Origin of the sequence: Rossellomorea orangium, assembly GCF_019334305.1 — a bacterium.
Taxonomy (GTDB): domain Bacteria; phylum Bacillota; class Bacilli; order Bacillales; family Bacillaceae_B; genus Rossellomorea.
Window position 1 is genome coordinate 453,167 of the sequence record NZ_JAHWGH010000014.1, and the last position, 111,193, is coordinate 564,359.

The 111,193-nt window shown below is 46.0% G+C and carries 132 protein-coding genes and 2 pseudogenes (2 of these 134 cut by a window edge); 43 read left to right on the top strand and 91 right to left on the bottom strand.

The window, feature by feature from the left end:
* On the bottom strand, positions 1–341 hold the 5' portion of the coding sequence (locus KYJ26_RS11940; RefSeq protein ID WP_219167492.1) for an RNA polymerase sigma factor. 145 nt of this gene lie to the left of the window's left edge; only the first 341 of its 486 coding nucleotides appear in the window; its start codon is at positions 339–341; the stop codon falls past the left edge of the window.
* A 170-nt stretch (positions 342–511) separates the two neighbouring features.
* Between KYJ26_RS11940 and KYJ26_RS11945 the strand changes: the two genes are divergently transcribed.
* Positions 512–1,345, top strand: coding sequence for a YitT family protein (locus tag KYJ26_RS11945; protein ID WP_219167493.1), 834 nt, complete (start codon positions 512–514; stop codon positions 1,343–1,345).
* Between the two features lie 456 nt (positions 1,346–1,801).
* Here the strand turns inward: KYJ26_RS11945 and KYJ26_RS11950 are convergent, their stop codons facing one another.
* Positions 1,802–2,248, bottom strand: a complete 447-nt coding sequence (locus KYJ26_RS11950) for a Gmad2 immunoglobulin-like domain-containing protein (protein WP_219167494.1) — start codon at positions 2,246–2,248, stop codon at positions 1,802–1,804.
* Positions 2,249–2,591: 343 nt separating this feature from the next.
* On the opposite strand from KYJ26_RS11950, the gene KYJ26_RS11955 reads away from it, so the two are divergent.
* The 4 genes from KYJ26_RS11955 (at position 2,592) to KYJ26_RS11970 (ending at position 7,278) form a co-directional block, all read left to right on the top strand.
* Positions 2,592–3,464 (top strand): zinc-dependent metalloprotease, encoded by an 873-nt coding sequence (locus tag KYJ26_RS11955; protein ID WP_219167495.1) that lies wholly within the window; start codon positions 2,592–2,594, stop codon positions 3,462–3,464.
* 170 nt (positions 3,465–3,634) lie between these two features.
* Positions 3,635–5,098 carry a spore germination protein gene (locus tag KYJ26_RS11960; RefSeq protein WP_257474981.1) on the top strand — a complete coding sequence of 488 codons (1,464 nt, stop codon included), beginning with the start codon at positions 3,635–3,637 and terminating at the stop codon, positions 5,096–5,098.
* 19 nt (positions 5,099–5,117) lie between these two features.
* Positions 5,118–6,203: a GerAB/ArcD/ProY family transporter gene (locus KYJ26_RS11965; RefSeq protein WP_219167497.1), complete on the top strand. Its 1,086-nt coding sequence runs from the start codon at positions 5,118–5,120 to the stop codon at positions 6,201–6,203.
* Entirely contained in the window at positions 6,196–7,278 is a 1,083-nt protein-coding gene (locus KYJ26_RS11970; RefSeq protein WP_219167498.1) for a Ger(x)C family spore germination protein, read from the top strand. Before KYJ26_RS11965 ends, KYJ26_RS11970 begins: the two co-directional genes overlap by 8 nt.
* Positions 7,279–7,383: 105 nt before the next feature.
* Here KYJ26_RS11970 and KYJ26_RS24225 read toward each other — a convergent pair whose 3' ends face one another.
* The 4 genes from KYJ26_RS24225 to KYJ26_RS11990 form a co-directional block, all read right to left on the bottom strand.
* Positions 7,384–8,472, bottom strand: coding sequence for a hypothetical protein (locus KYJ26_RS24225; RefSeq protein ID WP_307513857.1), 1,089 nt, complete (start codon positions 8,470–8,472; stop codon positions 7,384–7,386).
* Between the two features lie 140 nt (positions 8,473–8,612).
* Positions 8,613–9,899, bottom strand: coding sequence for an FtsW/RodA/SpoVE family cell cycle protein (locus tag KYJ26_RS11980; protein ID WP_219167499.1), 1,287 nt, complete (start codon positions 9,897–9,899; stop codon positions 8,613–8,615).
* A 3-nt stretch (positions 9,900–9,902) separates the two neighbouring features.
* Positions 9,903–10,310: a PadR family transcriptional regulator gene (locus tag KYJ26_RS11985; protein WP_219167500.1), complete on the bottom strand. Its 408-nt coding sequence runs from the start codon at positions 10,308–10,310 to the stop codon at positions 9,903–9,905.
* A complete protein-coding gene (locus tag KYJ26_RS11990; protein WP_219167854.1) occupies positions 10,310–10,825 on the bottom strand; it encodes a sigma-70 family RNA polymerase sigma factor in 516 nt (171 codons plus the stop codon). The genes KYJ26_RS11985 and KYJ26_RS11990 overlap by 1 nt, the downstream gene beginning before the upstream one ends.
* 303 nt (positions 10,826–11,128) lie before the next feature.
* Between KYJ26_RS11990 and KYJ26_RS11995 the strand changes: the two genes are divergently transcribed.
* Positions 11,129–11,326: a hypothetical protein gene (locus KYJ26_RS11995; protein ID WP_219167501.1), complete on the top strand. Its 198-nt coding sequence runs from the start codon at positions 11,129–11,131 to the stop codon at positions 11,324–11,326.
* 21 nt (positions 11,327–11,347) lie between these two features.
* Here KYJ26_RS11995 and KYJ26_RS12000 read toward each other — a convergent pair whose 3' ends face one another.
* From KYJ26_RS12000 to KYJ26_RS12030, 7 genes are all read right to left on the bottom strand, one after another.
* Positions 11,348–12,373: a phosphotransferase gene (locus KYJ26_RS12000; RefSeq protein WP_219167502.1), complete on the bottom strand. Its 1,026-nt coding sequence runs from the start codon at positions 12,371–12,373 to the stop codon at positions 11,348–11,350.
* Positions 12,367–12,741 (bottom strand): YciI family protein, encoded by a 375-nt coding sequence (locus KYJ26_RS12005; protein ID WP_219167503.1) that lies wholly within the window; start codon positions 12,739–12,741, stop codon positions 12,367–12,369. Before KYJ26_RS12005 ends, KYJ26_RS12000 begins: the two co-directional genes overlap by 7 nt.
* Positions 12,742–12,846: 105 nt before the next feature.
* Positions 12,847–13,554, bottom strand: coding sequence for a DNA alkylation repair protein (locus KYJ26_RS12010; protein WP_219167504.1), 708 nt, complete (start codon positions 13,552–13,554; stop codon positions 12,847–12,849).
* A 232-nt stretch (positions 13,555–13,786) separates the two neighbouring features.
* Positions 13,787–14,677, bottom strand: coding sequence for an EamA family transporter (locus tag KYJ26_RS12015; RefSeq protein WP_219167505.1), 891 nt, complete (start codon positions 14,675–14,677; stop codon positions 13,787–13,789).
* Between the two features lie 179 nt (positions 14,678–14,856).
* The gene (locus KYJ26_RS12020) at positions 14,857–15,960 is read right to left on the bottom strand and encodes a GerAB/ArcD/ProY family transporter (protein ID WP_219167506.1); all 1,104 of its coding nucleotides are present in this window, start codon (positions 15,958–15,960) and stop codon (positions 14,857–14,859) included.
* Positions 15,961–15,981: 21 nt separating this feature from the next.
* Positions 15,982–17,205, bottom strand: a complete 1,224-nt coding sequence (locus KYJ26_RS12025) for a Ger(x)C family spore germination protein (RefSeq protein ID WP_219167507.1) — start codon at positions 17,203–17,205, stop codon at positions 15,982–15,984.
* Positions 17,195–18,817 carry a spore germination protein gene (locus KYJ26_RS12030; RefSeq protein ID WP_219167508.1) on the bottom strand — a complete coding sequence of 541 codons (1,623 nt, stop codon included), beginning with the start codon at positions 18,815–18,817 and terminating at the stop codon, positions 17,195–17,197. Before KYJ26_RS12030 ends, KYJ26_RS12025 begins: the two co-directional genes overlap by 11 nt.
* Before the next feature lie 140 nt (positions 18,818–18,957).
* On the opposite strand from KYJ26_RS12030, the gene KYJ26_RS12035 reads away from it, so the two are divergent.
* The 3 genes from KYJ26_RS12035 (at position 18,958) to KYJ26_RS12045 (ending at position 22,637) form a co-directional block, all read left to right on the top strand.
* Positions 18,958–19,173: a YczF family membrane protein gene (locus KYJ26_RS12035; protein WP_257475021.1), complete on the top strand. Its 216-nt coding sequence runs from the start codon at positions 18,958–18,960 to the stop codon at positions 19,171–19,173.
* 150 nt (positions 19,174–19,323) lie between these two features.
* Positions 19,324–21,540 carry a catalase/peroxidase HPI gene (gene katG / locus KYJ26_RS12040; protein ID WP_219167510.1) on the top strand — a complete coding sequence of 739 codons (2,217 nt, stop codon included), beginning with the start codon at positions 19,324–19,326 and terminating at the stop codon, positions 21,538–21,540.
* 320 nt (positions 21,541–21,860) lie between these two features.
* Positions 21,861–22,637 carry a phosphatidylserine decarboxylase gene (locus KYJ26_RS12045; protein ID WP_219167511.1) on the top strand — a complete coding sequence of 259 codons (777 nt, stop codon included), beginning with the start codon at positions 21,861–21,863 and terminating at the stop codon, positions 22,635–22,637.
* A gap of 334 nt (positions 22,638–22,971) precedes the next feature.
* Here KYJ26_RS12045 and KYJ26_RS12050 read toward each other — a convergent pair whose 3' ends face one another.
* The 3 genes from KYJ26_RS12050 to KYJ26_RS12060 are packed head-to-tail and all read right to left on the bottom strand — an operon-like array spanning position 22,972 to position 24,597.
* A complete protein-coding gene (locus KYJ26_RS12050; protein ID WP_219167512.1) occupies positions 22,972–23,448 on the bottom strand; it encodes a DMT family transporter in 477 nt (158 codons plus the stop codon).
* A 12-nt stretch (positions 23,449–23,460) separates the two neighbouring features.
* Positions 23,461–24,156, bottom strand: a complete 696-nt coding sequence (locus KYJ26_RS12055) for a Crp/Fnr family transcriptional regulator (RefSeq protein ID WP_219167513.1) — start codon at positions 24,154–24,156, stop codon at positions 23,461–23,463.
* Between the two features lie 15 nt (positions 24,157–24,171).
* On the bottom strand, positions 24,172–24,597 hold the full coding sequence (locus KYJ26_RS12060) for a DMT family transporter (RefSeq protein WP_219167514.1): 426 nt from the start codon (positions 24,595–24,597) through the stop codon (positions 24,172–24,174).
* A gap of 252 nt (positions 24,598–24,849) precedes the next feature.
* Between KYJ26_RS12060 and KYJ26_RS12065 the strand changes: the two genes are divergently transcribed.
* The gene (locus KYJ26_RS12065) at positions 24,850–25,425 is read left to right on the top strand and encodes a type 1 glutamine amidotransferase family protein (RefSeq protein ID WP_219167515.1); all 576 of its coding nucleotides are present in this window, start codon (positions 24,850–24,852) and stop codon (positions 25,423–25,425) included.
* A gap of 89 nt (positions 25,426–25,514) precedes the next feature.
* Here KYJ26_RS12065 and KYJ26_RS12070 read toward each other — a convergent pair whose 3' ends face one another.
* The gene (locus tag KYJ26_RS12070; protein WP_219167516.1) at positions 25,515–26,534 is read right to left on the bottom strand and encodes a cyanophycinase; all 1,020 of its coding nucleotides are present in this window, start codon (positions 26,532–26,534) and stop codon (positions 25,515–25,517) included.
* Between the two features lie 263 nt (positions 26,535–26,797).
* Between KYJ26_RS12070 and KYJ26_RS12075 the strand changes: the two genes are divergently transcribed.
* The 3 genes from KYJ26_RS12075 to KYJ26_RS12085 are packed head-to-tail and all read left to right on the top strand — an operon-like array spanning position 26,798 to position 30,571.
* A complete protein-coding gene (locus KYJ26_RS12075) occupies positions 26,798–28,285 on the top strand; it encodes a spore germination protein (protein ID WP_219167517.1) in 1,488 nt (495 codons plus the stop codon).
* Positions 28,282–29,451, top strand: a complete 1,170-nt coding sequence (locus tag KYJ26_RS12080) for a Ger(x)C family spore germination protein (protein WP_219167518.1) — start codon at positions 28,282–28,284, stop codon at positions 29,449–29,451. Before KYJ26_RS12075 ends, KYJ26_RS12080 begins: the two co-directional genes overlap by 4 nt.
* 22 nt (positions 29,452–29,473) lie before the next feature.
* Positions 29,474–30,571, top strand: a complete 1,098-nt coding sequence (locus KYJ26_RS12085; RefSeq protein ID WP_219167519.1) for a GerAB/ArcD/ProY family transporter — start codon at positions 29,474–29,476, stop codon at positions 30,569–30,571.
* A 40-nt stretch (positions 30,572–30,611) separates the two neighbouring features.
* Here KYJ26_RS12085 and KYJ26_RS12090 read toward each other — a convergent pair.
* From KYJ26_RS12090 to KYJ26_RS12105, 4 genes and pseudogenes are all read right to left on the bottom strand, one after another.
* Positions 30,612–31,031: pseudogene (locus KYJ26_RS12090) on the bottom strand (MDR/zinc-dependent alcohol dehydrogenase-like family protein); the annotation flags it as partial.
* A 65-nt stretch (positions 31,032–31,096) separates the two neighbouring features.
* A complete protein-coding gene (locus tag KYJ26_RS12095) occupies positions 31,097–31,648 on the bottom strand; it encodes a DUF3231 family protein (RefSeq protein ID WP_219167520.1) in 552 nt (183 codons plus the stop codon).
* 144 nt (positions 31,649–31,792) lie between these two features.
* Positions 31,793–32,413 carry a TetR/AcrR family transcriptional regulator gene (locus tag KYJ26_RS12100; RefSeq protein WP_219167521.1) on the bottom strand — a complete coding sequence of 207 codons (621 nt, stop codon included), beginning with the start codon at positions 32,411–32,413 and terminating at the stop codon, positions 31,793–31,795.
* The gene (locus tag KYJ26_RS12105) at positions 32,367–33,632 is read right to left on the bottom strand and encodes an MFS transporter (RefSeq protein ID WP_219167522.1); all 1,266 of its coding nucleotides are present in this window, start codon (positions 33,630–33,632) and stop codon (positions 32,367–32,369) included. Before KYJ26_RS12105 ends, KYJ26_RS12100 begins: the two co-directional genes overlap by 47 nt.
* Positions 33,633–33,791: 159 nt before the next feature.
* Between KYJ26_RS12105 and KYJ26_RS12110 the strand changes: the two genes are divergently transcribed.
* Positions 33,792–34,256 (top strand): UPF0158 family protein, encoded by a 465-nt coding sequence (locus tag KYJ26_RS12110; RefSeq protein WP_219167523.1) that lies wholly within the window; start codon positions 33,792–33,794, stop codon positions 34,254–34,256.
* A 45-nt stretch (positions 34,257–34,301) separates the two neighbouring features.
* Here the strand turns inward: KYJ26_RS12110 and KYJ26_RS12115 are convergent, their stop codons facing one another.
* Both KYJ26_RS12115 and KYJ26_RS12120 read right to left on the bottom strand, forming a co-directional pair.
* On the bottom strand, positions 34,302–34,721 hold the full coding sequence (locus KYJ26_RS12115; RefSeq protein WP_219167524.1) for a DUF3139 domain-containing protein: 420 nt from the start codon (positions 34,719–34,721) through the stop codon (positions 34,302–34,304).
* A gap of 29 nt (positions 34,722–34,750) precedes the next feature.
* Entirely contained in the window at positions 34,751–35,209 is a 459-nt protein-coding gene (locus KYJ26_RS12120; protein WP_219167525.1) for a geobacillin-26 family protein, read from the bottom strand.
* Between the two features lie 139 nt (positions 35,210–35,348).
* On the opposite strand from KYJ26_RS12120, the gene ahpC reads away from it, so the two are divergent.
* Together ahpC and ahpF are read left to right on the top strand one after the other, a co-directional pair.
* A complete protein-coding gene (gene ahpC / locus KYJ26_RS12125) occupies positions 35,349–35,912 on the top strand; it encodes an alkyl hydroperoxide reductase subunit C (protein WP_206855898.1) in 564 nt (187 codons plus the stop codon).
* A 12-nt stretch (positions 35,913–35,924) separates the two neighbouring features.
* On the top strand, positions 35,925–37,451 hold the full coding sequence (ahpF, locus tag KYJ26_RS12130) for an alkyl hydroperoxide reductase subunit F (RefSeq protein ID WP_219167526.1): 1,527 nt from the start codon (positions 35,925–35,927) through the stop codon (positions 37,449–37,451).
* 183 nt (positions 37,452–37,634) lie between these two features.
* Here the strand turns inward: ahpF and KYJ26_RS12135 are convergent, their stop codons facing one another.
* From KYJ26_RS12135 to KYJ26_RS12165, 7 genes are all read right to left on the bottom strand, one after another.
* Positions 37,635–39,278 (bottom strand): CoA-disulfide reductase, encoded by a 1,644-nt coding sequence (locus KYJ26_RS12135; RefSeq protein WP_219167527.1) that lies wholly within the window; start codon positions 39,276–39,278, stop codon positions 37,635–37,637.
* Positions 39,279–39,496: 218 nt separating this feature from the next.
* Positions 39,497–40,345 (bottom strand): protein phosphatase 2C domain-containing protein, encoded by an 849-nt coding sequence (locus tag KYJ26_RS12140; RefSeq protein WP_219167528.1) that lies wholly within the window; start codon positions 40,343–40,345, stop codon positions 39,497–39,499.
* 64 nt (positions 40,346–40,409) lie between these two features.
* Positions 40,410–41,090, bottom strand: a complete 681-nt coding sequence (locus tag KYJ26_RS12145) for a Dph6-related ATP pyrophosphatase (protein WP_219167529.1) — start codon at positions 41,088–41,090, stop codon at positions 40,410–40,412.
* Between the two features lie 182 nt (positions 41,091–41,272).
* Complete coding sequence (locus KYJ26_RS12150; RefSeq protein WP_219167530.1) at positions 41,273–41,665, bottom strand: DUF5412 domain-containing protein; 393 nt, start codon at positions 41,663–41,665, stop codon at positions 41,273–41,275.
* A gap of 44 nt (positions 41,666–41,709) precedes the next feature.
* A complete protein-coding gene (locus KYJ26_RS12155) occupies positions 41,710–42,162 on the bottom strand; it encodes a nuclear transport factor 2 family protein (RefSeq protein WP_219167531.1) in 453 nt (150 codons plus the stop codon).
* 86 nt (positions 42,163–42,248) lie between these two features.
* Positions 42,249–43,133, bottom strand: coding sequence for a DUF6843 domain-containing protein (locus tag KYJ26_RS12160; protein WP_219167532.1), 885 nt, complete (start codon positions 43,131–43,133; stop codon positions 42,249–42,251).
* Between the two features lie 69 nt (positions 43,134–43,202).
* Positions 43,203–43,580, bottom strand: a complete 378-nt coding sequence (locus tag KYJ26_RS12165) for a hypothetical protein (RefSeq protein WP_219167533.1) — start codon at positions 43,578–43,580, stop codon at positions 43,203–43,205.
* Between the two features lie 66 nt (positions 43,581–43,646).
* Between KYJ26_RS12165 and KYJ26_RS12170 the strand changes: the two genes are divergently transcribed.
* Positions 43,647–44,042 carry a DUF3243 domain-containing protein gene (locus KYJ26_RS12170; RefSeq protein WP_374939762.1) on the top strand — a complete coding sequence of 132 codons (396 nt, stop codon included), beginning with the start codon at positions 43,647–43,649 and terminating at the stop codon, positions 44,040–44,042.
* Positions 44,043–44,094: 52 nt separating this feature from the next.
* Here KYJ26_RS12170 and KYJ26_RS12175 read toward each other — a convergent pair whose 3' ends face one another.
* Together KYJ26_RS12175 and KYJ26_RS12180 are read right to left on the bottom strand one after the other, a co-directional pair.
* The gene (locus tag KYJ26_RS12175; protein ID WP_219167534.1) at positions 44,095–44,856 is read right to left on the bottom strand and encodes a PAS domain S-box protein; all 762 of its coding nucleotides are present in this window, start codon (positions 44,854–44,856) and stop codon (positions 44,095–44,097) included.
* A 74-nt stretch (positions 44,857–44,930) separates the two neighbouring features.
* Positions 44,931–45,503, bottom strand: coding sequence for a CBO0543 family protein (locus KYJ26_RS12180; RefSeq protein WP_219167535.1), 573 nt, complete (start codon positions 45,501–45,503; stop codon positions 44,931–44,933).
* Between the two features lie 235 nt (positions 45,504–45,738).
* Here KYJ26_RS12180 and coxB point away from each other — a divergent pair, with 235 nt between their 5' ends.
* The 5 genes from coxB to KYJ26_RS12205 all read left to right on the top strand — a co-directional run bounded on the left by coxB (position 45,739) and on the right by KYJ26_RS12205 (position 49,954).
* On the top strand, positions 45,739–46,731 hold the full coding sequence (gene coxB / locus KYJ26_RS12185; RefSeq protein WP_219167536.1) for a cytochrome c oxidase subunit II: 993 nt from the start codon (positions 45,739–45,741) through the stop codon (positions 46,729–46,731).
* Between the two features lie 25 nt (positions 46,732–46,756).
* Positions 46,757–48,712 carry a cytochrome c oxidase subunit I gene (locus KYJ26_RS12190; RefSeq protein WP_472690718.1) on the top strand — a complete coding sequence of 652 codons (1,956 nt, stop codon included), beginning with the start codon at positions 46,757–46,759 and terminating at the stop codon, positions 48,710–48,712.
* A complete protein-coding gene (locus tag KYJ26_RS12195) occupies positions 48,709–49,293 on the top strand; it encodes a cytochrome c oxidase subunit 3 (protein ID WP_219167537.1) in 585 nt (194 codons plus the stop codon). Before KYJ26_RS12190 ends, KYJ26_RS12195 begins: the two co-directional genes overlap by 4 nt.
* Positions 49,294–49,295: 2 nt before the next feature.
* Positions 49,296–49,562 carry a hypothetical protein gene (locus tag KYJ26_RS12200; RefSeq protein WP_219167538.1) on the top strand — a complete coding sequence of 89 codons (267 nt, stop codon included), beginning with the start codon at positions 49,296–49,298 and terminating at the stop codon, positions 49,560–49,562.
* Between the two features lie 155 nt (positions 49,563–49,717).
* Positions 49,718–49,954, top strand: a complete 237-nt coding sequence (locus KYJ26_RS12205; RefSeq protein WP_219167539.1) for a hypothetical protein — start codon at positions 49,718–49,720, stop codon at positions 49,952–49,954.
* A gap of 106 nt (positions 49,955–50,060) precedes the next feature.
* Here the strand turns inward: KYJ26_RS12205 and KYJ26_RS12210 are convergent.
* Positions 50,061–50,297: pseudogene (locus tag KYJ26_RS12210) on the bottom strand (KGG domain-containing protein); the annotation flags it as partial.
* 211 nt (positions 50,298–50,508) lie between these two features.
* On the opposite strand from KYJ26_RS12210, the gene KYJ26_RS12215 reads away from it, so the two are divergent.
* Entirely contained in the window at positions 50,509–51,702 is a 1,194-nt protein-coding gene (locus tag KYJ26_RS12215) for an MFS transporter (RefSeq protein WP_219167541.1), read from the top strand.
* Between the two features lie 9 nt (positions 51,703–51,711).
* On the opposite strand, the gene KYJ26_RS12220 is transcribed toward KYJ26_RS12215, so the two are convergent.
* From KYJ26_RS12220 to blaOXA, 5 genes are read right to left on the bottom strand one after another with little or no spacing between them, the layout of a single operon-like run.
* Positions 51,712–52,017 carry a phosphatase gene (locus tag KYJ26_RS12220; RefSeq protein ID WP_219167542.1) on the bottom strand — a complete coding sequence of 102 codons (306 nt, stop codon included), beginning with the start codon at positions 52,015–52,017 and terminating at the stop codon, positions 51,712–51,714.
* 19 nt (positions 52,018–52,036) lie between these two features.
* A complete protein-coding gene (locus KYJ26_RS12225; RefSeq protein WP_219167543.1) occupies positions 52,037–52,225 on the bottom strand; it encodes a hypothetical protein in 189 nt (62 codons plus the stop codon).
* A gap of 34 nt (positions 52,226–52,259) precedes the next feature.
* The gene (locus tag KYJ26_RS12230) at positions 52,260–52,700 is read right to left on the bottom strand and encodes a GNAT family N-acetyltransferase (RefSeq protein ID WP_219167544.1); all 441 of its coding nucleotides are present in this window, start codon (positions 52,698–52,700) and stop codon (positions 52,260–52,262) included.
* Positions 52,697–52,954, bottom strand: a complete 258-nt coding sequence (locus tag KYJ26_RS12235; RefSeq protein WP_219167545.1) for a hypothetical protein — start codon at positions 52,952–52,954, stop codon at positions 52,697–52,699. Before KYJ26_RS12235 ends, KYJ26_RS12230 begins: the two co-directional genes overlap by 4 nt.
* Positions 52,954–53,736 (bottom strand): class D beta-lactamase, encoded by a 783-nt coding sequence (gene blaOXA, locus KYJ26_RS12240; RefSeq protein ID WP_219167546.1) that lies wholly within the window; start codon positions 53,734–53,736, stop codon positions 52,954–52,956. Before blaOXA ends, KYJ26_RS12235 begins: the two co-directional genes overlap by 1 nt.
* Before the next feature lie 143 nt (positions 53,737–53,879).
* On the opposite strand from blaOXA, the gene KYJ26_RS12245 reads away from it, so the two are divergent.
* Positions 53,880–55,250 carry an aminotransferase-like domain-containing protein gene (locus KYJ26_RS12245; protein ID WP_219167547.1) on the top strand — a complete coding sequence of 457 codons (1,371 nt, stop codon included), beginning with the start codon at positions 53,880–53,882 and terminating at the stop codon, positions 55,248–55,250.
* A 206-nt stretch (positions 55,251–55,456) separates the two neighbouring features.
* Here the strand turns inward: KYJ26_RS12245 and KYJ26_RS12250 are convergent, their stop codons facing one another.
* The 3 genes from KYJ26_RS12250 to cidR form a co-directional block, all read right to left on the bottom strand.
* Entirely contained in the window at positions 55,457–55,831 is a 375-nt protein-coding gene (locus KYJ26_RS12250; protein WP_219167548.1) for a hypothetical protein, read from the bottom strand.
* Complete coding sequence (locus KYJ26_RS12255) at positions 55,828–56,364, bottom strand: acyl-CoA thioesterase (protein WP_219167549.1); 537 nt, start codon at positions 56,362–56,364, stop codon at positions 55,828–55,830. Before KYJ26_RS12255 ends, KYJ26_RS12250 begins: the two co-directional genes overlap by 4 nt.
* 190 nt (positions 56,365–56,554) lie before the next feature.
* Positions 56,555–57,448 (bottom strand): cidABC operon transcriptional activator CidR, encoded by an 894-nt coding sequence (gene cidR, locus KYJ26_RS12260; RefSeq protein ID WP_219167859.1) that lies wholly within the window; start codon positions 57,446–57,448, stop codon positions 56,555–56,557.
* Between the two features lie 57 nt (positions 57,449–57,505).
* Between cidR and KYJ26_RS12265 the strand changes: the two genes are divergently transcribed.
* Positions 57,506–58,291, top strand: a complete 786-nt coding sequence (locus KYJ26_RS12265; protein ID WP_257474983.1) for a class I SAM-dependent methyltransferase — start codon at positions 57,506–57,508, stop codon at positions 58,289–58,291.
* Between the two features lie 64 nt (positions 58,292–58,355).
* Here KYJ26_RS12265 and KYJ26_RS12270 read toward each other — a convergent pair whose 3' ends face one another.
* The 5 genes from KYJ26_RS12270 to KYJ26_RS12290 form a co-directional block, all read right to left on the bottom strand.
* Positions 58,356–59,522, bottom strand: coding sequence for a hypothetical protein (locus tag KYJ26_RS12270; protein WP_219167550.1), 1,167 nt, complete (start codon positions 59,520–59,522; stop codon positions 58,356–58,358).
* A 40-nt stretch (positions 59,523–59,562) separates the two neighbouring features.
* Positions 59,563–60,396: a hypothetical protein gene (locus tag KYJ26_RS12275; protein ID WP_219167551.1), complete on the bottom strand. Its 834-nt coding sequence runs from the start codon at positions 60,394–60,396 to the stop codon at positions 59,563–59,565.
* 151 nt (positions 60,397–60,547) lie between these two features.
* On the bottom strand, positions 60,548–60,844 hold the full coding sequence (locus KYJ26_RS12280) for an RNA polymerase alpha subunit C-terminal domain-containing protein (RefSeq protein WP_219167552.1): 297 nt from the start codon (positions 60,842–60,844) through the stop codon (positions 60,548–60,550).
* Positions 60,841–61,143 (bottom strand): hypothetical protein, encoded by a 303-nt coding sequence (locus KYJ26_RS12285; protein ID WP_219167553.1) that lies wholly within the window; start codon positions 61,141–61,143, stop codon positions 60,841–60,843. Before KYJ26_RS12285 ends, KYJ26_RS12280 begins: the two co-directional genes overlap by 4 nt.
* Positions 61,140–61,337, bottom strand: a complete 198-nt coding sequence (locus KYJ26_RS12290; protein ID WP_219167554.1) for a hypothetical protein — start codon at positions 61,335–61,337, stop codon at positions 61,140–61,142. Before KYJ26_RS12290 ends, KYJ26_RS12285 begins: the two co-directional genes overlap by 4 nt.
* Positions 61,338–61,515: 178 nt before the next feature.
* Here KYJ26_RS12290 and KYJ26_RS12295 point away from each other — a divergent pair, with 178 nt between their 5' ends.
* Complete coding sequence (locus tag KYJ26_RS12295) at positions 61,516–62,217, top strand: DUF421 domain-containing protein (RefSeq protein ID WP_219167555.1); 702 nt, start codon at positions 61,516–61,518, stop codon at positions 62,215–62,217.
* A gap of 54 nt (positions 62,218–62,271) precedes the next feature.
* Here KYJ26_RS12295 and KYJ26_RS12300 read toward each other — a convergent pair whose 3' ends face one another.
* From KYJ26_RS12300 to KYJ26_RS12330, 7 genes are all read right to left on the bottom strand, one after another.
* Positions 62,272–62,544, bottom strand: a complete 273-nt coding sequence (locus tag KYJ26_RS12300; RefSeq protein WP_219167556.1) for a 5' nucleotidase, NT5C type — start codon at positions 62,542–62,544, stop codon at positions 62,272–62,274.
* Positions 62,541–63,119 (bottom strand): GNAT family N-acetyltransferase, encoded by a 579-nt coding sequence (locus tag KYJ26_RS12305; protein WP_219167557.1) that lies wholly within the window; start codon positions 63,117–63,119, stop codon positions 62,541–62,543. The genes KYJ26_RS12300 and KYJ26_RS12305 overlap by 4 nt, the downstream gene beginning before the upstream one ends.
* A gap of 30 nt (positions 63,120–63,149) precedes the next feature.
* Positions 63,150–63,464, bottom strand: coding sequence for a hypothetical protein (locus KYJ26_RS12310; protein ID WP_219167558.1), 315 nt, complete (start codon positions 63,462–63,464; stop codon positions 63,150–63,152).
* A gap of 155 nt (positions 63,465–63,619) precedes the next feature.
* Positions 63,620–64,042: an NUDIX hydrolase gene (locus tag KYJ26_RS12315; protein WP_219167559.1), complete on the bottom strand. Its 423-nt coding sequence runs from the start codon at positions 64,040–64,042 to the stop codon at positions 63,620–63,622.
* Between the two features lie 66 nt (positions 64,043–64,108).
* Positions 64,109–64,507, bottom strand: coding sequence for a hypothetical protein (locus KYJ26_RS12320; protein WP_219167560.1), 399 nt, complete (start codon positions 64,505–64,507; stop codon positions 64,109–64,111).
* A 69-nt stretch (positions 64,508–64,576) separates the two neighbouring features.
* Complete coding sequence (locus KYJ26_RS12325) at positions 64,577–65,236, bottom strand: uridine kinase family protein (RefSeq protein ID WP_219167561.1); 660 nt, start codon at positions 65,234–65,236, stop codon at positions 64,577–64,579.
* A gap of 228 nt (positions 65,237–65,464) precedes the next feature.
* Positions 65,465–67,225, bottom strand: coding sequence for a M3 family oligoendopeptidase (locus KYJ26_RS12330; RefSeq protein WP_219167562.1), 1,761 nt, complete (start codon positions 67,223–67,225; stop codon positions 65,465–65,467).
* Between the two features lie 133 nt (positions 67,226–67,358).
* Between KYJ26_RS12330 and KYJ26_RS12335 the strand changes: the two genes are divergently transcribed.
* The gene (locus tag KYJ26_RS12335) at positions 67,359–67,835 is read left to right on the top strand and encodes a GNAT family N-acetyltransferase (RefSeq protein ID WP_219167563.1); all 477 of its coding nucleotides are present in this window, start codon (positions 67,359–67,361) and stop codon (positions 67,833–67,835) included.
* 38 nt (positions 67,836–67,873) lie between these two features.
* Here the strand turns inward: KYJ26_RS12335 and KYJ26_RS12340 are convergent, their stop codons facing one another.
* From KYJ26_RS12340 to KYJ26_RS12350, 3 genes are read right to left on the bottom strand one after another with little or no spacing between them, the layout of a single operon-like run.
* Entirely contained in the window at positions 67,874–68,245 is a 372-nt protein-coding gene (locus KYJ26_RS12340; protein WP_219167564.1) for a VOC family protein, read from the bottom strand.
* 23 nt (positions 68,246–68,268) lie between these two features.
* Positions 68,269–69,189: an ABC transporter permease subunit gene (locus tag KYJ26_RS12345; protein WP_219167565.1), complete on the bottom strand. Its 921-nt coding sequence runs from the start codon at positions 69,187–69,189 to the stop codon at positions 68,269–68,271.
* A complete protein-coding gene (locus tag KYJ26_RS12350; protein ID WP_219167566.1) occupies positions 69,170–70,093 on the bottom strand; it encodes an ABC transporter permease subunit in 924 nt (307 codons plus the stop codon). The genes KYJ26_RS12345 and KYJ26_RS12350 overlap by 20 nt, the downstream gene beginning before the upstream one ends.
* Before the next feature lie 194 nt (positions 70,094–70,287).
* Between KYJ26_RS12350 and KYJ26_RS12355 the strand changes: the two genes are divergently transcribed.
* Both KYJ26_RS12355 and KYJ26_RS12360 read left to right on the top strand, forming a co-directional pair.
* On the top strand, positions 70,288–70,713 hold the full coding sequence (locus tag KYJ26_RS12355; RefSeq protein ID WP_219167567.1) for a YybH family protein: 426 nt from the start codon (positions 70,288–70,290) through the stop codon (positions 70,711–70,713).
* 34 nt (positions 70,714–70,747) lie between these two features.
* Positions 70,748–71,311 carry a GNAT family N-acetyltransferase gene (locus KYJ26_RS12360; protein ID WP_219167568.1) on the top strand — a complete coding sequence of 188 codons (564 nt, stop codon included), beginning with the start codon at positions 70,748–70,750 and terminating at the stop codon, positions 71,309–71,311.
* A gap of 275 nt (positions 71,312–71,586) precedes the next feature.
* On the opposite strand, the gene KYJ26_RS12365 is transcribed toward KYJ26_RS12360, so the two are convergent.
* From KYJ26_RS12365 to KYJ26_RS12460, 20 genes are all read right to left on the bottom strand, one after another.
* Positions 71,587–71,937 (bottom strand): hypothetical protein, encoded by a 351-nt coding sequence (locus KYJ26_RS12365; protein WP_219167569.1) that lies wholly within the window; start codon positions 71,935–71,937, stop codon positions 71,587–71,589.
* A 249-nt stretch (positions 71,938–72,186) separates the two neighbouring features.
* Positions 72,187–72,795 carry a hypothetical protein gene (locus tag KYJ26_RS12370; RefSeq protein WP_257475026.1) on the bottom strand — a complete coding sequence of 203 codons (609 nt, stop codon included), beginning with the start codon at positions 72,793–72,795 and terminating at the stop codon, positions 72,187–72,189.
* Positions 72,796–72,808: 13 nt separating this feature from the next.
* Positions 72,809–73,096, bottom strand: coding sequence for a TIGR04104 family putative zinc finger protein (locus KYJ26_RS12375; RefSeq protein WP_219167570.1), 288 nt, complete (start codon positions 73,094–73,096; stop codon positions 72,809–72,811).
* Positions 73,097–73,108: 12 nt separating this feature from the next.
* Positions 73,109–73,300 carry a DUF4083 domain-containing protein gene (locus KYJ26_RS12380; protein ID WP_219167571.1) on the bottom strand — a complete coding sequence of 64 codons (192 nt, stop codon included), beginning with the start codon at positions 73,298–73,300 and terminating at the stop codon, positions 73,109–73,111.
* A gap of 28 nt (positions 73,301–73,328) precedes the next feature.
* A complete protein-coding gene (locus tag KYJ26_RS12385) occupies positions 73,329–73,946 on the bottom strand; it encodes an NUDIX hydrolase (protein ID WP_219167572.1) in 618 nt (205 codons plus the stop codon).
* Positions 73,943–74,530: a GNAT family N-acetyltransferase gene (locus tag KYJ26_RS12390; RefSeq protein ID WP_219167573.1), complete on the bottom strand. Its 588-nt coding sequence runs from the start codon at positions 74,528–74,530 to the stop codon at positions 73,943–73,945. The genes KYJ26_RS12385 and KYJ26_RS12390 overlap by 4 nt, the downstream gene beginning before the upstream one ends.
* Before the next feature lie 2 nt (positions 74,531–74,532).
* Positions 74,533–75,243, bottom strand: coding sequence for an alpha/beta fold hydrolase (locus KYJ26_RS12395; RefSeq protein ID WP_219167574.1), 711 nt, complete (start codon positions 75,241–75,243; stop codon positions 74,533–74,535).
* The gene (locus KYJ26_RS12400) at positions 75,243–76,031 is read right to left on the bottom strand and encodes a class I SAM-dependent methyltransferase (protein ID WP_219167575.1); all 789 of its coding nucleotides are present in this window, start codon (positions 76,029–76,031) and stop codon (positions 75,243–75,245) included. The genes KYJ26_RS12395 and KYJ26_RS12400 overlap by 1 nt, the downstream gene beginning before the upstream one ends.
* Positions 76,032–76,232: 201 nt before the next feature.
* Positions 76,233–77,360 (bottom strand): serine hydrolase domain-containing protein, encoded by a 1,128-nt coding sequence (locus KYJ26_RS12405; protein ID WP_219167576.1) that lies wholly within the window; start codon positions 77,358–77,360, stop codon positions 76,233–76,235.
* 54 nt (positions 77,361–77,414) lie between these two features.
* Entirely contained in the window at positions 77,415–79,187 is a 1,773-nt protein-coding gene (locus tag KYJ26_RS12410) for a M3 family oligoendopeptidase (protein ID WP_219167577.1), read from the bottom strand.
* A gap of 86 nt (positions 79,188–79,273) precedes the next feature.
* Positions 79,274–80,254 (bottom strand): DUF2268 domain-containing putative Zn-dependent protease, encoded by a 981-nt coding sequence (locus KYJ26_RS12415; protein WP_219167578.1) that lies wholly within the window; start codon positions 80,252–80,254, stop codon positions 79,274–79,276.
* 122 nt (positions 80,255–80,376) lie between these two features.
* Complete coding sequence (locus tag KYJ26_RS12420) at positions 80,377–80,820, bottom strand: cell wall hydrolase (RefSeq protein ID WP_219167579.1); 444 nt, start codon at positions 80,818–80,820, stop codon at positions 80,377–80,379.
* Positions 80,821–80,908: 88 nt separating this feature from the next.
* Positions 80,909–81,289: a hypothetical protein gene (locus tag KYJ26_RS12425; RefSeq protein ID WP_219167580.1), complete on the bottom strand. Its 381-nt coding sequence runs from the start codon at positions 81,287–81,289 to the stop codon at positions 80,909–80,911.
* Positions 81,290–81,670 (bottom strand): hypothetical protein, encoded by a 381-nt coding sequence (locus tag KYJ26_RS12430; protein WP_219167581.1) that lies wholly within the window; start codon positions 81,668–81,670, stop codon positions 81,290–81,292.
* Between the two features lie 138 nt (positions 81,671–81,808).
* Positions 81,809–82,249, bottom strand: a complete 441-nt coding sequence (locus tag KYJ26_RS12435; RefSeq protein WP_219167582.1) for an NUDIX domain-containing protein — start codon at positions 82,247–82,249, stop codon at positions 81,809–81,811.
* Positions 82,246–82,656: a hypothetical protein gene (locus KYJ26_RS12440; protein WP_219167583.1), complete on the bottom strand. Its 411-nt coding sequence runs from the start codon at positions 82,654–82,656 to the stop codon at positions 82,246–82,248. Before KYJ26_RS12440 ends, KYJ26_RS12435 begins: the two co-directional genes overlap by 4 nt.
* Positions 82,649–83,080 carry a hypothetical protein gene (locus KYJ26_RS12445; protein ID WP_219167584.1) on the bottom strand — a complete coding sequence of 144 codons (432 nt, stop codon included), beginning with the start codon at positions 83,078–83,080 and terminating at the stop codon, positions 82,649–82,651. The genes KYJ26_RS12440 and KYJ26_RS12445 overlap by 8 nt, the downstream gene beginning before the upstream one ends.
* Positions 83,081–83,177: 97 nt before the next feature.
* Positions 83,178–83,921, bottom strand: coding sequence for a hypothetical protein (locus KYJ26_RS12450; protein WP_219167585.1), 744 nt, complete (start codon positions 83,919–83,921; stop codon positions 83,178–83,180).
* Positions 83,918–84,646 carry an exosortase/archaeosortase family protein gene (locus KYJ26_RS12455; RefSeq protein WP_219167586.1) on the bottom strand — a complete coding sequence of 243 codons (729 nt, stop codon included), beginning with the start codon at positions 84,644–84,646 and terminating at the stop codon, positions 83,918–83,920. Before KYJ26_RS12455 ends, KYJ26_RS12450 begins: the two co-directional genes overlap by 4 nt.
* A gap of 87 nt (positions 84,647–84,733) precedes the next feature.
* Positions 84,734–85,375 (bottom strand): SDR family oxidoreductase, encoded by a 642-nt coding sequence (locus KYJ26_RS12460; RefSeq protein WP_219167587.1) that lies wholly within the window; start codon positions 85,373–85,375, stop codon positions 84,734–84,736.
* Positions 85,376–85,680: 305 nt separating this feature from the next.
* Between KYJ26_RS12460 and KYJ26_RS12465 the strand changes: the two genes are divergently transcribed.
* Positions 85,681–85,848 (top strand): hypothetical protein, encoded by a 168-nt coding sequence (locus tag KYJ26_RS12465; RefSeq protein ID WP_219167588.1) that lies wholly within the window; start codon positions 85,681–85,683, stop codon positions 85,846–85,848.
* A 228-nt stretch (positions 85,849–86,076) separates the two neighbouring features.
* Here the strand turns inward: KYJ26_RS12465 and KYJ26_RS12470 are convergent, their stop codons facing one another.
* Entirely contained in the window at positions 86,077–86,691 is a 615-nt protein-coding gene (locus KYJ26_RS12470) for an HAD-IA family hydrolase (RefSeq protein WP_219167589.1), read from the bottom strand.
* Between the two features lie 136 nt (positions 86,692–86,827).
* Here KYJ26_RS12470 and KYJ26_RS12475 point away from each other — a divergent pair, with 136 nt between their 5' ends.
* The 3 genes from KYJ26_RS12475 to KYJ26_RS12485 are packed head-to-tail and all read left to right on the top strand — an operon-like array spanning position 86,828 to position 88,302.
* Positions 86,828–87,610, top strand: coding sequence for a CPBP family intramembrane glutamic endopeptidase (locus KYJ26_RS12475; protein ID WP_219167590.1), 783 nt, complete (start codon positions 86,828–86,830; stop codon positions 87,608–87,610).
* Positions 87,611–87,644: 34 nt separating this feature from the next.
* The gene (locus KYJ26_RS12480) at positions 87,645–88,100 is read left to right on the top strand and encodes a hypothetical protein (RefSeq protein ID WP_257474984.1); all 456 of its coding nucleotides are present in this window, start codon (positions 87,645–87,647) and stop codon (positions 88,098–88,100) included.
* Between the two features lie 16 nt (positions 88,101–88,116).
* Positions 88,117–88,302 carry a hypothetical protein gene (locus tag KYJ26_RS12485; protein ID WP_219167591.1) on the top strand — a complete coding sequence of 62 codons (186 nt, stop codon included), beginning with the start codon at positions 88,117–88,119 and terminating at the stop codon, positions 88,300–88,302.
* A 290-nt stretch (positions 88,303–88,592) separates the two neighbouring features.
* Here KYJ26_RS12485 and KYJ26_RS12490 read toward each other — a convergent pair whose 3' ends face one another.
* Positions 88,593–88,961: a YkvA family protein gene (locus KYJ26_RS12490; protein ID WP_219167592.1), complete on the bottom strand. Its 369-nt coding sequence runs from the start codon at positions 88,959–88,961 to the stop codon at positions 88,593–88,595.
* Positions 88,962–89,098: 137 nt separating this feature from the next.
* Between KYJ26_RS12490 and KYJ26_RS12495 the strand changes: the two genes are divergently transcribed.
* The 4 genes from KYJ26_RS12495 to KYJ26_RS12510 all read left to right on the top strand — a co-directional run bounded on the left by KYJ26_RS12495 (position 89,099) and on the right by KYJ26_RS12510 (position 91,572).
* A complete protein-coding gene (locus KYJ26_RS12495) occupies positions 89,099–89,425 on the top strand; it encodes a YnfA family protein (RefSeq protein WP_219167593.1) in 327 nt (108 codons plus the stop codon).
* Positions 89,426–89,483: 58 nt separating this feature from the next.
* Positions 89,484–90,056: a DUF6434 domain-containing protein gene (locus KYJ26_RS12500; RefSeq protein WP_219167594.1), complete on the top strand. Its 573-nt coding sequence runs from the start codon at positions 89,484–89,486 to the stop codon at positions 90,054–90,056.
* A gap of 55 nt (positions 90,057–90,111) precedes the next feature.
* Positions 90,112–90,705: a dienelactone hydrolase family protein gene (locus KYJ26_RS12505; RefSeq protein WP_219167595.1), complete on the top strand. Its 594-nt coding sequence runs from the start codon at positions 90,112–90,114 to the stop codon at positions 90,703–90,705.
* A gap of 405 nt (positions 90,706–91,110) precedes the next feature.
* Positions 91,111–91,572, top strand: coding sequence for a GNAT family N-acetyltransferase (locus tag KYJ26_RS12510; protein WP_219167596.1), 462 nt, complete (start codon positions 91,111–91,113; stop codon positions 91,570–91,572).
* 39 nt (positions 91,573–91,611) lie between these two features.
* Here KYJ26_RS12510 and KYJ26_RS12515 read toward each other — a convergent pair whose 3' ends face one another.
* The 3 genes from KYJ26_RS12515 to KYJ26_RS12525 form a co-directional block, all read right to left on the bottom strand.
* The gene (locus KYJ26_RS12515; protein WP_219167597.1) at positions 91,612–92,052 is read right to left on the bottom strand and encodes a hypothetical protein; all 441 of its coding nucleotides are present in this window, start codon (positions 92,050–92,052) and stop codon (positions 91,612–91,614) included.
* Between the two features lie 33 nt (positions 92,053–92,085).
* The gene (locus KYJ26_RS12520) at positions 92,086–92,796 is read right to left on the bottom strand and encodes a YwaF family protein (protein WP_257474986.1); all 711 of its coding nucleotides are present in this window, start codon (positions 92,794–92,796) and stop codon (positions 92,086–92,088) included.
* Between the two features lie 103 nt (positions 92,797–92,899).
* Positions 92,900–93,733: an SDR family NAD(P)-dependent oxidoreductase gene (locus KYJ26_RS12525; protein WP_219167869.1), complete on the bottom strand. Its 834-nt coding sequence runs from the start codon at positions 93,731–93,733 to the stop codon at positions 92,900–92,902.
* A 109-nt stretch (positions 93,734–93,842) separates the two neighbouring features.
* On the opposite strand from KYJ26_RS12525, the gene KYJ26_RS12530 reads away from it, so the two are divergent.
* Positions 93,843–94,811 carry a helix-turn-helix transcriptional regulator gene (locus tag KYJ26_RS12530; RefSeq protein WP_219167598.1) on the top strand — a complete coding sequence of 323 codons (969 nt, stop codon included), beginning with the start codon at positions 93,843–93,845 and terminating at the stop codon, positions 94,809–94,811.
* A gap of 52 nt (positions 94,812–94,863) precedes the next feature.
* Positions 94,864–95,799, top strand: coding sequence for a nucleoside hydrolase (locus tag KYJ26_RS12535; RefSeq protein WP_219167599.1), 936 nt, complete (start codon positions 94,864–94,866; stop codon positions 95,797–95,799).
* A 22-nt stretch (positions 95,800–95,821) separates the two neighbouring features.
* Here the strand turns inward: KYJ26_RS12535 and KYJ26_RS12540 are convergent, their stop codons facing one another.
* The 9 genes from KYJ26_RS12540 to KYJ26_RS12580 form a co-directional block, all read right to left on the bottom strand.
* Positions 95,822–96,067 carry a DUF3953 domain-containing protein gene (locus KYJ26_RS12540; protein ID WP_219167600.1) on the bottom strand — a complete coding sequence of 82 codons (246 nt, stop codon included), beginning with the start codon at positions 96,065–96,067 and terminating at the stop codon, positions 95,822–95,824.
* 108 nt (positions 96,068–96,175) lie between these two features.
* Entirely contained in the window at positions 96,176–96,571 is a 396-nt protein-coding gene (locus KYJ26_RS12545; protein ID WP_060673648.1) for a VOC family protein, read from the bottom strand.
* Between the two features lie 91 nt (positions 96,572–96,662).
* Complete coding sequence (locus KYJ26_RS12550) at positions 96,663–98,282, bottom strand: long-chain fatty acid--CoA ligase (protein ID WP_219167601.1); 1,620 nt, start codon at positions 98,280–98,282, stop codon at positions 96,663–96,665.
* Positions 98,283–98,315: 33 nt separating this feature from the next.
* Positions 98,316–99,392 (bottom strand): CaiB/BaiF CoA transferase family protein, encoded by a 1,077-nt coding sequence (locus tag KYJ26_RS12555; RefSeq protein WP_219167602.1) that lies wholly within the window; start codon positions 99,390–99,392, stop codon positions 98,316–98,318.
* 34 nt (positions 99,393–99,426) lie between these two features.
* Entirely contained in the window at positions 99,427–100,581 is a 1,155-nt protein-coding gene (locus KYJ26_RS12560) for a thiolase family protein (RefSeq protein WP_219167603.1), read from the bottom strand.
* 29 nt (positions 100,582–100,610) lie between these two features.
* Complete coding sequence (locus KYJ26_RS12565; RefSeq protein WP_219167604.1) at positions 100,611–101,756, bottom strand: acyl-CoA dehydrogenase family protein; 1,146 nt, start codon at positions 101,754–101,756, stop codon at positions 100,611–100,613.
* A gap of 26 nt (positions 101,757–101,782) precedes the next feature.
* Positions 101,783–103,306 carry a class I adenylate-forming enzyme family protein gene (locus tag KYJ26_RS12570; RefSeq protein ID WP_219167605.1) on the bottom strand — a complete coding sequence of 508 codons (1,524 nt, stop codon included), beginning with the start codon at positions 103,304–103,306 and terminating at the stop codon, positions 101,783–101,785.
* A 168-nt stretch (positions 103,307–103,474) separates the two neighbouring features.
* On the bottom strand, positions 103,475–105,517 hold the full coding sequence (locus tag KYJ26_RS12575) for a sigma 54-interacting transcriptional regulator (protein WP_219167606.1): 2,043 nt from the start codon (positions 105,515–105,517) through the stop codon (positions 103,475–103,477).
* A 169-nt stretch (positions 105,518–105,686) separates the two neighbouring features.
* Complete coding sequence (locus tag KYJ26_RS12580; RefSeq protein WP_219167607.1) at positions 105,687–106,454, bottom strand: 3-hydroxyacyl-CoA dehydrogenase; 768 nt, start codon at positions 106,452–106,454, stop codon at positions 105,687–105,689.
* 363 nt (positions 106,455–106,817) lie between these two features.
* On the opposite strand from KYJ26_RS12580, the gene KYJ26_RS12585 reads away from it, so the two are divergent.
* From KYJ26_RS12585 to KYJ26_RS12600, 4 genes are all read left to right on the top strand, one after another.
* Positions 106,818–107,387: a DeoR family transcriptional regulator gene (locus tag KYJ26_RS12585; protein WP_219167608.1), complete on the top strand. Its 570-nt coding sequence runs from the start codon at positions 106,818–106,820 to the stop codon at positions 107,385–107,387.
* 17 nt (positions 107,388–107,404) lie between these two features.
* Positions 107,405–108,736, top strand: a complete 1,332-nt coding sequence (locus KYJ26_RS12590; protein ID WP_219167609.1) for a PepSY-associated TM helix domain-containing protein — start codon at positions 107,405–107,407, stop codon at positions 108,734–108,736.
* A gap of 16 nt (positions 108,737–108,752) precedes the next feature.
* Positions 108,753–109,217: a FixH family protein gene (locus KYJ26_RS12595; protein WP_219167610.1), complete on the top strand. Its 465-nt coding sequence runs from the start codon at positions 108,753–108,755 to the stop codon at positions 109,215–109,217.
* A gap of 96 nt (positions 109,218–109,313) precedes the next feature.
* Positions 109,314–110,075: a DUF3891 family protein gene (locus tag KYJ26_RS12600; RefSeq protein ID WP_219167611.1), complete on the top strand. Its 762-nt coding sequence runs from the start codon at positions 109,314–109,316 to the stop codon at positions 110,073–110,075.
* Positions 110,076–110,108: 33 nt separating this feature from the next.
* On the opposite strand, the gene KYJ26_RS12605 is transcribed toward KYJ26_RS12600, so the two are convergent.
* Positions 110,109–111,193 carry the 3' portion of an MDR family MFS transporter gene (locus KYJ26_RS12605; RefSeq protein ID WP_219167612.1) on the bottom strand. 196 nt of this gene lie beyond the right edge of the window, so the window shows 1,085 of its 1,281 coding nt (coding positions 197–1,281); its start codon lies beyond the right edge, outside the window — the gene reads right to left on this strand; it ends in the stop codon at positions 110,109–110,111.

Genomic DNA, 111,193 nt, shown 5'->3' on the forward strand with positions numbered 1-111,193 from the left:
TTGTAAGGGTCGGCTAGCCTATGCAGGGCTTTGTGCACGCGGAAGGCTTCTTCTTTCTGTTCCATCAGCTTTTCGATGACGATGTCACCAGGGAGATCCTGCAACTCTTCCGTCGCATGTCTCTTCTCTCTGGAGTGATGGGTGAAGTAGGTATTCTTGGCGATTTGGCAGAGCCACACGCTCATCTTGCACTGCCCCTTGAATCCGTCCATCCCTTTCAATGCTTTAAAAAACGTCTCCTGAGTGATTTCTTCCGCCAGCTTCTCATCCCGGCTCAAGGAGAGTACAAACGCGTACACTTCCCGGAAATATTGCTCATAAATCCTTAAAAAATCTGTCACCCGCCTGCCTCCCTTCCTATGTAAGACTATGGTGAAGTCATTTTGTTACAAAAAAGTACCACGGGGTCAGGTCCCTTGGTCTCGCCTCACAAAAAAGAACCAACGGACCTGTCCCCCCGGCTCCCCATGTGCTATAGTATCCTAGTATTCAACGAGAACGGAGTGATGATATGAATACAACTGTAAAAGAAATAACATTGATTATTATTGGCTCCTTATTCTTTGCCCTCGGGGTCAATTTGTTTGCCATCCCGAATGAACTTGGGGAAGGCGGCGTAACCGGGATTTCCATGACCCTCTATTATGTATTGGATTGGTCGCCGGGTATCACGAACTTCGTCATGAACGGGATCCTGCTCGCGATCGGATATAAGGTCTTAAATAAACGGGTGACATGGTACACCATGCTAGCCATCTTCTTTACCTCCCTCTTCATCCAATTGACGGAAGGGATGGGAAATTCCGTCGACATCATGCTCGGCACCGTATTTGCCGGCGTGTTCATCGGGATCGGCCTTGGCCTTGTGCTGCGTTCAGGCGGGACGACGGGTGGGTCAACGATCATTGCCCGCATGCTCAATCAACAATTCGGCTGGGCTGTCAGTACAACCATGTTCGTGTTCGATATCCTCGTTGTGCTCGGTTCCTCGTTCGTCATCGGAGTCGAGAATACGATGTACACCGGTATCTCCATCTATATCAGCACGAAGATCTTAGATTATCTGATTGATGGATTCGATACACGTAAAGCGGTTACGATCATTTCTCAGGATACCGATGCCATCGCGGAGAAAGTGAGCGCTGAAATGGACCGTGGCGTCACCGTCATCAATGCAAGAGGCCATTATTCAAAGGCATCCAAAGATATTCTATATGTTGTCATCAATAAGCAGGAGCTCTTCTTACTGAAGAAAATGATCCAGCAGATCGATGAGAAAGCATTCGTTGTCGTACACGATGTTCGAGATGTGTTCGGGGAAGGATTTACGTTTCCTAAGACGTAAGCTTGTACCACGGGGACAGGTCCCTTGGCACCTTCGCTGTGTACCACGGGGACAGGTCCCTTGGCACCCTCGCTGGATGGAAAGGGTCTGTATCGTTACGTTAAAGTACATGTCTCGAATTAATTTAAAAAGGAGAACTCGCCATATGACATTTGGCGGGTTTCTTTAAAGAAGAACCTGTAAAGCAAAATAAGCGGAGATATTCCGGTTATATTCAGAATGGAGCTTGTTTTGGGGTAAATAAGGGGAATTTTTCCGGTTATGGCCAGAAAAATCACCCCTTTTTTGTTCTTTTGAGTAAATAGGCGGAATCTTTCCGTCTATTTCAGCCTCTCTTAATCTATGATGACGAATTAACCGGAATTTTTCCGTCTATTCACCCGACCTACAAGTGCGCCCCCTCTAGTACAGTAGTCAATTGACAGGTCATCCAACACTTCTTCATTCTGACCTTACCTACTCCATTAAAATCGGAATTTCCAGCGAACCCATTTTCGATCCATCTTTTGCTGAGTAGTAAAACAATTCAACCCTTGTGACTGATTCATTTTTAAACGTAATCGTGAATTCACCCCAGGCAGGGGCTCCATCTGTTTGGTAGTTGCTTGTTTCCATTTCGTTTTCTCCAGCATAAAGAGCATATTGAAATACCCCTTCAAACACTCGTGCCTTCCCAGTGACCATTACTTCATCCTCAGACTGAGTGAACGCCACATCTTTAAATGCCTCATTCTCATAAACCATATCCCCTGGAACCTCTGTCTCTGACTCACTTTCCGTTGGTGAATTTACTTCTTTTGTTTCAGTGACAATCGGTTTTTCGGTTTCTTCTTTTGATTGTTGAGTATAAGCAACAAGGCCACCAATCATAAAGAATATGATGATAAAAGCCAGTTTCTTCATCAATCTGCACCCCTTTTCACCATAATGGAATGGGTAAACATCTTTTTAAAGGGCTACTTTATAGCGAATATAATAAACTAATATTCGGTTCCTGAATATATTATTCTCTTGTCGGTAGTTCATTTTCGTCGGGCGAAATCCATTATTCCTTGCATACAAACGTATGACCATCTCCATGCTTCCCTCATTTTCAATCCTTCCATTTACACCTTTTTAACAAAAAATGAGACTTTCTGCTCGGATTATCGTGAGAATCTTTACAAAAGCCCTCAGGATACTGGGTATTTTTTATGATAGATTAATAGATGCCCGGCCGGCAATTACATATCAGGAGGATTATCACATGAAGAAAACCGGACTACTTACATTATCTCTTGCTGTATCCATGGCATTTCTGCCTGGTGCATCCAGTGCATCGACGACTGAGGCAACAATAATCGATTCACAAGGAAACACGGTCGAAATCGGACATGCATTGCCAAAATCGAAAACGAAGGGGAAGCAGACTTTCGACACTCCTTCTCACGTTGAGAACAGCACGGTAGCGGACATCCTCGATGAAAAAGGAAAGAAAATCAAAGAAAAGTCGATTAAAAAGTCAAAAGAGAAAAATCCATCATCTGAAGAGTTATTCGGTCTGTTTGACTGGTTAGGTGGAGGCGGATCCGGCGGCGGAACGACTGAGCCACCTGCAGCAACAGACCGCACCGTTACAGTACTCGTTGCCGTCGATGAAGAGTATCGCGCTGCACATCCGGATTGGCAGACCCTTACGACCAATATCATAGAGAAAGCGGATGACGGCTTCACCCGTGATCACGGTATCGACTTTGAAATCAAAGCCTTTGCAGAGTGGGATTCGAACGGAAACAATGCTTCTGAAATCCTGCAGGACCTTGACCGTGACTTTAACGGCAATGGCTTTGACTTTGTCGCAGGCTTTACACGTGATGTGAACTTCAACTCTGGCGGCATTGCCTACGTGTACCCTTCAGCACCAAACGGAAGTGCCATCAGCGTCAACCTTGACCAGGGAGCCGAAAACACATGGCACGCAGCCCAGCATGAATTCTCCCACAACTACGGAGCCGGTCACGACGCCCAGGGCAGCGGCATCAAGTGCATCATGAACTATGATTATTCGTATCAAGTAGACTACTGGGATCAAGAGCACGACAACCAGATCGAAGCACATAAAACGTGGTTCGGGAACTGATTGAATATGTCCTCCTCACAGACTCTGTGGGGAGTTTTTTTCTTTATTACCGTATACTTCCCGTATCCACGACCGTCAAGTATCAGCACCCTTCTCATATGACCATGCCCCTGCATAAATTCGCCAATTCCACACACAATAAACAGAATCGGTGAAAGGGGGCCATGAAGATGAAGAGTGGCGATAGCAACCATCAAGACTGGGTTGAAGTTCTTTCTTACTCAAATGACTTTATCCATTATCACACTTCCTTGACTGATGGAGAACCTTTTTGGATTTCCTATTATCGTACACTTGTATCTTCAGATACCTTACATAAAGATGTTCTTCCCTACATTCAGAAACAGAGTTCGTTAAGAGAGTTAAAGAGCATCATCCCCATTCAAGAAAATATTCTTACGAGTGATCGGGATGAGATCATCGAGAACCTTATGAACGGATATATGGCGATTCAAGTTCACTCCCATGATGATGAATGTTTGTTAGTGAATATCGCCAACAATAAATTTCGTGATATTGGAATCCCCATACTGGAAGACTCTGCATTAGGTCCGAAGGCTGGATTTATAGAAGAAATTGATACAAATATCAATCTGATTCGCAAAAGATTGCCCATTTCAGACCTGACCGTCAAGGAAATGGAGGTCGGGAAATTATCGAGTACCAAAGTGGCTGTCTTGTATGTGAATGGGATCGCCGATAAGGAAAATGTCAACACCGTCGTCCAGAGGATCACAGATATTCAATATGATCATATCCAGGACAGTGCCTATATCTCCGCGATGATTGAGGATAATTCACATTCATTGTTTCCCCAGTCCATCTCAACGGAAAGACCGGACCGGGTAGCAGCTGGGCTTACGGAAGGGAAAATCATCATAGTGGTTGACGGATCACCAAACCTGGTGATTCTACCAATCACGTACATGGAATCCTTTGTCGCACTCGAAGATTATAGTTATTCCTGGATCATCGCCAATTTCTTTCGATTGCTGAGGTTTTCGGCCATTTTCATCTCTTTTTTCATTACACCGATGTATGTGGCCATCATGACCTTTCATTACGAATTAATACCCGCCCGTTTATTGGAGCCCCTGGTAGGGTCAAGAGCGACTGTCCCTTTCCCACCGTTTCTGGAGGCCCTGTTTTTAGAAATCATGATTGAAATGGTGAAGGAAGCAGGGATTCGTTTACCCCTGAAGATCGGGCAATCACTTGGTGTTGTAGGGGGGATTGTCATAGGGCAAGCTGTTGTGGAAGCTGGGCTTACCAGTAATGTCTTGCTGATTTTCGTAGGGCTTGGCACATTGGCTTCATACACATCACCAGTATATAAATTTAGTAACACCATCCGCTTCATCAAATTTCCAGTCATTTTCTTTGCGGCGTGGATGGGATTATTGGGTATTTTTGTATGCTTGATTTTTGCCATCATCCATTTAATCAGGTTGACGTCACTTGGCCGCCCATATTTAAGCTTATACCCTTTACGAAAAACCGCACTTCAAGATTTGTGGATCAGACTACCTTTTTCTATGCAGAAAGAGAATCCCCAAAGTGTAAGACCACAAAAGAAGAAGAAATTGGTGGATAGTAAGAAGGCTCCAGAGCCGTTGAATGATTTTTATGAATAATGTTATAGGGTGATGACGTTTGAATGTAAATATCAGGCACCAAGTGTCTCCTTATTTAGTCTTTTTTATCATATATAGTTCACAGGTCGGTGTTGGCATTCTAAGTTTCCAACGAACGATCACAATGAAAGCTGGACATGATGCTTGGATTGGTGTGTTGGCGGCAGGCTGCCTGGTCCAAGTTTTCATTTGGGTGATGTATACACTGTTGGAGAAAGTGGATGGGGATATCATTGACGTACATACTGCCGCCTTTGGGAAGATCTTTGGGAAATTCTTAAGTCTCTTCATTATGATTTACTATGCTTTAGCCAGCATATCGGTCTTGCTGGCATTCATCGAGATCATTCAAGTATGGATGTTTCCTGTATTGCCTACGTGGCTCATTTCCACACTGATCATGGTTTTGGTTTATTATTGCATTTCAGGAGGATTCCGAGTCGTTGCCGGCGTGTCTTTTCATTCATTTATCTATCCACAAATCCTGATCATCATCCTGTATTACTACCCATTGAAAGTGGCTCACTTTTCAAACCTCTTGCCTGTCATGAATCACTCGCTCATGGATATGCTGGACGCCGTTAAAAATTCGATGTACACCATCGCTGGTACTGAGACGTTACTAATGTTCTACCCGTTCATCAGAAACCCTGATAAATCCAAAAAGTTTGCTCATCTCGGTGTCCTTTTTACCACACTGCTCTACACCCTTTCGTGCATCGTTTCTTTAACCTATTACAGTGAAGAACAGTTAAAGACAACGATTTGGCCGGAGCTTTCGATTACCAAGATCATTAAATTCTCTTATTTGGAGAGATTTGAATATTTGTATATCTCCATGTATTTAATCATTGTGACGGCTCTGATTGCGCTCCTGTTATGGAGCTCAAGCAGGGGGTTCAAGAAGATTTTCAATATGAAACAGAAGTATGCCCTGCTGATCACAAGCTTGGTTAGTGTAGTGATTTGCCAATTTTCAAATGAAACGGTCAAGGAGATGATTAATACATCTGTCACGCAGATGAATCTCTATATCTTTTATATTTATATCCCTCTGCTTTTGATTTATTTCACCTTGTTTAAAAGGGGGAATCAACGTGGTTAAACGTACTGCCCTTTCGATAATGTTCATTTTACTATTATCAGGCTGCTCCATGCTCCCAACTAAGATTGTCAATGAGATTGGTATGCTGCAGGGCGTCAGCTATGACTCGGCTGACGATGGAGAGGTATTGGGAACGATTGTATTTCCTATTATTAGAAAAGACATGTCACATTCTGAAGTTCGATCTTCCTTAGGACAAACCAGTAAAGAAATTCGGACTAACTTAAATAATGAAACACGATTGAGCTTAGTCAGTGGTCAGCTACGATTTGCTCTTTACGGGAGAACTCTCGCGGAAAAGGGGATCAATGATTTTGTAGATACGCTGAATCGTGACCCCTCCATCGGAAGTATTGTTCAAGTAGCCATTGTGGACGGGAGTGCGAATGAGTTATTAAATTCAAATAAACTGCAGAATGAGAATATCTCCATTTATCTTCAAGAATTATTGGATCATAACATGGAATCAGGGCAGCTCCCGCATACCAATTTACAGACGTTTTTATTTCAATTGCATCAAATCGGACAGGATCCTTATCTACCAATAATGAACAATGTAAATGGCAACATCAAAATCACGGGAATGGCCTTTTTTCGCTATGATAAATTTATTACAGCCATACCGATGGAAGATGTATATAGTTTCAAGACATTGGTGGATAAAGATAAAAACGATGGGATCCAAGGGTATACGTTTGAAAATGGGGACAAAGTGGTTCTCGAAACGCTGGAATCAAAGCCAACATATACCGTCAACATCGTCCAGGGAAAACCGGAGTTTACTATTAATCTAAAAATGAAAACCAGACTATTGGAATATGCCCCTACAAAGGGGAAAAGGCAGGCTTTTGATAAAAAGAAATACAAAGGGAAGATCGAGAAACAAATAGAAGAAAAATCCAACAAAATCATCACACAATTTAAGGAACATAATGTGGATCCATTAGGGTTAGGTGCAAAATATAAGGAACAATATCGCAAATTTAATAAAAAACAGTGGGAAGCGTATTATCCAACCGTACCGGTTTCCGTTAAGGCAAAAATCGATATCCAACAAACAGGGACCGTCGACTAAAGGCATATAAAATATTTTAAAAAAAGAGAAGCAATCTTCACTTTATGGTGGATTGCTTCTCTTGACATGCTTATACGACGATGGCCCACACAATCGTTTAAACGATTAAGGTTCAAACATCACCGTCTTCGTCCCTGTTAATGCATTTTCATTGGTTACAAAATAGTAGTTCGAAGCTCCATCTACTCTTAATGGCCCTGTCCATTCGATGCTATCGAAATCACTATTGTATATCCCGATTGGCGGTAAATCGCTTCCCACCTCAGGAATCGTGACGTTGCCCCGGAACCAAGTGGCGTTAATATGATTATAGGCGGCAACAGCTATTTCACCGTCTGCGCGGGAGTCGACCATCCGCTGAATCCTTAATCCATCATGAACCATGCGGTTGATCCGGGTACCGTAAAGATAAGCGTTCACATCTCCCATGTGGCCAGCCTGACGGATTTCTCCTACTACTCTTGCATTTAACAGTTGAAAATCAACGGTGGTAACCGGATCGACTTCGTCCACATTTTGAAAGGCGATATCCCCACTGATCATCGCACCGTCTGTGTAATTGGAACTGGTGCTGACCGAAGTCCCGTTGTTGATGGTCCCCACTACGGTCACGGGACTGGCCACAAATTCCGGTCCTTGCGACGTGTACGCCTGTTCGGCCGTTCGACTGGTCTGAATGGTGATGCTTCTTGCAACAGATGAAGCAAAATCGGCTTGACTCGAATCGCCGAGCTCCCATGGTCCGACTCCCAACATTTGAACATGGCGAGCAGGCGGGATGACCACATCTTCGTTAAAGGCAGAGTTTGCAGCGATGAGAACCATGATCCTCGCCCTCATCCCGGATTCAACGGCCTCTGCACTATTCGTTCCGGCATCAATGGCTGCCTGGAGCGACGTGTACGGATCCGATGGGGTTCCATCCCCCGGACCGGCTGCGTTTGAATCTGCCCAAATCACCAGTTCGCCCCATTCAAAGACTCCCGGCCCTTGTTCACCTTGGGGTCCCTGTTCTCCCTGCGGTCCTGCAACACCCGGAACCCCCTGGGGTCCCTCTGGTCCCGGCGGCCCTGGAGGACCTTCACAAGTAAAAGGATAGAAATCACAGCCTTGGGGAGGAAGGGGAACAGAATTCGGATTGACTGCTCCCCCTCTTCTAAGCTTTGGTATTAGATCATCATTAAATTTTTTCATCGTTTTCACCTCTACACCATTCTATTCGGGTGATTGGGAGAGGTATGGACGAGTCATGGAAAATAAACGAAAACCTATGTCCCTTTTATCCATCATTAGTATGAATCAACTATTTTTTCCCTTACATTTAGAACCAAATGTCACCATTCATCTCCTCTGGCTTCTTTCCGATAGTATATAAGGGATTTTCTTCTATACACACTTAAAAATAAACCTACTACGATAAACGTCTGTAATGTCGGGTTCAACCCATAACTTACGAATGGGAGGGACATCCCCGTGTGAGGCAGCCAGCCCATGATCATTCCTACATTGTAGAGGAATTGGGTTGAGAATAATGTGACTCCGCCAATGATGATCGATTGTCCCAATGGATCCTTGATAGATCGGATGTGGCGCAGCATCCGGTACATAATGAATAGTCCCGTCAGGATGAGGACACCGCCTGTTATCCACCCGTAATAATAGGTAATCGTTGTAAGGGCAAAATTTGTATGCCCTTCATTGATCGGCTCCATGCCTCCCCCTACTCCGAACCACCCTCCTCTTGCCAAAAGTTCTTGATTACGCAAGTACATGTAACCAAGATTACTTCTGTACTCTTCTGGGTGAATGAAGGCATACAGCCTACCCAGTTGATAGGATTCGGCATTGAATATCATAATTCCGACCAAGGCTCCTATTAACGCATAACCCCACATGATAACCTTTCTTTTGTCTTTAAAACGTCCCCACAACAACGCTGTTAAAGTCAATGTAAATACGAATACAGCAGGTAAACTGGGCAGCATCATCAAAGAACAAAGGCTTATCACTACAATAGGAAGAACCCACCAAGATGCAGTCTTGGCGTTACCTAAGTATGTCATCCAACTCAAGACTAGCGCAGTGACAGCGACTGAACTATCGATCGTGAAACTTGCGATTCTGAAATGGGCTTCCCCATTTATATACGTATTGGGAAAGAACATCAAAGCAATCAGAATGAAAGCCGTACCACCATAAATCCACCATCTGAATACACGGAGTTTCCGGTAATCAAATAACATCAGTAATGCAGCAAGGAAGATGCCGATTAGAAGATAGGTGATTTCCCTCAATAGAAAGCCATTATCATTATACAATTCTGGACTCACATGCATGCTGGGAAGAACCCCAATGGACGAGATCAACAGAACCAACCCGATCATGATCCAATCCACACGAGGACGATGAAGCTTATTCATTTCCATCCCAAGGCGTTCTGCACTTCCCATTTGCTTAATCGCTTTATCTTCCGCAGCCCGTTCATCCATACCGGCTATTGTTAAGCTCCTTACCTCCTCTTCCAGGTGATGGTGAAGCTCATCGGCGACGAACTGTTTCGCTTCTTTCGACCTCACTTGACGGAGCACACGGTTTAAATAATCCATTCTCGTTTCCTTCATACCTCACTCCCCCTCAAGTAAAGCGTGGAAGGAAAGATTTTTCACCGTTTTTCCTTCTTCCAGCCGTTGAAGGACTTTCCTTCCACGATTTGATAGTTTGTAGTACTTCCCCTTTTGTTCCCAAGAAGAGTCCAACAGCTTGTCCTGTTCCATTTTGTGAAGGGCGGTGTAGAGGAAACCGTGTCTATCCTCATATTGCTTGATTCCCCTGCTGCGAAGATTCTTAAGGAGTTCATGTCCGGTTTTCTCTTGAACGAGTAATTGTAGTAAATGCAACAGGATGTCTTGGTCATTTCCTTTGGAGTTCTGTATTCCTCTATTGATCATCTGCTTTTTCTTTTCTGTAAAAGGCATTTGATTAAATGAACCATGATCCATCGCTTTTCTTAGTCTTTTTAAACGTTCCTCCATCATCCATTCACCAGACCTTCCTTTAATAATTGCTTTGCTCTCCTTAATCTTGTTTTTACCGTATTTTCCTTCACACCCAAAAGGATGGAGACCTCTTTTATCGATCGCTCTGCATAGTAATGTAGATAAATGATTTCTCTATATTTTAATGGAAGTCCGAGCACAGCTCTTTCCAGTTCCCGGTCCTCATTCCTCTGAATGACATCCCCTTCGACTGAACTTCCGGAACTCATCATCTGAAAATGTTGATCTTCTTCCGTAAACACCTTTCGCTTATACCAGCTATTCAAATAATCTTTACAATGATTGATCGCTACCCGCCATATCCACGTACGCAAGGATGACCGGCCTGAAAATGTATCCATCTTCTTGTACACTTTTATAAATATTTCCTGAGTTAGGTCGTCAGCAGCCTGTTCTTGACGTACATATGAGAATACTAGCTTCCACACATCCTCCCCATACTGCTCCACGACGTCCTCAATTGTTGCACTTTCCATTGATTTTAATCTCATTTCGGATAGTTCCCCCACTGTCTTCCCTCCCACTTCATTAGACGGAACAAAGTCAGGATAGGTTTTCCAAAAAGTACAGCTTTTGATAAATTTTTAAAAATACCACAGGGACAGGTCCATTGGCTCACTTAGAGCCGGGGGACCTGTCCCTCTGGCTTTTTTTTATATACCATGTTCAATGCACGGTTTTTCACCCATAGTATTCCTCTTGTTCCACGGATGTAATATAATGGTAAAGAATAGAATGATATATGTGAGGTGAGATCGCCCGTAGGAAATTACACGTCTAAAAGGAGAAAAAATATGGAACTTAAACGAACCGGCCTACTACTATCCTGTCTCGCCATTCTCACCTTTGCCGTGGTGAAGGCGATTGAAGAAGCAGCTCGGTATATGTCAGATGGCTCTTTCAACTTTATCGGATGGTACCTCTACGCTTTAATTTTTTTGGTTTTCCTGGTTGGAATCACCTGTTTTTTCTACAAAAAACAAGAGTCATAGACCGCTTCTATGACTCTTCTATCAAACTCGATCCAACACTTCAAACGTCTTCCCCGCGACATCCACCTCATACCCTGCTTCAAACTGCCCCATCAATAACCGCAATCCATTTTCACGGTCTTTAAGGTTTTCTTTTTCATTCAATAGTTGTATTCCATAGGACGCAATATCCGCTACGACCCTCTCATTCCGGTAATACGCAAGAAGGACCGGGTCCAATTCAATTTCTCCATACCCCTTGTAGAAGAGGTCAATGTGTTCTGACTGCTCATCCTTGAAGCACAGGCCCAGTCCGACTCCGGGGAACATCAAATCCCTTTCGACCGGCGCCATGACCGGATCGTCCCAATCGACGATGAACATGTTCCCATGTTGATCGATCATCACATTCCCAGGATGGATATCCCCGTGGCACATCACAAATTTGCTTTGATCCGTCCCTTGCAATTGCCGTCCAAGCTCCTCGGTCCGCTCCACCAGTGTCAGGATGTCCTTTCGTTTCCTTTTCCAAAAATCGGTGAGCTTCTGTGTCACTTCGTCTCGTGGACGGTCTGCATCAATTTCCCGGTCCAGTTCCCTAACTTTCTCACACCAGGGACCAGAGAAATCCTCTTGACGCAGTTGCTCTTGTAGTTCAATAGGGATACTTACAGAGTGAATGGATTTAAGGATGTGCCCGAATTGAATCGATTGTTTCTCGCTCAAAGACGTTTCAAAACCCGTTTTCCCCTCGACGAACGGAGAAAGGATCCAGTAGTACCCTTCAAGATGCATGACCAGCTCATGACTTTTCCCAGGAATCGGAGGGATGACGGATTCGATCCCTTTCATGCCAAGCTGATGAGTGATGTTGATCCCCGTTTCATTGAATGAACCCTGAATCAACTTAAGAAAATAGGTGTCTTCATGACCGGATTCCAATCGGTATACCGCTGCCTTGGGATCGTGTCCAATGGGCAGAAAGGTCACCTCGTTCACATATACATCATAGAGATCCTTTAATCCATCCTTGATTTTCTCATAGGACAGATCTGGTTTTCTTAACATCCATTTACTCCCCTATAGGAATGAACCCGGTGGATTTCAAGTCTCCAGCCGAACTCCTCCCCCGCTTCCACTTGGACCGATGGATGAAGAGCCGCTACCTGAATGGCTTCTTCTATCGTCTCCGCTTCAATGATGAACACGCTTCCGATCTTTTCTGCGCCCGCTTGAGGGTCTATCACCTTCACATGCCCGCCGCTTCTCCTTAACTGTTTCGCCCCTTGTTCCACGCCCACGTCCAGCAGTACTTTATCTGTCTTGTAAAATGTATCAAGATGGGGTCCGCACTCTGACATGATCGTATCAATTTCTTCCATTGATTTTGCATCCATTTTCTCCGCATTGTAGTAGCCTACGCATAGGAATTTCATGGGATCCTCTCCTTTTCTTGTCCCCATACCATTCTACATCATGTGCCTTTGCTCCTCTAAAAAAGAAACAGATCCGCATTTACCAAACATGCAGATCTGTCTCTATTAACACCTCACATACTTCCTCTTAAACCCGATCCGTCCCTTCTCCATCTGCTTCTCAATATCTTCGGCCGCCTTCAGGATACTGTTCTTCTTCCCTTCCCGTACCATTTCAACCGGCCCGATTTCCTTCGCCGTCTGGAGCGCTTGTTCATGAAGGGGCACATAGGAAACGCCTACTGTCGTGACGAAGTTATTCATCGAGGATTTCGTCCGCTCCGGTGCGTCATGAATGGTGTCTTTCACTTTCTGAAGCATTCCGGCAAGTTTCGTTTCGGAAAACGCTTCGTCCTTCCGGTTCCCCAGCAGCCAGCAGTAGCAGCTCCACCCCGCTGACATCTTCAGTTCTTCCCCGCTCTCGATCCATTTATCGGCCACTTCTTGAGCGATATCAGATTCTGATAGCGTGACCGCCACCACGTAGTCCGACAGCATATAGAAGTAGGCTGCTTCGATCCAGCGTTCAAAGTCCGCCTCGGTCATCTCTTTCGGATCGGCAATGATGCCGGCAAAGTACATGGCATCGTAATTCCCTGTTGCGTATAATTCCTCCGCAAGTGCCTGATCCTTCTTGATTTTCTTCGCGATGGGCTTCATGGCACCTGTTGCGACACCGAACACCGGCTCATGGGCACCATTCGATATGTACATTTTCTTACTTCGTTCCTTGCCGAGGGCTTCGAGCTCACTCATGACGGTTTCCAGATCCATCCTATTCACTTCCTTATCTTAAAATTACAATAAAACAGCATTGATCGGAGCATATCTTCGTATTTCATATTGTCTTCTCTATTTAGTTCATATAATGTCTACTGTCTTAATATACCTATTCTACCTCAAAAGGCCTTTTCCTTTTCATGATAAAAAAAGAGCTTCCATAAGAGACTCTTTTATGATTAAAAGGTCCGTCCCTCAAACCCTATCGAGGGACGGACCTTTTCAGTTATTCGCCTGAAGCCTGAACTCTATGTTTCATCTTACTATTCCCGATGACAATCCCACAAAGTATGATTCCGACGCCAATCCATTGCAGTGCACGGACCTCTTCATGAAGCACGAGAAAGGACATCAGTACAGCCACCGGAAGTTCGGATGCCGTTAAGATCGTGCCAAGTCCTGGTCCCACTTTGGGCATTCCGATTGAGAATAGAAGGGGTGGTAAAGCAACACCAAACAAGCCAAGTATGACACCATACCGCATCACACCCGTTAAAGTAGGAATATCCAATAGGAACACAGGCGGAAATAGTAAAAAGACAACAAGTAAACCACCGGTTGAGAGGATTGCACTTTTTAAGACGGGTGGAATATCTTTCCCAACAGAGCTGCTGAGGGACAGAAACGTCGCGAAGGAAATAGCTGCCAGCCCTCCCCAGACTGCTCCTTCCACCGAGAATGACACATTCCCTTGTAAGAGGGCACCTGACGCTAATAGGGAGCCGATAAGTAAAATGATGATCGAGACTATTTTCCCTTTAGTTGGTTTTTTCTTAAAGAAGACCCATTCAATCAACGTACCAATCCAAACAAATTGAAACAAGAAAATAATAGCAAGGGAAGCGTTCAGTGTTTCTAACGCTTGATAATACACTACCCCTGTCAATCCAAATGGAACTCCAGACACTAATAGTTTAAAAGCTTGAATGAGAGAAATACGTTTCTTCCTTGTGAACAGAACCAGAAGCCATATAAGTATAGTACCAAATAAAAACTGTCCACCCGTTACCTCTGTTACTGAAAAACCGGCTGAATAAGCCAATTTCACAAAAGTCGATAATATCCCATAACAGCATCCACCCAGAAAGACAAGGAACGCATAATGCCAAGCTTTCATTTTCCAGCCTCCTTCTTTTCAAATAAAAAAGCCACACAATCGATCATTCAATCGATTGTGTGGCGAAAATAGAGCGTTCACTCTACAAAAATCCACTTCCGTTAAGGTTTTAGTATGAACTATCTTTTAGTATAAGAAACACACATTTCCAGGTCAAGATATGATCTGAAAATAACATCTTAACTGCTCTTATGATTTTTTCTATTTTTCACAAATGCAATCATCAGCAGCACAATCGGGATCCCAACAAGTAGCGGAAGATGCAGCACGTACATGACCACCTTCAATCCTTCATGAATATGTTCCTGAAAATTCCTGGCAATCGCCATCGACATAAACAGAACAATCAGCCCCAATGGATAGGCGAGGCGGGATGGAGATTGCACTTTAAACAAGCTTGAAGTGCCGATAACCGCCGCATAGAATAAGATGCTGATCTTAAAGAAGATACCGATTATCAGACCAAGCATGAAAAAGACATCCAGGCGCTCCAGAAAGTCAGCCACCTGGATCGACTGGACCGTACTGAGAAGCGGAAATTGTGAGCGGGCTGTAAGATCCACACCCAGGACACTGATATTGATGAGCATCGTGAGAATCAGATTGATTCCGCTTAACCCTGTTGCACAGAACATGGTCATTTTCGCCTTCTTTGGATTATTCAAATACGGCAGTACCATAGTAAGGACGATGACTTCTGTGAAAGGAAAATACAAGGTTTGAGTAAACACCACTTTGAGGACCGGTGCAAGCCCTTCTTCAAGTACCGGCTGCAAGTTCTTAAAGTCAATCAGCCCGGACACGACAATCAGGATGAATCCGACGACCGAAAGCAGGAACATGAGCATAAAGAGCAGTTCCCCTGAACGTGCAATGACTTCGATTCCCTTTCGGACCGTGTAGATGATGACCAGCATCAACAGCGCATTGGCGATGAATAACGGCGTTTCCGGATACGCAAACGTTAAGAGCATTTCGCCAAAATCCCGCAGAACCCTTGAAGCATCATACATAAAGAAGAACAGATACAGGAATGCAAGGACCGTCCCTGCCCCCTTCCCGAGAATCTTCTTCATGTACTCCGTCGGCAGCAGATCGGGATAATACATATAAAGCTTATGGTACACGAGTAAAAGCACGAAGCTGACCAGCATCCCGATCAGGATGGCCAGCCATGCGTCCTGCTTTGCATCGATGGCAAGAGGGACGAGTAGTGCACTACCGAGTTCAAACAGGACCATCAAGACAAAGAGCTGAATGGCACTGATTTTGGCTTTTTCCACGTTACACGTCCCTCCTTCGTCTTATTCTCCTTCCAAACTTGACAGAAAAGATTTATTTCTGAGGCCGGCACGGCGGATATAAGCTTCCACCGTAACGTCCACCTGTAATTCCGGGAAATAGACCTCGTTCCACATCGCTTTTAGTTTTTCCCAATCATCCGGTCTTGAACGCCGGATCACTCCGTCAAACCCAAAGAAATCGGCTTGATTGGTTTTAGCCTGTTGAACCGCTTTCTCTATTTCACTCTTAATTTCTTTCTGCACCTTTTTCTCCATCTCAGAAATGACTTTTTCATCTGTAATATCTTCCGCCACATCAATTCCGCCGATCGTTCCTTCCACACTTGTATGGATGGTGATATGTGGTTTACCGTCCTTCATTTTCCCTGAAACGTTTGTTTTTTGCCGGTCGGCTTGATAGGCGACGGCATCCTTCTTTCCTTTCCAATCAATGTTAATGTCTGTAGCCTTTATTTTATCCAGGATCCAGACGGTTCCCCTTGCCTTTTTTCCATACGACCAATCCACTAATTTCCCTTTTTTCAAAAGGGCGATCCCACTGGCTTCTAACGTCGATTCAGGCTCACTTTCCTGAATGTTATCCAGTTGGCTCGCATGCTTCGGGTCCCCTATAAGCCGAAATCCTGATACGACGGTTGCCCCATCGGATGATTGCAAGCCTTTCATCACATCTTGGATCGACGTCTTCAACGTCTGCCCCCATTTCTGCTCTGAAAATTCCAATGTCTTCAACACTTTGTTTGCCGGGATTTTATCCACTGGGGTCAATGCCCGCAACAAATCTTCCGCCGTAGAGTGATTTGCGATGACCATGGTCGTCGTAATCCGGAATTCATGATCCCGGTCGATGGCATCGATGATGGTCGCAACGCCTTCTTCCCTTGCAAGCCCTTCCCCGACGACGACCAGATTGGCATGGGCATAATAGAGTCTGCGAGAAATTTTACTTGAAGCGCGCCTGCTTGCTTCAACCAGGTTATCCCCGGTTGCCTTATAGATGGTAACAGGCGGGCTTTGTGATCCGACTCCGCCTCCGCGCATGCCTCCTGCCACGTTACCGGGATTAATGATCTGCAGGGTCATCGAATATTTACCCTCCTCGGTTTTATCCACCCCCATGGCGGCCACGATGGCAAGATCGGTTAACTCCTTCTTGCTCCAACAGCCATTCAGGAAAAAGGGAATGATTATGATCAGGAAACACAGCGTCTTTTTACGAACCATTGTGGTCACCTTTTTCTGCGTCCCTGTTTATCATTCCACGGGAGGAAGGCGTCGAAGGGCCCTGCCCAGCCCCCTCCCGGATCGTGTTGGCGCTGATCAGTCGCGGCCTCTGTCTTAAGCTCCACCATGGTAAACGTACAAACGTATCTTTATTGTTCACCGGAATAAACGGGGCAAATGGCGCCATATAAGGAACACCAAAGGAACGTAGACCGCATAAATGAACCACCATGAACAGGAAGATTAAGATGATTCCGTAGAATCCGAAAGTCGCTGCCCCGATCATGAAAAGAAACCGGATCAAGCGGGCAGAAATCGCCATATCAAAAGACGGGGTCGCAAAGCTTGCAATGGCGGTCATTGATACGACAATAACCATCGCAGGCGACACGATGCTTGCTTGAACCGCAGCCTGTCCAATAACGAGGGCGCCGACAATCGAGACGGCGGATCCAATGGCTTTCGGCAAGCGGATCCCTGCTTCCCTCAGGATTTCAAATGTGATTTCCATCAGGAGGGCTTCCACGAATGCAGGGAACGGAACGGATTCCCTTTGGGCAGCAATGGCGACGATAAGCATCGTCGGTACCATTTCCTGATGGAAGGTGGTGACCGCAACAAAGGTCGCAGGGGCTATCAGGGAAATCGTAAACATCAAGATCCTCAGCAGGCGGATTGATGTCGCAATGTCAAAGCGCGCGTAGTAGTCCTCTGCTGACTGAAAGAACTGAATGAACAGTGCAGGAGCAATCAGGACAAACGGCGTTCCATCCACAAAGATGGCAATCCGTCCTTCAAACAGATTTCCCGCCACCACATCCGGTCGTTCCGTGTTAAAGATCGTTGGAAATGGCGTCATCGTCTGATCTTCAATCAGTTGTTCGACATAGCCTGATTCCAAAATGCTGTCGATATCGATTTTGTTGATTCGCCGGCGGACCTCTTCCACCACCTGATCATTGGCGATCCCATGTATGTACATAAGCGTCACATCTGTTTTCGTGACGCGTCCCACCTTAAAAGATTCCATCCACAAATCAGGTGTCTTAATGATACGGCGGACCATGGCGGTGTTCGTATCAATTGATTCAATAAAGCCTCCCTTTGGACCGCGCACCACGACTTGAGTCGTTGATTCTGAAATGGAGCGGGTTTCGCCCCCTTTCGTACAGGCACTCAAAGCCTTCCCTATTCCCCCGATCAGGACAATGGTGTCACCTGCCATTAGCGATGCAAACAAGCTTTCCCAAGTATCAATGGAAGACACATTCCCCACTGTCATCATATCTTCCGTAATCAGTTCCAACGCATCGCTCTCATTTAGTTCTTCTTTATGTTCATCCTTCATCATGGACTGAAGCAAGAACTCCTGAATCGACTGATTATTAACGATACCTTCTATATAGACAACGGCCGTTTCAATTTCGGAATCCTTCCCCATTTTCAGTCGTCGGATAATGACGTCCGGACTGTTTCCTGTTTTATTTCGGATGAAGTTTAGATTGTCTTGTAACGAAACGTGGAGATGGTCTGGAGATGGTTCCGAGGAATTACTTTCAACATCATTCTTTCGGCTCTTTTTTGATTTACGATCCTTAAAGAAAGAAGGCATAGATTGCAACACCTTTCTCTTATTTTTTATTACTTTAACCATAAGAGGGGGAATTATGTAATTTTTAACAACGTGTGGCCGTATGAACCTGGCTAACAGGGAGGAACCTAAGAGGAGGAGTGTGATTCAGAGTGAAAATCATGGGTATTACTTTATTGATGCTGGGATCAATGATCGCTTTTTCCCTGGGCCTTGACCTTTTTCAGGGATACACGATGAGGGAAGCATGGCATAATGCCATAAGTCCGTTTCGGGTGATGGAAGTGGCAGAATTATTCGTGCTTTACTTTCTTCTGCTCCTTTTGATAGTGAACATAGGAATCCAATATTTCAAAAAAAGAAAGGCGAGTAATTGAGAATTTCTGAACTGTTAACATCCTCCAAGCTTCAGGCTTTCCATTCAGATTCTAATCTTCTATAATAATAATTAAGAATTATTATAATTATCACACTATTAATGTGATAGTTGCTTCACCCTATTTTTCAAAACAGGAAGGTGAATCGTAATGGAAAAAGAGAATCGCCCTGATCAAAAGGATCACTCCGCTGCATCAGGAGAATGTCCGTTCACTCATCACAAGGATAGTGCCATCACGACGACGACAGCCCCTGGGGGAACCACGAACAAACACTGGTGGCCGAATATGCTTAACCTCAGCATCCTTCGCCAGCATGACCGGAAGTCAAACCCGATGGGAGAAGACTTCAATTATAAGGAAGAATTCGCAAAGCTTGATTACGATGCCCTGAAGAAGGATCTTCACAACCTGATGACAGACAGTCAGGATTGGTGGCCGGCCGACTACGGTCATTACGGTCCATTCTTCATCCGCATGTCATGGCACGCGGCAGGTACATACCGTGAAACCGACGGACGCGGAGGCGGCTCGTCAGGTGCACAGCGCTTTGCGCCACTTAACAGTTGGCCGGACAACGTCAACCTTGATAAAGCCCGCCGCCTGTTATGGCCGATCAAGCAAAAATACGGTAACATGATTTCATGGGCTGACCTGCTTGTGCTGACAGGGAACGTCGCCCTTGAATCCATGGGCTTGAAGACGTTCGGATTCGGTGCCGGTCGCGAAGACATCTGGCATCCTGAAGAAGACGTGTATTGGGGAAATGAGAAGGAATGGCTTGCCGACAACCGATACTCAGGCGATCGTGAACTTGAGAATCCACTCGCTGCCGTCCAAATGGGGCTCATCTATGTAAATCCTGAAGGACCGAACGGCGAACCCGATCCACTGGGAAGTGCCCGGGATATCCGTGACACATTCGGACGCATGGGGATGAATGACTACGAAACCGTTGCCCTCGTAGCAGGAGGTCACACATTCGGGAAAGCCCACGGAGCTGGTGACGCCGAGCTTGTCGGAGACGATCCGGAAGCGGCTGACATCGAAAACCAGGGACTCGGCTGGATCAGTTCATACGGCAGCGGAAAAGGCCGCGACACGATTTCAAGCGGTGTCGACGGTGCCTGGACGACGAATCCGACGAAATGGGACAACGGCTACTTCGACCTCCTCTTCGGCTACGAATGGGAGAAAACAAAGAGTGCAGCAGGTGCATCCCAATGGGCACCGGTCGGCATGACCGAAGAACATATGGCTCCGGACGCAGAAGATCCATCCATCAAAGTGAAAACGATGATGACGACGGCGGACATGGCGCTCCGCATGGATCCTGATTACGAGAAGATTTCCCGTCACTTCCATGAGAATCCGGACGAATTCGCCGAAGCTTTCTCACGCGCCTGGTTCAAGCTCCTTCACCGCGACATGGGACCAAAAGCAAGATACTGGGGTCCTGAAGTGCCGCAAGAAGACTTGATCTGGCAGGATCCGGTACCGGCGGTGGATTATGACTTATCAGATAGTGAAGTGGCTTCGTTGAAACAGCAAATTCTGGACACAGGCTTAACGGTAAGCGAGCTTGTTAAAACGGCCTGGGCTTCCGCTGTCACCTATCGCGGTTCCGATATGCGTGGTGGAGCAAATGGTGCACGCATCCGCTTAGCTCCTCAGAAAGATTGGGAAGTAAATGAACCGGCTCAACTTGAAAAAGTCCTTGGTGTCTACCAAGACCTTCAAAGCAAGCTGGATAAAAACGTGAGCCTGGCCGATCTCATCGTATTAGGTGGAAACGCAGGTGTCGAAAAAGCCGCCCGTGATGCAGGCTTCGACGTAACCGTTCCATTCTCACCTGGCCGCGGTGATGCAACGGCCGAACAGACCGATGCCGAGAACTTCGGTGTACTGGAACCGGTCTCAGACGGATTCCGCAACTACCAGAAGCAGGAATACGCCGTCAGTCCGGAAGAAATGCTCGTGGATAAATCACAGCTTCTAGGTTTGACCGCACCTGAAATGACTGTTTTGATTGGCGGCATGCGTTCCTTAGGCGCAAACCATGGCGATTCGAAGCACGGCGTCTTCACGGACCGTGTCGGTGCATTGACGAACGACTTCTTCGTCAACCTCCTAGACATGGGCATTGAGTGGAAACCGGCGGGCTTCAATCAATATGAAGGCCGCGACCGGAAGACCGGTGAAGTCGTGAGAACGGCTACCCGCTTTGATCTTGTATTCGGTTCGAATTCTGTACTTCGTGCCTTGGCTGAAGTGTATGCGCAGGATGATAACAAGGAGAAATTCGTCCGTGACTTCGTTGCCGCGTGGGTGAAGGTGATGGATGCGGATCGGTTTGATTTGAGATAGACTGTAAGTTGGCCTCTTCCTCGATGGAAGGGGCTTTTTTTATGAAGATTAAAGAAGATTCGACACGTGGGATTTAACAATTGATAATAGTCGATTTACGCTAAATCATATTATTTGAGGATGGATAATCAGAACTCCGGTTCATAACAGCTCATAACCGGACCTATTTTGTGACTGCAGCTAAACCAGACAATCTATGCCCTCTTCAGACTTTATACAGCCTTTCCCTTCCACAAACTCATTGACAAATCCACCTGCCTCAATTATTATCAACAAATCAAACAGACGGTTTATATATCGCCTAAAGGACGTGACCACTCATGATCATAACCAAATTTTACAGAAAAGTATTCGAACTGAACGGCCATCCAGTCATCGCAAAAGGATTGCGGAGGTTCGCCCAATCAAAAGTAAGTAAACCTTTTATCGCCTCTTTTGCCAAAGTCTATAAGTTGAACATGGAAGAAGCGACCCGCGGACTCCGTGAGTACGGTACACTTCATGATGTTTTCACACGGGAACTGAAGCCGGATGCACGACCGGTAGCTGATTCTCCCGATGCATTCGTCAGCCCATGCGACGCCTATCTCTCCGTCGTCGACGATTTGACCCCGGAGAGTACATTCATGGTCAAAGGGCAGGATTATACGGTGGAAGAACTACTCGGGTCTAAAGAGAAAGCTGCAGCGTTCGCAGGCGGACAGGTTCTCATCTTTTACCTGAGCCCGACTGATTACCACCGGGTTCACGTGCCGATCGATGCACGGGTTGAGGAAGTATACACACTCGGGAGACACGCCGATCCCGTGAACGAACTTGGACTGAAGCACGGTCTCCGTCCCCTCACACGAAACTACCGCCTCGTCTCCCGCTTCGATGTGGCCGGATCGCCTCTTGCCCATGTGATGGTCGGGGCGTTGAATGTGAACTCGATTGTCCGGACAAACACGTCTGACGTCGTTCATCGGGGAGATCCTTATGGATACTTCTCATTCGGCTCGACGGTCGTTCTTTGTGTGCCGAAAGGGAAGTTCGGCTTCACGCGGGATAAAGGACCGGTGAAGATGGGTGAGGAAATTGGTAAGTGGCATTCATAAATAAGAGACCCCTGCTCTTTTTAAGGGTGACTATAAAAAAGTAAAACTCGCCGGTGTACATTTGGCGAGTTTCTTTATTAAATAGGCTTTTAGATAAGCGGAGGTTTTCCGGTTATATATAGAGTAGAGCTTGTGTTGGAGGTAAATAAGCGGAAATTTTCCGCTTACGCAAGAAAAAAACAGTCATCTCAGTATTTTTTGAGTCAATAGACGGAATATTTCCGTCTATTTCAGCCTTTTTAGAAGTTCTATACTACTTAAGCGGAATATTTCCGTCTATTTATTTATCTGCTCTGGGGGATTAATCTGATCTCCCAACCAATATAACCGGGCATTACGCCCCGATACTCTCCCGTACGTCTTCCTCTTGTACTTCCACTCGCTTCTCCAACTTATACACAAGCACTCCGCCAATCAACAGCGCAATCCCAAGAATCTTCTCCCAGGACAACGCAGACGGTTCAAACCCGAACCAGCCTCCTGTGTTGACGATGAACGCGATCGTAATCTGCGAAATAAGCGCAATGGAAATCGCATAAGCCGGCCCGATCAGCGTGACGCCCCTCATCAGGAAGAACACAATCCCGACACCGAACACCCCGCTGAAAAGAAAGACAGGATTGACCCCACTGAAATCAAACAAACTTTTATCTTCCATACTATAAAAAACCGGCAGTGAACAGACGAGACCGAGACCAAGGACCAGGCTTGTCGTCGCCCACGGTCCTGTTTTTTCACTGACCCGTGCATTGAATACGTTTTGCAGGCTGATCAGAATACCTGCGATAATGGCTAATCCGATTCCGAACATGTGGATTCCTCCTTATTCATAGATGTTTCCTTTCGCAAGGATGCTGAGTTTTTCCAGATTCTTGATGGTGATGGAGCCGTTGACCCTCTCGATGAGATCATCCGTCGCCATCTTCTTCAACACCCGGTTCAAATGGCGATAGCTCGTGCCGATCCATTCGGCGAGCTCCATAAGATTGGACGTATGCATTTCCTGATGGAACATGGTCCCTTCCCCTGCTTCTGAAATTGAGAGCAGGTAGCTCGCAAGTCGCACTTCGACGGGATACAGCATATGCATGCTCGTGATATGCATTTCAGTATAAAATTTGTGTGCCACGGTATCAAACAGAAAGCGCATGATCGCTGGGTGACACTTCTCGAGTTTTGCCAAGTCCTCGAATGATAAGGATAGGAACACCCCGTCCGTGACTGCCTCCACCGAGTTCAAGACCGGTGTCCCCTTCGAATATTCCACATCCCCAATCAGGGCAAGGGGTCGCTTGAACCGGTTGATCAACAGTTTCCCTTCCGGCGTATGGGTGAAGATCTTGATTTTCCCCTCCAGGAGGAAATACAGTTCGTCGAGTTCTTCCCCTGTGGAAAAGAGCACATCACCTTTTTCAAACGAATACATCTTGATATTTCTTCTAAAGTCGGCCGGAAATAAATCGGCCAGCTCGAATTCATTAAAATAACGGTCTGGTTGAGCATCTTGGATTTCTTTCATCGTCATACTCCTTTTTTACAATTGAAACAGGATCACTCCTGCCAGCATCATCGTAAGTCCGACTGCCTGTCTCTTCGTCACAGGGATCTTCTTCTCCCCGAACCATCCACGTGATTCAATGAGGAAGGCCGTTCCGATCTGCGCCACAAGAAGGATGGCGATCGCCGCTGCCGGTCCGATGGTGTGAATCGCTGTCAGTTCTGAGAATACCACGATTACCCCGAACGTGCCTCCGATCAAGTACAGGAACGGCACCTGCCTGAAGCTCTTCCCTTTTCCATCCCGCACATTCATATATATCGTCATTGAAATGATAAATGCCACCAGGTGGACCATCGAAGTCGTATGCCACCCGCCGATCGCGTCACTCATCCGTGCGTTGAAAATTCCCTGCATCGTAATGCAAAGACCTCCAAACAGAGCAAATAAAGCACCTTTCATCGTTCATCCTCCTATTCTTTGTTCTATTAAATAGGAGGTTGGATTTTTGTGAAAGGACATATGTCCTAAGGGTGTGCAGATGGGGGTTTGGGTATGCGTTTTCATGTGGATTTCCTAGCGGCGGATCATTTATCGGCGAAATTTTCATTTTATCGGCGAAACGGGGACATTTATCGGCGAATTCAAATCCCGCCAATAATCCTCATTCTGAACACAACCCATATGGTAAAATGTAACAAGGAGGAGATGCATATGAAAAAAGTGTTGGTATTTCTAACAGACGGCTTTGCCGATTGGGAAGCAAGTTACGTCACGGCGGAGTTGAACAAATTGTGGACGGGCTACAAGGTTCAAACCGTTGCCATTGATAAGGAGCCTAAGGTTTCCATGGGTGGATTGAAGGTTCTTCCCGACTACAGCATGGATGATGTTCTTCCAGACTTCCATATGCTGATTATGCCTGGCGGAACCACGTGGCGAGAAGAGAAGAATCAGAAGATCCAGAAGCTTGTGAAGGAATGTTTCGATAAAAACATCTCCGTCGCCGCCATTTGTGACGCCACGACCTTCCTTGGCATGAACGGATTTCTTGATCACCATAAGCATACAGGAAATTCCCTTCCTTATCTAAAAGAAGGAGCCCCGGAGTATCGAGGTGAGGAGCACTACATAAACACACCATCCGTTCGTGATAACGGACTCGTCACAGCAAATGGAACGGCTTCACTTGAATTCTCCAGAAACATTTTGCTGGAATTGAATGTTGGTGACGAGAAGGGCATACAGAATTGGTATGAACATTTTAAAAAGGGCTCTGTTCCTAGCTAAGGAGCCAGGGGGACAGGTCCCGTGGCTCCTTCTTCATTCCGCACATAATGAGAGGGACGGACTATAGGTCCGTCCCTCCCACCTTCTATCTAGTTCCCATAAACCGACCCGGTCGATGAACTTAATACGCCATTGACGGCATCTAAGACATAGGAAAAACCACTGTGATTCGTCCAATTCGTCATATCGATCGTATCTCCGTTATTCAGCTTGATGACGTCAATGTTGCTGATAGAAAGAGGGGATACTTGGCCCGGCTGTGAAGAAGCTTTAGCCAGATAGACCGATTGATTCGTCCCTCCAGGCTGTACGGCGACCCTTGCTGATCCATCAGCTTCCACTAAAAGAGCCGTCTGCTCATTCACGGCAATCCCCTTCGCCTCGGTTGTCCATCCGTCCAGTAGATTCCTTGATAAGAACCCAACCAAACGCCCCATCCGGTCACGCTGCTCGAAATGACTGTCCGTGATGGTGTGGTCCAAGTAACGATTTTCGAGGAAGTTCCTAGAAAACGTCATATATCGGTTGTAAGGATCGGCCAACGCTTCGTCCGAGTAGACGGTCCCATTGGCAGCATCATACACAAAATACCCTTGAATCGCGAGTCCCGCTGACGTCCCACCGATTGGAATCCCCTTCTGGATCCTGGAGTTCAGTGCATCCTCCAGGGGAGTGCCTTCAATGTAATCTACATATAGGAACTGATCTCCACCAGCAAAGAAAACCGCTTCAGCATTCTTCACTTTATTCAGTACAAAGCTGTCATAAGAAGCGTTCCGGTTTTTCAACAGAATGGTTTCCACTGAATTCAGCGGGGACTGGTTGTCGGCAGCTAAATCATATAAGTACTGATTATATCCGTCACTGCCTGATGTTCGAAGTACAACGAAGTCTCCTCCATTCGCCTTCTCTGCCATCCATCTCATCGCCTCATCCACGTCTGTCGATCCGCCCATCAAATTCACACCGTACGTCGTCTGAGTCGTAACATCTGCATCTGCTTCACTTCCATAAGGGTAGTACGTATAACTGCTTCTTGCAGCACCTGCCGTCACCACGGTGCTTCCCCATAAAACGATGACCAACCATCCTGCAATCCATTTCTTCACATGCTCGTCCTCCTTTTTATAAAATCACCTACCTTACTTGCAAGTTCCATGCCAATTTCGAAAACCTCTATATGACTGAATAATTTGAATAATTAGATATATATTGGTTCTTATTGGTTTTTTTTTGCCCTCACGTTAAACCCAAGAAAGAACCATAGGCGGCTCCTTCAAATCATCATCACCCCTATTTCTCCTACCACAAGAATGACATCCACCCCTCCAGCGCATACTATCCTATTGACACTACCAAAAGGGTGAGCGCAATGAATCAGAACCAATCAGGCCATTTAGCAGAAAGAGTCTCAGGGATCCTTGCATCCTTCGGAGAAAGCTCGGATGTCAAAACCCGTTATTTGAAGTTACCCGGCAGCCATCTTTCTGCCTGCCTCCTTTACATAGAAAACATTGTGGATACGATGTCCATTCAGGAGCATATCATCGAACCTTTGTTGCAAAATCCGATGCCTGATGAAGAGAAACCTTTCTTCCCTTTTATCATACAAGAGGTACTTCAAATCTCTGATATCGAGGTCGTCGAAGACATGGACAAGGTCATCGATAAGCTGGTGAATGGATCCACCATCATCCTCTTTGATGGCGAGTCAGAGGTTCTTTCAGCCGATACATCCAAATGGGAGGAGCGATCCCTCTCCAATCCGAAGGGACAGCGCACTGTCCAGGGTCCGGATATCGGCTTTACGGAGAGTCGCAGCGGGAATGTGGCCCTCATCAGGAAATACATAAAAAACCCAACGCTCCAGGTCCATACCGAAGCCTACGGGAAGATCACGAATACGTCTGTCACACTTGTATACCTGGAGAATCTGGTGGATTCAGAGATTCTTTCAAGCATCAAAGAGAAGCTGAACGAATTGCCCTATGATTCGGTCATCGGTTCGAATTATATTACCGAGTATTTGACAAAAGAATCAAAGTCCCTTTTCCCTTTAGTCTTGAACTCTGACAGGCCGGATGTAGCGGCTGCGGAGATCTTGGAGGGAAGGGTGTGCATCGTGGTGGACGGAACCCCGTTCGTGCTGATTGCACCGGCTGTGCTCATTCAGTTCTTCCAGTCGCCTGACGATTATTACTTAGGCAGCGAAGCCACCAAATATGTGCGGCCTTTGCGTTTTATTTTTTTCTGGTTATCTCTCTATGTCCCAGCCTTGTATGTAGCATTTACGACCTTCCACAAAGGTCTTCTGCCGGTGAATTTATTGGTGGGTTTCACGGCACAGCAGCAGTCCGTCCCGTTTCCCACCGTCTTTGAAACATTACTAGTATTAACCCTGACAGATGCCATTTATGAAGGCTCGAGCCGTCTGCCGCAGAACCTTGTCATCACCATCTCTCTGTTTGGTGCCATCGTTTTCGGCCAGGCATCCGTGGAAGCACAGCTCGTACAGCCCGTCACCCTGGTGATCATCAGTATTTCGTTTATTTATTCGAGTATCATCCCGATTGCGTCCCTGAACTATTCCGTCAGAATTATTAAAATCAGCTTGATTTTGATCGGAGCACTGCTTGGATTATATGGAATCGCCCTTTTCACATTAATGTTATTGGTTCACCTCTGCTACCTGAGATCGTTCTCGGTACCGTACCTTGCACCAATCTCACCTTTTACACGTCAGGACATGCAAAAGGATGTCTTCATCCGGAAGCCCATTCCTGAAATCAACCAGACCATACCTGCTTTTCATAAAGAAGAACAAATGGAAGATCAGCCGAAAAAGGAGAAGGACTCGTGAATCTATCCAAATTACGTCTCATCACCATTTTGTTCATCCTGTTGGGATCGATTATCGTAGGCTATATTAAAAATAACCAATTAAATGAAGTTGAACTCGTATCTGGACTGGGGATTGATCAAGTAGATAAACAGTATGTCGTTACCCTCCAGATATTTAACCCTTCGGCCAATCAAAAGAATTCAGTGGATCCGACAGGCGGATTCACCTATACCCAAAAGGGCAAAACCATACCGGATGCCATTGAAAAAATAAAGAAAGAAACGTTGAAAGAACCCATTCTCGATACCCTTCAAGTCGTCACCTTAAGCGAGAGGCTTGTAGAAGAGGAGGGCTTGAACGAAACGTTGGATTTTCTTGTCCGCAATCCACGGGTTCCAGCGAGTATTAACACGATCATAGTCAAAAATGCTAGTCCCGAGTTATTTTTAACCTTGTTCACCCCCCAGGAGAAACTGACTGCTTTGTATACGAATACGATGCTCAGAAACTCGAAAGGAGTATGGGGAAATCTCGTGAACACTTCATCAGAGCGGATCCTAAGTTATTTAACAGACCATACGTCGGATATCATCATCCCTTATGTAGAAATTCATGGCGACATCGATCAAGGAATGACAAAAGGAAATATAGAGAGTTTCTCCCCCGCCTCCCACCTTTCACTTGAAGGATTTGCGACTTTTAGAGGAGAGAAGCTTTCTTCCTTCTTAACGAATGAAGAAAGCAATACGTTGGCACTTATAAAAGGAATCGACCAGGTGATCAACATCTCTGCACCATGTCCCGATTCAGATGATGAATTCACGATGGATACCATTTCTACTTCTTCCTCCCTGAAAGGAGGCACGGAACCGGTCTCATTCCGGTTAAAGGTCATGGTCAAAGGCAACCTCGAGCAAATCGGGTGCAGGAAGGATCTGACGAAGCTCTCCCTAAAGAAAGCACTGGAGTCTCAATTGGAGAAAAAAATCAAGGCAGATATAGAGGCAGTCATCAAAAAGGTTCAAGAAGACGGTACTGACGTAATTGGACTGAAAGATGCCCTTTACCGTCAGGAGCCGAAGACTTGGGACAAAAAGAAGACAGACAAAAATTTTCTATCGGATGTGAACGTATACACGAGTGTCAATGTAGAGTTCATTCGGTTCGGCCATATTAAACAATGATACAAAAAGGAGGATGGAAAACATGAATAAGGTATCCATGTCCACGCTTGAACTATGTTCCATGATGCTTCTTTTCCTTACTGGAAGTACCATCGTGGTCGGCTTGAACTTCACCGCCATGGAAAGCAGCATTTGGGCAGTGACGATCGAAATAGGATTTGGGATCATCTTATTCTACTTCTATCTTTTTGTAGTAAAAAAGAGCTCGTGGAAGGAGTTCATCCCCCTTCTGGAAATGGGATTCGGTTCCTTTTTCGCCAAGATCATTGCATTCGTCTTCAGCTTTTACTTTCTATACATTGCAGCCAGGGTCATGAATGACTTTGCCTTTTTCACTACCCAGATCCTTTATCCCGATGCCCCCAACTGGATTGCTTCTGTTCCTTTTTTACTCGTTGTCGGCTATTGTGTGATGCTTGGGATTGAAGCGATTGCGAGAAGCGCAGTGATCATGACCTTCTTTTCTTTTTTAATCCTGGTCTTATTGTGGCTGCTCGGTTTCTTCTCGGAGGAATTCCAGGCAAAGTACCTGTTCCCTCTGTTCTCACATGGATGGAAACCGATCAGCACCATGATTTTCCCGACAGGACTGACATTTCCTTATGGAGAACTCGTCGTATTTCTTGTATTGGTTCCACTCGCGGCCAATAAAGAAAAGCTGCAGAAGTTCGTTTGGATTCCAATCGTCATTGCAGGCGTCATCATCTTGATCACCATGGAACTGGTCATCGGTATCTTACATGCCCCCTTCGCCAATACGTATTACTTCCCATTTGTTAAAGCAATGGAATTGGTGACATACTTAGGGATCATTGAGCATATGGAAATCTTCACCTACCTCCTGTTAATCGGTGGAGGTTTCATAAAGGTGTCCGTCTTTATCTACGCTGCACGAGTCGTCCTAACCCAGCTATTCAAGGTAAAACAGAAAAATTGGCACGTCTTCATCTTAATGGCGGCGGTGTATCTCCTGTCCCTCCATCGAAGCGGAGACATTGCGGAGCATTTATACGTGGGATTGAAGCTCGTCCCCTACTATCTCCATATTCCGATTCAATTCGTCCTTCCTTTTCTATTAGGGGTCGTGGTGTTTTGGAAAACGAGAAAGAAAGCTTCATAAAAAAGAGGCTTATCCCTTTTAAAGATAAGCCTTTTACTCTTTATTCCGAAACCTTCACAATCGTTCTCCCTCTAGCCTTTCCAGCAAGAATCCCAGACAGTGCCTCGGGCAGATCATCAAATGAGACTTCGTGCTGGATGTCCTCAAGTCCATCCGACTTCAAGTCCGTCGCCATGCGCTCCCATAGCGTGACTCTCAGGTCTTTCGGACAATACACCGAATCGATTCTCAATAAGTTGACGCCTCTTAAGATGAACGGGAACACCGTCGTCGGTACGTCCCCACCGCCGGTCAATCCACTGACTGCAACGGATCCCCCATACTGGGTGTTGCTCAATACCGCGGCAAGCGTCTTACCCCCGACAGGATCGATGGCACCGGCCCAGCGCTGTTTCCCGATCGGACGGATCTTCTCCGGATTTACGTCATCACGTGAAACGATTTCTTTCGCGCCTAAGCCTTTTTTGTGATTTTATCAGCGATTTTCATTTCCTCCTCTATTTGCACAAAGCACAGATCCGGCGCCTACTCTCTTCCAGGAGAACCTGGAGGATTATATTTCGGTGGAATCCGGAGCCACCCCCTTGAAATCATGAGGTTCTTTAGCGGGGCGGCGAATTTCATTAGATTGATTTGAATGGAAAAGAACATCAATCCAACATCGGTCCGGACCGTTTTCGCCATGGCCTGAGCGCAAAAGGTGATGGAAGCTGCCACTTTGGCAGAAATCAGATTGGCGATTTCATCATCCTTCAGCTTCACACCTTCCGGCACAGCGCTTGGTTCAGAATCCGGCTTTTTTGGATTAACGAGTGGCAGAGGCACCCCTTCTTCTAAAAGGAGTTTCTCGATCCTCCTCGTATCCGAAATACTCCCTTCCAGTGCATTTTGCAGCATATGCCGCATATCTTTGTCAGTTGTAGTGTTGAGACCTATCTGATAGAGGGCATGGGCTTCATGGAAGGCAGTGAATGCCGTCCAAAGATCCATGACTTCACCGACATGGAGAGGAGGCTTTGGTGCTTCATCTGTGAAATTCTTCATGATGGCTGAGATCGCTTCGAATACATGGGTCATCTTTGAACCTCCTGTTTGCTTGTTTCTCCTATTATTCCTCTATATTTGTCAGGCATACAGAAAAACCAAAGGGACAGATACCCCGGAGTTGGATTGGTCCGAGATATCTGTCCCCTTATGCAGCTTTAATCAGCGAAATCCACTCTACTCGACTATACCCAATCCCCACTTCAAATAGCCCATCAATAACTCCGTCTGCTCCTTCAACTGAATCGTCTCAGAATCCAGAATGGCATGGTCCATCGCCATTCCGTCGATATGGGAGATGATAGCCTTGGCCATCACCTCTGGGTCAAATTTCGGTGTAAACTCCCCTGCTTTCACCCCTTCTTCGATGATGTTGACGGTCATTTGATACGCCTGGGAAAAACGTTTCCTTGCATGCTCCTGCCTGCTTTCATCGTTCCTCCCTGTGATGAAGTATTCAAGCTTGGAAGGCGCAAGGGCATCCATTTCATTCGTTGCCTTTTTACTCTCACCAAGGAAGCTCATGAGCAAGACATCCCAATAGCTTCCCTGTTGCTTCAGCATGGCCTCTATACTCCCTTCGATGACTTCCACCTGCTCAGATTCGATCAACGCTTCAAAGAGATCGTCTTTGTTATCGAAATATTGGTACAAACCGCCCCGGCTCACACCGGCGCGTTCCATGACGTGCTTCATGGTCGTATTTTCATAGCCGTGTTCGCTGAAGACTTCCCGGGCTGCCTTTAATAAGTTAGAGCGGCGCTGCTCCTTGTGTTCCTGACTGACTTTCGGTGACATCAGTCTCCTCCTCTACTTTATTTCTAACTGCGATTGATATAAAGAATAATACGATTAATAGTGAACCCGTCACAATAAAAGACGGGATGATTCCGATGATGGTCGCAAGGGCTCCCCCTGCCAACGGCCCGACGATCGTCGCCGTTGTCGTCGTGCTATTCACGACACCAAAGACCCGACCCGTCATATGAACCGGCGTCTTCTCCTGGGTCGCTGCCTGGAACGGGATGAATACGAGACCGGCAGATGCCCCTGCCATTAAGCCAAGTGCCGGGACCCATACCATCGACAGGCTTAGATCAAAATGGGTCAAAACCCCCATCGATCCAAATCCCATGCCGATTCCAAGTACCCCGACACACATATAGACAAATGCGTTGTAGTCCGTTTTCTTAGAAAGATAAATACCTGTTAAGAGCATCCCGACACCTGCACTTGCTACCAGGTACCCAAGTAGATTGGGCGAAACGTCTGTCAACTGGCGTAACAGGACGATAAACTGGGAATCCGATAACTGCAGGATCAACAAGCTGACCCCTAGTAAAAACAGTCCATATAATAAGAAACTACTTTTCTTAATGAACGTGAAGCCGACCTTGATTTCTTCCTTGAAGGAAGGTCCGTCCCTCTTCTCTGCTTCCGCTTCCACTTCCTTGACGGCTTTAGGCAGCATGAAGATGAGGATGGCCGATAGGAAGAAGGTAGCTGAGTCCAGATAGAAGACGTTGTAGGTTCCGATCAGTGATACGAGAATTCCGCTCACAAGCGGACCTATGACCTTCGTACCCGAATCGATGGTGGAAGATAGTGACATGGCCCCTTTGATCTGCTTATCAGGCACAAGTTCCTTCAACTTCCCGTTCTTCGCCGGGATGAAGACTGACGAGAACATCCCCGTCAGGAACAGGCATCCATACACCATCCACACGTTCGTGGCGAGGGTCAGAAGCAGGATCAGTACACCCCTCACCAGATCGGAAAACACCATCAGCGTCTTCCGCTCCATCCGGTCGGCAATTGTACCCGTGACCGGTCCAAGTAAAGCCATCGGCAAAGCAAGACTTAAGATGATCAATGACATCTGCATCGGTGTTGCTTCCCATTTTAACCCGACAAGCGTAATGATCGCCACTATACTCAACCAATCCCCAAGTCCCGAAATCGCCTGCGCCGTCATCAATGTGATGAACGGTTTGTTTTTACGTAAAGAGTTCTCCATGTGAATCTCCCCTTTTAAAAATGACATTAGTGTCGTTTTGTTAATTTTATTATATCGACACTGATGTCATTTTGCAACCGTTTTTAGAAAAAAAAAAAAATTGTTATACTTAACCTACGATGGTTACTCATTATTCATTCAATGAACGGAGGTATTCACGTGCCTAGCGCAGTAAATCTTGATATGTTGACCGAAGAATTTGAATCACAATTTGAAGGATTTCACTATTTTCTCCATTTAGAGACGATGGAGGTGGTCACGGTGTCCACGGGGATTTTAAGTCAAGCGGAAGATGAAGAGCCGATAGACGGGCTTGAGGACTGGGAGCTGACTGAATATGCCAATGCGGTGGGTATTCTCGAGCATCCTTCCCTCTATCTGGACCTGCCCGATCGGGATGAGGTCAATGAGTATCCAATGATGGAAAACTTCTGCATCTCCCTGGAAGAGGGTCCCGACAAAGAACGGCTGATCTCAGCCATTCAAGGACGGGGAGCATTTAGGAGATTTAAGGATCTGGTAGATCAGTTAGGAAAAAGGAATGAATGGTTTGCGTTCAGGAAGCAGTGCTACAGGGAGGAAGCGAAGGATTGGTGTGAGTTTCATGGGGTGAAGTATGAATGAAGACGTTGGTAGAGAGCTCATGATTACCATGAGCCTCTCTGCACCTTATGACTCCCGATTATCAAACATACTGACACACTTCTTTTCCGTATGTTTGGTGCTACCTTCAATGATATTGGTCACATCCGATGATACCTTATCTTCCTCACAAAATTGCCTTACCTGCTTTCCTTTCTTCGTCACTCCATAATAATAGGTAATGTCCGGTTCATCTTTGAAAATGACCATATAATGTCCATGATAGAAATCCCGATTGATCAGGTATTTCGGTTCTACATAATGCGATTTTTTTATCATATCCTGTGGAATCCCTTTTTCCTTTAAATAATCAGGAACATGCTGATTCACAATATACTTTGTGTACGGATTTCCATTGTTCAGGACATACAAAAAAACGGCTGGAATAGCAAAGATAGCCAGGACGATGATGATTGTGATCAAAGCTGAAAGCCGATTTCTATTCATCTGTTCTACTCCTTTCATCATAATGGAATTTACTCCGCTAGCAGTGTCCCATAGTAATACCCTGCATCCTGAAGAGCCGCCTGCATATCAATATAATTTGTAATCGCAGCAAATAGCGCTCCGCCAGCAAGACAGGCAAGAATCACCATGGCTGTCGTCGGGATATGCTTGCGTTTTTTATATGTAATGAAAGTTGTCAGGACGACAATGGCAAAATAAACGGCCGATATGATCATGGTGAATCGATGACCGTCCGCTTCATTGACGGCTACCCGAAAATCATCCAAGCTTTGGTCATTCTCACTGTTTTCCTTTATCGTCTGTTTATAATCTTCATCGCCGATTTTCCAGGTGAAAGAATTGCCTTCTTTTATGACTTTATAATAAAAACCCCCTGCATCTCCTTTTGTTATGACCTCGGTTGACTCAGCATTCACCTGCATAGGAATCAAACCAAGCAGGAATACTATGACCATTGCTTTTTTCAACTTCAACATCCCCTTTTTTAAAACAGAAGCTTATCCCTTGACAAAAAACCGTAAATATATAATAATGAATATCGAATTAGAATTATTACAATCTGTTAATGATTCTCAATCAAACACATACTTAGGAGGAATTTACACTATGTCATTAATCGGTTCACAAGTCGTACCATTTAAAGCAGAAGCATTCAAAGACGGTGAGTTCATCACTGTTACAGACGAAAGCCTAAAAGGTCAATGGAGCATCTTCTGCTTCTACCCTGCAGACTTCACATTTGTTTGCCCGACAGAACTTGAAGACCTTCAAAATAACTACGATACACTTAAAGAGCTTGGCGTAGAGGTATATTCTGTTTCTACGGACACGCACTTTACACATAAAGGCTGGCACGACAGCTCTGAAAAAATCGGTAAAATCAAATACGCAATGATCGGTGACCCGTCACAACGCATCACTCGCGGATTCGACGTATTAAATGAAGAAGATGGTCTTGCTGACCGCGGAACATTCATCATCGATCCAGATGGCGTGATCCAAGCAGTTGAAATCAACGCTGGCGGAATCGGCCGTGACGCAGACATCTTAGTTAGCAAAATCAAGGCTGCACAATATGTGCGCAACAACCCAGGCGAAGTTTGCCCGGCTAAATGGCAGGAAGGTTCTGAAACACTTAAGCCAAGCCTTGACTTAGTTGGTAAATTATAAGGAGTGCTAGGCATGCTCGAAGCAGATATTAAAGCACAATTAGAACAATACCTGCAGATGATGGAAGGCGACATCGTCCTGAAAGTCAGCGCAGGGGAAGATGACATCTCAAAGGATATGCTGGCTCTTGTTGAAGAGCTTTCATCCATGTCATCCCGCATCTCAGTGGAAAAAGCAGAACTGACAAGAACACCAAGCTTCAGCGTGAATCGTCCTGGTGAGGAAACCGGCATCACTTTTGCCGGGATCCCTCTTGGGCATGAATTCACATCCTTGGTCCTTGCCCTTCTTCAAGTGAGCGGCAGAGCACCGAAAGTGGATCAAAGCGTAATCGACCAGATCAAGAGCGTCAAAGGCGAACACCACTTTGAGACGTATGTCAGCCTAAGCTGTCACAACTGTCCTGATGTCGTACAGGCACTGAATATCATGAGTGTCCTGAACCCGAACATCACGCACACGATGATCGACGGAGCTGCCTTCAAGGAAGAAGTGGAACAGAAGAACGTCATGGCTGTTCCTGCAGTCTACCTGAATGCGGAATTCTTCAACGGCGGTCGTACGACGTTAGAAGAAATTCTATCTAAGATCGTAGAAGGCCCAAGTGCCGATGAGTTATCGGGTAAAGAACCTTATGACGTCCTTGTCGTAGGTGGCGGACCTGCAGGATCCAGTGCGGCCATTTATGCGGCACGTAAAGGAATTCGTACAGGAATTGTCGCTGAACGCTTCGGCGGTCAGGTCCTAGATACGATGAGCATCGAGAACTTCATCAGCGTGAAGCAGACGGAAGGTCCGAAACTTGTGGCGAGCCTTGAAGAACACGTGAAGGACTATGGCATCGATGTCATGAACCTTCAGCGTGCCAAGCGCCTCGAGAAGAAAGACCTTGTGGAGCTTGAGCTTGAAAGCGGTGCGGTCCTGAAGAGTAAGAGTTTGATCATCTCGACAGGTGCTCGCTGGCGCAACATCGGCGTTCCTGGTGAAGAGAAGTTCAAGAACAAAGGAGTGGCTTACTGCCCTCACTGTGACGGACCTCTATTCGAAGGGAAAGATGTCGCTGTAATCGGCGGAGGAAACTCCGGTATCGAAGCAGCCATCGACCTTGCAGGAATCGTCAAGCACGTTACAGTCCTTGAGTTCAACTCTGAGCTAAAAGCCGACGACGTGCTGCAAAAACGTCTATATAGCCTGCCGAACGTAACGGTGATCACGAACGCTCAAACACAGGAGATCACGGGTACAGATAAAGTGAATGGTATCACTTACAAAGACCGTGAAACTCTTGAAGAGAAGCACGTCGAACTACAAGGTGTATTCGTCCAAATCGGTCTTGTGCCAAACACAGACTGGCTCGGCGACCTTGTGGAACGTACGAAATTCGGTGAAATCATCGTCGACAAACACGGTGCCACCAACGTCCCTGGCGTATTCGCCGCAGGAGACTGTACAGACAGTGCCTACAACCAAATCATCATCTCCATGGGATCAGGAGCAACCGCCGCACTTGGCGCGTTTGATTACCTGATTCGGAACTAAGATGACTTTACTGGAGGTCCGTCCCTCGTTTTGAGGGACAGACCTCTTTCTGTTTTCGCGATCCTTTTTCTTGAAATACGTTATTAATCTACTAAATTTTAACATATCTATATTGTTATTTACTATTATAAAGAGAGGGACGGACCTCTGTTTCACCGAAACAGAAGGTCCGTCCCTCCTATATTATTTCCCTAATACATAGGTTTTGTATCCGCCGCTCAGGTTGCTGGCTTGGAACCCGTGGTTGGTCAGGATTTTGGTTGCGAGGTAACCTCTTAATCCTACCTGGCAGTTGATGTAGATATGTTGCTGTTCAGGGAGTTCGCCCAACCGATCTCGCAGCTCTCCCAGTGGGATATTTACTGATCCCATGATAAAGCCACACTCTATTTCTTCCGGCTCCCTTACGTCCAGGAGATATCCGCCTTTTTTGAGGATGTCATCAATCTCATGATGATGGACGATGCTCAGTTCCCGATCAACAACATTCCCTGCTACATACCCTGCCATATTGACTGGATCCTTCGCAGAGGAATAAGGAGGTGCATAGGCAAGCTCAAGATCGGCCAAATCCCATACGTTCAACTTTCCTTTAATGGCGGTTGCGATAACGTCGATCCGTTTCTCTACTCCCTTGAATCCGACTGCCTGGGCACCGAATATCTCACCAGATTCAGGATGGAATAGTAGCTTCAGTGAAAGTTGGCTTCCTCCTGGATAGTATGTTGCATTGGAACTTGGATGAATATGCACGGCTTCATACGCTACTCCGAGTCGCTTCAACACTTTCTCGTTATTCCCAGTTGCCGCCACGGTCAAATCGAATACTTTGGCGACAGAAGTTCCGAGACTGCCTTTATACTCCGTAGCTTTTCCATTGATATGATCCGCTGCCAGACGTCCCTGGCGATTCGCCGGCCAGGCAAGTGGGATCATCGCAGGAACACCCTGGACATAATCCTTCACTTCGATTGCATCCCCGATGGCATAAATGTCAGGGTCATCGGTTTGAAGATGGGAATTGACGACAATGCCTCCGCGTTCGCCAAGCGTGAACCCAGCTCTACCGGCCAGTTCGTTTTCAGGTCTGACCCCGATAGACAGAATGGTCAGATCACTCCGCAGTTCTTTTCCGCTTTGAAGGACGATGGTACGTCCGTTATCCTTAAATGCCTTTACTCCATCATTTAAGTACAAATCGACATCTGCATTCTTCAGTTCACGGTGGACGATCGCTGCCATTTCATAATCGATTGGCGCCATTACCTGATTACCGAGTTCCACCACTGTCACTTTAACTCCACGATGATGGAGGTTCTCTGCCATTTCGAGGCCGATGAATCCTCCGCCGATGATCACCGCTTCTTCTGGTTTCGTTTCATCGACCCATGCTTTGATTCGATCTGTATCAGGGATATTTCTCAGAGTGAAGACTTTCTTTGCTTCCGTCAACCCTTCTAACGGAGGAACAATCGGACGAGCACCTGGAGAAAGAATCAGCTTATCATAGCTTTCTTCATACACCTTTCCGGTGTCCACTTTCTTAATTGAAACGGTCTTACGGTCACGGTGAATTTCCACCACCTCACTCAGGTTCCGAATATCAAGATTGAATTTCTTAGACATCCCCTCTACCGTTTGAACCAGTAAAGCGTCCCGATTCGTAATGACTTCCCCGATATAATACGGGAGCCCGCAATTAGCAAAAGAAATGTATTCTCCCTTTTCCACCATGATGATCTCATCTTCCTCACTTATACGGCGAAGCCTAGCTGCTGCAGTGGCTCCTCCGGCAACCCCACCTACAATCACGATTTTCTTCTTCATGGCCCTTTCCCTCTCTCTCCGAACAAAGTTTGTTAAAAATTTCACAAGTTAAGTTTTAAGTAGAAGTACTTCCTATACTTTTATTATATGACTCTTTTTCCGGAAATCAATATACCCCCATGTGTATATTCTGTGACACATTGAGGGACGGACCTCCATACGCCTCGAATACAGATTAGCTCAGGCTAGTTTGGAGGTCCGTCCCTCTAAAAAGTCACTCAACAAAATTCCAGCACGATGCCGGCTTTATCGTCGCTTTTTTTGAATCTGGGGTAAGTGATGCATTCCGGATCTGATTCTTCCAGGGTGATAAGGTCTTGGGCATATTGCTCGATTCCTTTTCGGAGGATGTTGTTAGCGGTATATTCCCAATAAGATTCTCCTTCGGGTATCGATTCCGTCGGCAGGAACAATCCGTCCGTCATCAGGATCAGATGGGTCAAACCCACCTTATTGATCTTCCCGTATTCGAAATAATCGGCCGCCTCCTCTTCACCGTTCAGGACACCGTACCCTTCTACCGTATTACTCATCTTACGGTTGGCAATTAACTGTTCTTTCACATGAGGCATGATGTCATCCCTAGTCCGTACTCCCCTTCGGATGCACTTCCTCCATATTTCAATGGCGTACTCTTCCAAATGCTCCACCTGCAGCCTCGTCAAGGAACGGACTTCACCGCTCTTATACACAGCGAGGATCATACAGTCCCCCGTTTGAATGAATTCAACCCCATTCTCCATCAACCGTATCACGGCAACGGCCGTACCCCAAAGTTTCTCTTTCCGATTGATGTCGATGCCGTATGTATACATTTTCTCATGTAAACTTTCATTAACCTTTACTAAGGTGTGAAATAGTGTTTTCCCTTCTTCTTCAAGGGATTCAAATGCTTCCTTTACCATGTGGGAAGCGATGTATCCACCTGTCAGGTTTTCGCTTGAGGTAAACGGAACAAAGGACGATACCCCGTCTGCGACCCCGAACAGGGAGCCCTGTTCATTGATTATCAGTGCATCCTCATTTAGAGTTCCGTCCCCCTTGATGGTGACATGATGAAGTTTCATATGAACACTTCCTTATTTTCTAAATCATCGAATCTACGAATATATTGGGATGTCGCCATGCCACTCACTTCGGCACCACATCCCGATATAAGAACCGGTCACGCCCAGTCATCATGTCCGGCGTCACTCTCTCCTCTCCTAGCTCATATCTTAACGGAAATTCAAAGTTCGGTCCGTCAAACACAAACGTATGAAACTCCCCATTTTCCCCGCACACATCGCAACTTTCAGGATAGTCTGCTAGAAATTCTTCATCATACACTCTGCCTGCGAAGGATTGTTCCAACTTCTCCAGATCAATGCAAGTGAGGACGGTTTTGAAACCGAGCTCGATGAACTCTCGTCCCAGTTCTGCGACAGGGCGACCCCACAACGGGAAAATCGGTGTGATACCCGTCCCTTCAAGCATCTCTTCCCGATACGCCCGTACATCCGCAAGATGGATATCCCCGAAGACCATATGCGTGACCCCGTCATCCAGCATACCGGAGACTGCCTTCTCCATCCGTTCCTGATATACTTCATTCGGGCAATCCTGGGGAATCCAAACCTCACGCAGTGGAATACCGAGTGATTCCGACTGCCTCTTCAACATTTCATACCGGACCCCATGGATTGAAACCCGGTCGAACCCTTCAGTTAAGGTCACAAGAAGTGAATCCACCTCGTAATCAGGATTTTTTTGAATTTCATATAATGCCAGGGTGGAATCTTTACCACCACTGTATGCGATGACTGTTTTCATTTGATACCTCCGTTTTTCATGAGTATTCTCACTCTTCATTATTCCAAACCCACACCTATAACTCAAACATTAAAAGTGGCCTGTAAGGGCACCAGGCTTGCCATGATTCCTTAAGACTGTATTATGGCTAAGGTTTTCTTTCATTTCATCTCAGTTTCAGACTGCCTGCTGTCCCTACCCTTCTATTGATGTCTGAAATCAAACGACTCACCCGGTACTTCCAACGACACCCCATTAATCACCACAGTATCCTTATCCGTCCACGAAATCTCGGCCGTCTCTTCCCGGTAGTTCCAGTAAATATTTTTCGTCTCGTACTCTTTCTCGTTATAAACCAACTCGCCTCTCACAGCATAAGAAGTCGTCGCTCCCCCATTCGTTACGTACGCCCGCAGCGTATACTTCCCATCCGGTGACGACTCCTCTGTCAGAAACTCCCCTTCCGGCAGCCTGTTCATATCATAAAATGCCCAATAGACCACATAGATCCCGAATGCCAATACACATAACAAAAAGATACCTAACACAGTAAAAACAACCTTCTTTTCCGTTTCTACACCTGTATAGCTTCCCATAAGATGTACTCCTTTCACCTTTGGAGGGACGGACCTCAAATCTCCTAACGATTCATTTCACCCAAGCCAATTTTGAGGTCCGTCCCTCTCAAAGCTCCACCCACAAGGTCTCCTTTAACTCCTGTCTCGATGTAGCTTCTTACCAACTTCCACCCATCTTCTACTTTTTTGAAGGTGTCGAAGAACAGGTTGCCGGTTTCCATTGGTTTGCCGTTTATTTTGATGGTGGCATAGAGAACAGCCATGAATTCATGGTCTTTCATTGGAATGACCCCCACTTCATGGATTTCCCATTCTCCCTGACTGCCTTTCACGTATTCGAATCCCTGTTTCCAGCCCTCTATCGATCCCTCATATCCGAACTCTGCGATGTCTCCATCCCTGACTTCCCTGGCTTGATAATTCGTAGAGATGAAGCTTTCCAACTCAATTAGGGATGAATTCTCCCAAGCTTGTAAAAATGCATCCAGGGTCTCTCTCACTGTTTGGTCATTCATGATAAACCTCCTAAACTTCGATACTACCAATTATTTCAAATACCACTCCTAAACTCAATGCCTACAAAAATAGAAGCCTGACTTTTTCAGTCAAGCTTCCTTTGATCTTCATAATATTTGCCGATTTCCCTGCCCTGTGCAGAGAATCGTTCGTTTCCATATGTAGAGAAGTGCTCTCCGCAAGAGGTTTCCGTTACCTGTATTTCATCATAGAAGATCTCAGTGCCGCTTATACTTCCACCGCCGCTGTGATGAATACACTCATCTGCCATAGGGGTTCGATTTCCCACATTATCAACATACACATACCGATTCTGACTAAGATTATAACTCCGATCGCGAGTAGACGTCCGATATATGCCATATCGCTCAATATCCGTTCTCATAAGCGTAGGCAGACTCTCCACTTCAACAGGGATCAATGAATAGCCTTCATCATTTTTCAAAGGCGGCCGATCCTCTGCGCCGTGGAACACAACAATCGTCCCTTCATATCCCTCAGGAATCAGATAGAGGTATTTACCTGCCGGTTGTTCATTCCTTCCCGGTATCCAATTGACTGCCACAATGACAATGGCCAAAACGACAACGACACTTCCTGCTTTTAAATAAAACCGCTTATTGTCTCCATCTACCTCAGATGAATCCTTCCTTTTCAACCACTCATCCACGAAGAAAAAGATCACAGCACAGATCACTGCGAACCAGGCAAACCCGTCGATGACCAAATAAGTGAGTCCCCCGAATGAAGCGTGGATGATTCCTGCAGCCAACATCCGTCCCCTTCCCATCCTTTTCGTCAGCCAGTCAGAAAGGATGGATACCGGAATTCCATACGCAAGATTCCCAGCCAGGGCGTACATCAGGACAATAGGAAAGATCCAGAGTCCCCCGTCTGCTATACTAAAGATGAGGATGATCACAGAAAGTGTAAGACTCGTATAACATGCTGCTTTCACTTTTTTCATCATGCCAACCTCCAAAAAATAGAGATTGTGAATAAATTCACATTTTAACCTTACCATATTTTGTGATTTTCATCAAACAAGCTCCTTGCTCCACTTCACTACTACCAACAGCACAAACCCATGAATCAACGCCACCAACGCAAGCATTACATATGGGATCACCCCATCCCACGCATCCACTCTATACGTTTTATCAGAGGAAACGATGAACATGATTCCAGCAAGGAGCAAAAAGAAGATCTGATAAACAGCCACAGGATATAATCTGCTCTTATATAAGGTTCCCTCACGGATCAACACTCTGACAAAGAATCCATTCCACACCACTGACACCAATACCCCCATTAGGATGGGGCCAAAGGAAAGCGTAGAGCTGAGGATATCAGTGAACCAGAACAGACAAACGCACATAAGAAGTACCCCGACAATGGAAAACAATATCTTCTTCATTCGACTCCTCCTCGTTTCAACATAGTGTAATTTTACACCGAAAAAGAATTATTTTCCAAGGTTTTCTTGAAAATTGTCTTCAATGTGCCATCCATTGTTTACTATCCTCTCACAAGGGAAACACACTACTACAATCACTTAAAGGAGGAATTCATTATCGCACACGATCCAAAACAGGCCGTCGCTCAAATGAATGAAGACAAAAAGGAAGAGATTATGCAACATTTTGATTCTTTCAAAAATTATTTAGGGAATCAGGTTCATAAGGGAGAGAAGCTGGGTCTTAGTGAGGAAGCACTAGCAAAAGGTGCTAAGCGCGTAGCCGATTATTTAGCGGAGCATGAGGAACCGCGAAACCGGGAGCAGAAAATACTGAATGAGATGTGGCATGTAGCGAATAAGGAAGAGCGCGAGCATATGGCGCATGTGTTAGTAAAACTTGCTGATCAAACAAACGACTGACCACGGTTCCGAGCCCCCAGCCATCTATGGGGGCTTTCTTTATGGTAGAACGTTATTCTTGTAATGTCATACCGATTTGAGTCAAGGCTTCCTTCACGGTAGCCACCGTTGGAATAGCAGATAAATCAATCCCCACCTCGATTGCTTCCGTTGCCAAATCCGGCCTGATACCGGTTATGATTGATCGAACACCGAGAAGGGTTAACACATTGGTAATTCTAAAGAGATAATCGATAACCATGCGATCCAGTGCATAAGCACCGGAGAAATCAATGATCAGGCGATTGACGTCTTGTTCCCTTACTTTAGAGGGGATTAATTCTAGCAAGGTCATGGCTTTCTCCTGGCTTATCTTCCCCCTCAATGGAAGAATTGCCACATCATTAAGTAACGGTACAAGGTTCGCGGATAATTCATTGATTTCATCATTCATCTTAAATTGATTCTTCTCCGTTTCTTTCCGCTTTGTAATATCCCAGATATAGGTCTGAATGGCCCTTCTGTCCCCCACTTTCACTGGATGACAATACAATTCGACCTCTACAGGTGTCCCATCCATTCGGTAGACCTTTTCTTCAATGACATCCGCTGGTGCTTCATAAGCTGATTGTATTCTCTGACGGATGGCTGCCTTTGAGGTTTCCTGGAATAAATCAAGGGGACTCCCACCGATCATACTTTCTTTGTTGCTCCGGAAGAATGCTTCCGCTGCATGATTAACGTACAGGACCTTATAGTCCGTGTGGAGAATGAGTGGATCCCGTGAATATTCCATAACTTCCAAATAATCTATCTCTGCAACCAAAACATTCACATTATCACTCCTTTTCACCTAAGTTACAGGTTGAGTGATAAGATATCAAGAATGTTGTATCCAAAAGGAACTCCTTATTGACCCTGATTCTCCCAAACTTCTCCTATTTTTCTGCTTCTGAACACATACTCTACCACCCATCTAATCAGATAAGCCAAAATGAAATAGATGATAAAAGACCACCACACTTCCCATTTATAAATGGTGTAAATGTGGAGCCAGCGAAAGAATGGTTCCGCTATAAAGGATGCCCCTCCCGAGATCATGAGAGTGCTATAGAAAAACGCCTTCCCCTTAGGAAAGTATTGATATTGCAGCATATAGGTGACTGGTATCAAGGCATAATCAAATACGTATGCTTTCGGTAGAAGGGGAATCAATTGGCAGGGGTACCCCCATAACCCAAGCTCATACCCCATTCCGTCCAAATTCGCCGCGACAATGATCCATACCAAACCCAGGAAGAATAGTTTAGGTTTATTTCCTGCATTTTTTGTTAGGCGGATAAACGCCACCCAAGTCAAGATGAAGAGTGTGAGGATAAACCACCATTGAAGAGACAGAAAACAATCATCCAACCAATAGTTGATATTTTGAAGTTTGATTTCCTTTACCTTTTCTTGTATTTGATCGTATTGTTCCTTCATATGTTATCCCCTTTTGAAAAATACCCTTCAATTTTCAGCATGTTATCTTGAATGATAGTGTTTGCCAATCATGAATATGTATTCTTCCATCTGGTTCAAAGGTCCCCTCCTTTCATATAATCGAAATATTTCGTTTAATGAACCTGTATGAGAGGTAGTGTATTTATGAAAAGGCTTACTATGATGGATGATTGTCTACATATATTCGAAATATCCTAAAAGTGTGGGGGGTTTTATGAAATTACTATCTTTAAGCGTCTTACTGACCATTCTTTTCCTCACCGGCTGCAGTTCTTTCAAGGTCCTCGACCCTAAAGGGACCGTTGCCGACCTTCAACTAAACTTATTTCAGCTATCCACAGTGATCATGCTGTTGGTCTTTTTTATCGTATGTTCTATATTTGTGTACTTCACTTGGAAATACAGAGAGACACCTGAGCGCCGACAAATTATCCCCCCGTATGTGAAAGGGAATAAAAAGCTGGAAGTGACGTGGACCGTCATACCGATTCTTTTATTAGTGATCCTCGCCATTCCTACCCTCAAGGGAACCTTTTCCCTTGCAGAATTAAAGGCAAATGGTGAAGATCCGCTCGTGATCCAGGTGACGGGACATCAATACTGGTGGGAAGTCCACTATCCCGAGCAAGGCATTACCCTGACCAACGAAGCCTACATACCAGTAAATCGGCCTGTCACATTCCAATTAACCTCGGCTGATGTCATCCATTCCTTTTGGATGCCGCGACTGGGAGGAAAAAAAGATCTCATACCAGGCAAAACGAACACCTTGACCCTGAATGCCTCCAAACAAGGGGAATATAAAGGACAATGTGCCGAGCTATGCGGAGCTTCCCATTCCTATATGAGATTTCAGGTCCACGCAGTCGGAGATCGGGAGTTCACTAAGTGGATTGAGAAAGAAACAAATGGAGAGGCAGCCGATCAACTGACTCCAACTGCTGAAGAAGGAAAGAAAGTATTCATATCCAACTGCTTAACCTGTCATGCTGTTTCTCCTGCAGAAAGGAGCAAGGGACCGAATCTTTCCGGTATTTCTGATAAAGAGCGAATTGGGAATGTCCTTCTGAACAGCGATGAAAATATGGAGAGGTGGATCAGGGACCCTTCTTCCATTAAACCGGATGTCAACATGCCACCCTTCCCTGATTTGACAGAAGAGGATCTCAACGCATTAAGCACGTATCTTTCACAATTAGAAGAATAAATCATCCCTCATGGAGGTGGAGAATATGGATATCAAATATACCCTTTTCGGACGGGAATTCGTATTCCCCTCCGATATCGTTGCAGCAGACATCTCACTCTTTCTCATGGCAGTGACTGCCTTGTTCTTGTTGACACGTTATAAAAAGTGGAAGTGGGCGTGGGATTGGGTAACCTCCACTCATCATCATAAAGTCGGCATTCTATACCTGGCTGCAGGAGGAGCCTTCTTCCTTCGTGGTGGTCTTGATGCTCTCATTATCCGGCTGCAGCTTGCACTTCCTGAGAATCAATTCTGGGTCTTTCAGGGGGAAAAGTATAACCAGATGATGACCACACACGGTACGACGATGATTTTCTTTGTTGCCATGCCTTTTTTGATCGGGCTCATGAATGTCGCTGTCCCTCTTCAAATTGGGGCAAGGGACCTGGCGTTTCCACATCTTAATTTGCTAAGCTTCTGGCTCTTTTTCACCGGTGGTGCATTGGTCAATATCAGCTTCGTGCTTGGGGGATCTCCTTCAGCAGGGTGGACGGGCTATGCCCCCTTAAACCTCGATGTGTATACCCCGGGCCCCGGTATGGATTATTATGCCATCGGGCTCCAAATCGCCGGTGCCGGTACGATCCTGTCCGCAATTAACTTCCTGGTGACGATTATACGAAAGCGGGCTCCGGGTATGACCTTTATGAGAATGCCCTTATTCACCTGGTCTTCCTTTGTCACATCGATCTTGATACTCTTTGCCTTTCCCGCCCTGACTATTGCCCTTCTGCTCTTGACGCTGGACCGGGTGTACGGAACGGCTTTTCTTACCGGAGCGGAAGGTAACCCCATCATTTGGCAGCATTTATTCTGGATCTTCGGTCATCCGGAAGTATACATATTGATCCTGCCTGCGTTTGGCATCTTCTCCGATGTGATCACCACCTTTTCAAGGAGGAACCTGTTTGCCTATCCTGCCATGGTGTTTGCACTTGTATTAATTGGCTTTCTAGGGTTCATGGTGTGGATCCATCACATGTTCACCGTTGGGCTTGGACCTATTTCCAATGCTATATTTGCCCTTTCCACCATGTCTATCGCGGTTCCGACAGGCATCAAGGTGTTCAACTGGCTCTTTACGCTTCAGGGAGGAGTCATCCGCTTTAAGACCGCTATGTTATTTTCCCTGGCGTTCATTCCCACGTTCCTGATCGGAGGTGCCACAGGAGTGATGCTGTCTTCCGCTCCTGCCGATTATCAGTACCATGACAGTTACTTTGTCGTCGGGCACTTTCATTATGTGATCGTCGGCGGCACAATTCTCGGCATCTTTGCCGGAGTGTATTATTGGTGGCCAAAGATGTTCGGTTTCTTACTCAACGAAACCTGGGGAAAATGGCATTTCTGGTTATTTACCATCGGGTTCCACATCACCTTTTTCCCCATGCATCTCATGGGATTGAATGGGATGCCGCGCCGAGTATTTACGTATTTAAAAAGCGATGGATTAGGAACATTGAATCTCATCAGTACAATCGGAGCCTTCCTCATGGCTCTTGCCGTACTCGTCTTTCTATGGAATATCTTTTGGAGTTACCGGCACGGAAAGCGTGATCTCACAGGGGATCCTTGGGAGGGACGGACCTTGGAATGGGCTATCCCGTCACCACCTCCCCTCGGAAATTTCATAAAGCGGCCCCTTGTCACCACCATCGATCAACTTTGGCATGAAAAGTGGAATGGAGATGGCACCATCCGAACCTCAGGTGAAGAGGACGCCATTTTCGTATCGAACCATACGTCCCAGCCCCTGATGCTGGCAGGAGTGCTGTTCGTCTCATCCTTTGGCTTCATCTTTGATGTTGAGCTCTTACAATGGTTCGGGTTTGTCAGTGTAACAGGATTGATGATCCTTCGTTCATTCACGGCCGGGCGCACATGGACCGTTTATACAACTGAAGAATTATGGGCAGAAAGGAGGAAACGTTCCCTATGACTTCACACGTTTTCAGTATGGAACAAGAAGAGGATAAGAAGCTGGCCATGTGGTTTTTTATTGCTGCGGAGGTTGTGATCTTTGCGTCCTTATTCGGAGTATACCTGACACTTAAATCCCATATTTCTGAAGGACCTTCAAGCGGTCAGATGCTTGAGTTAAAAAGCGTCACGCTTTCAACGGTCCTGCTCCTATCAAGCAGCTTTACGATTTATTCCTGCCTTCAAGCGAGTGATAGTGGAAAAATGGGGAAGACATTTCTCCTTTTACTCCTGACCTTTTTACTTGGCGGCTCCTTTTTACTGATGGAATCAAGGGAATTCATTCACTACTATGAACAAGGATTCGAAGTAGATTCCAGCCCATTTCTGTCTTCCTTCTATTTATTGGTCGGGACCCATGGTCTTCACGTCTTCGCAGGAGTCGTCTGGATGGGAATCTTACTCATACATTTTCGGATGAAAGGGATCTGCCGGGAAACAACTTCGAGACTTTCTGTATTCTCCCTTTATTGGCATTTCGTCGATCTCGTGTGGGTGTTGATCTTTACTCTCGTCTATCTGTATGGAAAGGTGGGATAAATGTGAAAAAAACGAGATTTATCTTACTATATGTAGTCGTTATCGGCTCAGCCATCGCCGGATCTATTCTTGTTGAATTTTCGAGGGAACAGCTTGAGGCTTCATCGATTCTTCTCATACTCTTATCCCTTGCCTTTTTATCTATCAGCCTTCAGTTGACGGTATTAATGAACACGAGAGCACCCCTTACCAAGTGGAAGTGGCTCTCCTTATCAAGCGGCCTGCTGGTCGGCGGACTCACCTTTCTCTATTTATTTCTTTTAACCTAAAGATACAGGGAGCGAACTTGCTCCCTTTTTCATTTCTGCTATCATTTCAATCCCCTAAAACGCGACTTTCTCCCCTTACATCATTCTTTCCAATATGCTAAAATTATCCAAAATCAGACAAGTTTCTTCCCTTTTATGAAAGGAGATTGTAGCTAATGTCAGAAAATAATGAGCTGTACACCATTTTGAGGACCCTTCAAACCTATTCCGAATGTGACATTACCCATTCATTTTCTGAACATAATACCGACCTCTTAAAGGTTTCTTACTCCCATGAATTCAAATCCTTTGTGGTTACTCAGCATGGCTCTGTAGAAACTTATCAGGGTCTGCCTTCCGCTCTTGCCAGGTTAGAAGTTCTGTTACACGATTTCAAACATCCTTCCGTTTAGAGGAGATCCGTGGAGTTTGGTCATTCCACGAAGAAAAGACCCGTCTTCCATTGACAGGTCTTTTCTCGTTTCCGGAAGTCATCCGGCTATGAATTTAGTTGTTAGAGTTATTCGAGCTGTTGGAGCCGCCTGAATGACTGGATTGTCCGCCTTTTGCACCGATTTCCTGATAGAACTTCTTATTGTGATTCTCTGATGTTGCTTCTCCACCTTTTTCACCGATCTCTTGGTAGAATTCTTTGTCGTGGTTCTTCGCTGTTTGTTCGCCGCCTTTACGACCAGCTTCCTCGTAACTCATTTTGTTTCCGTTGTTGTTATTGTTGCTGTTGTTACTGTTTGACATAAATAAAATCCTCCTTAAGTTTAGTAAAATGGTGTTGTACGTTTGTACATTGGTTATATACCTCGAGATATGAAAGATAAACAGATTTGGGGGTTTTTAACATTTTTGTAATTTAATTTATACTCTGGCGAGGATGATGCCTTTTAATAGAAGTGATGTTCCGGTAGGTGTATGATGTGGTTACGAATATCGTGCGAAGGAGACTTGCCATATGGACTACATCAAGCGGGGAACTCCCGCTTTCAAGAATGCAAACCTTGCCCTCTTTGCCGGGGGCTTCAGCACCTTTGCCATCCTGTGGGGGACGCAGCCGCTGCTGCCGGAAATCGCCCGGGAGTTCGATGTTTCACCTGCCACTTCAAGTCTCAGCCAGTCCTCCACCACCATCGCCCTTGCCATCAGCCTGTTGATCGCGGGATCACTGTCGGACGTGTATGGCCGGAAATCGGTGATGACCTTTTCATTACTGGCTTCATCCATCCTCGCCATCTGTACGGGATTTGCCACGGGATTTCATATGCTGGTCGCCGGCAGGATCCTTCAGGGAATCACGCTTGCCGGGCTCCCCGCTGTCGCCATGGCGTATCTGGGTGAGGAAATTGAAGGGAAGAGCCTCGGGATGGCCATGGGGCTGTATATCAGTGGCAACTCCATCGGCGGAATGTCGGGACGGATCATCAGCGGCGTACTCACTGATTATTTCAGCTGGCACGTCGCACTGATGGGGATCGGGGTCATCAGCTTATGTTCAAGCATCATCTTTATGGTCCTGCTCCCCCGGTCAGCCCATTTTGCACCCCAAGCCTTCAAACTTACTAGTCTGACCCGCTCCTTATTCAGTCAATTCAAAGTGCCGGGACTACTCAGCCTCTTCACCATCGGATTCCTGTTGATGGGCGGATTCGTCTCTCTCTATAATTACATCGGTTTCGAGCTGATCGCACCACCCTACTCACTCAGCCAGACCGTCGTCGGCTTCATCTTCATCGTCTATATCGTTGGTACGTTCAGTTCCACTTGGATGGGGATGCTCGCTGATCAGTATGGAAAAAGAAAGGTCCTGCCACTGTCCCTCGTCATCATGCTGACAGGCGTCCTGACGACCCTGCACCCAAATCTTTGGGTAAAAATCATTGGAATTGCCGTCTTCACATACGGTTTCTTCGCCGGCCATTCCATCGCCAGCAGCTGGGTCGGACGCCTTGCCGTCCATGACAAAGCCCAGGCCTCTGCCCTCTACTTGTCCGCCTATTACGCCGGCTCAAGCATCGGCGGGACCGTCAGTGGAAGCTTCTATCATCAGTGGAACTGGCCGGGTGTGGTTTGGATGATCGTCAGCCTTTCTGTTATATCGATTGGGATTTCGATGCAATTGGGAAAAAGGGAATCTGCTCGATCCACATAAAAGAGGACTTCACATGAAGTCCTCTTTTCCTTTCACTCCGGGATTCCTGGCATCTGTCTCCTTTTTCTTCAGGAACTGCCCTCTAAGATCCATCACAATCAACATAATTCCTGTGACCCCAACTATAACAGCCAACAACAATGGAACGGTCCCAATATCTCGCATGGCCGTCCCGAATATTCCGTACTCACTGCTCCAACCGAGTCCATCCGTTCCCCCAAGCACCTGGGAATAGATTGCTGCCGCTATCAGCGTGCAGCCATACAGAATCGAACTGATCAATATGCATGTTAATCCAATCCATAATGGTTTCATGGTTTCATCGTTACCTCTCCTATCTTCCAAAAAAAGCAGGCAGTTCAATCCCCAGATCGAATAAAGCGCTCGTGACAAGAAGGATGAGCACTGGAATCATGAAAAGAATCAGAATCAATGTCCATGTTCGATTCGAAGATTCCTCTCTCTTTCGCTTTCGGTAGATTTCTTGAACTCGCTTTTGCTTTTCATTTGTGGGTTCAGCCATATCCTTTACCTCTCCGATTTCACAAAGTATTTTCTCATGTCCGTCTCCATTCATACTGAATATCCGGCAGATTCTCCTCATTTTCGTGACCTCTTCCGATCACCACAAATCCGTTCTTTTCATAAAATTTCTGGGCGTTCTCATTGACTTCAAAGGTATACAAGGTCAGGCACCCATTAGACTTCGCCTTCGCTCTATCCAATAGCATCTGACCAATCCCGAGTCCTTGATAATCTAGATGAATGTAAAGCTGGCTGATTTCTATTTCATTATATGCGGCCATTCCGGCTACTTTTCCTTCTACCATGGCCAGGTCGATTGTGAAATCTTCAGCCAGGATGTCGGTTAAAAAGTAAAGGTGGCTTTCAACACTATGTTTTTCCTTCTGCCCAATGGCCCTCTCCTTGCTTTCCCGCCACATGGTCACGACTTCCTCGGCATACTGCGGGTCGAAGGGAATGATGTCTGCTTTCATCTCTGCTCCCCCTTAAGAGTTTCATCAAGATTTATTTTTTCTCTTTCAAAATCGTAAAAATCAAAAAGGATATCAAGATCAAAAAAACGATCCCGACCCCACTCAGGATGTCGTAGATGCCATTCACTAGATAGATCATGTATATCGAATCCTCCAGATGACTTTTTTCTAATTATTTCAAATAATGGAATCTTTATCAATCCTTTTTTAGAAGCAGGAAAAGAGCTTACCTGCCATAGGTAAGCTCTCTCCATTATTCTTCCAGAATGATGTGCAGCTTCTCCAACACCTCTAGCGTCAGATTCTTCGCTTCTGTCCCGCTTCCGTCCAGGTTAACGGCGAAAACCCATTCTCCCTTATCGGTTTCCACATACCCCGTGTACCAGCCGAGTCCAAAATCCGACAACCGGGTACCGGTTTTGCCGTGGATGATATAGCCATCCTGCTCATCATTGATCATGATCCGCTTCACCGTTCTCATCTGCTGTTTGTCAAAAGGAAGACTCTCTTCTACCAAACCTTCATAAAAGTCGGTCTGCTCCCGGGCCGATATTTTCAGACTGCTGTCGAGCCAGAAGGAGTCGATGCCACCAGAGATATCCTCATTCCCATAGTCCATCTTTTCAATGTTTTCCTGCATCCTCTCTTCCCCGATATCACGGGCCATAGACTTGTAGTACCATATGACGGAGTATCTCATGCCGGATGCGAGGGTGTGGTCCCGGTTCCAATCCGGAAACTCCCTCACCGTTCCGTCCCACCGTTTCACCTCATATTCATCCCTGACGGCTCCCGTCGATAATCCAATCAGGGCGTGTGGTACTTTGTACGTTGATTCCGGAGTATACCGCCGCTCGCTTCTCTTCTTGTTATAGACAAATTCCTTGTCTGTTTTCAGGTTTCGGATGACGATGGTTGCGTCCTTTCCATTTAGCATGTCAGTGATCTCAGATTGGATATCGGTCCTGGCATCAGCATACGTTCCACCCAGAATGATCAGGACGACACACATGACCAGTGCAGCAATTCGCTTCATTGTATTCCACTCCTTTTTGTTTACTAGAATGACAGGCCAATCGTCCATGCCCCCCGTTCTCGATTTCTAGTATACTGACAGAAAAGGAACGACCACACGCCATTTTTCACTGACTGTACCCATACAGATGGGAGGAAACCAAGATGTCACGTGCCAAATTTGAAGAAATTATCCATCACATCGAGGAGCTTGCCGAGTCTGGAGAACTAAAGCCCGGAAGCCGCTTGCCGTCGATCAGATCCCTTGCCGATACGTTCTCCTGCAGCTTGAATACCGTCATCAAAGCATATAAAGAATTGGAGTTCGGCCACAAGATCTATGCCGTTAGAAAAAGCGGATATTATTTGGTAGAAGATTTTCCTTATAAAAAACAACGCGGTGCTGGAGAAACCATCTATGACTTCTTATCTGCCGGACCCGATAAGCATGCCATGCCTTACCTCGATTACAAGCACTGCATGAATCAAGCGATCGACCGGTACAAAGAAGATATGTTCACCTACTCCGACCTTCTCGGGCTCTTCTCCCTCCGCGAAGAACTCGCCCGGCACCTGCGGGATCTCCAGGTGTTCACGACACCGGAACGAATCGCGGTGACAACAGGATCACAGCAGGCTCTCCATCTATTGATCCGCCTTCCATTCCCTAATGGAAAACAAACCATCCTGACCGAACAGCCTGCTCATCCAAGTTTCATAGAATCCTTGAAGCACCAGCCCAGCGACGGTATCGACATCGGGAGGGACGGACCTGACCTCCAGGAGCTTGAGACCATTTTCCAAAAAGGGGACATCAAATTTTTCTACGTAGTCTCACGGTTTCATAATCCTACAGGGCACGGCTATACCAATGAAGAAAAAAGGAAAATCGTCGAGCTCGCCGAACGGTATGATGTATACATCGTAGAGGACGATTATATGGGGGACCTGGATCCAGATTTGAAGCAGGATCCCATGTTTGCCTATCAGCCGAATGGAAGGGTCATTTACACGAAGAGCTTTTCCAAAACACTTCTTCCCGGTCTCCGTCTCGGACTTGCTGTCCTGCCCCTTGAGTTGATTGAACGTTTCACAAGGGCGAAGTTTGCAGCAGACGTCCATACGCCGGTCATCACGCAGGGGGCACTGGAAATCTATTTGAAAAATGGGATGTTTGCTGCCCATATTAAAAAGATTCGGAAGCTGTACAGGAAAAAAGGGGAAATGCTTCGCCAGGCGTATCAAACCCTCATGCCCGTTGGGACGATTTATACGTGCCCACCATCCGGCTTCTACTCAACGGTCAGACTGCCATCTCCATTGAAAGCCGAAGAGCTGATTCAACGATTAAAGGAGAAACATGTATCCATGCAGAGTACCGAATCCATGTATTTAGAGGCTTTCATGAGACATGACGAGCTCCGGCTCAGTGTATCCCATGTGGAGGATGACATGATTGGAGGAGGGATTGCGCTTATGGCAGAAACCATTCAAGAAATGATGATTGAGAGAAAAAAAGGAGTAATTTGGAGGTAATCGGCCATATGTAGACTGTGGTGGGACTTGAACGGTGTCATATATAACGAATCTTAGCCAAGTCAACCCCGAACTCGTGCCACTATCGGGTAAACTCGTGCCAGTTTCAGCCTAGCTCGTGCCATTTTCACGAAAACTTGTGCCACTTCCTAACAATAACCATAATCAAAAGCCGGAAGACTCCCCTCTTCCGGCTCCACTCTCCATTACTTTATAATCGTCGATCCCTGCAGCAGTTCCGGCTTCGCGCCAAGGATCAATAAGAACAACTTCGAGTCACTGATTTGTCTGTGCTTTTTCATAATGTCTTTCAACTGAACGATATTCGGATGAGCTTTCAGTTTCTGTACCTCTTCCTGATAGAGTGAGAGGATCGAGTCCCGCACAAACTGCGGTTCGTAATCCGGCAGCTCCTTATCCCGTATCAGGGACCCCATGTATCCGTACTTCAGCTGCAGCTGTCGCGTCAGGCTCGTGACGTGGACGAGCTGTTCATTCAGTTCCGGGTAGTCCTGTTTCAGTGCTTCCACGTCTTTTTTGGCTTCGTGGAGTTCGTTCATTCCTGCTACCATTGTGGTCATGATGCTTCCCCTCCCATGTTCCAAGGTTTTTCGAGACCGATGATGTCATTCAGGATTTTGCTTTGCTTGCGGCGGACCCGTCTTCTTTCGGCTCGTTCCTTCCCGGATTCGAACAGGAATCTCTCTTCTTCTGTTTCCGGTACGATTTCCGCCACCTTGACCGGCTTTTTATTCTCATCAAGCGCGACGAAGGTCAGGAATGCTGTCGCCGCCATCCGCCTTTCCCCTGTGATCATGTCTTCTGCGATCACCTTGCAGAAGATTTCCATCGATTTATTTCCAACATAGGAAACGAAGGATTCAACGCATACGGAATCACTTTGATGGATCGGATACAGAAAGTCGATGGAATCGGTCGATGCCGTCACACATTCCTTCACCCGTGCATGACGTCTCGCCGATAACGTCGCATTATTATCGAGCTTCTTCATCAACACCCCGCCGAACAGGGTGTTGTAGTTGTTCAAATCATTGATCATGACCTGGTCCGTACTGACGACCAGACTCTCTTTCGGATGCCTCTTGTTTGGCATGAGAAACAAGTCCCTTCTGTTTTGTAAATGGTATTTCAAACGTTTGATACCCAAAGTGTACGCCCGTCATCACAATAAGTGAAATGAATGTTCCTCATCATCACCATAGACACTGTCTATGCAACGGCTTACAATTGAATGGTATCAATCCCCATTTTTCCTAAATCGGGGCAAAAAAAAAGAGCATTCCTCACTCGGAAATGCTCCCCATTAATCGTTCCTGGGTAAAGGTCAGCCATTCTTTCGTGGCATACGACAAGTATTGATTTTTTCGCCAGATGATGGCGAGGTCCCATTCGATGACAGGCTTCACTACGCGGATTGCGACCAGATCCTCCTTCAACTGCTCATACACACTGAATGGCAGGATTGATATCCCAAGTTCCGCTTCAATCATTTTCCCAATGAAGTCCCACTGAGAGCTTTCGGATACCACTTTCGGAAGAAACCCCGCTTCCTTACACGCCTCACGGATCCGGTCATTCAGGGCAAAATCCTTATTGAAAAGAATGAGCTGCTCGTCCTCAAGCTCCTTTAATTTCACCTGCTTCCTCCCCGCCAACCGGTGGCCACGAGGAACCACAATCCTTAGTTCTTCTCTCATAAACGAAAAATGATGAAAGTCTTCCTCTGAAGCCGGAAGCACCCCGACACCGACATCCAGCTGGTCGGCAAGGATATCTTCTTCAATCCGCTTCGTCCCATTCTCGATGAGCTGGAATGTAATGCCTGGATACAACTTATGGAATTCCCCAAGCACCTTGATGAACTGACCCGCATCCATGATCGGCGGCAGTCCGATCCGAATATGTCCCCGTTGCAGTCCAATCAGGTCATCGAGCTCATGCTGAACGTTCTCGAACGCCTTATCGATCGTCTGAGCCTGCGTCAAGATCGCCCGCCCCGCATCCGTCAGCACAAGCTGCTTCCGGGAACGGTCGAACAGCTCAACACCAAGCTCATCCTCCAAGTTCCGGATCATCTTACTGATTGTCGGCTGGGTCACAAACAAATGATCCGCTGCACGGGTGAAACTCTTGAATCTCGTTACTTCTATAAAATATTTCAAGTGCCTGATATCCACTTGTTCACCTTCTCTTTCAATGGTCATTCCTTTATAATCATATCAAACTCACTTTAAATGTTAAGGACGGCGAATCGATTGACAACCAAACCGAAGTATCAAACGTGGATTCGAATGAATAAACTTCTTATTTTCCTGGGGATTTCCCTTCTTTTTCTGATGGTCACATTCTTTCCCATCCCGACTCCCCTACGCGTCCTGTCAGGATTGCTTGCGTTACCGTTTCTTTACATCGTCTTTATCCTCTCCTATTCTATCTATCAATTTGCGGGATTTGGCGGAAACTATCAATCGAAGATTCATGATGTCATCGTCTCGAAAGTGGATAATCGCGGGGGGAACATCCTAGATATCGGGACAGGAAGCGGATCCCTGATCATCAAACTCGCGAAGAAGTTTCCCCATTCCTCCCTTACCGGCATCGATTATTGGGGAGAAAACTGGGAATATTCGAAAGATCAGTGCGAAAGGAACGCTGATATCGAAGGGGTTTCAGATCGGATTCATTTTTTGAAAGCAAGTGCGTCGAAGCTCCCTTTCCAGGACGGGGAATTCGATGTCGTGGTCAGCTGCCTCACGTTTCATGAAGTGAAGGATTCCATCGATAAGACAGCAGTTGCCAAGGAGGCGCTGAGAACCTTAAAGCCCGGCGGTACATTTGTCTTTATGGATTTATTTCTGGATGAGAAGACATTCGGGGATGTAAACGGGCTTCTGAAATTCTTGAAGAAAAACGTGTCCTCCATACAAGCCGATAAACTGTCAGACACCATTCCATTGCCAAGGATTCTATTAAATAAAAAAGTTCTCGGTCATGGGATGATCATATGTGGAAGGAAGTAAAAAATCCCGGAGCAGACACGCTCCGGGATTTTTTATGAAACTAGTATTCTCCTAAACTCCTACATTAAGGAAGCATCCAAGAGACATTATAGTCATCTTGTCCCCCGTAGTATTGCCAAATCTGAGCCTGTTCGTCCGTACCCGGGAATGTGATCCATTCCGAGTTATCCGTTGTCAGATCTGTCGGCATATCCATCGGGTAATAGGCAACCCAATAGGCACCAGGCGTGCTTGGAGAGTATTCCCCCATAGACACTTCCCAGCTCCAGGGAGAAGAATACGTACCAGGTGTGATCCCTTCCCCATTCTTCAAAAGGTAATCAATGAATGCACTGTAAATCAATTGATTGTTCGCATAGTCATAGCTATTCATGCCCGTGTAAGCAGGCTCGACATCAATGAAAATGACAGGTTTTACTTTTGTCCCATAAACACTTTTCATCGCTTCATACGTCTCCAGAGCAAGGGCCGCCTGATTCTCTCCCCACTCAATTGGAGAAATTCCGTCCGGCGCGGTTTGCATTCCGGAAAGGAACCAGTATCCGTAAAGGTACGTCGCTTCCTCTGCTCTGTCACTGCTGAAGTAAATGCCACCGCCAGTGGTCGTATCGAATTGTACCTTGCTTCCATATCCTAACTTCCCGATATAAAAATCCTGACCTTCAGGATTTGCTGTAGAAGCAGAGTCAGATCCGTATGTGTATTCTGCCTCATCAGACTCATTGGAGTCAGTCACGACTTCAGATTCTTCACCAGGCTCTTCTGTCTGTTCATCTGATCCTTCTGTAGGAGCAGGGGATAAAATCGCTGAGTTCGTGTTTGCATGTTGTACAGCTGTTTCACTGGCATGCTCACTCGCTTGTGAATTCACCCTTCTGTTTTCGGCTTTTTCCGGTTGGTCGGCCTTTTTTTCTACATTAGGCTTCACTTCAGGCTTAATAGAATCGGCCTTTTCGTTGGCTTTTTCTTCAGCTTGCCCTTTAGCTTCTTCCCGCTGCTTCTCTGCATTTTGTTGGTTATCTTCTGATTTCGACTGTTCAGGAGCCTGTGGCTTCACATGAGCTTCCTTATCATGCGTCTTTTGGGAGTGGACGGCTTGTTCTGGCTTTACGTCTTCCCCTTTTTCTTTATCCATTCCCGCCGCTTGAGCGAACGTGCCTCCAGACATAAGTCCAAATGACAATGCTGTTGTCACAACCAGTGATTTCATCCATTTGTTTGAGTTTTTCATGTTCATTTTTCTCCTCTTCATTATCGTTATTTATGTACATTTAAACGGTAAGAAAAGGAGATTTCTCGGGTGGCGGTGATGGCGGGGCATTCATCCAATGGTACCAGTACTGCACTTCAGAGTCATGATAGATGTTGCCAAGGTACAATCCTGTTTCCCAATGGAAGCTCCCTGCAATGAAGCTCGAACTTGCTCCCGTGCCGGGAATATCTTGTGTTTTCCCTCCAGAAGGCTGGTTCCGATTCGATGAGGTGTGGATAACCTCAATATCGACCGGTTTCCCGGACGGTGATTGATCATCCGGTTTTTGCATCGGTTTTTGAACAGGGATTTGAGGCGTTGTCTTCTTTTTTTCGGGAAGAGATTCAATCTCTTTCTCTACCACCTGTGAAACGCCGTATGACAGCTTCTCAACTGATTCTTTCACTCTAGATCTTTCGGCAGTGAGAGGTTCAGAATGGGCTTTGGGAGTAGTGATCTTGATTGGATTCTCTTTTTTCACATTTCTTGTTTCCACTGACCCTTTTTCCACTGCTACTGCCTTCACAAATCGATTTTGCTGAGCTTCAACCCTTTGATTGATACCAGGAGGTACAGCCTTCTGTGGACGTTTATCCTCTTTGGGCACGTGAGCCTTCGCCGGCATCTCCTGAGGTGGACCAGGATTCTTCACCAGGTTGCCTTGGTCACTCTGCTTTTTAGGATCCGGGATCGTTTTTTCCATTTTCATTTCTTTATCTTTTGCATCCGTATGTACTTCTGCTCTCTCGGATCGATGGTCGCTCCCTCTATGATCCTGTGCATATGTATGAATCGGCAGGATTGCCGCTGCCCCTATCAAAATACTGAGTAAAAGGAATGGCTTGATGTTCATGATATCACCTCCTTTCAACTATTCCATAGACACTATTCGACATTTTCTGTTTATTTTTGTCGGTAGTTCCACCCTCTCTCATGTAAAAAAAACCGATTTTCAGTTTGAAAATCGGTTTAGAAAGAAAAATCTTTATGTAGTTTTCATTCTTCTAATTCCCATCTTTAAACGACAATCCCTTCTCCCCAAGCGCCTTCCTAAGCTTTGGAATGGAAGAAGGACCCATCCCATGAAAAGCAAGAATCTCTTTCTCACTGAATCCAGCCAGCTCATCAAGCGTCGTAATCCCGTTATTCTCCAACGCTCTTCTCGCAGGACTTGAGAGAATCGACAGAAATCCTTTGTCAGGTTTCCGTTCCCTTTCACAAATCGGACAGGTCGGGCAATCACTCTTCTTCACATAGCTATGTCCGTTGTCACATACTCTCTCGTTTCCGTTAGATGTCATGCTGCTACCCCTTTCCTATGCCGAATCAGGGTCACCGCATTTAAGAAAATCGTTACGATGATCAGCACCGCAGAAGCGAACGCCGTGGAGCCTGTTATGTCCATAATCGCGGACCAATCCCCGATTTGGACCAGATGATAGTGATAGAATATCTGGAAAGATAAAGACAGGGCACATGCGCCCATGCTCATGACGGCAAGGGTTTGCACATTTCTCTGCTTCTTCACATAGCCCACCAGTGGAAGCATCCAAGCTAGAAGCCCTAGTAGCAGGCTACCGACATTCAGCCAAACGATCATACCAATTCCCCCTTCTCTTTATGATTGGAGATTCTCCACATCCACGAAGCCAAAAGAAGGATCACCCCTGCACACGTGGCAATTAGGTTATATACAAGAATATCTCCTGACTTCAAATAATAGATCGAAAGCGTCCCACCAAAGATCAGCATGATGGAAAAGGATAAACGAATGAGATAGGCATTGATCTTCATACCATCCCCCCTCCTCTTTATTATTCCAAAATATTCAATATTCTTCAATCCTTTAACATGATAAATAATAGTGGAATACCTTTAGGGTACCACCTGTTCCAGAATGCCTCCTTTGTCATAAATGCACTCCTAATCGAGCATAGTAAAGAGGAATGATTGATGAAGAAAGGAAGTGCCTATGAGTATCGCTGAATTATTCATCAGACTTCTTCTGTCCTTCGTATTTCTTTTTGTCTTTACGCGATTAATGGGACGAAAAGAAATATCCCAGATGACGTTCTTCAACTTTGTTTCTGCCATTGCATTGGGAACGTTAGGCGCATCACTTGCCATTGATTCGTCCATCAGTGTCAGAAATGGGATAATTGCATTGGCCGGCTGGAGCATCTTCACCATCCTGATGGGGTATTGGGACCTGAAATCGAAATCCTTCAGGAGTCTTGTAGAAGGCACTCCACGTGTAGTCGTACGAAAAGGCGAAGTACTTGAAGGGGAACTTAAGAAACTCCGTCTCGACATCGATGCCCTGAATGTCCTTTTGCGAAAAAAGAACGTCTTCTCCATTCAGGATGTCGATTACGCCATCATGGAAACAGACGGAACCCTGTCCGTCATGAAAAAAGAAGGCAAGCAGGCAGTGACCAAGAGCGACCGGTTGAACCCTTCCCTTACGACTAGTCACGTCATCCCCATCCCCACTGCATTAATCGAGGACGGAAAGATCAATGACAAGAACATCGAAGCACTTCCGGTAGATGAACAGTGGCTGAAACAGCAATTGACCACAAAGGGGATTCACTCTATCTCAGATGTGTTCTATGCTGAAATTCAGAAGGACGGTACACTACATGTGGATCGGTATGATGACACGGTTCATTAACGGAAATGGAAAGAGACTGCCTGATGGGCAGTCTCTTTGATTAGTAAGGCATCTTCATTCTCTTTCCTTTACTGCAAAACTGTTAGAGTACATGAGAATAAGAAGCAACCCTCCCAAACCATAAAGGAAAAAGGAAATCTTCCGCCCATCCACCCAGCTCTGATAAGCAAGGATGTCATCAGCATTATGTGGCCGGATTTTCCATAGTCTGGTTCCTATTAAATCATCTATCGTCAGATTTTCATTATAATCCCTATTAAATAGATCCAAGTGTTTCTTATGTAAGTCTGCCATTACTTCATCCATATCAATGGCTATTCTCTTCATTTGCTACCTTCTTCCTCTCCAACATAATCCTCCCGAAGGATCCCATAAACCGCACAGTCTTTATACTGACCTTTCGCATTTCGAATCATATGCCGGATGATCCCTTCCTCTTTCATCCCTGCCTTTTCCATGATCCTTCCAGAAGCCGGATTATCCGTATTATGGGCAGCAGATAGTTTATGGACGTTCATGTGTATGAAGGCAAATTTCACGACTGCTTTCAATGTTTCAGTCCCATATCCCTTATTCCACCAATTGTACCCAATAGAATAACTAACCTCACAATTACCGGTGGAAGAGTTAAAGTCATATAAATCAATCTCTCCTATGAGAACTTGACCATCTTTGAGCTCTATCCCCCAGTAACAAAACTCTTTCGAATCGTATCCACCTACAACCTTCTCCATCCGTACCTTTGTTTCTGCAACATTCTTGTGAGCAGGGCTGACCCGATGATCAGATACCCGTTCGTCTGAAAGCCAATGATCAAATGCACTTTGTGTATCATCCAGGCACAACTTACGAAGAATGAGCCGATCGGTTTCAATGGTTGGGGTGCCACAAAAATCGAACATGATGTCACTCCTATCCGAAACAGATGTTCATTATAAATACGTCACTATCATCACAACAAAACTGATACCCGTAAACATCAGGACCCCATAAAACACTGACCCGACATTGGACTTCAATTCATTATCCTTTTGAATCTTCCACCCTGCTTGACTTGCATCAAGAGTTGCATTTTTAGATAGCATACCGCCGCTACTGTTGAAAAAGAAGAGCACCACTGTTATGCCAAGACCAATAAAAAAGCTCCATTCTCCATAAGAAAAGGAGATCAGAAGGCTTCCGATCCAAATACCGATAGCCATTACCGCCGCCGTCACTACTGATGTTTTTGTAATGAAATTCCTCATATATATTCCCCCTCGTGTAACCATACTTACGAATGGGATTGTGTAAAAGTTTCAATTTTCAGTCAAATATGTTACTAATCTATTCTAATAAGAGCGATTTTCCCAATATCAAACATAAAAAAGATGGAGAATAACAGATACAAAGATTTCCTCTTCTAGAATTCAACATAAAAAGGCTGCTGCTCCGCATTCAAACAGTGCTCAATCCGTTCTCTAAAATTCGAGTGCGTCACCAATTCAAGCGCCTCTTTAATCGGAAAGAATGCTACCTCAAGACTCTCAGATGAAGTCGTCGGCTCACCACCAACAGGCTTCGCGAGAAACAGGGTGTTGCATATAGAACGTTTTACATTCTGATACACACCGCAGAATGATACGATTTCAACATCAATACCCGATTCCTCCTTCGTCTCCCTGATGGCCGCGTCTTTCAACGATTCCCCTTCTTCCACCTGTCCACCGGGCATTTCCCATCCACGCCTTGGCCCTTTAATTAACAAGATTTCCTGCTGTTCATTGATGACGATTGTCGCCGCCGATACGATATGTTTTGGCGGTGTGTATGTTTGCTGTGTCATAAAAATTCCTCCTTCATTGGTAAAAGGAGCCTACCTTGCACGATAAACTCCCGAAACGTAAAATCCTTATAAAATGGGCTCCCTCGTTTCTGCCGTGGAAAAAAATGCCCCTTTCACATAAATCGTATAGATTAAGACAATAACCGAAAACACAACATTCCCTATAAAAGGTTGTTGTGGCTGGTTCGTTGCTAGCACGGAGCTGATCAGGGCAAAAAGGGCTGAATAAGACAGGAATAACCAAAAACCCCATTTTTTCAATCTCATGTATCCGTACACCATCAACAGAGAAAAGAAGGCCAGGACGATCCTCATCATCCTTTCAGGGAGGATGGAAATTCCAAATCGTTCAGAAATACTGATGGCGTCAGCACCTGCCTGATAAAAAATGGCGGTGAATAGTAAAACCGCCGCGCCAAACATATAAAAGTATCCAATCACCGATACTCCCAAAGGTCTTTTCATTCTTCCCACATCCTAATGGCATAGTGTATATTCTTACACTACCAATTATGTCAAAATAACCCATTACACTCAATAACTATTTCCTTTACCTTCTTCCTTCAACTCTTTCTCCACCCAATATCCCTCATCCGTATTCCTCACCACCACATCAAAGAGCTCGCTCTTCGGATGCATGAAGACTTCATATTGAATTCGCCGCTCGTCATGGGTTTTCCGTAAATAATCCACTTCCATTCCCCTCTCGTTCACGTCGCGGATGCCACGCCTCTTGAGCTCGGTTTCTCCATCTGTGTAGAAGTAGATTTTCAAGTCATATAAATTCGGTTTACTGAACGCAACCGACATCCCCTCGACGATGGTCAGTTTCTTACGTGAAGAAATAAGCCGGCTCGGTTCGTAGGGAACGTCCAGCGTGTAGAAATCCATCCCCTCCCTCACCATCCTCACGTCCCGATCGAGGGAGAATAGATGATGGGCGTCGGGATGGCAAGCAGTCATCTTCGACTGATGCATTTCGTTCTCATATACATATTCAATGAAGGAATGTTTCCTCACAGACGAACTCACGATATATGGATCGGTGTTGATATAATTGGCTTCCCCAAGCAGCCTCAACAGCCGCTTTGCAAATGTCGTTTTACCCGATGCGCCGTGACCTGAAATGCCGACGATCATTCGTTCTTCTTGATTTTTCAATTGATTGGCTATCGTATGTAGAAATTTGTCCATGTATTGGCCCCTTCTCTAACGTATTAATCCTCTCCGCTGATATCGATTTCTGTATTATCTTCTTCTACTCCGTCAGGGTGCCTCATTTCAACCTACTGTCCACGCATCCTGAGCTGCTTGATCATCATGGCCAGAAAGATTCCGACCAATGAAAGAGGAAATCGAGATGAAAGAGCACCGCGATACTCAAAATGAAGATCGGCAGGGCGGTGAATAATTGAAGTTTCTTCATCTGGAACCCGCCAGCCTCACAAATTCCTCACTATCCTTCACACACAGCTCCATCCCTTTTTCCCAAAAGGATTCCTCCGTAATATCTTCTCCCAAATGCTTTATGACGAGGTCTTCTGCCGTCATGCGTCCTGAATCCCGCAGGAGGTCCATATACTGCTTTTCAAACCCTTTTCCCATTTCCTTTGCCCGTGCGAAGAGATGGAGTGCCAGTAAGTAGCCAAAGGTGTATGGAAAGTTATAAAAAGGAGATTCGGTTTTATAAAAATGGGGCGTCCAGATCCATGAATGAACGGGCACCTCATCAAGGGCACCGGCATATCCCTCTTCCATGGCAGACTTCATCAGTTCGTTCAAGCGTGCTGCAGGGATGAACCCATTTCTCCGTTCTTCGTGAACATTCTTCTCAAAGATGAATCTGGCATGAAGATTCATGAAGTTCATGACGCTTCTCTTCAATTTTTCATCAAGGAGGAACAGCTTCTCTTCGTCGGTCTCCGCTTTATCCAGAGCCTCTTCAAGGATGATCATTTCTGCAAAGGTAGACGCCGTTTCCGCCAGGTTCATGGGGTAGGATTTATTCATCCCGTTCACCGATTTCATCGCATGATTGTGAAAGGCATGACCGAGTTCATGCACAAGAGTCAACACTCCTTTGAAGGTGCCGGGGAACGTCATGAATACCCTTGATTCCCCCGTCAAAGGAAATCCGGCACAAATGGCAACGGCAGACTTCCCGGGACGATTTTCCGCTTCGACCCAGCCCTCGCGGAATGCTTTCTCGGCGAATTGACCCATTTCCGTCCCGAAAGATTGAAACCACTCCTCGATCAAGGCAGCCGCTTCCCCATACTTCATCCCTTGATGATCATGATTCATCGGAGACCAGAAGTGATAAGACTTCATTTTCGCATCGCCATGCATAGCTGCCTTCACACTCAGGTATTCCGCAAACGGCTTTTTATTTTTCTCCATTACCGAAAGCATCGCATTCAGCGTTTCAGGCTTCATCCTGTTCTGAGCAAGGGGGATCTGAAGAACGTCCTCTGTGCCCATGCTCTTATACATATTCAGCCTGAATCCTATCAGGTGGTTCAAGATTTGGGCGAACTGTCCCTCATGCTCGTTCCACTTCTCCACCATAGCTTCATAAGACTCTTTTCGGATCGACTCATCGGCATGGGACCGGAGATTAATGGCCTGTCCTACTGAAATTCCCTCTCCCCTCAACTGAACCTTAATGCTGCTCATGAAAGATTGATAGAATTCTCCCCAGGCGTGGTATCCGTCTGCCATGAGGTCCAGTACTTCCCTGGATGGCTCACGGCCGGCTTCTTCCCGCCACTCACCGAGAAGGAAGCGATACTCCTTAAGTTCCTCGGCGGCAAGCATTCTCTCCCATTCCTTTTCTTCAATGCGTGCAAATTTCCTTTTCAACTCACTGACCATAGACTCATATGTAGATTGAAGGGCCGTGGTTTCTCCTCTATAAAGCTGTGCCCCCTGATCGGTTGGTTTCACCGAAAGAAGGCAGATTGAAAAAGATCTCGCCTGTGAAATCGACACCTTTATGTTCCTCAGCCTTTCAAGAACATCGGCTAGCTGCTCCGTTCCCGGCGTCATCTTTTGCAAAAGCTCTTCCAATCCAGTGATGTTTTCTTCCGTCCTTTTCATATGTTCCTGCAGTTCAAGTGACGCACTTCCACCTTCAAAGATGCTATCAAGATTCCATACTGGATTATATTTGGTTATCATCATTAGCTCCCCCTATCCTGAACGAAACATATGTTCTTATTTTATCCCACCTTGAACTTTTTTCCAACTTTTATTTGTCCAAAAATTTCAAATAAACTATAATTTGTTTAGACTACTGAATCGGAGGATTACACATATGTCACACGTCACTCTAGCTCAATATCATCCATCATTTGAACGCCAACTTGGCGACTTTCACCTGCCGGAAGATCAGTTACAATTCACGGGCATGCCACTTGATAAAATCCATAACCCTTCCATCTCGAAAGACACCAGCCATGTCGTCATCCTCCTCGATGACGAGCCAGTCGGTTACTTCGCATTGGAAAAAGGAGAGAAGCTCAGTAAATACTCCTCTAATCCTAAAGCCAGACTACTAACCTCGTTCTCTATCGATTCTAGACATCAGGGTAAAGGAATCGCCAAGGATGGACTCAACCAATTACCCGAATTCATCAAGGAGCACCTTCCCGATACAAACGAAGTGGTCCTTGGTGTGAACAAACGAAACAAAGCCGCCACCAGCCTCTACCTCAAGACTGGTTTCACCGACGAAGACGAAATCTACGAAGGACCTAAGGGACCTCAGCATATTCTTCATTTGAAGATATAAAAAAAAGGAATGCCTGCTATCTGGGCATTCCTTTTTCATTATCCTGTACAGATCATCACCCGGTTCCCGTCAGGATCCTGAATGACGAAGAAGGAAAAATCATCGAACCTTGTAATCTCAGAAACAATCTCATACTTCAACTGTTCTACATACGAATAAGCTTCCTCAATATTGTCAGTGTGAAAATTGAAGAGTGGATGATTGTGAGCAGACTCTTTTTTCACTCCCTCAGGACCTGCGTCCAGGGTCAATCCGGTAAAATGATTGATCGCCATGTTGTAGACGGGATCCTGCACATCTTCCAGGTCGTAAGGCTGTCCCAATAACTCCGAATACCACTGGACGGATTCCTTCAAGTTGCTCACATGTACAAACACGGTATTGATTTGATTCAGGATCGGACTTTTCATGGATGACTCTCTCCTTTTCTATTTTAAAATGACATACTTTTAGATGAATGGTTCCGTACGCCTCGATCACCGGAAAGAACTGATGACCTTCTCCGTAGATAATCCCCATCCAAAAGAGTCCTGACTCCGTTTGTCATCAAGGTCAATGAAACAATCAGAAGGGTCAATAACAGGACCGGGAAGAAAATGATCCACGGGGAAATCATCAATTCATAGTATCGGCTTCCGATAAATGCCGTCCATCCGGGGATGTAATAGCCAAGAATGGATACGTGCATCATCAGGGTCAACACCGCAATCATTTGGCCGCTTGATATCAACAGGAACTTTCCTCTTACACTGGGGAGGACATGCTTTACAAGGATGTGCAGATGTCTTCCTCCAAGTTCCCTTGCACCCTCGATGTATTCCTGCTGCAGGGCAAGATGAGTTTCTTTCCCAATTAATTGAGCTAAAGAGGGGATGCCGACTCCAATCAATATGTAGGTGATCAACCTCCATCTGAAGTCGAGGTTCTCCATGAACAAGTTAAAGTCCATTAATTGCATACTATATAATAATAAAAAGGCCAGGAGCGTGGTGGGAACAAAATGAAATCCTTCAACGAATACATCCATCCACCTTAATCTTCGATAGAACATTCCGTACACCAGTCCCAAAATCAAGGAAATGACCATTCTTCCCAATGTGACCACGAGAGCAAATTTCAGGGTAGGAACCGTCTCCGCAAGCGTTGCGTCGAACATATCGCCCCCGCCCGCTGAAGTACCAAAGGGGTGTTCCCATGAAGGAGGGAGCGGCTTATTGTTATAGTATTCTTCTTGGGTAATCTCCCCTTTTTCCTCTTTAAAGAAGTGACTATTCACGTAGCTTGTTCCCAATAGAAGAACGAGCAGAAAGAACCCTGCCAGAAAGCTTCCTTGTTTAAACAGCTTTTTGATCATAGAACGTCACTCCTTTCGGCAGAAATACTTGAATGAAGAAAAAGGCGATGGATAAAGGAAACGTTAACAGAATCAACGCCGCCGATATGATTTCATAACTGGGATGATTGGTGATGAATTGTAAAATGCCGTAGATGTTATACATGTACTCGAGGATGATCATGTTGGATAGAAGCAGTAGATACATATATTTCAAGTTATAAAAAAAGGAGTAGAGAACGTTCGGAAAGACATGTCGGATTAAGATGTACAGCTTTCCCATCCCTTTCGCCACTCCAAGCTCGACATAAGGCTTACCCAGTTCATTCTCGTACATCAAGAACGTATTTTTATAAAGATAGATCATAGGAATCAAGGATAGGGTGAGTATGGGCAGGAAATAAATCTTCTGTCCTGATAATGAATAAGGCTCTGTCACAAGCAAATTCGTATGTTTGAACACCCATATGGCCCCCAGCTGTAAGGAGAAAATCACGAATACATCCGGCAGTGCCTCCAGAACCGTGAGGATGTTCTTTACTGCTTCCTGCATCCGTTTAGGTAAATAAAATGTTCCGGTTGTCAGGAGAACGGCAAAAAATAGCGCGATGAAGAGTGAAACAAAAAGGAGAAGCAGCGAATACGTATAGGATTCCAGTATGTATGGGAAGATCGTCCTCTCCACGTTGGTTCCCTGGGCGACATAGCTGATATCCGAAAAGTGATACAGCTCAACGACCGTCTTTTTCAATTCAATGAAGTAGTTACCCGGAAAAAATCCCAGTTCTTTTTTCGCCATTTCAAATGGGTGAGACTCCGGTGGTGGAATGTCTTTAAAGATAAGTGCAGGAATATGGCAAATGCCGACCACACTGAACGTAATGGTGACTAACACAACTAAAAATCGAGCGAATTTACGAACCATCCTACCCCCCCCTTAGGTGATGGAAAACACATCCAATTACTATTTTCATCGTAATATAACGTTCATTTCATGACAACCTGTTTTTTCCAATCCTTCCTTAGGCAACATCCCCCCAAAAAGAATTCAGAATCAAGAAGGAATTCTTTCCCCCTGCCTTGAAAAGGAGTTAGAGATTACTAAAAGGAGCTGAAACCATGAACGCCCAATATATACTGGAACAATACAAGAGCGCCATTCACGAAAGAGACGTTGAACGATTCGTCTCCATCTATGATCCCAATGTCCATATTTATGACTGCTGGGGCCACTGGGAGAGTAAGGGACTCGCAGCATGGCAGGAAAATGTGACCGAATGGTTCATCGGGCTGAAAGCGGATGGGGAAATCCTGAAAGTCGACTTTCAAGATGTGGTGATTGAAGAAACGGCCGATCTCGCTTTTGCCCACTGTGCCGTGACATTCGCTGCCCACAAAGAATCAGATGGGGAAAAACTTCGCCAGATCACGAACCGATTCACCTTTTGCATGAAAAAGGTAAGAGATACGTGGCTGATTGTCCACGAACATTCTTCCTTGCCAATTAGTATGGAGGACGGGAAAGGGATGTTTGGATTAAGGTAGCAGCAAAACGTCGATCAGACTGGGGGGAGAAAACATGCATATTCAGCAAATTGATCATTCAAACCTTTCCCAATACGCAAACATATCGATTGCATACGAAGTGACGACCAAGCTTCACATCTCCCCCATTCACAATGGTCTTGGAGGACTTCAGTTGATTAAAAAACCGTGTACACCCTATGTGAAGGATTATGATCTCTTATCGGGTTGTCACCCGCTCTGTTGGACAGGACAGTTTGACTTAGATGAATGGGGATTGTTTGTCGCTTTAGAAAACGGTATGTACGTGGCAGGGGCTGCGGTGGCTCCGGAAATGACGGGGTTTAAGCAAGGAGCCTCCAACCTATGGGACTTGCGCGTTCAGCCAGATGCCAGAGGAAAGGGGATTGGCGGGAAACTGCTAGAAACGGTCATCCTCTGGTCCAAAGAAAGGGAATACAACTCACTGATGGTCGAAACCCAAAACGTGAATGTCCCGGCATGTACATTCTACTCCAGCAAGGGTTTTATATTAGAAACGATCGATCAACATGGATATGATGATCCCTCCGTACAGGATGAAGTGAAATTATTGTGGTCCTTACCTATCCAGGACTAGTGCCATCATAATTCTCCGGCATGGGAGAGAAGAAGAATGACCGGTAGAAGGGATATTCCCACTAGTGAAAGTATGCAAATAATCATGATTCTCTTTAGTGGAATATCCCAAATGAAGCGTAAAGCTATCCCGAAAAACCAAACAACCAGAAAGAGACCGGCAAGTGTCCCAATTGGCTCCCCGATTCCCAACTGCGATTGGATAAATGAGCCTTGGTTTACGTCAAATGTGGTGAAAGCTTGGAATGAATTTCATTGTGTATTCAGCTCCATCCGTCACTTCTTTTCGTACCCAGTTCCTATAACCGTCTTTTGATCTCTCCCGATATACACAACCAGTCTTCCTATGGACCCATTTTCCGTATGATTAAAGGCGACTTTATAAATGGATTGTCCGATCCATTCCTCACCTATATGTTTGCCAAGGGCTTTATCGACCTTCACTTCCCACACCTCGGAATCTTTCGGGGTAACCGGAATTTGGTCTGCCTTCTCCTGGCTTAAACTGTTGAAAGCCACCATCTCAATCGGCAGTTGCCGCTGGCAAGCACTCAAAAGAACCAAAACCCCCATATCAAAATGAGCCGGGACACTATCACTTCCCTCCACCTCTTTCTTCAGATGCATCAGGATACTGCTCATTAAATTCCCGTATGGATAACTTTCTGATGAGTAAAAATAGGAGGATCGCCAAAACGATGCATAGAGGAGCCCCTATGTCACTGAACTGAAATCGACCATCTCCCCATCTATCGAAACCCATTACGAGTCCATTCGCCAGTATGAAAAGGAATATCATGTATAAAACAATGATTTTCCATGAGTATTTAAAGATGTTTTGCATCCACCAGATAGTAAAACCTCCTTGCATTTATCCTAAAGTTTGAAACCAACCTCCACACCGGTTGGTTTTTTTTGAAAAGGCGTCTGAAATTCTTTGAACGTCAGCGTCATCCCTGACAGGTCTTCAGGTAACCCAGGAGTCACAATAAAGTCAAAGCTCGTATGTTCCTGTGATCCCCCTCCGCCCGTGACGCGGCAATCATAGCCCTTGCCTATTTGCAAATGCCAAAAGCTGTTCCTGTGAAATCTTTCTCTCTCAAGGCTCTCATTGTACTCACGGTCGATATTCAGGTGAACCACACTCGCATTGGCATATTGCTTTATAAACGGCACCGTATATAAACAGTCTTCCTTTTCAAGAGATTGTAAAATTCTTATGTATTTTTGAAAATCCCTCGGCTCAACCTGAGGCTTGAAGGCCTCTTCATTTTCCAGCACACCAAACAAGGATCTTAAAAGATCCTCATACACATCATATTTATCTGCCCATGTTGCAATATCTTCGAGCTTTGGATATCCCGGGTTGTTATGGGATACCTCTTTTCTTTTTTGAAGCAGCGCGCACAGTTCCTCATCGATTGGTAAAAGTTTTTCATCATAATAGTCTGTTGGCCGTTCGAACGGCATGCGTCTCAATTTCATCACTCTCCTTCGTTTAAAATAAAGCCTCGTCCTTTTCGGTTACATCCACAAACCATGGCATCCCAAGCATCCACCCCAAGGTAATCACCACGAACAAAGTCATATTGCCAAGCATGAAGGCAAGAACAAATAACACAGGTATCAGCATCGTCGTACCCAACAAAATCCCTTTGGAACGTGAGGTGAAGTACAGCGTCTGATGACATGACGGGCACTGAATGTCGGTCCTTTTCACAATCAGTAATCTCTTAAAAATAAAAGACCAAGGCAATTTCCCTTCACAGTAAACACAACGCGTCACGATTGTCCCCCCTCACCCGTCTTGTTGGTTCTCCTTCTCCAAGAGCTCTATGATTCTATCCAACTTCCTGTTCATTTCATCAGAGGCATGGTGACTGCTTCTACTGTTTACCAGGATCCTTCTGATGAAAAGAGTGAAGGATAGGGCTCCTACAAACAACAGGAGAAAAACCAACATCTGAAAGAGTAGATCACCTATATACATTAATCTGTCACCAACCTATCTGTATTTATCAATCAAACACCGTTTCCTTCCTTTGATCCCTTAAAAACTCAAACAGCATCTTAACCTGCGATTCTGTATTTCTCCCAACCGACAGCTCCGGCAAGTGCTTTTCTTCAAAAAAACCTATCCCCTTCGTTTCGACGCCACTCTTCCCTTCCCCGCCGGTCACTCTGCATTGAATGAATATTTTGTAATAATGGTAGGGCTGCGGTGGATGTGGATGCTTGTTCATGTCCAGTAGAGCAAGTAATTTCACTGGAGCTGCATCATATCCTGCTTCTTCCTTGATCTCTTTTACGATGTTTTCACCGGGAGACAAACCGATGTCACAAAATCCGCCCGGCAATGACCATTGATCGTCAATTTTTTCTTTGACCATCAAAATCTTGTTATCCTTGAACACGACACCACGAACATCGACTTTCGGTGTTTGATAGCCTTTTTCGTTCGTGAATAAGTCTTCAATCTTTTTCATTTCAAGGCCGGTGTATTCCTGCATGATTTCTGTACTGATCGACCTTAGTTCTTCATATCTCTCCCGATCGAACACGTCCTTCGAAAAGGCGAGGCCCGATTGAGAAAGAGCCTGTATCCGTTTGGCCCATTCCAGCCATTTATCACTCATTCTATTAAACTCCCTTCACATTTAGTCAATCGGTAATGATGGAACTTCTCTTGATCAATCGTCACTTGCCCTTGATTGGTGAACCCACATTTCTCAATGACTTTCAAAGATGATGCATTGTCCAAGAGGGCTATGGCGTTCAGGATTTCAACATTTGTTTGAGTGAACAGATAACCGATCAATCCTAAAGAAGCTTTCGTTGCATAGCCCTTCCCTTGATGTTCACTGGAAATGGCATACATGATTTCCCGATTCGGTTCAGGGAGTTCCTCTTTTATTCCTGTACAGCACCAGCCGATCATCTCATCGGTGTCCTTGAGGAAGATCCCCATCTTCAACATTCGATCTCCTACATCTCCGGTTTTGGCAACAGATTCAAGGAAAGCTTTATTCGCAGGGATTTCGTAATGGGTCACCCAGTCGAGCCTTTGTTCGAATGACGATTTCCAGTCTGGTAGGTAATGGGCTATTTCTGACTGATTGGAGATTCTATGTATAGAACTGGCATCGGCAATCGAGAATTCCTGTAAATAAATACCCCCGCAATCGATCTTAAATAAGTCGCGTCCATTTTTGTGATTCATCCTCATACCCTTTTTAACCAACCTATCAAGTCCCCGACCATGTCACGAGTGATTTGATGATTAACCCCTTCATACACTAGGAACTTTGCATTCTTTTTTTGTTCTTTCTTCAGATAGTGATCATAATCCCGCTGCCCCTCAATCGGCATGACCTCATCACAATCCCCATGCATAAGAAGAACCAGTGAAGGACTAATCGGACGTTCGACAGGGTCATATTCCATTAAACGTTTTCTTACAGTACCAGACATGGCCTCTCGATAGTCCCTTTCTCTAAACATCCGTTCTGATAAAACAAATGAACCCGATCCGTTAATATTGGCCAGCCCACCTACCTCTTGTTCACGGGCAAATATCCCGTTCGCAATACAGCCTCCCATGGAACTGCCAATCAGGACCACATTCTCACCGATGATTCCTAACGCTTTGATAAAATCAGGTAATTCATCAATCGTCGTCATGATGGTTTCCCAGAAATACGTTTGTATCGTTTTGGCCTCAAAAGGGTTTGCCAACGGCTGTCTGGTATCGTGATAGACGATTTCCGGAATGATTACATGGAACCCTTCCTCCGCAATCTCCTCTGCCAGGTCCCGGTATCCTGAAGTACTTCCTCCCCAACCGTGATAGATGAGGATGACTTTTTTCGATTCGTTTTGGTTTTTCGGTTCAACAGAATAATAGGTAAAGCCATCAATGGTGTTCTTTTCCATTACTCTTTTCTCCCAATCTTCACCGACAACGTCGTCTCTTCTTTAAATTCTCCCGATTCACTCAGTTCGGACATCGCCTCTTTCACTTCATCTTCAAATAACGACACATTACTGCCAAGGAATCGCTTTGCACCGTATGAGGTCGAGTAAAGGTTCCCGAGAAGCGACTCGACAGTCCAAGTGATTTCGTATGTAGGCAGTGTATGAACTTCAAGTTTGAATTTTGATTGTGAAATGATGTCTTCGTGGCTGGTGACAGGGTGGGTATAGGTGGAATTCCCGGCTTTACGTTCACTTCCATACCACTTTACTACCACATCATTGAACACCTTTTGCCAAGGGGTTAACGACTTGTTAGGCTCATAGTAATCAATGATTGCGACGCCGCCTCCGGGAGTAACGATGTCATATAATTCATCCAATACCTTTTGCCTGTCCATCCAGTGAAAGGCTTTAGCAATCGTCACAAGATCATATGGATCTCTGTGCTGATATTCTTCTAATCTACCACTGAACCATTCTATCTGACCCATCCTTATTTCCCCTTGGATCCGCTTCGATTCTTCTATCATCTCCGGTTCAAGATCGATTCCGACAATCTTGTTGCACCAATCCGCAAACCGTACCGTCAGATGTCCAGTCCCGCAGCCGAGATCCAGGAGGTTCTGCTCTCCATTCAATGAGAACTCTTTCACTAAGAATCTAATTAAAGCAGAAGGATAGGTCGGTCTATATTTTGAATAATAGATTGCTGAGCCCTTGAATAAATCTGATCCGTATTGATTCAATTTCATTACCTCCAATAAACACTACTACCAATTATTTCAAATGACGAACGCGTACTCAACCTTTTTCAGAAAAAAGAAACTTATGACTTCCATCATAAGTTTCTTTTTATCAGTATAGGTTTTTATCTTTAAAATAAATCTCCCCCTTTCTACTACTATTGATATGCTAGATTAGTAGAGTTGAAAGGGACAGGCACCTGATTATTCCATGAAGATATCAATGACCTTGTCACACACGTCATGATGGGTGATTCCGTCAAAGTTGAGTAAGACCACTATTCCCAGGTCAAGTTCAGGTACCATGGTCATAAGGGATCTTACCGCCATTTGGCCGCCGCCATGCTCTATAACCCGAAGACCCTTATATCGGTCTGTGAACCAAGCAAGTCCATAACTTCTTACTTCACTCCCAAACTGCCATTCTTCACTAACCAGGTGAACGGGCTGCTGCATCTCTTCAATTAAATCTGATCGTAGGACAGCCGATTCTTTCGTCAGATGAAAGGCTAGATATCTCCCTAAATCATTGGCAGTCGAGTATAAATAGCCAATGGGAGCAGAAAGAGAATTTTTCGGAAAAGGTGTTTCGGTTTTCTCCTCACCTAAATAATATTTGGCACTGTTTGGATCTTCTTCAACATCCTTTGAATCACTCGTAGTCCGGTTCATAGATAAAGGGGAAAGGATTTCATCTTCAAGATTCGTTTCCCACTCGACTCCAGTTACCTTCTCAAACAGATCGGCAAGGATCACATACGCATCGGTGCAATAATTCCATCCCTTCCCTGGCGGATACTCCAACTCCACCTTTTGAAACCACCTCGTTACATCTTCTCTCGTTTTCACACCATCAATCTCTTCTTCTGTAAGATTGTAATGGTCCAATGCTTCTTGAAATTCAGTCGGCGTGTCTGAAAAGATTTCCCTTACATTCGGAGCTGTCATATTGCCAATCCCCAGGTCCGATGGGAAGCCGGCCGTGTGGGATAAAAGTTGGCGGATCGTGATCGTATCACTTTGTTGTTTATCCTTTGTTCTAAAATAAGGCAGATACTCTACAACCTTATCATCCAATGACAGGAGATTCTTTTCTACAAGTTGCATGATCGAAAGCGCCATAAAATTTTTTGAGATACTTTGTATACTCATCTTTGTATCTCCATCCATCGGTTGTTTCACAGGTTGAATCTGTGAGTAGCCAAACCCTCTGGAATAGATGATGTCAGAATTTTTTACGATTGCAACGCTTAATCCTACCCCTTCCTGATCGATAAGTAGCTGATTAATATACTGTGTGATGTGCTCTAGTTTGTCTTTTAATTGATTCATATTTTCTCCTTTATTTTTAAATAGCAATGAGAGAGGAGGGATTGCCTCTATGTTTTAACTATACCTCTCTGTTTCCTCCAAATACTTCTCGATCGCTTCCTCGAGGGGACGTATGGCCGTCTCCCAAAAGTCCGTCCCTAACTCTTCCTTTAAGAATCCAATACTTAACTCTTCCATGGATTGGTTTCCTGATGAAGTAAGCAGCTTATCGTACCGCTCCGGGAAGCCATCTTTGTCCTCCTGATAGAGCGAATAGACGCCGTTACTGAACAAATAGCCAATCGTGTACGGAAGATTGTAGAAGGCTTTTTCCGTATTAAAGAAGTGAGGGATCGACATCCAGTTGTGGGTATTCACTTCTTCCAGGGAATCGTTGAACCAGTCTCTTTCTGTTTCTTCCATTAATTGAACAATTTCTCCTGCTGAAAGCTTTCCGTTCAGGCGCTGTTTGTAAAAAGCGGCTTCGAACTCGAACTTGGCCGGGATGAATGTAGTGTATTTCAATCCGTTCGTGATCTTCATTTCTAAAAGAGAGAGTCGGTCTTCTTCTGTTTTCGCAAGGTCTATGGCCGCATCCAGGACAAGGTTCTCAGCGAATGTCGACGCCGTTTCGGCAAGACCCGTGCCTACCTTGTGGGAGAAACCGGGCTGTTCATGAAGAAGGGAATTGTGATACGCATGCCCCAACTCATGAGCAATCGTGACGACATCGTTATAGTTGCCGGTAAAGGAAAGCATCACCCGGCTTTCCTTTGCATTCGGGAACGAGGCACAAAAGGCGCCATGACGTTTATGATCTGCGGGCTCCGCATCAATCCACCCCTTTTCAAAAGCGGTTCTTGCAAATTGACCAAGCTTCTCACTAAAACGGGTGAACTGCCCTATCACAATGTCGGCTGCTTCTTCGTAGGTCAGCGTCGTCTTGGATGTGAAGGTCGGCGCGTAAACATCAAACCAACTCAGCTTGTCCACTCCAGTCAATGCAGCCTTCCGTTCTAAAAACCGGTGCAGCAAGGACGTATGGGCGTGGAGCGTATCCATCATGGTTGTGACTGAAGCTTCAGAGATACGGTTTTGCTCGTACATTTCCTTCAGTGGATTCGTCCATCCCCTCAACCGGTACAGCTCATTCCGGAAGCCGGCGAAATGGTTGAAGATGGAAGCGAACCGGTCTTCATTCTCACGGCACACTTTGGTGAGCGATACCGCGATCTCCTCACGCTTGTTCCTTTCATTAGACAACATTCCGAGAATATAGGCCTTATCAAATGAAATCCATTCCGTGCCTTCTTCATTTTTCACCGGCACGTTAAGGCGGGCATATTCCTGACCGTATTGGTCCTCCCAACCGCTGAACCCATTGACTGAAAGGGCGTTGATCACCGTTTCCATTTCTGCAGGAAGCTGATCTTTCATTTTACGTCGCTGTTCCGTCAGAAACCTTTCACTTCCTGCTACGGCTATACTTTCGATGAACGATTTCCACTCAGCTTCCGTCATTTGGGCAAGACCCTGACTATATGTGAGGAGAAGCGTATCCATCTTCGCCTTCAGCTGGCTGCTCATTGCCATCAGATCCTGTGCTTCCCCGTCCAGAACGTTTTCCGATGCGATACAGAAAATGTATTCATCCATGTGAAACACCTGTGTATAGAGGTCCTGCACACGTTTAGTCACATCCACCGCTTCATTGATGTTCATCCCATGTTCCAATAGAGATTCCATTTCCCCAACTTGAAAGAGGAGCTCCATGACCTGCTCTTTCACCGGATGATTCCCTGGCCTTACCGCGTCTAGATTCCATTGATTCGTATGTACATGATTCACGTTATCCCCTCCTATTTATCTACTATTATCGTAAATACATATGGAAAATTTTACATCGGGCGTTGGACGGAGTATTGATTGAATGTTCAATCATTTGAAGACGCTCCTTCATACGCCGTGATTTTCTCAAAGTCGCTTCCCGCGATAATTTCGGCTTCATGCATGCTGGTCCATCTTCCAATTGATACTTCAGGGTGTTTCTTCCGATAGCTCTGGACGATTTCATAGCCGATTTTGTAGTTGGCCCATTGTGGGATGTCTTTGGACGGGATGCCATTTCTTAACCCTGCATAGCGATTCGGGTCACTGGAATCTTTGAGTTCGGTTATTTCAGTTACTACCTTTTCCTTTACTTCTGGTGTCATCGGTTCCTGCCATGGGACATCTATCTTTGGAAAGATGATATTGGCAAAGGCATCAGCCTTCCCTTCCAGCACCACTCCCCCTAGAATCGTATACATCATTCCCGGGTTGCTTTCTCCTGCAATGGCATGGTTATATTCGTGGGCGACTGTATACTTCAACATGTCTTCCTCCATGGCCGAAGAAAGTTGCAGCACAATGACATCGTCGTCCAAGACAAATCCCCCGACACCTCCCATTTTTTCAGCTACAATTGTATCTTCAGGATTCAAAGGTAAAACGAGTACTTTTTTATTGTTACCAGGGAGTTCTTTAGCGGATTTAAGCAACGCTTCTTTAATAATCCGGTTCGTCGTATCTTTGTTTTTATCCAAATCCTTTACTGATTCTGCAAGTTTATCCACTTCTGAGGACGGATCAAAAATATACCTTAAGCTGATTCCCTCCATATTGGACTTCTTTTTAAACGGTTCAAATACCTTTTCAATAAACACGGTCTCATTACTTTTCCCCGTCTGTTCACGTACGGTGTCTATGTAATCCTGCATTTCATCATACATATAAATGATGTCGAATTTCTGTTCTTCTTGTGAAAAAGTGATGTGCGATTCCGGTTCTTTCTTTTTCACTGGCTCATGATTGGAACATCCCATAAACATGAAACAAAATGCTGGTATAAGTAGCACCTTCCCTAACGTTTTCAAATTCGCACCTCTCCATCCATTTCCATTTGTTACCTACTATACGTTTTTGATTTGGAAATAGTTTCAAATAAATGAGAATAAAAAAAGAACCACCCGATCCAACCAGGAAGTTCTCATCATCCTCACCCGCCAGTATACACACTCGCACACGTCCCTGCCGCCGGTTCATAATAACAATGATTTTTGAATTGTCCCGAAAACGGTTGATCATACCACGTCGGGGGACATGGAGCATAAGGGTTAAAATACCAAAGGGCATATTTCGCCGGGTGCTGTGCCCAATAATCCAGATTCTGTTTGGCTAACCTTTTCTCAACAGATCTGGCCCTGTTATAAAATAAATTCCCTTTTTGGACCGCTTCAAAGGAGTAGTTCCCTCCCTGGACCTGAAAAATGACTTGACGGATGCTCCTCACCTTCTTAAAGTCCAGACAATCTGCTTTCGCCCGGTTTACGATGACATTCCCGACGTACAGCATCCCCTGCTTCCCTTCGCCTTCCGCTTCCGCTCTCATCATCCTTGCCATTAAAGCAACATCTGCATCGGTGTACTTGACTCTTGGCATTTTACTCACCTCAGAATATTTTATGAGAAATGCCGGCTTTCATGTCAGAAATTATTCATAAAAGGGAAGTTGGATAGGCTATTCGAGCTTATTTTGCCATGATTTCCTCTTCGTACTTCATGTCTTTCGACGACCTATGATCCATTTTAATCAGCTGATCATAACGAATATCCCCGTCGTTCACTGCATAGTCAACCCTTGCCGTCGCCACTATACTTCCGGCTTTCCACCTTACGTCGAGGGTCGTGGTTATATACTCATTTCTCTTGTCCTTGCATTTGTAATAAATATAGGTATACTCTCCATCTTGAAAAACCTGAAAACCTGTCTGGTCCGTAATTTCTTTCCGTATTTTACCCGGAGCCTCTTTCAGTGAAATGTCTTCATACTCTGCTTTAAAACCTATACTCATATAGTAGAAGAAACCCAGTCCCAAGAAAAAGGTTAAGAGAATGAACCTTTTTTTCATCTACCTTTCCAACTTTCCACCCGTCATCTTCTTTAAAAACGGTCCTGCCTCTTCCGCAAGTAAAACCGTCCTTTCTGCCTCCCCATTCTTGATTCGAAAGATTTCCACTGACTTGTCCTTATGAAGGAGAACATCATACTTTTCCCCTCCCCATGTAAAGGTATAGTCCGTCACAATGTAAAGGCCGGTTGAATGCCACTTAAGTGATTCGACTATTTCCGTGAACTCCCTTAACCTTTTCTGGCCGTTCATTTCATAGACGACTTGTGCCGCACCCTCCCCATTCTTTTTAACAATGATTTCTTCGATCGGTCTGGACTGGGTCCATGCGAAAAAGCTCAAGCTGATGGTAACGATCATCACCCCCATTTTTTTGATCATGTCCGTTCCTCCCATAATTCTAATTAACATTCTTCAAGTTCTTTCAAGAAGAATTTCAACCGCTCTTGTATCTGCTCCTTCGTACCGTATCGGATCAGTATTCTCTTACTTATTACTATTTCATTTTTTTAAATTGATTCATATACGATTCACTATCAATTTCGCTTCAGTTACTGCCCAATCATAGTGTTCGTGGAAAAGAAGCCGCTTCACATCTTCAACATCAACCCACTCCGTCACATGATCACATTGCTCCTGCACCTTTGCTTTAAGCTCGACCAGATAGAAATAGGCATCACTAAGGAGAGGCTCCCCTTTCCTTGAATGAAAATAGTTCATCGCATTTCCAATATAAGAGTCTATCGACACAAGATAACCTGTTTCCTCTATTAATTCTCTTCTCAGACAATCCACCTGGTTTTCAGATTCCTCAATCCCACCACCTGGTAGAAAATAGTGACCGGACTCATTTCGAACCGTCATGACTTTATCGTTTTCATGATGAAAGATAACGGCATAGACACCTTTTCTTCTTTGATAGTCCAAACCTTGAATTCTGTCTCCGAATATTACTTTCATCTATCCACCTTCAATTTCAAGACTCTCATATAAGGTTTCATGACAAAGATAAGATTGATAAACGCAACGACAAGTGCGATATAGCCACTTACATTCTCCAGTACGGCAAACTCATCTGTATAATAAACGGCTGAGCGATGAAAGTAATCGTTTATGTAAAAATGAAAGGCCGTAATCGTAGCATATAGAGTAAATGTGATGAGATGAAACGCATGAGCTTTCGTCACGATCGTTCCTATCAGGATGAGCACTCCAGCTACGGCAAATGATTCCTGCGTAACCATCGCTTCCTCAGGAGTAAAGCTTACCGGGATATCCGACGTGATGAGAAAGCGAAATAAGGATGCACATACCCATAAACCCGTCCCTAGCGCTAACAGGATAAAACTAATGATATTCCTAGTCAACGTTGATTTCCTCCTCTTCTGTATTCAAACTTAAGAAATTCAAGACCAGCACATAAAAGGGATATGACACCAGCGCTCCGATCATGACTAAACCCGATGCGGGATTCGGTGCGTCTCCTCCATAATTCGTCGGAAAGGAGGTGGAGATCACGTAAGAAAATAAGACGAAGTATGGTAGCCAAAGAACCGCCGTCCAATAAGCCGTATTCCGTCCCTCCATCCACTTCTTCGTGAGAAAATAAAGGAAGACGGTTCCCATGATCACAACCATGCCAGACATGAACCCACTGACATTCTCGACAAAATCCATATCCCAGCCCGACAGTCTCGTCAACCTGTATATATTCACCATCAGCTCCACAGGCACGAGAATCATCAAGGCATATATGATGCTGACCACATTTATTTTCAAAAAATAATTCATATCAACCCACCTTACTTTCACTACCAATTATTCCAAATTCACACAATTTTCTCAACCTAAAAAAGGAATGACCGCAATGGATCATTCCTTCCCTTGATTAGTATAACCCTTGTTCGACATGATACTGATCAAGCATTTGCATATGTTGATCACGGACATTCCCTACTGTGTAACTTGAACTGTCTCTGTTCTCCCATTTGACCTCATTGCCTTCTTTATCGAGAGGGATCCAGCCAAAGGTGGAATGAATCCCAGGGTTGAAGTTTTCCCAAATCGAGTTGCCTGGAGGTTCACTTCCATCCGATAAGGTCAATGCCTGACCCCAATCGTCGGGTATCTTCATGGCCCCATAGGACTTACCCTTTATGGATGCTTCAACCTTCATCTGGATACCGGGTACATAATGCTCCTCAGGGCCGCTGCTTGAATAACCTCTCTCCCTGATGTAATAATACTGCAGGGTTTCTATGTCTCTGTCAGGATTCATATTCCATGTAATATGGAAACTCGACGGATCACCCGGATCCAGCATCCATATCCGGGGTTCGCCATCGGTCCGGACATGGATGACCTTCCAGCCGGTCAAATGCCTCTCCCAATAGCTGACACCATACTCGCCCCCAGCAGTAAGGAAAGGCGCAACCCCGTGACCGGCATCAAGTTTCAGCAGATCCTGAATCTCAACGGCTTCTGCATCGGAAAGGCCGGCATTGATCTGGGCCAGAATTTCTTCATCTTTAGGTAGGGAATCTGCTTTCTCTATATACACCCAATACAATGCAAGTAGCCCCACAATCAGGATACCCTGCGCCAGGTAACGGAAACGTCTCCCCTTCATCATTCCTCCTCCTCAAGCACCGTTTCAGGAAAGCGGTAATAGTACTGCGTCTTTCGAGTCGAGATGAGGAGTCCCTTCCCGTCCTGCTCCATATAAATGTCCGGATTCAGCCCGCTTCCCCATTTCCCTGTGGTCCCCACCAGCTGATACGGAAAACGTTCAGGATTGGAAGATCGTCCTCCGACTTCCTCATACCATAGCCAACTTTCCACTTCAGCCTGTTTCACATTCGAAAGCTGCTTCTCGAGCTTCTCTTGATCCAAGGTCCGTCCCTCACCTGATGGATGAATGATGTTGATGGATGTTTCTTCAGCTCCTGTTATGTAGGTGGATAGGTCGTTTTCCGGATAGATGAGGGAATGGAGCGGGATGGTGAGCAGGGTTCCTGCCAGGAAGATGAAATTGGCGAGGAATCCGATCCAGGCAAACCGGCGATAAGTATCCCAGCGGCCTTCCTTGCTTCTAAGGACTCCGTACAGGATCCAGACGCCTAATGGTAGAATCGGTATTTTTATCAGTGTATGGAAAAATTCCATGTTAATGGTGAAAGCAAATAAGCCAACCAATAAGGCGAATAGTATTTTCCATACCCTAGGTTTTGTGTCCAGCCTTTTGTACCCTCTATAGGCCAAATATCCGATCACGCTCCACTGAATGATGGACATCATGAAGGATACGATATTAAATGAAACATCGATGTTGATGATAAGAGCCCCCTCCTTTTTCACTATTTTACCATCTATACCCATATGTGGGTCATAAAAAAAAAGAATGACCATCCAACGATGATCATTCCCATTACTCATTTATACGTTTTATACGTTTTTCACAGCTTCTTCTATTCCTTTACTTCCTGAAATGAGATCGAACCCTTTATTGAATGTGTTCTCTTCCGTCAAGGAAGCGACGATGGTTCTCGCCACATCTTCACGTGGGATGGATCCCCGTTCCAGATTTTCTGCGGCTGATACTTTGCCTGTACCTTCTTCGTTCAGCAGTCCACCCGGTCGGATGATTGTATAGGTAAGTCCGCTGTCTTCCAGCGCACGGTCCGCGAAGTGCTTCGCCACATAATATGGCTTCAAGGAATCGTTCCAATTCTCACGGTGATGAGCCTGAAGGGCACTTACGATCACGAAGCGTTCAATTCCGGCCTGCTTAGCGGCCTCCATTGTTTTCACCGCTCCGTCAAGATCGATGAGAAGCGTCTTGTCTGAGCCTGTGCTTCCGCCGGACCCTGCAGAGAAGACGACGGCATCGGCACCCTTCAATCCGTTTGTGATTTGATCCACCGTTCCTTCCAGATCAACAAGGGCAGCCTCCACGCCTTCCTTTTCGAAAGACTTTACCTGCTCTTCTTTTCTCACGATGGCTCTCGGTGTATGACCCTCTTCCATCAAGAATCCGACCACTTGCTTCCCAATCTGTCCATTTGCTCCAACCACTGCTACGTTCATGCTCTCATCTCCTTATTCCGATAGTTTTGGTATGAATTTATCATCACATGAATGATTGGGTGATGACAAATCATCTGTTTGGTGTGTGCTCATATAATGTATCCGGAATGGGGGGTTTTAAAACGTAGCGGATGGGCTAAAAGGTTCTCTTTAAGGGTATGTAATATCAAAGGAGGAGGTCGCATGGTAACAGCTTACTTACTGATCATCATGATCGCTTACTCGCTTTGCCTTCATTGCCGATGCTGGAATAGGCGATATTCACTGTGGTATTGACCGTTTTCGTATTAGCGATGAGGTATCTGATGACAGGAAAGAGTCTGCTCATTTCCACATCTGTTGCATTCCTTCTTGCCCTGCCCACTGTCTATACTCTAAATAAGCTCATCTCAATTGAGATCCCTTACTTTTTTGTGTATTTCATGGGCATAGTGAACTTTATCAATGCAATTTTCGTGAAAGGGACTCAATAGCTTTTTAGATTAAGGGATTTGCAGGCTTTGTAATGCTCGAGTGAAGCGACGATTGCGTCGTTTTATGAATAATTGCGTCATTTCTGGCATAATTGCGTCGTTTTGTAATTAATTGCGTCATTTTCACCGTAATTGCGTCATTTATTTGTTATCTGCGTATTTAACCAATAAATTCCAATTACCCACTAAAAAAAGACCACCAAGGTCCGTCCCTCAATGGTCTTCATATTAAATAATCTTATACAATTTCTCCACGCTCGTCACCACATAATCAGCATGGGGATTTTCAACCAACTCGTCCGCAAAGTAGCATGAACTGATTCCGGCGTTCTTCCCTGCTTGCAGATCAAGATCCCGGTCGCCAATCATGATCGCCTCGGACTGGTCGATGCCGTGGGTACGGATCAAGTGATGAATGGCATCCGGACTCGGCTTACGCTCAAACCCGTGTTCGGAGGTGATGAAATCAGAAAAGTAGCCAATCATCCCGAAATCCTCCAACATTCTCATGGAAGACTCCCCCCTATGAGTGTAAAGATAATTCCTTCTGCCGGTTTCATAAATATACTTACAAAGCTCCATCATCCCTTCAAAGGGTATGGACAAATCAAACTCCACTTCTTTTCTGCGGGAATCGTAGGCTGCGATAAACTCGTTCCCTATCCCATACTTCTCTCCATAATGATTAATCGCATATGTCATCGATACCTTCATATGTTTCATGATTTCCTCTAAAGGTTCATCAATTCCATCCTTCTCGAGCGTTTCCTTAAAGGCACCGGCCATGACGGGATATGTATCGAAAAGAGTCCCGTCGAAATCCCAGATGATATGTTTGTACATGTCCTTTCTCCCTTCTTATGTAAACTATCCTAATTTTACCACAAGAAATATCCTCTTCGTCCATAGGAGAATATAACTTTCACCAAAATAGGAAAATTATGCTAAACTATTCCCAAACCCTTTCAAGGAGGACCACATGATCCGTTCCCAGCATTCCTTTTTCTACATAAGTTCGGCCACCCTGTTTTTCGCAGGGATCATCCTTCTATCTTATAGAGCATACGAATGGGGACTGCTGCCGTTACTGGGCCTTTTCTCCCTCTATCTCTCTACCAAAAAGGACAGGTCCGTCGCTTCCCTCTTCCTGTTCTTCTTGCTCGGTTTGCTGGTATTTCAATTCGCAACCGGTTGGATGGAAGAATGGGATATTTCAAAAGAAATATACATACTGTTGAACAGAGCTGCACTTGTAATCATACTGATGGCAGTAATAATCTCACATTCAGTATCAAAAGACACGATTCATACCTACACAAGCTTACCCGATTGGAAAAAGCGCATCTCCATGCCGTCACATTCCATCTCATTGCCCTTATTTTTATTCATCGGGCTGGCTGGTTCTTGCTCCATCTTCATCCCCCTCCTCTGGTTTGGGGAAATCAGCGAAGGGAGGTCATTATTTCTATTCGCTGTAGGTTTTACCCTCCTCAACGCTACAGTTGAGGAGTTCATCTGGAGAGGAGTCATGCTGTCCTCGTTGACGAGAAACACATCAATCGTTTATGCCGTCATTGTGACAAGTATCGGGTTCGGCCTCTTGCATCTATCTATCGGGATCCCGCTTGCCCTCAGTCTCTTATTCTCTTTCGGTGGACTTTTTTACAGCTTCGTAGTATTGAAGACGGACAGCATTTACCCAGCCATCGTCTTTCATATGGTAATGAATATGGGGATGGTGCTGAATGGATGGATAAACTAGATTATCACTCTTTGAATAGAAAGGATTTGGATGATTGAGAAGCTATTTTAAGGCTTTCCTATGTTTGTTCCTCACTTTTTTCATGACAGGCTGCATTGGAGAAGACTATGACTTCACCCCACCAACTGTAACGCTTATGAATACTGACAGCGTCGACTCCGTTGAATTAACCGAAACCAATATCGATTGGCGGGGTGAAAACAGCAAACCATTGGAGAAGGAAACGAAAGAGGTAGTGGACTTCGCCCGGGAACAAAAGAAGCTCACGTTTCCACCCGGTCAGCAGGTAGATCTTCTTTTTGACAGCGAAGACTTTGCCGTTGAGGAACTACGTGCATTCTTATGGCTGGGTAACGAAAAGCTACAGTTGGATATGGGTGAGAACCGTTCCTTCACATTCCCCAAAGGAAAAGGGTCTTACGTATTGGAGATCGACCTTCAAACGGATCGGGGAAATGCTCAGTATGTCGGGAATATTGTTATCGAGTAATCAGGGAGGTGAAGATATGGAAATTACATTGATCATTTTAGGTGCACTCGTCGGGCTATCACTTTTTTATATGATCATAGAAAGAGCTGTGCGGGACGGCATCAATAGCTCAGTCATCGGACGCTACTTGGAAGAGAAGCATGAAATTAAAGAACGGCAGGGTGATGAGGATTTATTCGACGATACGTACAAGGGGGAATGATGATAGTTGGGGATGATGGTTGAATAAACGCCGGGAGTCTCTGCCTCCTGTAACATCCCTCCCCTCCTTTTGGACTGATTAACTGTGAAAAAAAGCGGCTACTTCATCCTGCTTGTGCCCCTCCTCCTTCTAGGCTGTGAAGAGAATGAATTGGTTTATGACAACATATCCGACAACAAAATCCTTCATGGAAAGGTCCTTGAAAAACGAAATCAGGTAACTGGACATTAACATCTTCCCCACAATAAAAAAAGCATCATCGACCCAACCGTCAATGACACTTCGTCATGTCACAACTTCCCATCCACCTCAGACGTATCCACATCCTCGCCGAACCAGTCACTCAACTTCGCCTTGGCCTTCGCTTTCACTTCATCATCGATATACATAGACACTTGCAATAAAGCGAGTCCCAGGGCTCCAAGATCATCTGTAAACCCTACCCCGACTGCCATGTCCGGAATGAAATCCGTTGGAAGGATGAAATATCCGAGGGCCCCGATGATGACCATCTTCGACTTCTTTGGAACATCCGGCTTTTGCAGGACGAAATAAAGAAGCAGTGCCGTATACACGACGGAATGACCTGCCTTCACCCCATACCTCTTCAACTTATCCCAAAACTTTTCTTCTGAAAAATGTTTTTCCGTATTGTCCATTTCATTTCCACCTCCGTGAGACTAGACCTTCTCTTGTTCTTTTCATTGTAGAAGGTTTGGGGAAAATAAACAAATGTTTGGACAGGTGGATTTGCGTTATACTTCATCTAAGTAAACTACAAGTAGGAGTGATCATTGTGCTAAATGCCATCATCTTATTCATCCTTGCCGGTATCGCCGAAATCGGGGGAGGGTATCTCATCTGGCTATGGCTTCGCGAAGGAAAACCATCCTATTGGGGACTCGCCGGCGGAATCGCCTTAGCTCTTTATGGGGTCATTGCCACCTTCCAGTTCTTTCCTTCCTTCGGCCGTGTCTACGCTGCTTACGGCGGGGTGTTCATCGTCCTGTCCGTTCTCTGGGGGTGGGGAATCGATAAAAAAACACCGGATGTATATGACTGGGTCGGTGCGGGGATTTGTCTGGTCGGGGTTGGTGTGATGCTGCTGGGACCAAGACAATAGACAAAACAGAACATTCGTTCTAAAATGGATGTAAATGGAATTTAGGGAGCTGGTTACATTGAGACCTGTACTAAATAAGGAGACCCCGGTTGAAACGTTCAAAGAGTACTACTGGTTAAAGGAAGAACTGCAAACCTTCTGTCGTCACCATGGCATCAGTGCTACCGGATCAAAAATAGAGATATCAGAAAGAATTAGCACTTTCCTTTCGAAAGGTGAGATCATGAAACCCGTCAGGAAATCAAGAAGGCAGGCTGTCCTTCAAGAACCTTTAAGTCTGGATACCGTCATTACCGACCCACATCGTTGTAGCCAGGAAGTCAGGGCATTCTTCAAATCCGTCATTCCCACATTTCATTTCTCCACCCACATCCAGAACTACTTCAAACAGAATGCAGGAAGAACCTATCGAGATGCCGTGGAAGAATGGCACAAAGAAGAAGAGCGGAAGAAAGCTCCTGCATACAAGAAGGAAATCGGACCGCAATTCGAATACAATCAATTCACCCGTGATTTCTTTGCTGATCCGAACAACAATGGTAAGACCAGGGAAGATGCGATAGATGCGTGGAATGAGATTAAGAAGCTTCCGGGGAGCAATCGATATGTTGCTTGTAAAACAAGAGAATAAGCCCCTGGTATCCTCTGAACATATATCCATTATTTAAGAATATGAGGGAATTAACATGATACAACTTCAACAAAATTCAAGTACACTTGTTATAGTCATCCACGAAATCTACGGAATCAACCAACACATACAAGACTTCTGCGAATTCATCTCAAAACAAGGAATGGACGTCATCTGTCCGGATTTATTAGAAACAGGATCTGCTTTTGATTATTCTCAGGAAGAGGCTGCTTATCATCATTTCATCGGGAACATAGGCTTTGAAGAGCCGTCAGAAACAATAAAGAGCATTCTCTCGACCTATCGACCGCAATACAAACGGATTGTCATCATAGGGTTCAGTGTGGGAGCAACGATTGCCTGGTTATGCAGTGATGATGAAAGGGTTGATGGTGTCATCGGCTACTACGGTTCACGGATACGAAACTTTTTAGAGGTCACACCACTGTGTCCAACCATGTTGTTCTTCCCTGAAGAAGAATCTTCTTTCCAGGTGGACGAAGTGATTGCAATGCTAGAGCGAAAGCCCATCGACATTCAGAAATATAGTGGTAAACATGGATTCAGTGATCCCTATTCATCTTCCTTTCATCGTGAATCTGCAAACGAAACGAGGGCTAGAATCATTGGCTTCTTAGAAGAAATTTGAATCGATATCTGTTTCTGCGACCACTGAAACCACCCTACGCACGCCCGCTACACGCACGTTGGTGTTGTTTTCCTTCTATTCTTTCTTTAAAGATCTACTATCTGTTTTCACGGTAGTTCCAGGGATGATTCACGTCGTTTGGGCAATAGGGAAATGGAGGGTTGCCATTTAGGTGAAAACCCCTGTCTCACGTCATTCAGTTCATAGCATTTCTCTCGCCTCCATCCCATTCACCCTCACTTTTTATATACAGGTTTGAATCAAAAATGGATACGGTTGGGATGAATTTTTTCATAATGATAAGGAATTCTTATACCTTTCCATAATTTAAATATCATTAACTTATTAGTTCAAATTCGTTAGCATTGAAACTATCAATACTGTTTTTAAACAAGGGGGATTCACATGGAGAGACCATTGCACTTTAGAGAAGCGACACAACAAGACGTAGACCGTATCGTCGAAATGCTCGCCGATGACGTACTTGGAAAACAGCGCGAGCGCTACGAACAGCCTCTTCCTCAAAGCTATTTAGAAGCATTCAAAGCCATCGATACCGATCCCAATAACGAATTGGTCGTCGCTTGTGACGGAGAAAAGGTAGTGGGCGTGCAGCAAATCACGTTCACCCCATACCTCACCCATCAAGGTGGCTGGAGAGCAACGATTGAAGGGGTCAGGACTTCTGCTTCTGTAAGAGGGGAAGGCGTGGGTACGAAGATGATCCAGTGGGCGATCGCCCGGTCTGAAGAGCGCGGGTGCCACCTCATTCAATTGACGACGGATAAGCAAAGGCCGGATGCGTTGAGGTTTTATGAGAGATTGGGGTTTAAGGCTACCCATGAAGGATTGAAGCTTAAGCTGTAAGGCATGATAAAACGCTTGGGGAACCAAGCGTTTTTGGTGTTACTTTACTTCTACCGAAAATGCATAACTTCCGTCCCCCTGCTTCCAATGGGCCACGATATGATAAACATAGACCCCTTTCTGTTCGGGAGCTGTTATCATACGATTCTTCCATTCTACCCTTTTAGCCTGTTCCTCCCCCATCCACCTCTCTGCGTCAACCGATTTTGGTTTTTTATCGAACGTCACGTTGATCTTCTGTCCTGGAGAAACGACCGTTGGCTTATACTCCCCTGCCATGGCTACGATACTGCCATATTCCTTATCCACACACCCACCGGAAAAGAGCCCATCCCAGCAATAGGAACCGTCAGTCGTCGGAATGGCAACTTCCCCTACTGTGACTTTGACTTTTGGTGGCGATGTTTGAAATGGTTTGATCATAAACACAATGATCGCGATCACGGCAATGATATTAACCATTGCCAATAACTTTCTCACAGCCATCCCCCCTTTTTTTACTTTAGACGTGACTTATCCTTTGCTCCTCTCCCTCTTCACAAGTACCGCCATGGGAAAATACGTCACGAAAAACACGACAATTGCCGCGATTTCCAGATTAATATAATATATGACCCCCTCTCCGAAAAAGGACAAGATTGTTTTCGATTCCGTGGGATTTGCGAGATAGAAGAAATTCGTATCGAGAAGGATATTCAGGAAGAAAATCGGAAGGGCGAGTAGATTGACCATGAGAAAACCGGTCCATACTGCTCTTCTTGGCACACGGTATCCCTCATACACGATGAAATAAAGGACGGACCACGCGATGGCTGCATGATGAAGGAAATATTTCAGAAAACGGAAATGGGGAAATTGGTACGCCATTTCAGGTGTCACCATACTTAAGATTGGCGGGAGAAGACCGATAAAAAAGAGCAAATAATAGGCTTTCTGATTGGGTCTGAGGAATAGATAAATTGCAATGAACGTGCTGACAGAACAGAGCTGAAGGGGCAGATCCCCTACTTCCCACGTTCCGGTGGCCACGAGCCAGAAATGCCACGACACTTCACTCATCACGAGCATCGAAAAAAGAGTCCACTTCAGCATGGACTGATACCCCTTCAGGAAATGCCTGAAATACACCAGCCAAAACGATATCGCCACAAACATCAAAAGCACTGAGACATGGGGAACAGAAAACAACTCGAACGTCTGCATCTCTGTCACGGAAAACATCATGCCACCCCTATTCCTTTTGAAAAGTGGTTATCATGGATAGTTTATTCGGCAAAGGGGTTGATTAAGTCTGCATTCAAATAAAAAAGCCCCAAAAGGGACTTTCTTATAACGTAAACGGCGGAATATACCGGCCATCCACATCCGTAAAATCGTATTCTTTCGCAAGATCTCCTGCTCTCAAAGCCTGCCCAGTCTTCTCCATCACCCCTGGATCCATTGCCAGTGCCGTAATGGCACGTCCAACATAATATGGGGTTTCGGATTTCTTTAAGTCTTCTGATTCCTGCCAGTTTTCCTCGTTCACACCCATATGTTCAAGCACCAGCTCTGTCCTCATGAATCCCGGGGATACAGCCATGACGGCGATTCCGTCCTCTTTCAGTTCTTTTGAAAGACCGTACGCCATGCGGACGAGGGCGTTTTTCGCAAGGTCATAATAGAACTGTCCCGTGTACTTGCCTTCATCCCAGAACGTCGTATGAATGATGAGCGTACCATCCCCTTCCCGCAGGAGAGGGATGGCAAAATGATTCGTCGCGAGCTGTGCCCTCACGCCTGCCGTAAACATCGTGTCCCAATTTTCAAGAGACTGTTCCCAGAATTCCCCTGGATTCACACCGATATCATGAGCGCCCCATACGTTATTGATGAGTATATCGAGTCTGCCTTGTTCCTCCCGAATTTGCTCAATGACCGCTTTCGTTTCAGCATCAATCGTATGATCACACTGTACCGCGATTCCTATTCCACCTGCCTCTTGGATTTGAGCTGCTGTATCATCGATTGTCCCTGGAAAGTTTTGCGTAGAGTTCCCTTTTGTACTGCGCCCGGTCACATACACCGTGGCTCCTTCTCTTCCAAGTTCAATGGCGATCCCACGCCCCGCTCCCCTGCTTCCTCCTGTTACAAGCGCTACTTTTCCTGCCAGTGATTTCATCCAACCATTCCTTTCATCCACTAAGATAACCCCATTATACGATTCCATTCTTGACATCCATTGTCATATTTCATTAAATAAAAGAAAAACCAAGAAAAAGGTGAGGAACATGAGAGGCGACCGTTTGATATCCATAGTACTACTCCTACAAACACATGGCCGGATGACGGCGAAGGAACTTTCAGAGAAGCTGGAGGTTTCCGAGCGGACCATCCACCGGGACATGGATGCCTTGAGCGGGACCGGGATTCCCGTGGTGGCAGAGAGGGGACAAAAGGGTGGCTGGTCGCTTCTTGAGGACTACCGGACGGACCTGACAGGGTTGAAGGAATCGGAAATCCGCGCCCTATTCGTTTCTCCTTCCAATCATCTTCTGGAGGATCTCGGTCTGACGCGTATAACCGAAGAAGCAAGGAACAAACTGATGGCCTCCCTCCCGCCCTCTTACCGTGAGAACGGGAAGGATGTCTGGAACCGGATCCATATCGACACAAGCTCATGGCGAAAGCAGAAAAACAAGACGGCCTCTCTCGAAACCATCAAAGAGGCGGTCTTTCAGGAGATCAAATTAAGAATCACCTACGAACGGGCTGACGGAGAAAGGGATGAACGCATTGTGGAACCACTCGGCCTCGTAGCCAAAGGTGACCTCTGGTACCTCATCGCTGCCAAGGAAAACGGGGATATCCGGAATTACAGAGTGTCCCGGATTCATCACACAGAAACCTTGGACGAGACGTTCCAAAGACCCTTGGGCTTTGACCTGACCGAGTATTGGTCGTCCTCCACCCAATCCTTCATCAAAAGACTGCCTTCTTATGAAGTGAAAGTGGAGGTGTCACCACATCTTTTATCCAGGCTCACATTCTCCGGAAGGTTTGCCCGGGTCCTCGCAGTTGGGGAACGAAGAGGTGACGAGTGGATACCCGTGACGCTCTCCTTTGATACGGAAGAAGAGGCAAAAGCGTATCTCCTAGGGTTCGCCGATGGGGTAAAGGTGATAGAGCCCGCTGACCTCAAGCAGAAGATCGTTAAAATGGCTGAGGCTACGGCTTCATTTTATCGCCGAATGGAATAATTCTCCCTTCTCTTTGATATGTTTTAAAAAACGTTATCAAGGAGAGTCTCCCATGAAAAACATCATTTTATTTGCGGATCCCGGCATTGATGATTCCATCGCCATCATGTATGCCCTTTTGAATCCAAACATTAAGGTTCTCGGTATCGTCTCCAGCTACGGAAATGTTGAGAAGAAGCAGGCAACCGATAACATCGCTTATCTGCTCAAGCTTGCTGATAGGACGGATATCCCGATCATCGGCGGATCCAACAGCCCTTCATCCGGGAAAATCCCGACCTATTATCCTGAAATCCACGGACAGGAAGGCTTGGGACCGATCAGGCCTCCGGAAAACTTCTCCGGGGAACTCACCAACTTTTCCAAACTCTACACCATCATTGAAGAGAATCAGGACGTCACAATCGTAGATGTCGGAAGGAATACGTCACTCGCTTCCCTTTACCTGTTAGGCGAAGACATAACAAAAAAAGTAAAGGAATTTTATATTATGGGAGGGGCGTTTTTCGTACCTGGAAATGTGACTCCTTCAGCGGAAGCCAACTTCTACGGAGATCCGATCGCATCAGAACTCGTGGTCAAGAATTTCGACAATCTGTATATCGCCCCTCTAAACGTTACGAATAAGGCAATTGTCACCCTTGAACACATTAAAACCATCCAGGAGATGAACGGCAATCCCGTCATCGAGATCCTTGATGACGTCATGACTTACTATATCGACGCCTATAAAAAGCTGATCCCCGGTATAGGCGGCGCCCCCCTTCACGATGTCGTCACCCTCTCCCTGATGGTGAACCCCGATATGGGGAAAACCATCCGTAGGGACGTCGAAGTACTGACTTCAGGACTTGGGCAGGGTACATCCATCGCCGATTTCAGGGTCAGCTCGAAACCGGCTGAAAAGAACATTAACATCTATCTGGAGATGGATTATCAAATGTTTGTTGAGGATTTCATCAACGTGATGACAGGAAAAAAGGGATGAGGCGGCCGTGCCTCATCCCTTTTTATATACTTGATTTATAAATCAGGAGTTGAATAAAGACAAATAACATGAAGACAGATACAGCAAACAACATGTAGCTTTTATACGACTTTCGATTCTTCTGGTACTCTTCTAGTCCCATGATCACCATAAGAGTCCCCATCCCCGCCATCGTATAAGGAAGCACATCATTATTGTCCGAAACAAGACCATAGACGGCTACTGCCAGCACAATGATGCTGATCGTTTTTCTCATTTTTTCTAACATGGTTGATTCCCCATTTCTGTTTCTTCCACATCCTTATTTTACCACATGATTATGTCCCTCTTAGCATAAAAAAGTGCCTGACCACATACAGGTCAGACACACTTTTCTCTACTTCGCATCCTTATCCGGCTGATGAATCCCGAACACATTGCCTTCTGTGTCTATGTAATAGCCTTGCCAAGCCATTCCAGGCAGGGCATACTTCGGCATGGCGACCTTGCCGCCGTGTTCAAGGATGAGCTTTTCTGTTTCATCATAGTTCCCGACACCCATCGTACACGAATACCCGTTCATCGGCTGATTCGGCTGAGGTGGAGGACTTTGACGCTGCATCAATGCACCGTTGATCCCCATTTCATTTTCATCCCCGGTCACGGCCCCCACGTAAGGCATTCCGGCGTACTCACTCCAGTCCTCGAACTTCCAGCCGAATACTTCCCCGTAAAACGTCTTTGCACGTTCCATGTCATCCACATGTACTTCAAAATGAACCATTCTCCCCATTGTTCATACCTCCCATTATATTGTCATTCACACTATCATTTCGGGATCCCGGGGAGAATCCCTTCTTTTTTCTTATATAAATCAGGGCTGACTAGGATTTCTCCACCAACAGATCCTTCAGCTGCTCACGCAATGCCCTTTTCAGGAATTTCCCCACCGATGTTTTCGGGATTTCCTCCATAAAGATGATTTCATCAGGAATCCACCACTTCGCGAATTGCGGGGCAATGAAATTCAGCAGTTCTTGTTTGTCGACTTTATCTTTATAAGGTGCCTTCAACACGACACAGGCAACCGGTCGTTCCTGCCACTGGGCGTGAGGAACGGCCACGATACTCGCTTCGAACACGGCATCATGTGCCATTAAGGCATTCTCAAGATCAACGGATGAAATCCATTCCCCGCCGCTCTTGATCAGGTCCTTCGTCCGGTCAACCAGCTTGATGACGCCCTCTTCATCAACGGTCGCAACGTCACCTGTATAAAGCCATCCATCCCTGAACGCATCCTGGGAACGCTCGTCCTTATAATACTCATCGGCAATCCACGGGCCGCGGAGCAGAAGCTCTCCCATTTCCTCGCCGTCCCATTTTACTTCTCCGTTAATGCCTATCACCTTCATCTCAAGTCCTGGCACAATGAGCCCCTGCTTGGAACGAATATCGAGGATTTCCTCTTGATCAAGGTCCGTCTGGTAGCTCTTTAGCCTTGAAACAACGGCAAGGGGAGCGGTTTCTGTCATCCCATACGCATGAAGGAATGGAATGTTGTACTTCGTTTCAAATGCTTTGATCATGCCCCTCGGAGCTGCTGACCCTCCACAGACGATGGATCGCAGGGAAGAAGTATCATATTCACCCTTTTCCAGTTCATTCAGAAGCCCAAGCCAAATCGTCGGGACTCCGGCAGTAAAGGTAACTTTTTCCTTTTCAATCAGTTCAGCCAAGAGCTTCGGGGTAAACAGGGGACCAGGCAACACTTGCGTCGAGCCGAACCATGTGGCAGCGAAAGGCAGTCCCCATGCATTCGCATGAAACATCGGCACGACCGGCAATACGACATCCCTTTCTGATAAGGCGGCCGTATCCGCCAGACCGAAAGCATAGCTGTGCAGGACAAGCCCTCTGTGGGAATAGACGACACCCTTTGGTTGACCGGTGGTGGCAGAAGTATAGCACATTCCGGCAGGTTCATTTTCGTCGATATCCTTCACGAACTCGAAATTAGGACTTGCTTCACGCAGCAGCTCCTCATAAGAGTAGACGGGCTCGAGTGTCGTTTCCGGAAGTTCATCCTTATCGGTCATGACAATATAAGCTTCTACTGTTTTGAACTGGTCCTTGCTTTTTTCAATGAGGGGCAGTAAATCCTCATCGACCAATAACACCTTGTCTTCCGCATGATTGACAATGTAAGTAATATGTTCAGGAGACAAGCGGATATTGATGGTGTGGATCACCGCTCCCATTCCCGGTGCTGCGAAGTAGGCCTCCAGATGGCGATGATGATTCCACGCGAATGTCCCGACTCTGTCCCCTTTCCCTACACCCAGTTTCTGAAGTGCGCTCGACAGTCTTCGTGTGCGCTCACCGATTTCTTTATACGTAAAACGATGGATTCCTGTTAGTGTCCTTGAAACGACCTGCTTCTTTGGAAAGAATTTTTCGGCTCTCTCCAAGAGCGAACCTACTGTTAATGGAACATTCATCATACAACCATTTCCCCTTCCGCTTCTCTTCATCTATTATTCAACCGTTTCGTGAAGCCAGTCCCTTAACACCTCTTTCGTCTGCTCCCCTTTTTCCGGAGGCGGTGTGACGGCCCCTCGATGATCACTGTACATATTCACATGCCCTTCACCTGTGATAAAATCCTTTTCTTTAAAAGCAGGATACTCGGCAAGCTCTCCTGCCTCGAGAACCGGGGTAAGACAGCAGTCCACTGCCTGCCCGAATTCTGACCATGCCTCCCGTGTTTTACTCTTGAACAAATCGACGAGCTCTCGGTAAACGGGATTTCCCGAACCCGGCTTCGAATAATGGGCAGACACCCAGTCTTCCCTGCCAAGGGCCTTACAGAAATTCAGCCAGAATTTCGGCTCAAGGGCAGCGAGTGTGAGGTATCCATGATCTTTCGTTTCGTATAAACCGTATGAAATCACGGTGCCGTTTAAAACCTGAACTCCATTGGGGTATCCTGTTTCTTTTTCAATCAGGACATGATTCGTCATCAGGGAAGCCATGCTCTCTGCAAGGGAAACGCAGTGATAGCTTCCTTTCCCTGATATCCCTCTCGCGACAAGTCCGCCAAGGATCCGTTCGCTTGCCGCCAATCCTCCGATATAGTCGGCAAAGGTATGACTCGGATGAACCGGTCTTCCACTCATATCCTTCATTTGGGCAAGGGCGCCGCTTACACTCATATAATTCAAATCATGACTTCCGAGCTGAGACATCTTCCCCTTGTTCCCGTAGCCGGTAATGGAGCAGTAGATAAGAGCCGGATGGATGTCGCTGACCGCTTCATACCCGAGTCCGAGCTTTTCCATGACGCCGGGACGGAAGCTTTCTACGAGTACATCGGCCTGCCGGATCAGGTCAAGGGCAACCCCTTTCCCTTCCTCCTGTTTCAGATCCAGGACGATGCTTTTTTTACCCCGGTTATGTGCTTTGAACACTAAGCCGTTTCCATTTTGTCTCGCAGGATCTCCTTCCGGGGATTCTACCTTTATCACTTCTGCTCCGAGCTCCGCAAGCCTTAAGGTTGTGAAGGGTCCGGGTATATAGTTGGTAAAGTCGATGACTCTAATACCTTTTAGCATAACGGAATCCTCACACCTCCTCGTTTGGATCTGTTCATGAGAGACGCTCGATGATGGTGGCATTCGCCATTCCATGACCTTCGCACATTGTCTGTAAGCCGTATCGGCCACCCGTTCGTTCAAGCTCACTCATCATGGTCAGCATCAGGCGAGCCCCGCTTGCGCCTAGCGGGTGACCGAGAGCGATCGCTCCTCCATTCGGGTTCAGTTTCCCGGGATCCGCACCTGTTTCCTTGAGCCAGGCCATCGGGACGGACGCAAAGGCTTCATTGACCTCGAACACATCGATATCCTCGAGTGCCAGACCTGATTTCTTCAATGCTTTTTCCGTTGCCGGAATCGGCCCTGTCAGCATCAAAGTGGGGTCGGATCCGACGACCACACGGGTATGGACTTTGAAGCGAGGCTTTAATCCGAGCTCCTCTGCCTTTTCACGACTCATCAATAGAAGGACTGCTGCCCCGTCACTGATCTGGCTCGCGTTCCCTGCATGGATGACGCCATCTTCCTTAAAGACCGTTTTCAAACCGGCCAGAACGTCCGGAGTCGTCCCTTCCCTCGGACCCGAATCATCCGTGATCAAGATGGTTTCGCCGTTTTCATCCGTGACCTGTAGCGGCATGATTTCCTTTTTAAAATGACCTTCAGCCTGAGCCTTCAACGCACGACGATGGCTTTCCGCCGAGAATTCATCCAGCTCCCTGCGGGTAAATCCATATTTTTCGGCAATCCGTTCTGCCGATAAGCCCTGGTGGATGACTTCGTAACGACTTTTCAGTTTTGGACTGAACGGCTCGGCATTTCCATAATTGGACCCCATCGGAACTCTGGACATATTCTCCACACCGCCTGCAATGACAACATCCATATCTCCTGCCAAAATCGCCTGGGCGGCGAAATGAACGGCCTGCTGGCTTGATCCGCACTGGCGGTCAATCGTCGTTCCCGGTACCTCAATGGGAAAACCTGCAATCAGGGCAGCGACACGGGCAATATCCCCCGCCTGTTCCCCGGACTGAGACACGCAGCCAAGAATGACATCCTCCACGAGCCCTGGATCGATCCCGGCTCGCTTCACGACCTCTTCAAGGACCCCTGCCGCAAGATCATCGGGACGGATATCCTTCAATAACCCCATCCTTCTTCCGACAGGTGTTCTCACACCTTCTACAATGACTACTTCACGCATATACCTCTCCCTTTCTACAATTCAAATATCTATAAACCTAAATTCTTCGCAATGATCGTCTTCATGATTTCATTCGTGCCTGCGTAAATACTCGCGACGGGAATATCGCGGAACCTTCTCGCAATCTCGTATTCTTCCATATATCCGTATCCCCCATGGAGCTGCATGCATTCGGCGGAGATTTTCTTGGCGATATCGGTTAGTTTCCACTTGGCCATGGACACCTTGGTCACGATATCCTCGCCGGCGATATGTTCGGCGATCAACTGATCAAGGAACGATCTGCCCATTTCGATTTCTGTCGCCATTTCCGCAATTTTAAACTGGGTATTCTGGAATTTGCTCACCGGCTTTCCGAACGCTTCCCTGCTTTTCACATATTCGATGGTCTGTTCGAGCATCACTTCCGATGCCGTCTGGGCGGCAATCGCCACCAGCAGACGTTCCTGCTGCAGTTTATCCATCAAATACACGAAGCCTTTCCCCTCTTCCCCGAGCAGGTTTTCTTTCGGGACGCGACAGTCTTCAAAGATGAGTTCCGCCGTATCCTGAGAGTGCAGACCCACCTTATTCAGCTTCCTTCCCCGTGAGAAACCGGGTGCATCCCGTTCGATCACAAGAAGGCTGACCCCTTTATGTTTCGGGCTCGCCTTAGGGTCCGTTTTACAGGCAACCACGATGAGATCTGAATGGATTCCATTGGTAATGAACGTCTTCGCACCGTTGACGACATAGTGATCACCGTCAAGGACCGCTGTCGTCTTGATATTCGCCAGATCCGACCCGGTTCCGGGCTCCGTCATGGCAATTGCCGTAATGATTTCCCCCGTCGCACATTTAGGAAGCCAGCGTTTCTTCTGCTCTTCCGTTCCATAGGCTGTGATATAGGGCACTACAATATCATTATGGAGTCCGATTCCGACGAGGCCTGAGCCGACTCTTTCAATCTCTTCATTGATGATGACCGAGAATCCCCAGTCCACTTCACTGCCGCCATATTGTTCCTCAATATCCGGACAGAGATAGCCCTGTTCCCCCATCTTCGTCCAGAAGGAACGGGGAATCATCCGATTCTCCTCCCACTGATCATAGTGAGGATACGCTTCTTTTTCTAAGAACTTTCGTAATGACCGTCTGAACATGTCATGATCATCTGATAAGTAAAGATGTTTCATGTTTCCCTCTCCTCTATGAAACTCTATTATTGTTTGACTCCAGCAAGGGACTGTCGGAGTTGATATTTTAATATTTTTCCTGACGCATTCCGTGGCAGGGCCTCTTCCACGAAGATCCTCCTTGGAATCTTGTAGCCTGCGAGCTTCTGACGGCAGAAATCTTTCAGTTCCTGCTCATCGACTTCTGCCCCCTCTTTCGGTACGATGACGGCACAGACGGCTTCTCCCCATGTTTCATCAGGAAGTCCGATGATGGCGGCTTCAAGGACTGAAGGATGCTCATACAGGACTTCCTCGACTTCGATGGAATACACATTTTCACCGCCAGAGATGATCATATCCTTTTTCCGGTCCACTAGGGTGATGTAGCCTTCCTCATCGATGGTGGCGAGATCCCCCGTATACAGCCAGCCGTCCTTCAGCGTCTTTGCCGTTTCCTCAGGCTTTTTATAATATTCCTTCATGATCGACTCACCTTTGATGATGAACTCTCCGACCACACCTGGCGAAATGTCCTTTCCTTCTTCATTGACCACTCTTGCTTCGGTCAAGAAGGCGGCTTTCCCACCCTTACCGAAATGGTTTTTATGCCCCTCGGGATCTAACAGGATTCCGCCGGGTCCCGCTTCCGTCAGCCCGCATAGATTATAAAATTGGTCGGTTTTGAACAATCCGATGCTCTTTCTTACAAGCTCAGGGGCCATTGGTGCCGCACCATATCCACATCGTTTAATCGAAGATAGATCGTAATCGTCGGCATTTGGCACCTGAAGCATAAAGGTATACATGGCAGGCACGCCGAAGAAGTGGGTGATCCCATGCTCCTGTATCGCTTCAAGGGTCTTCACTGGATGGAACTCCCGGTGAATGACATGGGTCGCCCCAAGGACAATTCCGGATAGGAGGAACAGGTTGAGTTGGGCGGAATGGAATAATGGAGCCACATGAAGGAAGTTCTCTTTCTCGTTGATTCCCATGCTGATCATCATCGTAAGCCCCACATTGAAGACCCGCTTATGATCGAATAAGGCTCCTTTTGGTCTACCCGTTGTGCCGGACGTATATAAAATTTCCAGATCATCCTCATCACCGACCTGAACGGGCGGTTCCTCTGTATTCTCTGAAAGCACCCGTTGGAATGAATGGTGCCCCACTGTTCCCGGGGTCCCTGTCGTGATGACATGGAGGACTTGGGTTTCTTCCCTGGCAGACGTGACGGTTTCCTCGAATTCTTCGTCACAGAAGACAAGAGCCGCTTCGGACTGGTCGAGAATATAATGAACCTCCGATGACGTCAGGCGGAAATTGACAGGAACGAGGACCGCCCCGACCTTGGCACCTGCTAAGAAAGCAAGCACGAACTGATCGGAATTTTTCATCATCAATGCCATCTTGTCACCTTTTCGGATTCCAAGATGGAGAAGACCATGTGCCAGTTTATTCACTTCTTCATTCAACTGCTTATACGTATAGGTTCTCCCTTCACATACAACCGCCAGCTTCTCCGGCTTCTTCCTCGCATTTTGCGCTACATAAGAACCAATATCCATTCTCCATTTCCCCCTAGTGATATGTTTGAAAACGCATTCATTTTTATTTATGCAATAATTGTGCCAACTTTCAGAAAACAGCGATCATAAGGGGTATCCGGATTCTTTAGCAATCAAGGTGTCCAGAAATTGGACACCTTGATTTGGACAGTTCTGTGCAAGATTGCTCTATACGGTCAGCTCATACTTCTTCAGTTTTTCATATAATCCGGAACGGCTGATCCCGAGAAGCCTCGCTGCCTGTGCTTTATTGCCACTCGCCTGACTCAGTGCCTTTTTAATCGCGCCGAGTTCCGCATCTTCTGCCAGGCTGACCGTATTCGTAACCGACACCTTTGAGACCAGATAATCCGGAAGGTCCTCCTCCTGAATATTCCCATGCTCGGCAAACGTCATTCCCCGTTCCAGTACGTTCCGAAGCTCCCTTACATTTCCCGGCCAGTCGTATTGAAGAAGTGCTGTTTTCGCTTTTGCGGATATGCCGGTGATGCTCGTTCCAAGCATGGAATTGAGTTCGATCATCAATTTTTCGGTGAGATGTTCTACATCATGGACACGCTCGCGAAGCGGTGGAATATTCAAGGAAATGACGTTCAGCCTGTAATAGAGATCCTCCCGAAATTCCCCTGCCTTCACCATTTCCTCCAGATTCCGATTGGTTGCCGCAATGATGCGCACATCGACCTTGATCCGTTCATTACCCCCGACCCGGTAAAATTCACGCTCCTGCAGAACCCGTAACAGCTTTGCCTGAAGCGAAATCGACATATCGCCGATTTCATCGAGAAACAGCGTCCCCCCATTGGCAAGGTCGAATTTCCCGACTTTCCCCCGCTGCTTCGCTCCTGTAAACGCCCCTTCTTCATATCCGAAGAACTCCGACTCCAGTAAATCCTCCGGGATCGCTGCACAATTCACGATGACAAATTTGCCGTCGCTCCGGGCGCTGCTGTTATGGATGGCGTGGGCGAATAATTCCTTCCCGGTCCCGCTTTCTCCCCTCACCAGCACAGTAGACCTGCCCTTCGCTGCTTTGGCGGCACTTTTCTTTAATTTATCCATATAAGGATATTCACTGAGGATATGATCCCAGGTGAATCTGGCGGCTTCGGATTTTTGCAGCTGGCCCTGATAAAAGCTTGCCTTGTTTTCAGCCTTTTGCAGCCTCTTGAACAGCTCGCTCACCTCATTCAGCTGCCGGAACATCACCTTCCCGATGGCGCCGATGACCCTGCCATCCTTCATGATCGGAATTCTGTGCACAATATATTTAATGCCTTGCCTTTCGTAAACATCACTGAATTCTGCTGTTTCCGTCTTAAAGACCTTCCGAAGCTTCAACTGTGGGAGCACACTATCCGCCTCGCGATGCAGCACCTCTGTTTTTTCGAGATTGAAAAGCTCAAGCAGCGGCGGACTGACCATCGTGATCACATTTCGTTCATCGGTCATCAAGATGCCATCATACGCATGCTCCAACGTCGTCTCGATCGTCAGTTTCAACTTTTTGACGGTCTGCAGCTCCTCGGCCATCTTTTCAATTTCAGAAACATCCTGGAACAGAACGATTTTCCCTTCCTTATGGTTCACGGTTTCATAGGAGGAAATATGCAGGATGCACTGATAGGTTTCATCATGATGATGTCCAAGGTCTTCTATAGCCAGACTTGGAACTATTTCGCGGAGATGACGTGCATGAATGGAATCGATGGAGCGACCTGTGATCTTCGAAAATGATTCATTGGCATAAATGATCTCCAGTTTATCATCCATCATCAAAACCCCTACACTTGAGTGCATCATGATCGTTTCCAGCTGATCCTTTAACGTATTGGCTGATTTCAGTAAAGCCATCACCATTTCCGTTTTGGTCAGTAACCCCATCACTTTGCCCTCCTCATCAAGGACAATCCCCGTTCCCGCCTTGCTCGTTTTCACCATCTCCTCGATTTCGTGATACGGTGTATCCACCCGGATGGTTCGTGTTTCCTTCTTTATGTATGCCTTGATCGGCGTCTCAAGCGGCATCTGGTCAAGCATCATCTGGTACAAACCGCTGCGTGTGAACACTCCCTGGAGGTTACGGTCACCGTCTGTAACCGGCAGGAGGTTCCACTTCTTTTCCTTAATGACCTCAATCGCTTCTTTTAATGTGGTTTCTTCCGTCATCACACAATCGATCGGCGTGACCATATCCCGGAACTGAATCATTCCAATCCCCCTTTTTCCGAAAATTCAATCTGTTATCACCATTATAAAGCTTTATGCATCAAAGGTCACTTCCCCCATTTTCGATTGGTGCCACTAATCATTTCAACTGTCCAACCAGGAGAACCTCACAAAAAAAAGACCAGAGGCTATAATACCTCTGATCCCTCCTTTATTTCGGCTGCATACGGATGGCTCCGTCGAGACGGATCGTCTCCCCGTTCAGCATCGTATTTTCCATAATACTCCCCACCAGCCGGGCATATTCATCAGGGTGTCCCAGCCGCTTAGGGAATGGAACCATTTTCCCAAGAGATTCTACCGCCTCCTCCGGCAGTGATTCAAACATCGGCGTATGAAACAAGCCCGGCGCGATCGTCATCACACGGATCCCGTACGAAGCCAGTTCCCTTGCAATCGGCAGTGTCATTCCGACGACTCCCCCTTTTGAAGCGCTGTAGGCCGCCTGTCCGATCTGCCCTTCAAATGCCGCAACCGATGCCGTATTGATGATGACACCTCTCTCCCCCAACTCGTTCGGTTCATTCTTCGCCATGTGCTCCGATGCTAACCGGATCACATTGAATGTACCGATCAAGTTAATGGAAATCACCTTCGAAAACATATCGAGGGAATGAACCCCCTTTCTTGAAAGCAGCTTGGAGGCAATGCCGATGCCCGCACAGTTGACGACCGTATTAATCGTCCCAAAGTACTCCACGGCTTTATGGATGCCGTGGGACACTTCCTCCTCACTCGTGACATCGGTCCTGACAAACAGACTTCGATCTCCAAGCTCTTCAACGAGTGAATGGCCCCTCTCTTCGGATAAATCCAATATCGCTGCTTTCCCGCCCGCTTTGATGATCTGCCTCACTGTCGCTTCCCCTAATCCTGACGCCCCACCTGTCACGATGGCGATTGATTCACTGATTTTCATTGGATGTCCTCCCTTTTCATCGATTCATCCTCTATATTGCAAGAATTGTGCCAGTGTTGATATGACCATGTTCATGGCAGGAGAAGATGTTGAACTGTCCAGAAATAGGACACATATAACGTCAGTAAGTCAAAAAAAGGAGATCACACATGATCCAAATGGGAAACATGTTCGTTACCTGTATAAGTCCCACACATGTTTCACAAATCATCACATGTGAAATGTGTGGAAAATAAAAAGTTTCTTTGTCCGTTCTGTTACACCTCAACATTTTTTCACTTTTTTTCACAAATCATCTATTGAACGGTACGTGATGCTTCATTATGATTTAATAGGTAAACGAAAACGGAAAGGATGATCCTTATGCTGCCGATTGATCGACAACAACAGATTTTAACCTGGCTCGAAGAAGAAGGTACACTTCGGGTGTCTGATATCAGTTCCCGCCTGGATGTATCGGAAATGACGGTCTACCGTGATCTGAAGCCCTTAATGGAAGCAAATAAAGTCCGAAAGACCTCGAATGGCATTTCAACGATGGAAGCTCACAGCCTCCCAGCTGATACATGTACGTATTGCCTGAAACCGGCGACCTCAAGAAGATCCGTCCAACTCGTCAAAAAGGATCATACGATCGAACAGGCTTGTTGTCCTCACTGTGGCTTACTGCGTTATGAAGATATCAAGGAGGAAGTCATGCAGATCCTCTGCAGGGATTTCCTGACGGATATGACGATCAGCGGAAAAACGGCCACCTACCTGATTGATGCAGACCTGAACTTGAACTGTTGTCAGCCACAGGTCATCGCTTTTGATTCCAGGAAGCAGGCCGGACAATTCCAAACGGGATTCGGTGGAAAACTACTTAATCTTCAAGACGCCATCACGGCGATTTCCAAAGACATGCAAGGATCGGGCTGCTGCCACGACTAAGAAAAGAGGAAAAGACGATGGAAAAAAAATCATATCAAACGATTTGGAGATGGCATTTTTATGCGGGCCTCATTATTGCCCCGTTTTTATTGATCCTCGCAGTAACGGGATCGATTTATCTCTTCAAGCCCCAGATCGAGCAAAATCTCTATCAAAAATACTACGAAGTCAATCCACAGGGAGAGAAGCTTCCTGCCACTGAACTCATCGATAATGTGAAAACGCTTCACCCTGATGCACAGATCACAAGCTTCCGTCCCGGGGAAAGTGCCGACCGTTCCAGTGAAATCGGCATCAGTACAGAAGAAGGTTCCGCAACAGTCTTCATAAATCCCTACACAGGAAAGTCACTGGGTGAATTGAAGCCAGAGGACCGGATCATGAATAAAGTCGAAGAAATCCACGGGGAGCTGATGGCGGGGACGATCGGAGACCGAATCGTCGAGCTGGTTGCCTGCTGGGCCGTCGTCCTGATTGTCACGGGATTATTCCTATGGTTCCCGCGTAAAAAAGACAAGCTGTCAGGCGTGTTCCTTCCCCGCTTCAATAAAGGAAAGAAAATCTTCAGAAGGGATCTTCACGCAGTACCGGCTTTCTGGGTCACAGCGGGGATGCTGTTCCTGATCATGACTGGACTGCCCTGGTCCGGATTCTGGGGAACCAATTTCCAGAATCTCATGACGAACGCAGGGGCCGGCTATCCTCCATCCATCTGGAGTGGGGAAGCTCCACAGTCCGTCGTGAAAACCAAGGAAATCGCCGACGTTCCCTGGGCGGCGGAAAACCTGGAAGTACCCGTCTCGGCACTTGAAGGTTATACGCCATTATCACTGAATGACGTTGTACAGATCGCCGAAAGAGAAGGCATCGACCCGAGCTATAAAGTATACATCCCACAGGATGAAAACGGGGTCTATACATTATCCGCATTCCCGGCCAAGGCACAGAATGAAGTCACGATGCATCTTGATCAATATACAGGTGCAGTCCTTGCTGATTACCGTTTCGACAACTATGGAATTGGCGGCAAAATCGTAGCCATGGGGATCACCCTCCATACGGGCACACAATTCGGCTTCATCAATCAGCTGATCAGCCTGCTCATCTGCCTTGGCATCATGCTTGTCGCAGTCAGCGGATTCTATCTATGGCTGAAACGGAAACCGAAAAAAGAAATGGGTGCACCGAAATCACCAGGTATCCTGAAAATAAAGTACTTCCTGCTTGTCATGATCGCACTCGGGATCCTGTTCCCACTTGTCGGGGCTTCCTTGATTATCGTTCTGCTTCTTGACCGGCTATTGATCAAAAAAATCCCTGCCACGAAAAAATTCTTCGGTGCGGCATAAGAAAGGACGATGTAATATGAAAACAACCTTTAAATATTTGAGTATCCTTTTCTTGTGCACGCTACTAGGTGCCTGTGCCCCGAAGGAAGATGCAGCGGAATTGTACCATCAGGAATCACCTCTTCAGGCGGATATTACGATGCCTGACGATTTCTCCGGCAGCGACCCGATCAAGGTTGAACTCACACAGGACAAGAAAATCGTGAAGGATGCCGATTTCGTACATGTGGAAATCTGGAAGAACGACGGAACGTTCCACGCTGGAATGGAAGAAGCCGAGAATGCTGGAGATGGTGTTTACACGTTTCATAAGGAACTGAAGGAAGATGGGCTCTATTACATCAAAGTCCACGCAGGAAACAACGGCTCCACGATCATGCCGACTAAGCCCTTTGCCGTCGGAGAATTATCCAAATCAGACGTCGAAGCCTTGAATGACCAGGCTCCCGCTGAGAGTGGAGAACACAGTCAGCATCATTAACATTTCAAGATCGAAAGCCTCTGCTTTCGATCTTTTTTTTGCAGAATAGCAGATTCCAAATTTGCTATAATGGTCATAAAAGGGGATGTTGATTCTATGATTATCCGAGAAACCGAAGACTCCTTCCTTATGATCAAACAACACGACCACGCCTATGTATCCGGCGAAACGATCAAACATTTCAATAAGAATCTCTTAAAATCCGATGACCTCTTCGATGATTTCGTGTACGCTGCCCACCAGCATGACCGGAGCTGGATCGGACTCGACGACACGCCGATCTGGAACGACGGGAAGCAGATCCCCTTCACCTTTTCAGACTACCCCCTCCTCCCAAAACTTGCATTCTATAAAATGGGGGTGGATGAGGTCGAGAAGGTCAACCTCTATGCGGCACTCCTATGCAGCCTGCATTTCTGTTCTTTCTTCGCAAAGTCAAAGGATCCGGACTGCCTGCGCTTTCTACAGGACGAAGCAAGAAGGCAGCATGAAATCCGAAATCAGCTGACAAAGCTTGATGAAGAACTGCTCACCCAGCACTTCCAGTTGCTTCAACTGTCCGATAATCTATCACTCTACTTTTGCCTGAATGAACCGGGAGTGGAGAAAGAGTACGAGCATCCGTGGTTTAAAGATGGCTTTAAGAACACCGGGAATTTTCATCCGAGGAATCAACTTCTTCTGTCCAGATGGGTGAATGAACATGAAGTGACGTTCGATGTCTATCCTTTTGAAACAGATTTCCACGTAACGCTGCCTTATAAAAAAGTGGACAAGATGGCGATCCGGAAGGTGGGCATCGCAGAGGCTTATGGGGAGAGTCGGTTGGAGATACATTCAATTTTCATCAGAAAGTAAAGAAGACCCTGCGATCAGGGTCTTCACTCGTTATCAAGAAGAAACCGATGCCTTCACCTCGACTTCCTGCATCACTTCCCTCTTCGCTTCCAATGCTTTCATGATCAGATGATACATGACAGTGCCTGTCATCCCGAGGACGAACAGAATGCCTCCCATCACAACCGGACTCACCCATTCCCCTACTATGATGAGCAGGGATGCAATGATCATAGCGCCATAAAAGGTGAGGCTGTAAAAAGCCATATACGTACTGCGGGCGTTGGACGGCGCCAGGTCCCCGATCATCGCCTGCTTGATCGGCACATACATGAGTTCCCCGAACGTCCCTACAAAGCCCAGGATAAAAAGGAATAAAATATTATTCGTGAAAGCAAAGGCGCTGAAACAAACGGAAAAGATGAACATCCCCGTCACAAGCGTACGGCGGTCACTCCATTTTTTGAACAAAAATAGTACAACGGCGGATAAGAGTACAACGATCATCGTATTTTCCGTCCGCAGGAATCCAAGCATCCGCGTACCGTCAAGCGTGAAGTCAAAGCCTAAGAGGGAAGCATGCTGCTCGGGAATATCCCTCTCTAAACGGATCCCGACGTAATTGGTCAGGGATTGCTCCAAGGTGAGAATGAAAACGGCCCCAAGAATATACATCATGAATAATTTATCTTTCCATACGGTTGAATAGCTTTGAACCATCTTGTTGGATGAAGAAGTGTTTTCGGTGGTGGCAGGTTCAGGTGTGTAGGTTTCAGAAATGAAGAAGATGGTGATCAGGACGGACAGAAGTGTGATTCCTGTGATCCCAAGGAATAACTCAAACAGATAGGCTTTAAATAAAAACGCTCCGACGATGCCTCCGATGGCTGTAGCGAGATTTCCGAGCCAGTAGCTGATGGTGAAGACGAGCTTTCGTGAATCCGAATCGGTCACATCGATGATCATCGCCTGTGCCGCAGGCTGGAACATCCCGCCGGCAAACATATTAAGGACGAAGAACGCCGCTGTGACATATGGCAAATCGAACCACGGTGAATTGCACAGAGCTATGAAGAAGTACGTCACCATGATGCCTAGTTCAGCCAAAATCATGATCTTCCGGCGACCGATCTTGTCGG

Excerpts from the sequence above, each read along its gene's own strand:
- KYJ26_RS12245 (WP_219167547.1), top strand. The coding sequence starts at position 53,880 with ATGTCACGTGCCAAATTTGAAGAAATTATCCATCACATCGAGGAGCTT.
- KYJ26_RS12235 (WP_219167545.1), bottom strand. The coding sequence starts at position 52,954 with ATGGAGAGAGCTTACCTATGGCAGGTAAGCTCTTTTCCTGCTTCTAAA.
- KYJ26_RS12385 (WP_219167572.1), bottom strand. The coding sequence starts at position 73,946 with ATGAGTGATAAATGGCTGGAATGGGCCAAACGGATACAGGCTCTTTCT.
- KYJ26_RS12580 (WP_219167607.1), bottom strand. The coding sequence starts at position 106,454 with ATGAAAATCAGTGAATCAATCGCCATCGTGACAGGTGGGGCGTCAGGA.
- KYJ26_RS12325 (WP_219167561.1), bottom strand. The coding sequence starts at position 65,236 with ATGGACAAATTTCTACATACGATAGCCAATCAATTGAAAAATCAAGAA.
- KYJ26_RS12465 (WP_219167588.1), top strand. The coding sequence starts at position 85,681 with ATGACAGGAAAGAGTCTGCTCATTTCCACATCTGTTGCATTCCTTCTT.
- KYJ26_RS11980 (WP_219167499.1), bottom strand. The coding sequence starts at position 9,899 with ATGAAGGAAACGAGAATGGATTATTTAAACCGTGTGCTCCGTCAAGTG.
- KYJ26_RS12540 (WP_219167600.1), bottom strand. The coding sequence starts at position 96,067 with ATGTTAGAAAAAATGAGAAAAACGATCAGCATCATTGTGCTGGCAGTA.
- KYJ26_RS12305 (WP_219167557.1), bottom strand. The coding sequence starts at position 63,119 with ATGTTCGATTTTTGTGGCACCCCAACCATTGAAACCGATCGGCTCATT.
- KYJ26_RS12390 (WP_219167573.1), bottom strand. The coding sequence starts at position 74,530 with ATGAATCACAAAAATGGACGCGACTTATTTAAGATCGATTGCGGGGGT.
- KYJ26_RS12450 (WP_219167585.1), bottom strand. The coding sequence starts at position 83,921 with ATGATGAAGGGGAGACGTTTCCGTTACCTGGCGCAGGGTATCCTGATT.
- KYJ26_RS12560 (WP_219167603.1), bottom strand. The coding sequence starts at position 100,581 with ATGCGTGAAGTAGTCATTGTAGAAGGTGTGAGAACACCTGTCGGAAGA.
- KYJ26_RS12055 (WP_219167513.1), bottom strand. The coding sequence starts at position 24,156 with ATGAAAGAAATCCAAGATGCTCAACCAGACCGTTATTTTAATGAATTC.
- KYJ26_RS12555 (WP_219167602.1), bottom strand. The coding sequence starts at position 99,392 with ATGCTAAAAGGTATTAGAGTCATCGACTTTACCAACTATATACCCGGA.
- KYJ26_RS12100 (WP_219167521.1), bottom strand. The coding sequence starts at position 32,413 with ATGTCACCGAAAGTCAGTCAGGAACACAAGGAGCAGCGCCGCTCTAAC.
- KYJ26_RS12565 (WP_219167604.1), bottom strand. The coding sequence starts at position 101,756 with ATGAAACATCTTTACTTATCAGATGATCATGACATGTTCAGACGGTCA.
- KYJ26_RS12520 (WP_257474986.1), bottom strand. The coding sequence starts at position 92,796 with ATGATGTTTTCCGTGACAGAGATGCAGACGTTCGAGTTGTTTTCTGTT.
- KYJ26_RS12105 (WP_219167522.1), bottom strand. The coding sequence starts at position 33,632 with ATGGAGAACTCTTTACGTAAAAACAAACCGTTCATCACATTGATGACG.
- KYJ26_RS12590 (WP_219167609.1), top strand. The coding sequence starts at position 107,405 with ATGGAAAAAAAATCATATCAAACGATTTGGAGATGGCATTTTTATGCG.
- KYJ26_RS12320 (WP_219167560.1), bottom strand. The coding sequence starts at position 64,507 with ATGAAAAGACCTTTGGGAGTATCGGTGATTGGATACTTTTATATGTTT.
- KYJ26_RS12230 (WP_219167544.1), bottom strand. The coding sequence starts at position 52,700 with ATGAAAGCAGACATCATTCCCTTCGACCCGCAGTATGCCGAGGAAGTC.
- KYJ26_RS12250 (WP_219167548.1), bottom strand. The coding sequence starts at position 55,831 with ATGACCACAATGGTAGCAGGAATGAACGAACTCCACGAAGCCAAAAAA.
- KYJ26_RS12505 (WP_219167595.1), top strand. The coding sequence starts at position 90,112 with ATGATACAACTTCAACAAAATTCAAGTACACTTGTTATAGTCATCCAC.
- KYJ26_RS12165 (WP_219167533.1), bottom strand. The coding sequence starts at position 43,580 with ATGAAGAAGATATTGTTTTCCATTGTCGGGGTACTTCTTATGTGCGTT.
- KYJ26_RS12360 (WP_219167568.1), top strand. The coding sequence starts at position 70,748 with ATGCATATTCAGCAAATTGATCATTCAAACCTTTCCCAATACGCAAAC.
- KYJ26_RS12095 (WP_219167520.1), bottom strand. The coding sequence starts at position 31,648 with ATGACCCATGTATTCGAAGCGATCTCAGCCATCATGAAGAATTTCACA.
- KYJ26_RS12270 (WP_219167550.1), bottom strand. The coding sequence starts at position 59,522 with ATGAAAAACTCAAACAAATGGATGAAATCACTGGTTGTGACAACAGCA.
- KYJ26_RS12445 (WP_219167584.1), bottom strand. The coding sequence starts at position 83,080 with ATGAATTATTTTTTGAAAATAAATGTGGTCAGCATCATATATGCCTTG.
- KYJ26_RS12025 (WP_219167507.1), bottom strand. The coding sequence starts at position 17,205 with ATGGTTCGTAAAAAGACGCTGTGTTTCCTGATCATAATCATTCCCTTT.
- KYJ26_RS12000 (WP_219167502.1), bottom strand. The coding sequence starts at position 12,373 with ATGTTAAGAAAACCAGATCTGTCCTATGAGAAAATCAAGGATGGATTA.
- KYJ26_RS12405 (WP_219167576.1), bottom strand. The coding sequence starts at position 77,360 with ATGAATCAATTAAAAGACAAACTAGAGCACATCACACAGTATATTAAT.
- KYJ26_RS12485 (WP_219167591.1), top strand. The coding sequence starts at position 88,117 with ATGGAAATTACATTGATCATTTTAGGTGCACTCGTCGGGCTATCACTT.
- KYJ26_RS12600 (WP_219167611.1), top strand. The coding sequence starts at position 109,314 with ATGATTATCCGAGAAACCGAAGACTCCTTCCTTATGATCAAACAACAC.
- KYJ26_RS12215 (WP_219167541.1), top strand. The coding sequence starts at position 50,509 with ATGGACTACATCAAGCGGGGAACTCCCGCTTTCAAGAATGCAAACCTT.
- KYJ26_RS12135 (WP_219167527.1), bottom strand. The coding sequence starts at position 39,278 with ATGAAGAAGAAAATCGTGATTGTAGGTGGGGTTGCCGGAGGAGCCACT.
- KYJ26_RS12525 (WP_219167869.1), bottom strand. The coding sequence starts at position 93,733 with ATGAAATCACTGGCAGGAAAAGTAGCGCTTGTAACAGGAGGAAGCAGG.
- KYJ26_RS12365 (WP_219167569.1), bottom strand. The coding sequence starts at position 71,937 with ATGCATCTGAAGAAAGAGGTGGAGGGAAGTGATAGTGTCCCGGCTCAT.
- KYJ26_RS11995 (WP_219167501.1), top strand. The coding sequence starts at position 11,129 with ATGGAACTTAAACGAACCGGCCTACTACTATCCTGTCTCGCCATTCTC.
- KYJ26_RS12015 (WP_219167505.1), bottom strand. The coding sequence starts at position 14,677 with ATGAAAGCTTGGCATTATGCGTTCCTTGTCTTTCTGGGTGGATGCTGT.
- KYJ26_RS12265 (WP_257474983.1), top strand. The coding sequence starts at position 57,506 with ATGTTAAGGACGGCGAATCGATTGACAACCAAACCGAAGTATCAAACG.
- KYJ26_RS12315 (WP_219167559.1), bottom strand. The coding sequence starts at position 64,042 with ATGACACAGCAAACATACACACCGCCAAAACATATCGTATCGGCGGCG.
- KYJ26_RS12290 (WP_219167554.1), bottom strand. The coding sequence starts at position 61,337 with ATGAAGATCAATGCCTATCTCATTCGTTTATCCTTTTCCATCATGCTG.
- KYJ26_RS12180 (WP_219167535.1), bottom strand. The coding sequence starts at position 45,503 with ATGAAGGAACAATACGATCAAATACAAGAAAAGGTAAAGGAAATCAAA.
- KYJ26_RS12570 (WP_219167605.1), bottom strand. The coding sequence starts at position 103,306 with ATGGATATTGGTTCTTATGTAGCGCAAAATGCGAGGAAGAAGCCGGAG.
- KYJ26_RS12510 (WP_219167596.1), top strand. The coding sequence starts at position 91,111 with ATGGAGAGACCATTGCACTTTAGAGAAGCGACACAACAAGACGTAGAC.
- KYJ26_RS12075 (WP_219167517.1), top strand. The coding sequence starts at position 26,798 with ATGAATCAGAACCAATCAGGCCATTTAGCAGAAAGAGTCTCAGGGATC.
- KYJ26_RS12150 (WP_219167530.1), bottom strand. The coding sequence starts at position 41,665 with ATGGGAAGCTATACAGGTGTAGAAACGGAAAAGAAGGTTGTTTTTACT.
- KYJ26_RS12535 (WP_219167599.1), top strand. The coding sequence starts at position 94,864 with ATGAAAAACATCATTTTATTTGCGGATCCCGGCATTGATGATTCCATC.
- KYJ26_RS12310 (WP_219167558.1), bottom strand. The coding sequence starts at position 63,464 with ATGAGGAATTTCATTACAAAAACATCAGTAGTGACGGCGGCGGTAATG.
- KYJ26_RS12475 (WP_219167590.1), top strand. The coding sequence starts at position 86,828 with ATGATCCGTTCCCAGCATTCCTTTTTCTACATAAGTTCGGCCACCCTG.
- KYJ26_RS12395 (WP_219167574.1), bottom strand. The coding sequence starts at position 75,243 with ATGGAAAAGAACACCATTGATGGCTTTACCTATTATTCTGTTGAACCG.
- KYJ26_RS12050 (WP_219167512.1), bottom strand. The coding sequence starts at position 23,448 with ATGTTCGGAATCGGATTAGCCATTATCGCAGGTATTCTGATCAGCCTG.
- KYJ26_RS12140 (WP_219167528.1), bottom strand. The coding sequence starts at position 40,345 with ATGAAACTTCATCATGTCACCATCAAGGGGGACGGAACTCTAAATGAG.
- KYJ26_RS24225 (WP_307513857.1), bottom strand. The coding sequence starts at position 8,472 with ATGAAAAAATTTAATGATGATCTAATACCAAAGCTTAGAAGAGGGGGA.
- KYJ26_RS12460 (WP_219167587.1), bottom strand. The coding sequence starts at position 85,375 with ATGAACGTAGCAGTGGTTGGAGCAAATGGACAGATTGGGAAGCAAGTG.
- katG (WP_219167510.1), top strand. The coding sequence starts at position 19,324 with ATGGAAAAAGAGAATCGCCCTGATCAAAAGGATCACTCCGCTGCATCA.
- KYJ26_RS12425 (WP_219167580.1), bottom strand. The coding sequence starts at position 81,289 with ATGAAAAAAAGGTTCATTCTCTTAACCTTTTTCTTGGGACTGGGTTTC.
- KYJ26_RS12295 (WP_219167555.1), top strand. The coding sequence starts at position 61,516 with ATGAGTATCGCTGAATTATTCATCAGACTTCTTCTGTCCTTCGTATTT.
- coxB (WP_219167536.1), top strand. The coding sequence starts at position 45,739 with ATGAAATTACTATCTTTAAGCGTCTTACTGACCATTCTTTTCCTCACC.
- KYJ26_RS12160 (WP_219167532.1), bottom strand. The coding sequence starts at position 43,133 with ATGATGAAAAAAGTGAAAGCAGCATGTTATACGAGTCTTACACTTTCT.
- KYJ26_RS12575 (WP_219167606.1), bottom strand. The coding sequence starts at position 105,517 with ATGATTCAGTTCCGGGATATGGTCACGCCGATCGATTGTGTGATGACG.
- KYJ26_RS12045 (WP_219167511.1), top strand. The coding sequence starts at position 21,861 with ATGATCATAACCAAATTTTACAGAAAAGTATTCGAACTGAACGGCCAT.
- KYJ26_RS12335 (WP_219167563.1), top strand. The coding sequence starts at position 67,359 with ATGTCACACGTCACTCTAGCTCAATATCATCCATCATTTGAACGCCAA.
- KYJ26_RS12225 (WP_219167543.1), bottom strand. The coding sequence starts at position 52,225 with ATGGCTGAACCCACAAATGAAAAGCAAAAGCGAGTTCAAGAAATCTAC.
- KYJ26_RS12065 (WP_219167515.1), top strand. The coding sequence starts at position 24,850 with ATGAAAAAAGTGTTGGTATTTCTAACAGACGGCTTTGCCGATTGGGAA.
- KYJ26_RS11945 (WP_219167493.1), top strand. The coding sequence starts at position 512 with ATGAATACAACTGTAAAAGAAATAACATTGATTATTATTGGCTCCTTA.
- KYJ26_RS12060 (WP_219167514.1), bottom strand. The coding sequence starts at position 24,597 with ATGAAAGGTGCTTTATTTGCTCTGTTTGGAGGTCTTTGCATTACGATG.
- KYJ26_RS11950 (WP_219167494.1), bottom strand. The coding sequence starts at position 2,248 with ATGAAGAAACTGGCTTTTATCATCATATTCTTTATGATTGGTGGCCTT.
- KYJ26_RS12370 (WP_257475026.1), bottom strand. The coding sequence starts at position 72,795 with ATGAAATTGAGACGCATGCCGTTCGAACGGCCAACAGACTATTATGAT.
- KYJ26_RS12345 (WP_219167565.1), bottom strand. The coding sequence starts at position 69,189 with ATGATCAAAAAGCTGTTTAAACAAGGAAGCTTTCTGGCAGGGTTCTTT.
- KYJ26_RS12280 (WP_219167552.1), bottom strand. The coding sequence starts at position 60,844 with ATGACATCTAACGGAAACGAGAGAGTATGTGACAACGGACATAGCTAT.
- KYJ26_RS12585 (WP_219167608.1), top strand. The coding sequence starts at position 106,818 with ATGCTGCCGATTGATCGACAACAACAGATTTTAACCTGGCTCGAAGAA.
- KYJ26_RS12155 (WP_219167531.1), bottom strand. The coding sequence starts at position 42,162 with ATGAATGACCAAACAGTGAGAGAGACCCTGGATGCATTTTTACAAGCT.
- KYJ26_RS12380 (WP_219167571.1), bottom strand. The coding sequence starts at position 73,300 with ATGTATATAGGTGATCTACTCTTTCAGATGTTGGTTTTTCTCCTGTTG.
- blaOXA (WP_219167546.1), bottom strand. The coding sequence starts at position 53,736 with ATGAAGCGAATTGCTGCACTGGTCATGTGTGTCGTCCTGATCATTCTG.
- KYJ26_RS12355 (WP_219167567.1), top strand. The coding sequence starts at position 70,288 with ATGAACGCCCAATATATACTGGAACAATACAAGAGCGCCATTCACGAA.
- KYJ26_RS11985 (WP_219167500.1), bottom strand. The coding sequence starts at position 10,310 with ATGGAGGAACGTTTAAAAAGACTAAGAAAAGCGATGGATCATGGTTCA.
- KYJ26_RS12145 (WP_219167529.1), bottom strand. The coding sequence starts at position 41,090 with ATGAAAACAGTCATCGCATACAGTGGTGGTAAAGATTCCACCCTGGCA.
- KYJ26_RS11990 (WP_219167854.1), bottom strand. The coding sequence starts at position 10,825 with ATGAGATTAAAATCAATGGAAAGTGCAACAATTGAGGACGTCGTGGAG.
- KYJ26_RS12430 (WP_219167581.1), bottom strand. The coding sequence starts at position 81,670 with ATGATCAAAAAAATGGGGGTGATGATCGTTACCATCAGCTTGAGCTTT.
- KYJ26_RS12285 (WP_219167553.1), bottom strand. The coding sequence starts at position 61,143 with ATGATCGTTTGGCTGAATGTCGGTAGCCTGCTACTAGGGCTTCTAGCT.
- KYJ26_RS12195 (WP_219167537.1), top strand. The coding sequence starts at position 48,709 with ATGACTTCACACGTTTTCAGTATGGAACAAGAAGAGGATAAGAAGCTG.
- KYJ26_RS12595 (WP_219167610.1), top strand. The coding sequence starts at position 108,753 with ATGAAAACAACCTTTAAATATTTGAGTATCCTTTTCTTGTGCACGCTA.
- KYJ26_RS11960 (WP_257474981.1), top strand. The coding sequence starts at position 3,635 with ATGAAGAGTGGCGATAGCAACCATCAAGACTGGGTTGAAGTTCTTTCT.
- KYJ26_RS12005 (WP_219167503.1), bottom strand. The coding sequence starts at position 12,741 with ATGAAATTCCTATGCGTAGGCTACTACAATGCGGAGAAAATGGATGCA.
- ahpC (WP_206855898.1), top strand. The coding sequence starts at position 35,349 with ATGTCATTAATCGGTTCACAAGTCGTACCATTTAAAGCAGAAGCATTC.
- KYJ26_RS12085 (WP_219167519.1), top strand. The coding sequence starts at position 29,474 with ATGAATAAGGTATCCATGTCCACGCTTGAACTATGTTCCATGATGCTT.
- KYJ26_RS12530 (WP_219167598.1), top strand. The coding sequence starts at position 93,843 with ATGAGAGGCGACCGTTTGATATCCATAGTACTACTCCTACAAACACAT.
- KYJ26_RS11955 (WP_219167495.1), top strand. The coding sequence starts at position 2,592 with ATGAAGAAAACCGGACTACTTACATTATCTCTTGCTGTATCCATGGCA.
- KYJ26_RS12190 (WP_472690718.1), top strand. The coding sequence starts at position 46,757 with ATGGATATCAAATATACCCTTTTCGGACGGGAATTCGTATTCCCCTCC.
- KYJ26_RS12470 (WP_219167589.1), bottom strand. The coding sequence starts at position 86,691 with ATGTACAAACATATCATCTGGGATTTCGACGGGACTCTTTTCGATACA.
- ahpF (WP_219167526.1), top strand. The coding sequence starts at position 35,925 with ATGCTCGAAGCAGATATTAAAGCACAATTAGAACAATACCTGCAGATG.
- KYJ26_RS12035 (WP_257475021.1), top strand. The coding sequence starts at position 18,958 with ATGGGTATTACTTTATTGATGCTGGGATCAATGATCGCTTTTTCCCTG.
- KYJ26_RS12350 (WP_219167566.1), bottom strand. The coding sequence starts at position 70,093 with ATGGTTCGTAAATTCGCTCGATTTTTAGTTGTGTTAGTCACCATTACG.
- KYJ26_RS12330 (WP_219167562.1), bottom strand. The coding sequence starts at position 67,225 with ATGATGATAACCAAATATAATCCAGTATGGAATCTTGATAGCATCTTT.
- KYJ26_RS12340 (WP_219167564.1), bottom strand. The coding sequence starts at position 68,245 with ATGAAAAGTCCGATCCTGAATCAAATCAATACCGTGTTTGTACATGTG.
- KYJ26_RS12435 (WP_219167582.1), bottom strand. The coding sequence starts at position 82,249 with ATGAAAGTAATATTCGGAGACAGAATTCAAGGTTTGGACTATCAAAGA.
- KYJ26_RS12115 (WP_219167524.1), bottom strand. The coding sequence starts at position 34,721 with ATGAATAGAAATCGGCTTTCAGCTTTGATCACAATCATCATCGTCCTG.
- KYJ26_RS12010 (WP_219167504.1), bottom strand. The coding sequence starts at position 13,554 with ATGGATCTGGAAACCGTCATGAGTGAGCTCGAAGCCCTCGGCAAGGAA.
- KYJ26_RS12550 (WP_219167601.1), bottom strand. The coding sequence starts at position 98,282 with ATGATGAATGTTCCATTAACAGTAGGTTCGCTCTTGGAGAGAGCCGAA.
- KYJ26_RS12275 (WP_219167551.1), bottom strand. The coding sequence starts at position 60,396 with ATGAACATCAAGCCATTCCTTTTACTCAGTATTTTGATAGGGGCAGCG.
- KYJ26_RS12205 (WP_219167539.1), top strand. The coding sequence starts at position 49,718 with ATGTCAGAAAATAATGAGCTGTACACCATTTTGAGGACCCTTCAAACC.
- KYJ26_RS12255 (WP_219167549.1), bottom strand. The coding sequence starts at position 56,364 with ATGCCAAACAAGAGGCATCCGAAAGAGAGTCTGGTCGTCAGTACGGAC.
- KYJ26_RS12490 (WP_219167592.1), bottom strand. The coding sequence starts at position 88,961 with ATGGACAATACGGAAAAACATTTTTCAGAAGAAAAGTTTTGGGATAAG.
- KYJ26_RS12420 (WP_219167579.1), bottom strand. The coding sequence starts at position 80,820 with ATGCCAAGAGTCAAGTACACCGATGCAGATGTTGCTTTAATGGCAAGG.
- KYJ26_RS12300 (WP_219167556.1), bottom strand. The coding sequence starts at position 62,544 with ATGAAGAGAATAGCCATTGATATGGATGAAGTAATGGCAGACTTACAT.
- KYJ26_RS12545 (WP_060673648.1), bottom strand. The coding sequence starts at position 96,571 with ATGGGGAGAATGGTTCATTTTGAAGTACATGTGGATGACATGGAACGT.
- KYJ26_RS12220 (WP_219167542.1), bottom strand. The coding sequence starts at position 52,017 with ATGAAACCATTATGGATTGGATTAACATGCATATTGATCAGTTCGATT.
- KYJ26_RS12030 (WP_219167508.1), bottom strand. The coding sequence starts at position 18,817 with ATGCCTTCTTTCTTTAAGGATCGTAAATCAAAAAAGAGCCGAAAGAAT.